This is a genomic window from Fulvimonas yonginensis (genome assembly GCF_037137055.1).
Taxonomy (GTDB): Bacteria; Pseudomonadota; Gammaproteobacteria; order Xanthomonadales; family Rhodanobacteraceae; genus Frateuria_A; species Frateuria_A yonginensis.
Genome location: NZ_JBBBNY010000006.1, coordinates 1 through 108991, shown reverse-complemented (window position 1 = coordinate 108991; position 108991 = coordinate 1). Strand labels below are relative to the sequence as shown.

109 protein-coding genes (1 of these 109 cut by a window edge) are annotated in these 108991 nt (G+C 70.3%); 72 read left to right on the top strand and 37 right to left on the bottom strand.

The features are described 5' to 3' along the window. Positions 1–404: the 5' portion of a glutathione S-transferase family protein gene (locus tag WAT24_RS10330; protein ID WP_336807778.1), read on the bottom strand. Its footprint begins 280 nt before the window's first position; only the first 404 of its 684 coding nucleotides appear in the window; it begins with the start codon at positions 402–404; the stop codon falls past the left edge of the window. Between the two features lie 137 nt (positions 405–541). Here WAT24_RS10330 and WAT24_RS10325 point away from each other — a divergent pair, with 137 nt between their 5' ends. The 3 genes from WAT24_RS10325 (at position 542) to WAT24_RS10315 (ending at position 2909) form a co-directional block, all read left to right on the top strand. Further along, entirely contained in the window at positions 542–1087 is a 546-nt protein-coding gene (locus tag WAT24_RS10325) for a hypothetical protein (protein WP_336807777.1), read from the top strand. A 191-nt stretch (positions 1088–1278) separates the two neighbouring features. Then, a complete protein-coding gene (locus tag WAT24_RS10320; RefSeq protein WP_336807776.1) occupies positions 1279–2481 on the top strand; it encodes a zinc-dependent alcohol dehydrogenase in 1203 nt (400 codons plus the stop codon). Between the two features lie 8 nt (positions 2482–2489). After that, positions 2490–2909: a hypothetical protein gene (locus WAT24_RS10315; RefSeq protein ID WP_336807775.1), complete on the top strand. Its 420-nt coding sequence runs from the start codon at positions 2490–2492 to the stop codon at positions 2907–2909. Between the two features lie 2 nt (positions 2910–2911). Here the strand turns inward: WAT24_RS10315 and WAT24_RS10310 are convergent, their stop codons facing one another. Both WAT24_RS10310 and WAT24_RS10305 read right to left on the bottom strand, forming a co-directional pair. Further along, positions 2912–3169, bottom strand: a complete 258-nt coding sequence (locus tag WAT24_RS10310) for a hypothetical protein (RefSeq protein WP_336807774.1) — start codon at positions 3167–3169, stop codon at positions 2912–2914. 94 nt (positions 3170–3263) lie between these two features. Further along, positions 3264–3788, bottom strand: coding sequence for a hemerythrin domain-containing protein (locus WAT24_RS10305; RefSeq protein WP_336807773.1), 525 nt, complete (start codon positions 3786–3788; stop codon positions 3264–3266). A gap of 198 nt (positions 3789–3986) precedes the next feature. Here WAT24_RS10305 and WAT24_RS10300 point away from each other — a divergent pair, with 198 nt between their 5' ends. Beyond that, positions 3987–4253 (top strand): hypothetical protein, encoded by a 267-nt coding sequence (locus WAT24_RS10300; protein WP_336807772.1) that lies wholly within the window; start codon positions 3987–3989, stop codon positions 4251–4253. A 31-nt stretch (positions 4254–4284) separates the two neighbouring features. Beyond that, positions 4285–6051, top strand: a complete 1767-nt coding sequence (locus WAT24_RS10295) for a GGDEF domain-containing protein (protein WP_336807771.1) — start codon at positions 4285–4287, stop codon at positions 6049–6051. Positions 6052–6057: 6 nt separating this feature from the next. Here the strand turns inward: WAT24_RS10295 and WAT24_RS10290 are convergent, their stop codons facing one another. Both WAT24_RS10290 and WAT24_RS10285 read right to left on the bottom strand, forming a co-directional pair. Continuing rightward, the gene (locus WAT24_RS10290) at positions 6058–6540 is read right to left on the bottom strand and encodes a Mut7-C RNAse domain-containing protein (protein WP_336807770.1); all 483 of its coding nucleotides are present in this window, start codon (positions 6538–6540) and stop codon (positions 6058–6060) included. Between the two features lie 54 nt (positions 6541–6594). Continuing rightward, positions 6595–7059 (bottom strand): NUDIX hydrolase, encoded by a 465-nt coding sequence (locus tag WAT24_RS10285; protein WP_336807769.1) that lies wholly within the window; start codon positions 7057–7059, stop codon positions 6595–6597. A gap of 82 nt (positions 7060–7141) precedes the next feature. Here WAT24_RS10285 and WAT24_RS10280 point away from each other — a divergent pair, with 82 nt between their 5' ends. Next, the gene (locus WAT24_RS10280) at positions 7142–7408 is read left to right on the top strand and encodes a DksA/TraR family C4-type zinc finger protein (protein WP_336807768.1); all 267 of its coding nucleotides are present in this window, start codon (positions 7142–7144) and stop codon (positions 7406–7408) included. An 11-nt stretch (positions 7409–7419) separates the two neighbouring features. Here the strand turns inward: WAT24_RS10280 and WAT24_RS10275 are convergent, their stop codons facing one another. After that, the gene (locus WAT24_RS10275; RefSeq protein ID WP_336807767.1) at positions 7420–8163 is read right to left on the bottom strand and encodes a ZIP family metal transporter; all 744 of its coding nucleotides are present in this window, start codon (positions 8161–8163) and stop codon (positions 7420–7422) included. A 107-nt stretch (positions 8164–8270) separates the two neighbouring features. Between WAT24_RS10275 and WAT24_RS10270 the strand changes: the two genes are divergently transcribed. The 4 genes from WAT24_RS10270 (at position 8271) to radA (ending at position 13489) form a co-directional block, all read left to right on the top strand. Continuing rightward, a complete protein-coding gene (locus WAT24_RS10270) occupies positions 8271–9134 on the top strand; it encodes an aldo/keto reductase (RefSeq protein ID WP_336807766.1) in 864 nt (287 codons plus the stop codon). 251 nt (positions 9135–9385) lie between these two features. Next, positions 9386–10783 carry a replicative DNA helicase gene (locus WAT24_RS10265; protein WP_336807765.1) on the top strand — a complete coding sequence of 466 codons (1398 nt, stop codon included), beginning with the start codon at positions 9386–9388 and terminating at the stop codon, positions 10781–10783. Between the two features lie 160 nt (positions 10784–10943). Continuing rightward, positions 10944–12032: an alanine racemase gene (alr, locus tag WAT24_RS10260; RefSeq protein ID WP_336807764.1), complete on the top strand. Its 1089-nt coding sequence runs from the start codon at positions 10944–10946 to the stop codon at positions 12030–12032. Between the two features lie 80 nt (positions 12033–12112). Next, on the top strand, positions 12113–13489 hold the full coding sequence (gene radA, locus WAT24_RS10255) for a DNA repair protein RadA (RefSeq protein ID WP_336807763.1): 1377 nt from the start codon (positions 12113–12115) through the stop codon (positions 13487–13489). Positions 13490–13588: 99 nt separating this feature from the next. Here radA and WAT24_RS10250 read toward each other — a convergent pair whose 3' ends face one another. Next, entirely contained in the window at positions 13589–14428 is an 840-nt protein-coding gene (locus WAT24_RS10250; protein WP_336807762.1) for a cytochrome C assembly family protein, read from the bottom strand. A 96-nt stretch (positions 14429–14524) separates the two neighbouring features. Here WAT24_RS10250 and ffh point away from each other — a divergent pair, with 96 nt between their 5' ends. The 5 genes from ffh (at position 14525) to rplS (ending at position 18046) form a co-directional block, all read left to right on the top strand. Then, entirely contained in the window at positions 14525–15907 is a 1383-nt protein-coding gene (ffh, locus tag WAT24_RS10245) for a signal recognition particle protein (RefSeq protein WP_336807761.1), read from the top strand. 170 nt (positions 15908–16077) lie between these two features. Beyond that, entirely contained in the window at positions 16078–16332 is a 255-nt protein-coding gene (gene rpsP, locus WAT24_RS10240; protein WP_336807760.1) for a 30S ribosomal protein S16, read from the top strand. Position 16333: 1 nt separating this feature from the next. Beyond that, a complete protein-coding gene (gene rimM / locus WAT24_RS10235; RefSeq protein ID WP_336807759.1) occupies positions 16334–16849 on the top strand; it encodes a ribosome maturation factor RimM in 516 nt (171 codons plus the stop codon). Between the two features lie 14 nt (positions 16850–16863). Then, positions 16864–17631 (top strand): tRNA (guanosine(37)-N1)-methyltransferase TrmD, encoded by a 768-nt coding sequence (gene trmD, locus WAT24_RS10230; protein WP_336807758.1) that lies wholly within the window; start codon positions 16864–16866, stop codon positions 17629–17631. A gap of 25 nt (positions 17632–17656) precedes the next feature. Continuing rightward, positions 17657–18046 (top strand): 50S ribosomal protein L19, encoded by a 390-nt coding sequence (gene rplS / locus WAT24_RS10225; protein ID WP_336807757.1) that lies wholly within the window; start codon positions 17657–17659, stop codon positions 18044–18046. Between the two features lie 115 nt (positions 18047–18161). On the opposite strand, the gene WAT24_RS10220 is transcribed toward rplS, so the two are convergent. Both WAT24_RS10220 and epmB read right to left on the bottom strand, forming a co-directional pair. Continuing rightward, on the bottom strand, positions 18162–20201 hold the full coding sequence (locus WAT24_RS10220) for an EAL domain-containing response regulator (RefSeq protein WP_336807756.1): 2040 nt from the start codon (positions 20199–20201) through the stop codon (positions 18162–18164). Positions 20202–20364: 163 nt separating this feature from the next. Then, positions 20365–21375, bottom strand: a complete 1011-nt coding sequence (gene epmB / locus WAT24_RS10215; protein ID WP_336807755.1) for an EF-P beta-lysylation protein EpmB — start codon at positions 21373–21375, stop codon at positions 20365–20367. A gap of 86 nt (positions 21376–21461) precedes the next feature. On the opposite strand from epmB, the gene efp reads away from it, so the two are divergent. The 7 genes from efp (at position 21462) to folE2 (ending at position 27052) form a co-directional block, all read left to right on the top strand. After that, complete coding sequence (efp, locus tag WAT24_RS10210; protein WP_336807754.1) at positions 21462–22031, top strand: elongation factor P; 570 nt, start codon at positions 21462–21464, stop codon at positions 22029–22031. Positions 22032–22106: 75 nt separating this feature from the next. Beyond that, complete coding sequence (locus WAT24_RS10205) at positions 22107–23438, top strand: TRZ/ATZ family hydrolase (protein ID WP_336807753.1); 1332 nt, start codon at positions 22107–22109, stop codon at positions 23436–23438. Between the two features lie 9 nt (positions 23439–23447). After that, a complete protein-coding gene (locus WAT24_RS10200) occupies positions 23448–23702 on the top strand; it encodes a YciI family protein (RefSeq protein ID WP_336807752.1) in 255 nt (84 codons plus the stop codon). 49 nt (positions 23703–23751) lie between these two features. Next, positions 23752–24462: a bifunctional 2-polyprenyl-6-hydroxyphenol methylase/3-demethylubiquinol 3-O-methyltransferase UbiG gene (ubiG, locus tag WAT24_RS10195; RefSeq protein ID WP_336807751.1), complete on the top strand. Its 711-nt coding sequence runs from the start codon at positions 23752–23754 to the stop codon at positions 24460–24462. Continuing rightward, entirely contained in the window at positions 24459–25139 is a 681-nt protein-coding gene (gene gph / locus WAT24_RS10190) for a phosphoglycolate phosphatase (RefSeq protein ID WP_336807750.1), read from the top strand. Before ubiG ends, gph begins: the two co-directional genes overlap by 4 nt. Continuing rightward, complete coding sequence (locus tag WAT24_RS10185) at positions 25139–25987, top strand: squalene/phytoene synthase family protein (RefSeq protein ID WP_336807749.1); 849 nt, start codon at positions 25139–25141, stop codon at positions 25985–25987. The genes gph and WAT24_RS10185 overlap by 1 nt, the downstream gene beginning before the upstream one ends. A 123-nt stretch (positions 25988–26110) precedes the next feature. Continuing rightward, the gene (folE2, locus tag WAT24_RS10180) at positions 26111–27052 is read left to right on the top strand and encodes a GTP cyclohydrolase FolE2 (RefSeq protein WP_336807748.1); all 942 of its coding nucleotides are present in this window, start codon (positions 26111–26113) and stop codon (positions 27050–27052) included. Positions 27053–27695: 643 nt separating this feature from the next. On the opposite strand, the gene WAT24_RS10175 is transcribed toward folE2, so the two are convergent. Next, positions 27696–29033 (bottom strand): dihydroorotase, encoded by a 1338-nt coding sequence (locus tag WAT24_RS10175; protein ID WP_336807747.1) that lies wholly within the window; start codon positions 29031–29033, stop codon positions 27696–27698. After that, complete coding sequence (yidD, locus tag WAT24_RS10170; RefSeq protein WP_425605294.1) at positions 29033–29293, bottom strand: membrane protein insertion efficiency factor YidD; 261 nt, start codon at positions 29291–29293, stop codon at positions 29033–29035. Before yidD ends, WAT24_RS10175 begins: the two co-directional genes overlap by 1 nt. Before the next feature lie 114 nt (positions 29294–29407). On the opposite strand from yidD, the gene dksA reads away from it, so the two are divergent. After that, on the top strand, positions 29408–30598 hold the full coding sequence (gene dksA, locus WAT24_RS10165) for an RNA polymerase-binding protein DksA (protein WP_336807746.1): 1191 nt from the start codon (positions 29408–29410) through the stop codon (positions 30596–30598). Positions 30599–30758: 160 nt separating this feature from the next. Here dksA and WAT24_RS10160 read toward each other — a convergent pair whose 3' ends face one another. Continuing rightward, a complete protein-coding gene (locus WAT24_RS10160) occupies positions 30759–31190 on the bottom strand; it encodes a SufE family protein (RefSeq protein WP_336807745.1) in 432 nt (143 codons plus the stop codon). 66 nt (positions 31191–31256) lie between these two features. Then, a complete protein-coding gene (gene cysS, locus WAT24_RS10155; protein ID WP_336807744.1) occupies positions 31257–32621 on the bottom strand; it encodes a cysteine--tRNA ligase in 1365 nt (454 codons plus the stop codon). A 538-nt stretch (positions 32622–33159) separates the two neighbouring features. On the opposite strand from cysS, the gene WAT24_RS10150 reads away from it, so the two are divergent. The 10 genes from WAT24_RS10150 to panC all read left to right on the top strand — a co-directional run bounded on the left by WAT24_RS10150 (position 33160) and on the right by panC (position 44339). Further along, complete coding sequence (locus tag WAT24_RS10150; RefSeq protein ID WP_336807743.1) at positions 33160–33693, top strand: glycine zipper 2TM domain-containing protein; 534 nt, start codon at positions 33160–33162, stop codon at positions 33691–33693. 349 nt (positions 33694–34042) lie between these two features. After that, the gene (locus WAT24_RS10145; RefSeq protein WP_336807742.1) at positions 34043–35053 is read left to right on the top strand and encodes an N-acetylornithine carbamoyltransferase; all 1011 of its coding nucleotides are present in this window, start codon (positions 34043–34045) and stop codon (positions 35051–35053) included. A gap of 42 nt (positions 35054–35095) precedes the next feature. Then, the gene (locus WAT24_RS10140; RefSeq protein WP_336807741.1) at positions 35096–36310 is read left to right on the top strand and encodes an argininosuccinate synthase; all 1215 of its coding nucleotides are present in this window, start codon (positions 35096–35098) and stop codon (positions 36308–36310) included. 142 nt (positions 36311–36452) lie between these two features. Continuing rightward, entirely contained in the window at positions 36453–37568 is a 1116-nt protein-coding gene (locus WAT24_RS10135) for an acetylornithine deacetylase (protein ID WP_336807740.1), read from the top strand. Between the two features lie 37 nt (positions 37569–37605). Beyond that, positions 37606–38907, top strand: coding sequence for an acetylglutamate kinase (locus WAT24_RS10130; RefSeq protein WP_425605295.1), 1302 nt, complete (start codon positions 37606–37608; stop codon positions 38905–38907). 3 nt (positions 38908–38910) lie between these two features. Beyond that, positions 38911–39879 (top strand): N-acetyl-gamma-glutamyl-phosphate reductase, encoded by a 969-nt coding sequence (gene argC, locus WAT24_RS10125; protein WP_425605293.1) that lies wholly within the window; start codon positions 38911–38913, stop codon positions 39877–39879. A 49-nt stretch (positions 39880–39928) separates the two neighbouring features. Further along, positions 39929–41281, top strand: coding sequence for a proline--tRNA ligase (gene proS / locus WAT24_RS10120; RefSeq protein ID WP_336807737.1), 1353 nt, complete (start codon positions 39929–39931; stop codon positions 41279–41281). Then, on the top strand, positions 41278–42573 hold the full coding sequence (gene argH / locus WAT24_RS10115) for an argininosuccinate lyase (protein WP_336807736.1): 1296 nt from the start codon (positions 41278–41280) through the stop codon (positions 42571–42573). The genes proS and argH overlap by 4 nt, the downstream gene beginning before the upstream one ends. A 70-nt stretch (positions 42574–42643) precedes the next feature. Next, positions 42644–43474: a 3-methyl-2-oxobutanoate hydroxymethyltransferase gene (gene panB, locus WAT24_RS10110; protein WP_336807735.1), complete on the top strand. Its 831-nt coding sequence runs from the start codon at positions 42644–42646 to the stop codon at positions 43472–43474. A gap of 16 nt (positions 43475–43490) precedes the next feature. Next, positions 43491–44339 (top strand): pantoate--beta-alanine ligase, encoded by an 849-nt coding sequence (gene panC / locus WAT24_RS10105; protein ID WP_336807734.1) that lies wholly within the window; start codon positions 43491–43493, stop codon positions 44337–44339. A 111-nt stretch (positions 44340–44450) separates the two neighbouring features. On the opposite strand, the gene WAT24_RS10100 is transcribed toward panC, so the two are convergent. Next, the gene (locus WAT24_RS10100) at positions 44451–44897 is read right to left on the bottom strand and encodes a DUF2147 domain-containing protein (protein WP_336807733.1); all 447 of its coding nucleotides are present in this window, start codon (positions 44895–44897) and stop codon (positions 44451–44453) included. Between the two features lie 157 nt (positions 44898–45054). On the opposite strand from WAT24_RS10100, the gene apbC reads away from it, so the two are divergent. From apbC to WAT24_RS10080, 4 genes are all read left to right on the top strand, one after another. Then, complete coding sequence (apbC, locus tag WAT24_RS10095; protein WP_336807732.1) at positions 45055–46149, top strand: iron-sulfur cluster carrier protein ApbC; 1095 nt, start codon at positions 45055–45057, stop codon at positions 46147–46149. Beyond that, a complete protein-coding gene (locus WAT24_RS10090) occupies positions 46146–46706 on the top strand; it encodes an NADPH-dependent FMN reductase (RefSeq protein WP_336807731.1) in 561 nt (186 codons plus the stop codon). The genes apbC and WAT24_RS10090 overlap by 4 nt, the downstream gene beginning before the upstream one ends. Positions 46707–46859: 153 nt before the next feature. After that, complete coding sequence (dcd, locus tag WAT24_RS10085) at positions 46860–47426, top strand: dCTP deaminase (protein ID WP_336807730.1); 567 nt, start codon at positions 46860–46862, stop codon at positions 47424–47426. A 95-nt stretch (positions 47427–47521) separates the two neighbouring features. Further along, positions 47522–48013, top strand: a complete 492-nt coding sequence (locus WAT24_RS10080) for a hypothetical protein (protein WP_336807729.1) — start codon at positions 47522–47524, stop codon at positions 48011–48013. A 60-nt stretch (positions 48014–48073) separates the two neighbouring features. Here WAT24_RS10080 and WAT24_RS10075 read toward each other — a convergent pair whose 3' ends face one another. Continuing rightward, positions 48074–48493, bottom strand: coding sequence for an HIT domain-containing protein (locus WAT24_RS10075; RefSeq protein WP_336807728.1), 420 nt, complete (start codon positions 48491–48493; stop codon positions 48074–48076). Then, complete coding sequence (locus WAT24_RS10070) at positions 48490–49158, bottom strand: dienelactone hydrolase family protein (protein ID WP_336807727.1); 669 nt, start codon at positions 49156–49158, stop codon at positions 48490–48492. Before WAT24_RS10070 ends, WAT24_RS10075 begins: the two co-directional genes overlap by 4 nt. A 105-nt stretch (positions 49159–49263) precedes the next feature. Between WAT24_RS10070 and rimO the strand changes: the two genes are divergently transcribed. The 3 genes from rimO to WAT24_RS10055 all read left to right on the top strand — a co-directional run bounded on the left by rimO (position 49264) and on the right by WAT24_RS10055 (position 51974). Then, positions 49264–50601 (top strand): 30S ribosomal protein S12 methylthiotransferase RimO, encoded by a 1338-nt coding sequence (rimO, locus tag WAT24_RS10065; protein WP_336807726.1) that lies wholly within the window; start codon positions 49264–49266, stop codon positions 50599–50601. Between the two features lie 4 nt (positions 50602–50605). Next, complete coding sequence (locus tag WAT24_RS10060; protein ID WP_336807725.1) at positions 50606–51409, top strand: DUF3025 domain-containing protein; 804 nt, start codon at positions 50606–50608, stop codon at positions 51407–51409. Between the two features lie 160 nt (positions 51410–51569). Continuing rightward, positions 51570–51974, top strand: coding sequence for a YidH family protein (locus WAT24_RS10055; RefSeq protein WP_336807724.1), 405 nt, complete (start codon positions 51570–51572; stop codon positions 51972–51974). Here WAT24_RS10055 and greB read toward each other — a convergent pair. Genes greB through WAT24_RS10040 form a run of 3 tightly spaced genes read right to left on the bottom strand, consistent with a single transcriptional unit; the run spans position 51959 to position 55223 of the window. Continuing rightward, on the bottom strand, positions 51959–52465 hold the full coding sequence (gene greB / locus WAT24_RS10050) for a transcription elongation factor GreB (protein ID WP_336807722.1): 507 nt from the start codon (positions 52463–52465) through the stop codon (positions 51959–51961). The genes WAT24_RS10055 and greB overlap by 16 nt on opposite strands. Further along, a complete protein-coding gene (locus tag WAT24_RS10045; protein ID WP_336807721.1) occupies positions 52462–53721 on the bottom strand; it encodes a hypothetical protein in 1260 nt (419 codons plus the stop codon). Before WAT24_RS10045 ends, greB begins: the two co-directional genes overlap by 4 nt. Before the next feature lie 2 nt (positions 53722–53723). Then, positions 53724–55223 (bottom strand): helicase HerA-like domain-containing protein, encoded by a 1500-nt coding sequence (locus tag WAT24_RS10040; protein ID WP_336807720.1) that lies wholly within the window; start codon positions 55221–55223, stop codon positions 53724–53726. A gap of 143 nt (positions 55224–55366) precedes the next feature. On the opposite strand from WAT24_RS10040, the gene WAT24_RS10035 reads away from it, so the two are divergent. Beyond that, positions 55367–56842: a transglycosylase SLT domain-containing protein gene (locus WAT24_RS10035; protein WP_336807719.1), complete on the top strand. Its 1476-nt coding sequence runs from the start codon at positions 55367–55369 to the stop codon at positions 56840–56842. Positions 56843–56875: 33 nt separating this feature from the next. Here WAT24_RS10035 and WAT24_RS10030 read toward each other — a convergent pair whose 3' ends face one another. Both WAT24_RS10030 and asd read right to left on the bottom strand, forming a co-directional pair. Continuing rightward, positions 56876–57331 carry a hypothetical protein gene (locus tag WAT24_RS10030; RefSeq protein ID WP_336807718.1) on the bottom strand — a complete coding sequence of 152 codons (456 nt, stop codon included), beginning with the start codon at positions 57329–57331 and terminating at the stop codon, positions 56876–56878. Between the two features lie 89 nt (positions 57332–57420). Further along, complete coding sequence (asd, locus tag WAT24_RS10025; protein ID WP_336807717.1) at positions 57421–58272, bottom strand: archaetidylserine decarboxylase; 852 nt, start codon at positions 58270–58272, stop codon at positions 57421–57423. 130 nt (positions 58273–58402) lie between these two features. Here asd and prmB point away from each other — a divergent pair, with 130 nt between their 5' ends. The 9 genes from prmB (at position 58403) to WAT24_RS09980 (ending at position 67637) form a co-directional block, all read left to right on the top strand. Next, positions 58403–59362, top strand: a complete 960-nt coding sequence (gene prmB / locus WAT24_RS10020; protein ID WP_336807716.1) for a 50S ribosomal protein L3 N(5)-glutamine methyltransferase — start codon at positions 58403–58405, stop codon at positions 59360–59362. Positions 59363–59498: 136 nt separating this feature from the next. After that, positions 59499–60032, top strand: coding sequence for a GNAT family N-acetyltransferase (locus WAT24_RS10015; RefSeq protein WP_336807715.1), 534 nt, complete (start codon positions 59499–59501; stop codon positions 60030–60032). Positions 60033–60168: 136 nt separating this feature from the next. Then, on the top strand, positions 60169–61257 hold the full coding sequence (gene aroC / locus WAT24_RS10010) for a chorismate synthase (RefSeq protein WP_336807714.1): 1089 nt from the start codon (positions 60169–60171) through the stop codon (positions 61255–61257). A gap of 20 nt (positions 61258–61277) precedes the next feature. Then, positions 61278–62285 carry a 2-hydroxyacid dehydrogenase gene (locus tag WAT24_RS10005; protein ID WP_336807713.1) on the top strand — a complete coding sequence of 336 codons (1008 nt, stop codon included), beginning with the start codon at positions 61278–61280 and terminating at the stop codon, positions 62283–62285. Between the two features lie 28 nt (positions 62286–62313). Beyond that, positions 62314–63345 carry an aspartate-semialdehyde dehydrogenase gene (locus WAT24_RS10000; RefSeq protein WP_336807712.1) on the top strand — a complete coding sequence of 344 codons (1032 nt, stop codon included), beginning with the start codon at positions 62314–62316 and terminating at the stop codon, positions 63343–63345. After that, a complete protein-coding gene (locus WAT24_RS09995) occupies positions 63345–63638 on the top strand; it encodes a hypothetical protein (RefSeq protein WP_336807711.1) in 294 nt (97 codons plus the stop codon). The genes WAT24_RS10000 and WAT24_RS09995 overlap by 1 nt, the downstream gene beginning before the upstream one ends. A gap of 161 nt (positions 63639–63799) precedes the next feature. Continuing rightward, positions 63800–66145, top strand: a complete 2346-nt coding sequence (locus tag WAT24_RS09990) for a motility hub landmark protein FimV (RefSeq protein WP_336807710.1) — start codon at positions 63800–63802, stop codon at positions 66143–66145. A 113-nt stretch (positions 66146–66258) separates the two neighbouring features. After that, positions 66259–67026, top strand: coding sequence for a tRNA pseudouridine(38-40) synthase TruA (gene truA / locus WAT24_RS09985; protein ID WP_336807709.1), 768 nt, complete (start codon positions 66259–66261; stop codon positions 67024–67026). After that, a complete protein-coding gene (locus WAT24_RS09980) occupies positions 67023–67637 on the top strand; it encodes a phosphoribosylanthranilate isomerase (protein ID WP_336807708.1) in 615 nt (204 codons plus the stop codon). Before truA ends, WAT24_RS09980 begins: the two co-directional genes overlap by 4 nt. On the opposite strand, the gene WAT24_RS09975 is transcribed toward WAT24_RS09980, so the two are convergent. Then, positions 67634–68524 carry a LysR family transcriptional regulator gene (locus tag WAT24_RS09975; protein WP_336807707.1) on the bottom strand — a complete coding sequence of 297 codons (891 nt, stop codon included), beginning with the start codon at positions 68522–68524 and terminating at the stop codon, positions 67634–67636. The two genes, WAT24_RS09980 and WAT24_RS09975, sit on opposite strands and share 4 nt — an antisense overlap. 124 nt (positions 68525–68648) lie before the next feature. Between WAT24_RS09975 and trpB the strand changes: the two genes are divergently transcribed. The 3 genes from trpB to accD all read left to right on the top strand — a co-directional run bounded on the left by trpB (position 68649) and on the right by accD (position 71612). After that, complete coding sequence (gene trpB, locus WAT24_RS09970) at positions 68649–69860, top strand: tryptophan synthase subunit beta (RefSeq protein ID WP_336807706.1); 1212 nt, start codon at positions 68649–68651, stop codon at positions 69858–69860. Beyond that, positions 69857–70657 (top strand): tryptophan synthase subunit alpha, encoded by an 801-nt coding sequence (trpA, locus tag WAT24_RS09965; RefSeq protein WP_336807705.1) that lies wholly within the window; start codon positions 69857–69859, stop codon positions 70655–70657. Before trpB ends, trpA begins: the two co-directional genes overlap by 4 nt. Before the next feature lie 82 nt (positions 70658–70739). Next, the gene (accD, locus tag WAT24_RS09960) at positions 70740–71612 is read left to right on the top strand and encodes an acetyl-CoA carboxylase, carboxyltransferase subunit beta (RefSeq protein ID WP_336807704.1); all 873 of its coding nucleotides are present in this window, start codon (positions 70740–70742) and stop codon (positions 71610–71612) included. Positions 71613–71998: 386 nt separating this feature from the next. On the opposite strand, the gene WAT24_RS09955 is transcribed toward accD, so the two are convergent. Next, complete coding sequence (locus WAT24_RS09955) at positions 71999–72565, bottom strand: phosphatase PAP2 family protein (RefSeq protein WP_336807703.1); 567 nt, start codon at positions 72563–72565, stop codon at positions 71999–72001. Beyond that, positions 72540–73700 carry a glycosyltransferase family 4 protein gene (locus WAT24_RS09950; protein ID WP_336807702.1) on the bottom strand — a complete coding sequence of 387 codons (1161 nt, stop codon included), beginning with the start codon at positions 73698–73700 and terminating at the stop codon, positions 72540–72542. The genes WAT24_RS09955 and WAT24_RS09950 overlap by 26 nt, the downstream gene beginning before the upstream one ends. A 129-nt stretch (positions 73701–73829) precedes the next feature. On the opposite strand from WAT24_RS09950, the gene WAT24_RS09945 reads away from it, so the two are divergent. The 10 genes from WAT24_RS09945 (at position 73830) to WAT24_RS09900 (ending at position 80349) form a co-directional block, all read left to right on the top strand. Then, positions 73830–74261, top strand: a complete 432-nt coding sequence (locus WAT24_RS09945) for a DUF4399 domain-containing protein (RefSeq protein WP_336807701.1) — start codon at positions 73830–73832, stop codon at positions 74259–74261. Between the two features lie 17 nt (positions 74262–74278). Then, positions 74279–74602: a hypothetical protein gene (locus WAT24_RS09940; protein WP_336807700.1), complete on the top strand. Its 324-nt coding sequence runs from the start codon at positions 74279–74281 to the stop codon at positions 74600–74602. Between the two features lie 107 nt (positions 74603–74709). Then, the gene (gene gltX, locus WAT24_RS09935) at positions 74710–76110 is read left to right on the top strand and encodes a glutamate--tRNA ligase (RefSeq protein WP_336807699.1); all 1401 of its coding nucleotides are present in this window, start codon (positions 74710–74712) and stop codon (positions 76108–76110) included. Between the two features lie 12 nt (positions 76111–76122). Further along, a complete protein-coding gene (locus WAT24_RS09930) occupies positions 76123–76401 on the top strand; it encodes a hypothetical protein (protein ID WP_336807698.1) in 279 nt (92 codons plus the stop codon). A 65-nt stretch (positions 76402–76466) separates the two neighbouring features. After that, positions 76467–76934, top strand: coding sequence for a transcriptional repressor (locus tag WAT24_RS09925; RefSeq protein WP_425605292.1), 468 nt, complete (start codon positions 76467–76469; stop codon positions 76932–76934). Positions 76935–77184: 250 nt separating this feature from the next. Beyond that, positions 77185–77610, top strand: coding sequence for a MerC domain-containing protein (locus WAT24_RS09920; RefSeq protein WP_336807696.1), 426 nt, complete (start codon positions 77185–77187; stop codon positions 77608–77610). Between the two features lie 45 nt (positions 77611–77655). Next, entirely contained in the window at positions 77656–78603 is a 948-nt protein-coding gene (locus WAT24_RS09915; protein ID WP_425605291.1) for a cation diffusion facilitator family transporter, read from the top strand. A gap of 175 nt (positions 78604–78778) precedes the next feature. Then, positions 78779–78940, top strand: coding sequence for a 30S ribosomal protein THX (locus tag WAT24_RS09910; protein ID WP_336807695.1), 162 nt, complete (start codon positions 78779–78781; stop codon positions 78938–78940). 137 nt (positions 78941–79077) lie between these two features. Continuing rightward, on the top strand, positions 79078–79545 hold the full coding sequence (locus tag WAT24_RS09905; RefSeq protein WP_336807694.1) for a PA2171 family ribosome-binding persister protein: 468 nt from the start codon (positions 79078–79080) through the stop codon (positions 79543–79545). Between the two features lie 12 nt (positions 79546–79557). After that, entirely contained in the window at positions 79558–80349 is a 792-nt protein-coding gene (locus WAT24_RS09900; RefSeq protein WP_336807693.1) for a cysteine hydrolase family protein, read from the top strand. Here the strand turns inward: WAT24_RS09900 and hutI are convergent. The 3 genes from hutI to WAT24_RS09885 all read right to left on the bottom strand — a co-directional run bounded on the left by hutI (position 80321) and on the right by WAT24_RS09885 (position 84696). Beyond that, positions 80321–81580, bottom strand: a complete 1260-nt coding sequence (gene hutI, locus WAT24_RS09895) for an imidazolonepropionase (protein ID WP_336807691.1) — start codon at positions 81578–81580, stop codon at positions 80321–80323. The two genes, WAT24_RS09900 and hutI, sit on opposite strands and share 29 nt — an antisense overlap. Beyond that, the gene (locus tag WAT24_RS09890) at positions 81577–82989 is read right to left on the bottom strand and encodes a chloride channel protein (protein ID WP_336807690.1); all 1413 of its coding nucleotides are present in this window, start codon (positions 82987–82989) and stop codon (positions 81577–81579) included. Before WAT24_RS09890 ends, hutI begins: the two co-directional genes overlap by 4 nt. Positions 82990–83121: 132 nt before the next feature. Beyond that, a complete protein-coding gene (locus WAT24_RS09885; protein ID WP_336807689.1) occupies positions 83122–84696 on the bottom strand; it encodes a GNAT family N-acetyltransferase in 1575 nt (524 codons plus the stop codon). Between the two features lie 178 nt (positions 84697–84874). On the opposite strand from WAT24_RS09885, the gene WAT24_RS09880 reads away from it, so the two are divergent. Next, positions 84875–86245, top strand: a complete 1371-nt coding sequence (locus WAT24_RS09880) for a formimidoylglutamate deiminase (RefSeq protein WP_336807688.1) — start codon at positions 84875–84877, stop codon at positions 86243–86245. 112 nt (positions 86246–86357) lie between these two features. Next, positions 86358–86519 (top strand): hypothetical protein, encoded by a 162-nt coding sequence (locus WAT24_RS09875; RefSeq protein WP_336807687.1) that lies wholly within the window; start codon positions 86358–86360, stop codon positions 86517–86519. Between the two features lie 39 nt (positions 86520–86558). Here WAT24_RS09875 and WAT24_RS09870 read toward each other — a convergent pair whose 3' ends face one another. Beyond that, entirely contained in the window at positions 86559–87470 is a 912-nt protein-coding gene (locus WAT24_RS09870) for a LysR family transcriptional regulator (protein ID WP_336807686.1), read from the bottom strand. A 100-nt stretch (positions 87471–87570) separates the two neighbouring features. Here WAT24_RS09870 and WAT24_RS09865 point away from each other — a divergent pair, with 100 nt between their 5' ends. Together WAT24_RS09865 and WAT24_RS09860 are read left to right on the top strand one after the other, a co-directional pair. After that, complete coding sequence (locus WAT24_RS09865) at positions 87571–88719, top strand: aldo/keto reductase (protein WP_336807685.1); 1149 nt, start codon at positions 87571–87573, stop codon at positions 88717–88719. Then, positions 88716–89150 (top strand): GlcG/HbpS family heme-binding protein, encoded by a 435-nt coding sequence (locus tag WAT24_RS09860; RefSeq protein WP_336807684.1) that lies wholly within the window; start codon positions 88716–88718, stop codon positions 89148–89150. The genes WAT24_RS09865 and WAT24_RS09860 overlap by 4 nt, the downstream gene beginning before the upstream one ends. A gap of 14 nt (positions 89151–89164) precedes the next feature. Here the strand turns inward: WAT24_RS09860 and WAT24_RS09855 are convergent, their stop codons facing one another. Continuing rightward, the gene (locus WAT24_RS09855) at positions 89165–91156 is read right to left on the bottom strand and encodes a S1 family peptidase (protein WP_336807683.1); all 1992 of its coding nucleotides are present in this window, start codon (positions 91154–91156) and stop codon (positions 89165–89167) included. A 185-nt stretch (positions 91157–91341) separates the two neighbouring features. After that, on the bottom strand, positions 91342–91953 hold the full coding sequence (locus WAT24_RS09850) for a hypothetical protein (RefSeq protein ID WP_336807682.1): 612 nt from the start codon (positions 91951–91953) through the stop codon (positions 91342–91344). A 177-nt stretch (positions 91954–92130) separates the two neighbouring features. On the opposite strand from WAT24_RS09850, the gene WAT24_RS09845 reads away from it, so the two are divergent. Next, positions 92131–93393, top strand: a complete 1263-nt coding sequence (locus WAT24_RS09845) for an MFS transporter (RefSeq protein WP_336807681.1) — start codon at positions 92131–92133, stop codon at positions 93391–93393. Between the two features lie 114 nt (positions 93394–93507). Here WAT24_RS09845 and WAT24_RS09840 read toward each other — a convergent pair whose 3' ends face one another. Then, a complete protein-coding gene (locus WAT24_RS09840) occupies positions 93508–94743 on the bottom strand; it encodes an alkaline phosphatase family protein (RefSeq protein WP_336807680.1) in 1236 nt (411 codons plus the stop codon). A gap of 74 nt (positions 94744–94817) precedes the next feature. Here WAT24_RS09840 and WAT24_RS09835 point away from each other — a divergent pair, with 74 nt between their 5' ends. Continuing rightward, complete coding sequence (locus WAT24_RS09835) at positions 94818–95219, top strand: hypothetical protein (protein ID WP_336807679.1); 402 nt, start codon at positions 94818–94820, stop codon at positions 95217–95219. Between the two features lie 34 nt (positions 95220–95253). Here the strand turns inward: WAT24_RS09835 and WAT24_RS09830 are convergent, their stop codons facing one another. The 6 genes from WAT24_RS09830 to WAT24_RS09805 all read right to left on the bottom strand — a co-directional run bounded on the left by WAT24_RS09830 (position 95254) and on the right by WAT24_RS09805 (position 101211). Next, positions 95254–95766 (bottom strand): methylated-DNA--[protein]-cysteine S-methyltransferase, encoded by a 513-nt coding sequence (locus WAT24_RS09830; RefSeq protein ID WP_336807678.1) that lies wholly within the window; start codon positions 95764–95766, stop codon positions 95254–95256. 104 nt (positions 95767–95870) lie between these two features. Next, positions 95871–97364 (bottom strand): AlkA N-terminal domain-containing protein, encoded by a 1494-nt coding sequence (locus WAT24_RS09825; protein ID WP_336807836.1) that lies wholly within the window; start codon positions 97362–97364, stop codon positions 95871–95873. 693 nt (positions 97365–98057) lie between these two features. Further along, positions 98058–98498, bottom strand: a complete 441-nt coding sequence (locus WAT24_RS09820; protein WP_336807677.1) for a barstar family protein — start codon at positions 98496–98498, stop codon at positions 98058–98060. A 50-nt stretch (positions 98499–98548) separates the two neighbouring features. Further along, entirely contained in the window at positions 98549–99067 is a 519-nt protein-coding gene (locus WAT24_RS09815; RefSeq protein WP_336807676.1) for a YybH family protein, read from the bottom strand. A gap of 127 nt (positions 99068–99194) precedes the next feature. Further along, entirely contained in the window at positions 99195–99758 is a 564-nt protein-coding gene (locus WAT24_RS09810) for a hypothetical protein (RefSeq protein WP_336807675.1), read from the bottom strand. A 139-nt stretch (positions 99759–99897) separates the two neighbouring features. After that, the gene (locus WAT24_RS09805) at positions 99898–101211 is read right to left on the bottom strand and encodes a hypothetical protein (RefSeq protein ID WP_336807674.1); all 1314 of its coding nucleotides are present in this window, start codon (positions 101209–101211) and stop codon (positions 99898–99900) included. A 157-nt stretch (positions 101212–101368) separates the two neighbouring features. On the opposite strand from WAT24_RS09805, the gene hutU reads away from it, so the two are divergent. The 3 genes from hutU to WAT24_RS09790 all read left to right on the top strand — a co-directional run. Beyond that, positions 101369–103039, top strand: coding sequence for a urocanate hydratase (hutU, locus tag WAT24_RS09800; RefSeq protein WP_336807673.1), 1671 nt, complete (start codon positions 101369–101371; stop codon positions 103037–103039). A 58-nt stretch (positions 103040–103097) separates the two neighbouring features. After that, entirely contained in the window at positions 103098–108731 is a 5634-nt protein-coding gene (locus WAT24_RS09795) for a DUF3320 domain-containing protein (protein ID WP_336807672.1), read from the top strand. Between the two features lie 103 nt (positions 108732–108834). Continuing rightward, the coding region (locus WAT24_RS09790; protein WP_336807835.1) for a transposase at positions 108835–108991 on the top strand (157 nt) is incomplete at its 3' end.

Below are 108991 nucleotides of genomic sequence, written 5' to 3'. Positions count from 1 at the left end.
AGCATGGCCCGGGCCTCGGCCACGACGTAGGCGTCGCGCCGATCCCCCGGGCGCAGTGCGTCGAACACTACCTTCTGCTGTGGCGTGGACACGCAGTTGTCGAACACGCGATCGAGCATGCGCACGTCCAGCGCCGCCTCGGCGTCCGCGGGCAGCAGGCGACGCGGACCCGGGTGGTGGAGGTCCAGGTACTCGATGATGCAGGTGGCCTCCAGCACGGTGCGCCCGCGGTCGACCAGCACGGGGTAGCGGCGCAACGGCCACAGTGCGGCCAGCTCCTCGCGGGCCGTGGGTTCCTCGAGGGAGCGGTACTCGAACGGTGTGCCGTGCTCGTATAGCGCGATCAGCACCTTCCGGGAGTAGGAGGAGAACGGGTGGGCGTAGAGGCGGGGCAGCTCGGACACGGAGGACACCGGGGCGGGGTTTCGCCTACACGACGCGCGACGCAACGTGACATCGACACCCGCCTGCCGCCGACTGGCAGGCGCGGCCCGGCGGGACTACCATGACCTTCTCCGGTAAACCCAGCCGGGAGGTCGTCATGAAAACGTACTGCTCCCTCCTCCTGCTCGGCTCGCTGGCGGCCAGCCAGGCGACCCTTGCGGACACGTCGTTCTCCCTCAACCACTTCACCCCCAGGGTGCTGCCGGTGCTGGTCCAGGTCGACAGCCACGGCAACGTCACCAGCGTCTCGCCCTCCGAGCAACTGGCGCCGCGCTACGACCGGCTGCTCAGGCAGACGCTGGACCAGATGATCACCGGCCCGGCCAAGGACCACGGACGTCCGGTGGCCAGCCAGTTCGTCATGAACCTGGGCCTGCAGGCATCGCCGCGCGAGGACGGTACCTACGACGCCCGCTTCGTCTACGTCTCCACCTCGCCGGTGCCGCCCGGTTCCTGGTACTGGGTGCACATCGACGGGCATCGCCTGGCACTGAAGAGCCGTAGCGCCGAACCGCGCAACTACCCGTACGTGCGCCGCTCCCCGGAGCCGGTCTGGTTCCGGTCCCCGCCGATCCAGAATCCACCGGTGCAGGACACCTCCCGCAGCGCACCCCGGCCGGCCCCGGCCGCAAGGCACCACTGAGCCCGACCGCCACCGGCCCGCGGCGGCCGGTGGCGGCGCCGCGGTGTCCGGCGGCGCGCACCAAGCGTGCGCCATGCGCGGGCCGTGCGTCGTCGCCGACACGTCCAACCCGGTCTCGCAAAACCTTCCCGTCGCGACGACATGCCGCTGGCTAGCGTCGCCGGCCCTTGCATTCCCATGGGAGGAAGGACATGCTCGCCACCACTTACCGTCGGCCGTACCGCGTGCGCGCCGCGCAGGTGCCCGACCCGGTGCTCGAGCATCCGGATGACGCCATCGTGCGCGTGACCCGCGCCTGCATCTGTGGCTCCGACCTTCACCTCTATCACGGACTGGTTCCGGATACGCGGGTCGGCTCGATCTTCGGACACGAGTTCACCGGCATCGTGGAAGAGGTCGGCGCCAATGTGCGCAATCTGCAGGTCGGCGACCACGTGCTGGTACCGTTCAACGTGTTCTGCGGCACCTGCGCCTCCTGCTCGCGCGAGCTGTACGGCAACTGCGAGAACGTCAACCCCGAGGCGACCGCGGTCGGCGGCGCCTATGGCTACTCGCACACCGCCGGTGGCTATGACGGCGGCCAGGCCGAATACGTGCGCGTGCCGTTCGCCGACATCGGGCCCACCGTGATTCCGCCGGACATCCACATCGAGGACGCCGTGCTGCTCACCGACGTGGTACCGACCGGCTACCAGGCCGCCGAGATGGGCGACATCCACGAGAACGACACCGTGGTGGTGTTCGGCGCCGGACCGATCGGCCTGATGGCCGCGCGTTGTGCCTGGCTGATGGGGGCCGGGCGGGTGATCGTGGTGGACCAGTACGACTACCGCCTGGAGTTCGCGCGGCGCTTCGCCCAGGCCGAGACGGTCAACTTCCGCGAAGTGAAGGACATGGCCGTGCACCTGAAGAAGATGACCGGCTGGCGGGGGGCGGACGTGTGCATCGACGCGGTCGGTTGCGAAGCCGACGGCAACCTCGTGCAGACCCTCGTGGGCGTGAAGATGAAGCTGCAGGCCGGCGCCGCCACCGCACTGCACTGGGCGATCAACTCGGCGCGCCGCGGCGGCAACGTGTCCATCGTCGGCGTGTACGGGCCGACCTTCAACGCGGTGCCGATCGGGAGCGCGATGAACAAGGGCCTGACCCTGCGCATGAACCAGGCCAGCGTGAAGCGGCATCTTCCGCACCTGATCGAGCACGTCCGTGCGGGCCGGCTGAGGCCGCGCGAGCTGATCACCCATCGGGTGCCGCTGGAGGAGGTGGACGAGGCCTACCACCGCTTCTCCGCCAAGGAGGACGGCTGCATCAAGACCGTACTGGTTCCGCCGCGCGCGGGTCGTGCCGACGTCGCGCCCGCCGCGTCCTCTCCCGCGCCCGTCCAACTGCACTGAGGCCACCCATGAACCCGCCTTCAGACCGTTCGCAGATCCCCGACTGGGGCGTGGACCTCGATCCGGGCAGGCGCCCGGCCGTGCCGATGGAGCGCACGCTGCCACGCCTCGAGGGCGTACATTGGGAGCGCCCGACGCAGCAGCGGCGGACGGTCGAGATCCTGCATTCGGTGGAGCGCCCGGGCGTCACGCCGGTGTTCGGTACCAGCGTGCCCCCCTCGGGCCTGAGCGGCTGGATCCGGCGCCGCGCGTTCCGGCGCAGCGAGAGCGACATGCGTCACTGGATGCTGCTGTTGCTGGCCGACCGCGTGAACGTGGTCGAAGGCCTGCTCGACGACGCGCGGCGTTCGCCGCGGGCGCGTGCGGCCGCCTTCGGGCTCGCGGGCGCGGCGCTGGCCGTCTGGGTGCTGCGGCGCCGGCGGGCGTGAGCCTAGCCGGGCTGCTGCTGCGCCGGCGCCTGGTCGTTCTTGAGCACGCCGCGCAGGTTCAGCGCGAACAGGCCCAGCTGCAGGCCGATCAGCGCCCAGGCGCGGTCGTGCCAGCCCCACACCACCCACAGCACGTTGCTGAGCACGAAGCACCAGAAGCCCCAGGTGCGCCGGCGACGCGACAGCGAACCGACCTGCCAGGCGGCCACCAGGGTGACCGCCATGGCGGGCCACTGCAGGGCGTCGAGCAGGTCGGTCACGCCGGTCCGCGCGTAGCGGGACGGGAAGGGCGCCGGCGGCGCTGCCGCATGTCGGCCGCCGTCTGGGTCACGGGCGCGGTCGTCCCGTCCGGCCTCAGGCCGGCGAGTCCGGATTGCGCATGAACGCCATCGCGGCCGTCTTGACCTTGGCGTAGGAGGTGATGGCATCGGCGCCCGAGGAGTCCTTCCAGCGCGCATACTTGTCGTCGAGCTCGGCGAGTTCCTCCGCGCTGAAGAGCTGGCGCACGGCGTCGAACATCTTGGTCTCTTCCTCGTGCGCGTGATGCTTGATCATCTCCCCGCATACCTGCACCGACCCGGCGAACTGCCGCGAATCCACGTCCGCGGCATGGATGTCCGGCAGCACTGCGAGCTCGACGGCACGATGCTCGGTGATCGCCTCGGCGTAGATCAGCTTCTGCTCGTGGTTGGCGCGTCGCTCGAATGCCGGATAGAAGACCGTCTCCTCCCATTTGGCGTGCGGGATCAGCAGCGTCTCGATCTGCTTGAGCAGGTCGTGGCGCGCATCGGCTTCGGTGTCCGCGGTGCGACCGATCTGGGCGAACAGTTCCCGCAGGCGGTCGTGCTCGGTCTTGAGCGTTTCCAGGATGTTGCCCATGTCTGCCTCCAGGTAGCCTGGTGCGATTGCATAACGCGAGGCGTGGCCCGCCCGTGAAAGGGCGCGATGCCGCATCGCCGGCGTCGCGAGTACGGCCGGGGCCGCTGGCCAGGTCCACTCGCCGGATGGCGCCTGTAGTGAATTAATGAGTAGACTTCGGAAGGGGGCCGGTCCGGTGAGGCGATCAGGGAGAGGGGCATGTTCGACGTCGTGGATTTTCTGGAACGGGTAGGCCGGGATGCGACGCTTGCGCATGCCTCGCCCGACGAAGTCGCGTCGGGCACGCTGGATGCCCGGCTGTCGGCGGAGCAACGCGAGCTGCTCGCCACGCGAGCCCTGCTGGAGGTGTCGGCCCTGCTCGATGCGCCCATGCTCTGCTGCATGCAGTTCCCGGCGGAGGAGGAGGAAGAAGCGCCCCAGCCGGACGAGCCGGACACCGAAGAATTGCCCAGCGACGGCGGCTAGGCCCGTCCGGCCATCCCGACCGAGCGGTGACATGCACCCTCCCCGCCCCAGGCTTCGCGTGCTTCTCGCGGCATGGGTGGCGCTGGCCTGGCCTGCCGCGGGCCAGAGCCGTCCGGCCGCGCCGGTGGACCGGGCCTGGATCCTGCAACAGGCGGAGAGGGTAAAGACCTCGGACAACGCCAGGTTCGTCGAGCTTCTGCATGCGCTCGAACCGGTGCGATCCTCGCTGCCTCTCCGGCAGCAATGGCAATTGCGTTACCTCGAGGCGTGGCAGGTCGCCTACCGCGGCGACTACGGCAAGGCCGAGCCGTTGCTGGACGCGGTCGCACGCGGTGCGGACGATCCCACGCTGCGCGCGCGGGCCCAGGCCACGCTGGTCAACATCCTCGGCATCGGTCGCCGCTATGTCAAAGCGTTCACCCTGCTGAGCCAGTTGCTCGAGGGGCTGCCTCGCGTGCGCGAGGCCGACACGCGCTTCCAGGTGCTGGCCGAGGCGTCGCAGTTCTATACCGATGCAGGCCAGTACGACCTGGCATCCAGCTACGCGGAACAGCTGCTGGCCGAAGCCACCACCCCGCAGGAGGTGTGCAAGGGCCAGTTCTTGGCGCTGCATGCGCTCTACCGGAAGCAGGCGGTCGCATCCCTGGACCCTTTCGTCCGCGGCATCGCCCAGTGCGAAGCGGCGGGCGAGAAGCTGTTCGCCAACGGCGTCCGCGCGGACCTGGCGGGCATCCACCTTCGGCGGCAGGAAGGGGCGCAGGCCGAAAGCCTGCTGGTCGGGCACTACGACGAGGTCCTCGCCACCGGGTACCGGAGCTTCATCGCCCAGTTCCAGTCGCAGCTGGCGCAGGCCTCGCTCGAACTGGGCAAGCTCAAGCCCGCGCGCCGGTACGCGCTGGCCGCCGTGGCGGCAAGCATCCCGGGCGAGTACACCGAGTCGCTGGTGAACGCCTACAAGCTGCTGTACGAGATGGAGCGCCAGCAGGGCCATGCCGCCGGTGCGCTCGCCTATCACGAGAAGTACATGGCCGCGGACAAGGCCTATCTGGACGACGTCAGCGCCAAGGCGCTGGCGTACCAGATGGTCAGGCAGCAGGTGCAGGCGAAGAAGGCCGAAGTCGACGCGCTGGCGCGGCAGAACAAGATCCTGCAGTTGCAGCAGGCGCTCGACCGCAAGGCGGTGGAAGCCAGCCGGCTGTACATCGCCGTACTGCTGCTCGGCCTGCTGGTGATCGGGCTGTGGCTGCTGCGGTTGAAGCGCTCGCAGTTGCGCTTCATGCGCATGGCCCAGTGCGACAGCCTCACCGGCATCTACAACCGCAAGCATTTCATGGTGGAGGCGGAGCAGGCGCTCGGCCACGCGCAGCGCACGCGCAAGAGCGCATGCCTCCTGCTGATCGACCTGGACCATTTCAAGCTGACCAACGACACCTACGGCCATGCGGTGGGCGACCAGGTGCTGCGCCGGGCGGTGATGGCCTGTCAGGAACATGTACGCCCCAGCGACGTGTTCGGCCGGCTCGGCGGCGAGGAGTTCGGCGTGCTGCTGCCGGATTGCGGCTTCGACTGCGGCGTGGAGCACGCCGAGGTGCTGCGGCGGGCGATCGCGGCGCTCAGCGAGGATGCCGATCCGGGGGTACCCGTGTCCGCCAGCTTCGGGCTGGCCTGCACGGGCGAGTCCGGCTACGACCTGCGCCAATTGCTGGTGGATGCGGATCACGCCCTTTACCGGGCCAAGCGCGCCGGCCGCAACTGCGTGGTGGCAGGGAAGGCGGGCGAGAGCCTGGTCGTCGCCTGAGCGCGCTCATCGCGTGGCAGCAAGCGCCTGCCACTGCTCCAGCCGCCGCTGCATCCGGCGCACGTGACTGCCCGGCCAGTAGACCCGCCCGCAAGCGGGGCAGGCGCGGAACGGCCCGGGCAGGTCGCGCGCCCGTTCCGGAACGTGCGCGCGTTCTGCCGGCGTGGCGTCGTGCAACGGGGTGTTGTCCAGCAGGCAGCGGCTGAACGGTGCGAGGTTCCATTCGATGCCGAGCGCGGCCGTGAGCTCGGCGGCCTGGGCCTCGATCCCGTCGTGCTGCAGCAGCAGGACCCGCACGTCGCGGCCGGCGTGGGCGGCCAGGTGCCGGTCGCGGGTAAGCAGCAGCCTGCCTTCCGTGCGGCATGCGCCGAGGATGTCGCGGTCGACCGCGCTGGCCGGTGCCAGTGCAGTGTCGTGACCGGCCGCGCGCAACCAGCGGGCGAGGCCGCCCAGCATGGCGTCACAGAAGAGGTGCCGCGGCGCGGACATGCCGGCATTCGAGCAGCTCCGCGGCGGAGGCCGCGTGATCCCGTCGCCTGGCGGTCAGTCCGTGCCGAGGAGCGCCGCCAGCCGGTCCAGCAACGGCGCCTGGCTGGGCAGGATCTTCGACCGCGCCTGGTCCAGCGCGAACCATGCCACCCGGTCGATTTCGGGAAAGCTGGCGCGCCGGCCGCTGCGCGGTGGCCATTCCAGTTCGAACAGGTTGCTGCGCAGGTGGGCCGGTTCGAACTCGCCCTCGAGCGCGAAGGCCTCCACCCATTTGCCGCCCTTCTGCCGCAGCCGCCCGAGCGGGCGAAGCGGGCCGGCGGCCGGCGTGCCCAGTTCTTCCGCGAACTCGCGTCGCGCAGCTGCCTCGGCGTTCTCGCCGGGGGCGGGCTCACCCTTGGGGAGCGTCCATGCGGCATCGTCGCGCCGGCGCCAGAACGGGCCGCCCGGATGGGCGAGCAGCACTTCCGGGCGGCCGCCGGTCAGGCGGTAGAGCAGGATGCCGGCACTGGTGGTGGGCACGTCGTTCCTCCGGCTGGTTTCGCGCGCGCGTTCACCTCGCCCACGGTAGCATTCCCGATCCCGACGACTCCCGGAGAACGCCATGGCTATCGGCTGGGCCGGCGACGGCGCCGTGCAGGACCAGATCGACGCGACCGTCAAGGACGCCATCAAGCGCGCGCGCAGCAGGCTCCCGCAAGGCCCGGGCCTGAGCCACTGCGAGGAGTGCGACGCGCCGATCCCCGAGGCCCGGCGCCAGGCCGTGCCCGGGGTACGCCTGTGCGTGGCCTGCCAGGAAGCGCAGGACCAGGCGCAGCGCACGGTCGCCGGCTACAACCGCCGCGGCAGCAAGGACAGCCAGCTGCGCTAGGGGCGGCGCGCTCAACCGCCCAGCTTGCTCAGCACGAACGCGCACAGGAAGCCCACCACGGTGATCAGGCCGGCCAGGTCGTGCGCCTGTTCGAAGGCCTCCGGCATCATGGTGTCGGCCAGCATCGCCAGGATCGCCCCGGCCGCCACGGCCGTGGTCGCCGCCACCACGTCGACCGAGAAGTGGCGGAACACGGCGTAGCCGATCAGCGAGGCGACGCCGGAGATCACCGCGATGCCGCCCCAGACGCCCGCCACGTAGCCCAGCGGGCGGCCTGCCTTGCGCATGCCGGCCGCGCTGGACAGGCCCTCCGGGATGTTCGACAGGAAGATCGCCGCCACCGCCACCAGGCTCACGGCGCCGCCCTTGAGCATGCTCAGGCCGATCACGATCGATTCGGGAATGCCGTCGAGCAGCGAGCCCGCCGCGATCGCCAGGCCGTTGCCGCCCTGCTGCTGGTGGCCCGAGCGCTTGCGGTGCCTGGCGCCGGCGCGGGCGAGATACCAGTTGACCGCCGAGTACACCGCGGCACCGCCCAGAAAACCCGTCGCGGTCGAGTCGAAGCCGCCGCGGCGGTAGGCCTCGTCCATGAGCTCGAAGGAGAGCGCCGAGATCAGCACGCCGCTGCCGAAGGCCATCACGCCGGCGACCAGGCGTTGCGGCACCCGCGTGAAATAGCCAATGGCGGCGCCGAGCAGCAGCGCGGTGCCCGCCACGAAACCCCAGAACGCCGCCTGCAGCCACAGCGGAACCATTCCTTATCTCCTTGCACGGTTCGGCCGAGCATGGCGCACCGCGCGTGCTTGCCTCGTCGTCGCGCGCCCCCATTAGGGGAAGTCCGCGAATCACCAGGAGCATCCCCATGGCAGACCTCCCCAACGCCGCGGCTGCCGGCGAGTTCAGGGTCGGCGGCGATATCCCCGTCCACCGCCTCGGCTTCGGCGCCATGCGCATCACCGGCAAGGGCATCTGGGGCGAGCCGGCCGACCCGGCCGGCGCCCGCGCGACCCTGCGCGCGCTGCCCGGGCTGGGCGTGAACCTGATCGACACCGCCGACAGCTACGGCCCCTACGTGAGCGAGGACCTGATCCGCGAGTTGCTGCACCCGTACGCCGGCATGCTGGTCGCCACCAAGGGCGGCCTGACCCGTCACGGGCCGGACATCTGGCTGCCGCTGGGGCGTCCGGAGTACCTGCGCCAGTGCGTGCTGATGAGCCTGCGTCGGCTGGGTGTGGAGCGCATCGACCTGTGGCAGCTGCACCGCATCGATCCCAAGGTGCCGCGCGAGGAGCAGTTCGAGGCGATCGCGGCGATGCGCAAGGAGGGGCTGATCCGCCACGTGGGCCTGAGCGAGGTCGGCATCGAGGAGATCGAGGCCGCGCGCCGGCATTTTCCGGTCGCGACGGTGCAGAACCTGTACAACCTGGCCAACCGCAAGAGCGAGGCCGTGCTGGCGTACTGCGAGGCGCAGGGCATCGGCTTCATCCCCTGGTACCCGCTCGCCGCCGGCGAACTGGCCGCGCCCGACTCGGCGCTCAGCCGCGTCGCGCAGCGGCTCGGCGCCAGCAATGGACAGGTCGCGCTGGCCTGGCTGCTCAAGCGCTCGCCGGCGATGCTGCCGATCCCGGGCACCTCGCGGGCGGAGCACCTGCGCGAGAACGTGGCCGCCGCGGAACTGGCGTTGTCGGAGGAGGACTACCGCGCGCTCGAAGCGGCCGCACGCTGAGGCTTTCCGCGGGAGCGAGCTTGCTCGCGATGCGTCTGGTTCGGACCGGCGCCAGGGCAACGGCTTCGCGAGCACGCTCGCTCCTGCCCGTCCTGGTCCGCCCGATCCGGCCCGGCCGGGCGCAGCTTATCCACCTGCGCCCACAGCTTATCCACAGACTTATTGTCTCGTCGGGTGAGAGCCCGCCGCGTATGCTTCGTGCTCGTGTCCGCCGTCCCGTCGCGGCCGGCTGCCTGTGAGGAAACGAGCCCATGTCCTTTGTCCCCGAGCGCAAGAGCGGCCACGGCTCCGCCGTCGAGGCGCTGCGCGTGCCGCCGCATTCGATCGACGCCGAACAGGCCGTGCTGGGCGGCCTGATGCTGGCGCCGGACGCGCTGGACAAGGTCGCCGACAAGCTGGGCGAAGGGGACTTCTACCGCAAGGACCACCGCCTGATCTGGCGCGCCATCAACGAGCTGGCCAACAAGGGCATGCCGTGCGACGCGGTGACCCTGGGCGACTGGTTCGAGGCCAACGGCCTGGCCGAACTGGTCGGCGGCGCCAGCTACCTGATCGAGCTGGCCAACGCCACGCCGAGCGCGGCCAACATCGCCGCCTACGCCGAGATCGTGCGCGAGAAGTCGGTGCTGCGCCAGCTGATCGATGCCGGCACTGCGATCACCGAGGACGGCTACCGACCCGAGGGCAAGAGCGTGCAGGAGGTGCTGGAGGCCGCCGAGCAGCGGGTCTTCCACATCGCCGAATCGGGCGCGCGCGGCAAGAAGGATTCGGTGTCCATGCGCGAGGCGGTCAAGGACGCCTTCCGCCTGCTCACCGAGCGCTACGAGAACCGCGGCCAGCTCACCGGCATCTCCACCGGCTTCAACGACCTGGACGAACTCACCTCCGGCCTGCAGCCGTCGGACCTGATCATCGTCGCGGCGCGTCCCTCGATGGGCAAGACCGCGTTCTCGGTGAACATCGCCGAGGCCGCCGCGCTGCGCGGCAAGAAGGCGGTGGTGATCTTCTCGATGGAGATGTCGGCCTCGCAGCTGGCCTTCCGCCTGATCTCCTCGATTGGCCGCATCCACCAGCAGCACCTGCGCAATGGCGACCTGTCCGAGGAGGACTGGCCGCGCGTCACCAACGCGATCGCGATCCTCTCCGAGGCGAAGATCTTCATCGACGACACGCCCGGCCTCTCGCCGGTGGAACTGCGCTCGCGCGCGCGCCGCCTGCACCGCGAGCACGGCGGCCTGGGCCTGATCGTGATCGACTACCTGCAGCTGATGCAGGTGCCCGGGAACAAGGAGAACCGCGCCACCGAGATTTCAGAAATCTCGCGTTCACTGAAGGGCCTCGCCAAGGAGCTGAACGTGCCGGTGATCGCCCTCTCGCAGTTGAACCGTTCGCTGGAGCAGCGCTCGGACAAGCGCCCGATGATGTCCGACCTGCGCGAGTCGGGCGCCATCGAGCAGGACGCCGACGTGATCATGTTCATCTACCGCGACGAGTACTACAACAAGGACTCGCCCGACAAAGGCCTGGCCGAGATCATCATCGGCAAGCAGCGCAACGGCCCCACCGACACGGTCAAGCTCACCTTCCTCGGCCACTACACCAAGTTCGAGAACTACGCGCCGGACTCGTTCGTCGGGTCGTTCGAGTGAAGGCGGGAAGCGGGGACCGCGGGGCACGGAACGTGCGGCACGGGCAAGATTGCCGCCTGTCGCCCGATCCGGCCCGGAGCCTCCGTTCGTGCGGGCGGGTGCGAGGTCGTGGCGCGCCTGAGGTTACCCGTTTCCGCTTCGCCGTCCTCCGCCCCACCCCATGAGCCGCACCACCACCGCCACCATCCACCTGGGCGCATTGCGCCACAACCTCGCCCGCATCAAGGCGATGGCGGCGCCTGCGCGGGTGATGGCAGTGGTCAAGGCCGATGCCTACGGCCACGGGCTGGAACGCGTGGCCCGCGCGCTGGATGCCGAGGCCGAGTGCTTCGCCGTGGCCGCGCTGGGCGACGGGCTACGGCTGCGCGCCGCGGGCCATCGCCAGCGCATCGTGGTGCTTTCCGGCCCCGACCAGCCGGGTGACATCGCCGAGATGCAGCGCCTGCGGCTCGATGCCGCCATCCACCACGAGGCGCAACTGCATTGGCTGGCCGAGGCGGTGCCGGGGCGCGGCCGCCTGCGCGTGTGGTTGAAGATCGACAGCGGCATGCACCGGCTGGGCTTTCCGCCGGAACGCGCGGCCGGCGTGCACGCGTGCCTGGCGGCGATGCCCGGGCTGGACCCGGAAATCGGCCTGCTCAGCCACTTCGCAGAGTCGGAAGTGTTCGACGGCGAAGCCACCCGCCGGCAGATCGCGTGCTTCGAGCAGGCCACCCGCGGCCTGGCCGCTCCGCGCTCGCTGTCCAACTCGGCCGCGGTGCTGGGCTGGCCGGAGGCACGGGTGGACTGGGTACGCACCGGCGGCCTGCTGTACGGCCTGTCGGTGGTGGAGGGCAAATCCGGCGCCGACTTCGGCTTTCGCCCCGCGATGACCCTCGCCACGCGGTTGATCGCCATCAACCACGTGCGCAAGGGCGAGCGGATCGGCTACAACGGCACCTGGACCTGCCCGGAGGACATGCCGGTCGGCGTCGCCGCGGTCGGCTACGGCGACGGCTATCCGCGCAGCGCCGCCAGCGGCACGCCGGTGCGGGTCGGCGACGCGACCGTGCCGCTGGTCGGGCGCGTCTCCATGGACCTGATCACCCTCGACCTGCGCGAGGCGCCGCAGGCGCGGGTCGGCGAGCGCGTCGTGCTGTGGGGGCCGCAACTGCCGGTCGAAACCGTCGCCCGGCATGCCGGCACCATCAGCTACGACCTCACCTGCGGCATGACCCGCCGGGTGCTGTTCGTGGAAGACGAAAACTGACCGCCGGTTCGTCCTTCGCCGTCTCGCCTGCCGCGAGCGCGCCGGGCTAAGCTCGCCGCTTCCCGCTACCGGAGCCCGCCATGGCCAAAGCCAAGACCGCCTACGTCTGCACCGAGTGCGGCGCCGAGCATTCCAAGTGGCAGGGCCAGTGCGTCGAGTGCGGCGTGTGGAACACGTTGTCGGAGATCGTGCTGCAGCCGGCCGTGAAGTCGGGCGCCGCCGCGCGCGGCGGTTACGCGGGCAAGGCGGCCGGCGCCTCCCGGGTGACGCCCCTGACCGAAGTGGCGGTGACCGCCGAGGCGCGCACGCGGACCGGCATCGGCGAGCTGGACCGCGTCCTGGGCGGCGGCCTGGTCGAAGGCTCGGTGGTGCTGATCGGCGGCGATCCGGGCATCGGCAAGTCGACCCTGCTGCTGCAGATGCTGGGCCGGCTCGGCGCGCAGCTGCCGAGCGTCTATGTCACCGGCGAGGAATCGCTGGCGCAGGTGGCCGCCCGCGCGCAGCGGCTGGACCTGCCGCTGGCGCCGCTGCACGCGCTGGCCGAGACCTGCATCGAGCGCATCCTCGCGCAGGCTGCCACCGCGCGGCCGCGCGCGCTGGTGATCGACTCGATCCAGACCATCTGGACCGAACTGCTGACCGCCGCGCCCGGCTCGGTGAGCCAGGTGCGCGAATCGGCCGCCAAGCTCACCCGCTTCGCCAAGGAGACCGGCACCTCCGTGTTCCTGGTCGGCCACGTCACCAAGGAGGGCGGCATCGCCGGCCCGCGCGTGCTCGAGCACATGGTCGACGCCGTGCTGTACTTCGAGGGCGAGTCGGGCAGCCGCTTCCGCGTACTGCGCGCGTTCAAGAACCGCTTCGGCGCGGTCAACGAGCTGGGCGTGTTCGCGATGTCCGACAAGGGCCTGCGCGAGGTGCCCAACCCGTCGGCGATCTTCCTTTCCGCGCACAACGGGCCGACGCCGGGCAGCGCGGTGATGGTCACCCGCGAAGGCACCCGCCCACTGCTGGTCGAGGTGCAGGCGCTGGTCGACCAGTCCTCGTTGGGCAATCCCCGTCGCGTGGCGCTGGGCCTGGAGCAGAACCGCCTGGCCATGCTGCTGGCGGTGCTGCACCGGCATGGCGGGGTGGCGGCCTACGACCAGGACGTGTTCGTCAACGTGGTCGGCGGCATCCGCGTGCAGGAAACCGCCGCCGACCTGCCAGTGCTGCTGGCGGTACGCTCCAGCCTGCGCGACCGGCCACTGCCGGACAAGACGATCGCCTTCGGCGAAGTCGGCCTCTCCGGCGAGATCCGTCCCGTGCCCAACGGCGAGGAGCGCCTGAAGGAGGCAGCCACGCACGGCTTCCAGCGCGCCATCGTGCCCAAGGCGAACGCGCCGAAGAAGGGCAGGGTGGGCGAGCTGGAGGTGATCGGCGTGGAGCGCCTGGCCGAGGCGCTGTCCGCCGCCGGCTGAAGCGCACATGCCCGCTCGTCGGAGCGAGCTCGCCCGCGCAGCTCGCTTAGGCGGACCTACCTTGCAGGAGCAAGCTCGCTCCCACCTGCTTCGCCCGGGCTACAGGTGCCCTTGGGGTCCGCGGTGCAGAATCACCTCGAGCACGAACTTGCTGCCGAAGAAGGCCAGCACCAGCACCGCCATGCCGGTCAGGGTGAGGTTCACCGCGCGCCGGCCGCGCCAGCCATGCCGCCAGCGCCCGTAGAGCAGCAGGCCGAACACCAGCCAGGCGACGATCGAGAGCACGGTCTTGTGGATGAGGTGCTGGCCGAACAGATCGCCGACGAACAGCGCGCCGGTGATCAGCGTCAGCGTGAGCAGCGCGAACCCCGCGCCGATCAGGCGGAACAGCAGCGTCTCGGTCAGCGTCAGCGGCGGCAGCGCGCGCAGCCAGGGACCGAACTGGCGGTGACGCAGGCCGCGCTCCTGGATCGCCAGGCCGATGGCGAGCAGCGCGGCGATGGAGAGCACGCTGAAGGCGACCAGCGCGACCGTGACGTGCAGCTTGATCTGCCAGTCCATGGCGATCGGCACGGTCGGCGGCGCCAGGAAACTGTCCACCGCCAGCAGCAGCGCGGCCAGCGGAAACACCGCTACGCCCAGCGCGGCGACCGGGCGGCTCAGGTTGACCAGCAGGGTCAGCGCCGCGACCGCGCAGGCGACCAGCGACAGCGCGGCGAAGAAATGCAGATCCAGCGCGCCGCGGTGCATCCCCAGCAGCACGCCCGCATGCGCCAGCACCGCCAAGGTCGCCAGCGCGAGGGCGGGGCGTTGCCAGGCAGGCCCGGTCGGCGACGTGCCCCGGCCGAACAGCGGCCACGCCAGCAGGCCCGCGGCGAGCAGGTAGCCGACGATGGCGAGGATCGAGAAGGCAGGCAGCATGGCGTGCAAGTGTGGCATACGCGCTGCGGTGCGTGAACGCGGGTGCGGTCCGTACGGCCGGGCGCAGGGGCCCTCTGGTATATTCGCCGGCTCGTCCCACGCCGTGCCGCACCCATGTTCGAGTCGCTCAGCCAACGCCTCTCCGCCACCGTCAACCGCCTGCGCGGCCGCGGCCGCCTGACCGAGGAGAACATCCGTGAATCGCTGCGCGAGGTGCGCATCGCGCTGCTGGAGGCGGACGTGGCGCTGCCGGTGGTGCAGGCACTGATCGAGCGGGTCAAGGTGCGCGCGGTCGGCCAGGAGGTGCTCAAGAGCCTGTCCCCGGGCCAGGCGCTGGTGAAGGTGGTCAGCGACGAGCTGACCAAGGTGATGGGCACGGCCAACGCGGAACTCAACCTGGCGGCCACGCCGCCGGCGGTGGTGCTGATGGCGGGCCTGCAGGGCGCGGGCAAGACCACCACCGTGGCCAAGCTCGCCCGCTTCCTCACCGAGCGCAGGAAAAAGAAGGTGATGGTGGTCAGCTGCGACGTCTACCGTCCGGCCGCCATCGAGCAGCTGCGCACGCTGGCCGAGCAGGTCGGCGTGAAGTTCTTCCCGTCCGAGGCCGGCCAGAACCCGGTCGACATCGCCAGGAACGCCATCGCCGCCGCCCGGCGCGAAGTGGTCGACGTGCTGCTGGTGGACACCGCCGGCCGCCTGCACATCGACGAAGCGATGATGGGCGAGATCAAGGCGCTGCACGGCGCCATCGATCCGGTCGAGACCCTGTTCGTGGTCGACTCGATGACCGGCCAGGACGCCGCCACCACCGCCAAGGCCTTCAGCGAGGCGCTGCCGCTGACCGGCGTCGTGCTGACCAAGACCGACGGCGACGCCCGTGGCGGCGCCGCGTTGTCGGTGCGCTACATCACCGGGCGCCCGATCAAGTTCCTCGGCGCGGGCGAGAAGACCGACGCGCTGGAGCCGTTCCACCCCGACCGCGTGGCGCAACGCATCCTCGGCATGGGCGACGTGTTGTCGCTGGTCGAGGAGGTCGAGCGCAAGGTCGACCAGGAGAAGGCGCAGCAGCTCGCCCAGAAGGTGATGAAGGGCAAGCGCTTCGATCTGAACGACATGCGCGACCAGCTCGAGCAGATGAACAACATGGGCGGCATCGCCGGCCTGATGGACAAGCTGCCGGGCGTCTCCAGCCTGCCCGACAGCGTCAAGTCCAAGGTCAACGACAAGGAGATCAAGCGCATGGTGGCGATCATCGGCTCGATGACGCCGAAGGAGCGCCGCCACCCGGACCTGCTCAATGGCTCGCGCCGCGCCCGCGTGGCGCGCGGCTCGGGCACCCAGCCGGCCGACGTCAACCGCCTGCTCAAGCAGTACATGCAGATGGAGAAGATGATGTCCAAGCTCTCCAAGGGCGGCACCAAGGGCCTGCTGCGGCAGATGCGCGGCGCCATGAAGGGCATGGGCGGCATGGGCGGGGGTTTTCCGCCGATGCGGTAAGCGCGTCGCGCGCCGTCGGGATCGCACCCCGCGGCGTACGTTCCGCGTTCCGGCGCCCGTTTCCGCCCAGGCTCTTCCCTTTTACCCGTTTTCCACTAAAATGCCGCGTTTACCGCGCGCGGATCCCGTGCGTGTTGCCGGCGTCGCCGGCACCTCTGGAGCTTTTACTTATGGTCAAGATTCGTCTTTCGCGCGGCGGCGCCAAGGGCCGTCCGTTCTACCACGTCGTCGTGACCGACCAGCGCAACAAGCGCGACGGTCGCAGCATCGAGAACCTGGGCTTCTACAACCCGGTTGCCGCGGGCAAGGACAAGCGCCTCGAGCTCAACGTCGAGCGCGTCAAGGAGTGGGTCGCCAAGGGTGCGCAGCTGACCGACAAGGTTGCCGCCCTGGTCAAGGAAGCCGGCAAGCAGCAGGCGGCCTGAAGTGGCCGCAGCCGGTCGGCGCGTCCTGGTCGGGCGCATCGTCGGGCTGTACGGCGTGCAGGGCTGGCTCAAGATCGAATCCTGGACCGAGCCTCGCACGCAGATCTTCCGGTACCAGCCCTGGCAGCTCGAAACGGCGCCGGGTGAGATGCGGGAGATCGACGGGGTCAGCGGCAGGCCGCAGGGCAAGGGGCTGATCTGCCACCTGCCGGGCGTGGAGGACCGCGATGCCGCGGCCGCGCTGGTGGGGCAGGACATCCATGTCGCCCGCGAGCTGCTGCCGCCCCCGGCCAAGGACGAGTATTACTGGGTCGACCTCGAGGGTCTGGAGGTCGTCACCACGGAAGGGGTGTCGCTGGGACGGGTGAGCCACCTGTTCGCCACCGGCGCCAACGACGTGGTGGTGGTGAGGGACGGCGCGCGCGAGCGGCTCATTCCCTTCGTCCAGGGGACGTACGTGCGTTCGGTGGACCTGTCCGACGGGCGCATGGTGGTGGATTGGGATCCGGAGTTCTAGGAATCGAGGATCCGATGCGCATCGATGTCGTCACGCTGTTTCCCGACTTCATGCGCCAGTGCACCGCCGTCGGTGTAGTGGGACGCGCGCAGCAGCGCCAGCTGCTGCAGGTGGAAACCTGGAACCCGCGCGACTACGCCACCGACAACTATCGCACCGTGGACGGCCGCACCTGCGGCGGCGGGCCCGGGATGGTGATGCTGATCGAACCCTTGCGGGCGGCCCTGGCGGCCATGCGCGAGGCCGCGCCGGAACCGGCGCACGTGATTTATCTCAGTCCGCAGGGAGCGCGGCTGACGCAGGGCAGGGTGGAGGCGCTGGCCAAGATGCCGCGAATCGCCTTGCTCTGCGGGCGTTACGAGGGTGTGGACGAACGCCTGCTGGCGCACGAGGTCGACGAGGAGCTCTCCATCGGCGATTATGTGCTGTCCGGGGGCGAGCTGGGCGCCGCGGTGATCATCGACGCGGTGGGCCGGCTGCAGGAGGGCGCGTTGAACGACGCGACCTCCGCCGAGCAGGATTCGTTCTCGAACGGGCTGCTCGATTGTCCGCACTACGCGAAGCCGGTGCACGACGCATTGGGCGACGTGCCGGCGGTGCTGCTCTCCGGCGACCATGCGGCGATCCGCCGGTGGCGCCTGAAGCAGTCGCTGGGACGGACCTGGCTGCGCCGGCCGGATCTCTTGGCGCAATGCGCGCTGGACAAGGAGTCCCGCGCATTGCTGGACGAATTCCGCCGCGAACACATGCGGCACGACGAAGCGGCCGTCAAGCCGCAGTAATTGCGAAAATCAATCAGGTGTTGCCATGAACAAGATCATCGAACAGTTCGAAGCCGAGCAGATCACCCGCCAGCTGCCGGAATTCGGCCCCGGCGACACCGTGGTGGTCAACGTCAAGGTGAAGGAAGGCAACCGCGAGCGCGTGCAGGCCTTCGAAGGCGTCGTCATCGCCAAGCGCAGCCGCGGCCTGCATTCGGCTTTCACGGTGCGCAAGATCTCGCACGGCACCGGCGTGGAGCGCGTGTTCCAGGCGCATAGCCCGGCGATCGATTCGGTGCAGGTCAAGCGCAAGGGCAAGGTGCGCGGCGCCAAGCTGTACTACCTGCGCAACCTGGAAGGCAAGGCCGCCCGCATCAAGGAAGACGTCGCCGCCGTCTCGGCCGCCAAGGCGGCCGCGAAGGCCGCCGCCGAGTAAGCGACGGCAGGCTTCGTTGCACGAACGAGCCCCGTGGAGCGATCCACGGGGCTTTTTGCGTTCCAGCTCGAAGAGGCGCGGACCTGCGTGTCCGCCGCGCGCAGGGAAGGGCCCGCTACATCAGCCGCTGCGGCTCCTGCAGGAAGTTGCCCTGCACGAAGTCGACGCCGCAGGCGAACAGCAGCGAGGTGCTGGTGGCGTCTTCGACCCACTCGGCCACGGTCAGCTTGTTCATCTCGTGGGCCTGCTCGCAGATCTCGGCGATCTTCTTCTGGTGCTCCGGATGCTGCGGCAGCTGCGCCATGTAGGTGCGGTCGATCTTCAGGAAGTCCGCGTCGATGTGGGTCAGCAGCTGGAACGAGTTGAGGCCGGAGCCGAACTGCTCCAGCGCGAACCGCCCGCCCATCTGCTTCCAGCGGCTGATGAACTCCTGCGCCGGGCGCAGCAGGGTCACGACCTTGCTCTCGGTCATTTCGAGCACCAGCTGGCCCTGGCGCAGCGCAGCGCGTTTGAGGCGCTCCTCCAGCCAGGGCAGGAAGGTGGCGTCCTGCATCGATTCGGCGGTGAGCTTGACGAAGAAGGTGGTCTGGACGCCCTGGCCATCGCGGGCCTTGAGCATGTCGATGGCACGGTTGACTACCCAGCGGTCGACCGCCGGGGTGAGGCCGTGCTTCTCGGCGATCGGCATGAAGAAGCCGGGCAGGACCTCGCCCTGCGGGCCGTTCATGCGCAGCAGCACCTCCGAGTACTCGCCCTCGGCGTCCTGCAGGCTGATCGTGTGCTGGTGGTAGAGCACGAAGCCGTCCTTCGACAGCGCCTGCTTGAGCAGCTGCAGCCAGTAGCGCTCGCGCTCCTCCTCGGCCTTCTCGCGCGCCGCCGGGTCGTGCACTTCCATGCGGCCGCCGCCCCGGCTCTGCGCGCTGCGCAGCGCCTGGCTGGCCTGGTTGAGCAGCAGTTCGGCGTTGGCGTTCTTCTCGCCCAGCAGGCTGCCGCCGATGCTCGCGGTGACGGTGATCGAATGCGAGCCCACGTCGAAGATGTCGCTGGCCACCGCCTGCTGCAGCGAGGCGATCCACTGCTTGATCGCCTCGTCGCTGCGCGTGTCCAGCATCACGCCGATGGTGTGCTCGGCGAGCAGGCCGGCCACGTCGTTCTCGCCCAGGAGGGCGTTGACCCGCGCCGCGAACGCGGCCAGCAGCTCGTCGGCCTGGCCCAGGCCGATGCCGGCGACGATGCTCTGCCAGTTGTCCGGCTCGATCAGCAGCAGGGTCTGGCCCTTCTTGCCCTTGGCCGCGGCGGCGACCGCCTCGTCGATGTACTCGAGCGTGCGCGCGCGGATGAACAGCCCGGTGACCGGGTCGCGCTGCAGCTGCTGGACCAGCGCCGGGTCCACCTGCTGGCGGCGGAACACGATCTGCAGGCAGGGCTCGCCCTCGAAGGTGGCATGGGCGAATTCCACGGTCGCCTTGAACGTGCTGCCGTCGTTGCGGCGGGCCTGCAGCTCCAGCTGGTTGTTCGCCTTTTCCTTGCGCGAGTGGCTGCGCAGCAGGGACTTGAAGGTCTCGGCGTCGGCGGTGCCGATCAGGTCGAGCACCGGCAGGCCGAGCAGGTCGTCGAAGTCGTCGTAGCCGAAGGTCTCCAGGTAGGCCCGATTGGCGCGCACGTGCATGCCTTCGTGCACGTAGGCGATGGCGTCCGTGGAGGAATCCAGCAGGGCGTCGCAGCGGCGCTCGGACTCGCGCAGCGCCGCCTCCAGCAGGCGCACCTGGCGGCGCGTGTGCAGCGCTTCGAACTCGCGCTGCAGCACGGCGATCAGCTGCTTGGGCTGGGTGCGCAGGGCGGTGCCGCGGATGCCGCCGGCGAACATCTCCGCCACGCTCTGCGTGTCCAGCTGGCTGACCAGAGCGACCAGCGCCACGTCGCGGCCGTGCGCGTCGAGCATGCGGGTCACCTCGCGCAGTTCCAGGCCGGCGGCCGGGTCGAACAGCACGATGTCGGGCTCCAGCTCGTCCAGCGCGGCCTGCATCTGCTCGGCCTGGGTCGCCCGCGCCGGACGCACGGCGATGCCGGCGTTGCGCAAGAGGCTGATGATCTGCTCGGCGTCCTCGACGGATTTCTCGACGAAGAGGATCTTGATGACGGAGTCTTTTTTCATTGAGCCCTGGCAGATGCCCTTGGGTCGGATTCGCTGGCGCCCCTCGCCGCGACCAGGAGGGGCGGGCGGTCCGGGCGGCCACCCCTCTCCCGGGTTTGTAGCGGATTCCCCGTACGAGCGCCAGCACCGGGGGCCGGAAAAGTGGCGCGGTCGGCGTCCCGGTCTACAGCGGCCGCTTGGAGGCGTCTCCGGCCACCTCGCGCACCAGCCGCGGCACCAGGTAGCCGGGCAGCCGCCGGCGCACCGCCTCGACCAGGGCGTGCGCGCGCGCGTCGTCCACCTCGAAGTGCGCCGCCCCCTGCACGCGGTCGAGCTGGTGCAGGTAGTAGGGCAGCACGCCGGCGGCGAACAGGCGCTCGGACAGCGCCGCCAGGGCGTCCGCGTCGTCGTTGATCCCGCGCAGCAGCACCGCCTGGTTGAGCAGGGTGGCGCCGGCGCCGCGCAGCGCCGTGCAGGCGGCATCGACCGCCCCGTCGAACTCGTTGGCGTGGTTGGCGTGCAGCACGATCACCTTCTGCAGCGGCAGCGCCTGCAGCCAAGCCAGAAAAGGCCCGTCGATCCGCTCCGGGAGCACCACCGGCAGGCGGGTGTGGATGCGCAGCCGGGTGACGTGGGGCAGGTCGGCCAGCCCGCGCGCGAGCTCCTCCAGCTTGTGCGTGGCCAGCGCCAGCGGGTCGCCCCCGGACAGGATCAGCTCGCTGATGGAAGGGTCGGTCCGCAGGTGGGCCAGTGCCTGTCGCCACTGCCCGGCGGCGGCAGTCTCCTCGCCGTAGGGGAAGTGCCGGCGGAAGCAGTAGCGGCAGTTGACCGCGCAGCTGCCGCTGGCGATCAGCAGGGCGCGGCCGTGGTACTTGTGCAGCACGCCGCGCGCTTCGCGCGCGGCCAGGTCGCCCACCGCGTCGGCGACGAAGCCGGGCACCGGGTCCCGCTCGGCCAGCTGCGGCAGCACCTGCAGCAGCAGCGGATCGCGCGGGTCCCCCGGCCGCATGCGCGCCACGAAGCCGCGCGGCACGCGCAGGGCGAAGCCGGCATCGCCCGGAGGCAGCATCCCGGCCAGATGGTCCAGGCCGAGCATGCGAAGCAGCTCGTCCGCATCGGTGACGGCGCTTCGCCACAGGTCGCGCCAGTCCGGCGCGGACGGCGATAGGCGGGCAGCGGGGCTTGCGGTTATCATGGTGGGCCTTGATGCGGGCCAGGGGCCCGCGCAAACCCCTATTTTAACCGCCGCTGGGCGGTGTTCACCTCTGGAGCAGAAAGCGCATGGCCACCGCCGGTCTGAACGATGTCAAGAAGGGGATGAAGATCCTCCACAACAACGACCCGTGGGTCATCACCGACGCCGACTTCATCAAGCCGGGCAAGGGCCAGGCGTTCACCCGCATCTTCATCCGCAACCTGAAGACCGGGCGCACCACCGAGCAGACGATGAAGTCGAGCGACTCGTTCGAGATCGCCGACGTCACCGATACCGACATGCAGTACCTGTACTCCGACGGCGAGTTCTGGCACTTCATGCACCAGGAGACCTTCGAGCAGCACCAGGCCAGCAAGGCCGGCGTGGGCGATGCCGCCAAGTGGCTCAAGGGCGAGGAAGAGTGCGTGGTGACGTTGTTCAACGGCGAGATCATCGCGGTGCAGCCGCCGAACTTCGTCGAGCTGAAGATCGTCGAGACCGACCCGGGCCTGCGCGGCGATACCTCCGGCGGCGGCGGCAAGCCGGCCACGCTGGAGACCGGTGCGGTCGTGCGCGTGCCGCTGTTCGTGGGCACCGACGAGGTGATCAAGGTCGACACCCGCACCGGCGAATACGTCAGCCGCGTCGGCAAGTAAGCCGCGAGGTCGACCGTCCCGACGGCACGGCCGCACGCGCGCCGTGCCGTTTTCGTTTCCCCAACCGAGGCAGCCATGGTCGCAGGCCCCATCGACATCGATCTGCTCATCGAGGCCCGCTGGGTCGTTCCGGTCGAACCCCACGGCGTCGTGCTGGAGGACCATGCGGTCGCGGTCCACCACGGCGCGATCCTCGCGTTGCTGCCGATCGCCGAGGCCCGCGCCGCCTACGCGCCGCGCGAGCGGATGCAACTGGCCGAGCATGCGCTGATCCCCGGCCTGGTCAACAGCCACACGCACAACCCGATGACGCTGCTGCGCGGCCTGGCCGATGACCTGCCGCTGATGACCTGGCTGCAGCAGCACATCTGGCCGGCCGAGGCCAAGGTGATCGGGCCGGAGTTCGTGCGCGACGGCGTGGAACTGGCCGTGGCCGAGATGCTGCGTGGCGGCACCACCTGCGCCAACGAGAACTACTTCTTCCCCGACGTGATCGGCGCGACCTACCGGCGGCTTGGTTTCCGCGCCGTGGTGGGCCTGCCGGTGATCGAGTTTCCCACCGCGTGGGCCAAGAGCCAGGACGAGTACTTCGAGCGCGCCGGCGAAGTGCACGACAGCTTCCGCGGCGACGGCCTGGTCGGCACCGCGTTCGCCCCGCACGCGCCCTACACGGTGTCGGACGAGAGCTTCGAGCGCATCCGCGTGCTGGCCGACCAGCTCGACATTCCCGTGCACCTGCACCTGCACGAGACCGCCCACGAGGTCGAGGAGGAAAGGAAGAAGTCGGGCCTGCGCCCGTTCCAGCGGCTGCAGAAGCTGGGCCTGGTCAACGATCGCCTGATCGCCGTGCACATGACCCAGCTGACCGAGGGCGAGATCGCCGCCTGCGCCGAGGCCGGCGTGTCGGTGGTGCATTGCCCCGAGTCCAACCTCAAGCTCGCCTCCGGCTTCTGCCCGGCCGAGAAGCTGCGCCGCGCCGGGGTCAACGTCGCCATCGGCACGGACGGCTGCGCCTCCAACAACGACCTGGACATGATCGGCGAGCTGCGCACCGCCGCGCTGCTGGCCAAGGCGGTCGCCGGCGACGCGGCCGCATTCGACGCCGCCTACGCCTTGCGCGCGGCGACTCTGAATGGTGCCCGCGCGATGGGGCTGGACGGGCGCATCGGCTCGATCGAGCCCGGCAAGCAGGCCGACCTTGCCGCGGTGCGCCTCGGCGACATCGAGACGCAGCCGCTGTTCCACGTCGCCTCGCAGCTCGCCTATGCGGCCGGGCGGCACCAGGTCAGCGACGTGTGGATCGCCGGCCGGCGCAAGCTGGCCGCGCGCGAGCTGGTCGACATGGACCCCGCCGCGATCCTGGCCAAGGCGCACGCCTGGCGCGAGCGCATCGCGACGTTCGCCTGAGGAGCCCGCATGAACCTGTACCTGGTGATGGTGATGCGCCGGCCGCAGTTCGATCCCGCGGTGGTGCCGGCGCACCAGCGCTTCCTCGACGAGCTGCGTGCCGAGGGCCGGGTCGAGCGCTCCGGCCCGTTCGGCGACAAATCCGGCGGCGCCTACCTGCTGCTCGCGCAGGACATGGCGGCGGCGCAGGCCATCGCCCACCGTGATCCGGCCCACGTCAGCGGCGGCTGGGACGTGACGATTTACGAATGGCAGGCGCGCTAGGCTTGCCGACCGGGTCCGACGACCACGCGCATCTGCAAGGAAACAGGCCATGATCGACACCACCAGCAACGTCAGCCCCGAGGAGATCGCCCGCTTCGACAAGCTGGCCGCCCGCTGGTGGGATCCGGATGGCGAGTCGCGCCCGCTGCACGACCTCAACCCCGTGCGCGCCGCCTACGTCGCCGCGCGCGTGGACCTGCGCGAGGCGAAAGTGGCCGACGTGGGCTGCGGCGGCGGGCTGCTCAGCGAGGCGCTGGCGCGCGAGGGTGCGAAGGTCACCGGCATCGACCTCGGCGAGAAGGTGATCGAGGTCGCCAGGCTGCACCTGTACGAGTCGAACCTCGCGATCGACTACCGCGTGCAGTCCTCCGCGGCGCTGGCTGCCGCCGAGCCGGCGAGCTTCGATGCGGTGTGCTGCATGGAACTGATCGAGCACGTGCCCGATCCGGCGGCGCTGGTCCGCGACCTGGCCGCGCTGCTCAAGCCGGGCGCGCGTCTGTTCATGTCCACCCTGAACCGTACTCCCGCCGCGTTCGGCGCCGCCATCCTCGGCGCCGAGTACGTGATGCGCCTGCTGCCGCGCGGCACCCACCACTACGCGCAGTTCCTCAAGCCGTCCGAACTGGGGCGCCTGTTGCGCCACGCCGGGCTGGAACTGGAGGACGTCTCCGGCCTCGCCTACAACCCGCTCACCCGCAGGGCCTCGTTGAGCCGCATCACCGCGGTCAACTACCTGCTGTGCGCGCGCAAACCGGCATGAAGGCGCTGCCGTCCCCCCTCGAAGGCGTGCTGTTCGACCTCGATGGCACGTTGCTGGACAGCGCTCCGGACCTCTATGCCGCACTGGAGCGCCAGTGCCGGGAAGAGGGCGTCCCGGTGCCGCCGTACGCGCCGGTGCGGGAGGTGGTCTCGCGCGGCGCCCGCGCGGTGCTGCGCTGCGCGTTCGGAGAGCTGGGCGAGCCGGCGGTGGAAGCGCGCGTCGAGCGCTATCTCGCGCTGTACCAGGAAACGATGGGTCAGGCGACCCGCCCCTTCGAAGGCATCGAGGCACTGCTGGCCCAGTTGGAGCACGCCGGCGTCCGCTGGGGCATCGTCACCAACAAGGCCGGTTTCCTCACCGACGAGCTGCTGCGCCGGATCGGCTGGGCGGGACGCGCCGCCGCCGTGGTCAGCGGCGACACGCTGCCGGTGAAGAAACCCGACCCGGCGCCCGTGCGGCTGGCCTGCGAGCACGCCGGCATCACGCCGGCGCTGAGCCTGTTCGTCGGCGACGACCGCCGCGACGTGGCCGCCGGTGCGGCCGCCGGCCTCTACACCGTGGCGGTCGGCTGGGGCTATCTGGACGGCGGCGATCCGCGCGAGTGGCAGGCCGATGCCGTGCTCGACACGCCGGCGCAACTGGCCGGCTGGCTGCGCCGGGGCCGGGCGGTGGCGTGATGGACGCCGGCTACGACGCCCTGCAGAGCTACGTCGACAAATGGCTGGACGCGCAGCCGGTGCAGCGCGTCGCGCTGGCCTTCGTCGACCCCGCGCAGCACCCGGGGCACGTCGCGCTCGCCGCCTGGGAACAGGAACTGCTGGCCGCCGCCTACGGCATCCGCGAGCCGCACGTGGCTGCCGCCAAACTGAACTGGTGGGCGGAGGAACTGGCTGCGGCTCCGCAAAGCGGCGGACGCCATCCGCTGACCCGGGTGCTGTTCGACGACGAACGCGCCGCGCGCATCGGCAGCGAGCGCTGGCTCGCGCCGGTGCTGGCCGCGATGGCACAGCTCGAGGAGGGCACCGCCGCCGACTTCGCGGCGCAACTGGCCGCCGCCTCGCAGCTGCATGGCGCGCTGGCCGCGCTGGAGACGGCCTGGTGGTTCGGCGAAGCCGCCTCGCCGGAGCGCGCGGCCCGGCTGGCCACGCTCGCCCATCTGCTGCACGCGCTGCGCCGGCTGGACGACGACGCGGAGCGCGACCGTCTGCCGTTGCCGATGGCCTATCTGGCCCGCTACGGGCTCAGCCGCGACCAGTTGCGGCGGCCGGGTGCCGCGCGCAATGCCGCCGTGCGCGCGCAGTTGGGCGAGCTCGCCACCGCCTGGCGCGAGGCGGGCCGGTTGCCGGGGCCGCTCAGCGTATTCCGTGCCCTCGAGGCGCGCGACGGCGAACGCCAGGCGCAGCGTGCCGCCGGCGCGTCCGAACCGCTGGAAACCCTGCAGCGTCCCCGGCCGGCCGGTGGCCTGGGCGCGACCCTGGCGGCCTGGCAGGCGGCGCGGCACTGGCATCGCACGATCGCTGGCTGAACCCGGCCCGGGCGGGTGGGCACTCAGTGCAGACGCAGCGTTTCCACGGCGCGCCTGTTGCCCCTGGGCGCGCTGCCCCAAAATAGAGAGCCGCACGGCGCATCGCCTGCCGCGAGGAATCCCATGCACAGCCACGAAAACACCGCCCGCCTGCTGCCCGACGTCGCCGCCCAGGCGCAGCCGCATCTGGCCGGGGCACTGGACTGGGTGGGGATGGACGGCATCGAGGTGCCGGTACGCTTCGACGCCGGCGACGGCAACGCCGAGCGCGCCAGCGCGCAGGTCGGCGCCTTCGTCAACCTGACCCGGCCGGACAAGCGCGGCATCCACATGTCGCGGCTGTACCTGCTGGTGGATGCGCACCTGAGCGCCAGGCCACTGGACGCCGCGATGCTCGAGGCGCTGCTGCGCGCCTTCCTCGAGTCGCACAAGGACCTTTCCGACCGCGCCCGCATCAGCATCCGCTTCGACCACCTGGTCCGCCGGCCGGCACTGCGCAGCGGCAACAGCGGCTGGCGCGCCTATCCGGTGTCGATCGAGGCCAGCCTCGGGCCGGAAGGCTTCCGGCTGGAGCTCGGCACCGAGGTGGTGTACTCGTCCACCTGCCCGGCGTCCGCGGCGCTGTCGCGCCAGCTGATCCAGGAGCAGTTCGCGCGCGACTTCGACGCGTCCAGGCCGCTGGACCATGCCGCCGTCATGGCGTGGCTCGGCAGCGAACAGGGCATCGTCGCCACGCCGCACGCCCAGCGCAGTGTGGCGCGGCTGCTGGTGCGCCTGGCCGACGGCGCGGGCTTCGACCTGATCTCCACGCTGGACCGCGTCGAACAGGCGCTGGGCACGCCGGTGCAGACGGCGGTCAAGCGGGAGGACGAGCAGGCGTTCGCGCTCGCCAACGGCAGCAACCTGATGTTCTGCGAGGATGCGGCGCGGCGCATCCAGAAGGCGCTGGACGCCGACCCGCGCATCGCCGATTTCCACGTGCGTCTGGAGCACCAGGAGAGCCTGCATCCGCACGATGCAGTGGCCTACGCCAGCAAGGGCGTGCCCGGGGGCTACGGTTCCTGACGCCGCAGGCGCTCGCCTGCGGCGGCCTGTGCGCAAGGTGCGTACGGGTCGGGCTCGCCTGTGGCGGGGTTGCACTACCGCCCCCCTACCGGGCGGAGCGATCGAGCCGCCGGCGCTCTCTTCCCGTCGGGGAGAGGGCGCGGGTGAGGGATGGGTGCCCGCGGCGGTGGTCGTTTGTGTGCTGACGCGCCGTATTGCTCCCTGCGTCTGCGGCGACCCGGGTCCGCCCGTGGGCTGGCTGCCGCCTGCTCGGTGGGAGCGAGCTTGCTCGCGATGCTCTTTTCTTTTGTGCCTAGCCGGGGCTTGCTTGCGGGGCGTGTCGTTCTTCTGTGGCGCTTGCGCGAGCCCGGTCGCGGAGAGCCACGGAAGAACGACATACCCCCGCGAGCAGGCCTTTCGCGAAGCGAACAAAAGCAAGCGCGTCGCGAGCAAGCTCGCTCCCACACGAAGGCAGCAAGCGACGAGCGCGATCCGGAAGCAGACCGAGGGAGAACGGCTGCGAGGCCCTGCAGGGATGATGGCTTTCAGCGGGAGAGCCCGTCGCGAAAGGACGAGGCCGCCGCAGTCGCGCCTTGGCGGGGCTGCACCCGAAGAAACCCGAGCCCCGCGACTGCACGCGCCGCGAGAGACGCATCCACCCCGCTCAGCGGTCGAAGGCCAGCCGCTGGCCCCGCACGGCATCATCCACCCGCGTGCCATCCCAGACCCGCTGCCCGTTCACGAAGGTGGCCGCGATCGAGCTGGAGAAAGTGGTGCCCTCGAATGGCGACCAGCCGCACAGCGACAGCACTTCCTCGCGGCGCACCGTGTGCGGCTTGCGCGGGTCGACCAGCACCACGTCGGCCGCATAGCCCTCGCGCAGGAAGCCCCGCTCCTTCACGCCGAACAACGTGGCCGGCGCGTGGGTCACCGCCTCGACCACGCGTTCCAGCGCGAGCCTGCCCTCGAACACGCGCTCCAGCGCAGCCTGCAAGGCGAACTGCACCAGCGGCAGGCCGGACGGGGCCTTGTCGTAGAGCTGCTCCTTCTCGGCGAGCAGGTGCGGGGCGTGGTCGGTGGCGAGTACGTCGATGCGGCCCTCTGCCAGTGCGCGGGTGATGGCCTCGCGGTCGGCGGCGGTCTTGATCGCGGGGTTGCACTTGATCAGGAAGCCCAGGCGCTCGTAGTCGGCATCCGAGAAGTGCAGGAAATGGACGCAGGTCTCGGCGGTGATCTTCTTGCCCGCCAGCGGGCCGGGTTCGAACAGCGCCAGCTCGTCGGCGGTGGAGATGTGCAGCACGTGCAGGCGGGTGCCGTGCTTCTTCGCCAGCGAGATCGCCAGGCGGGTGGACTTGATGCAGGCCTCGCGCGAGCGGATCAGCGGATGCTCGCGGGCGGGAATGGCCTCGCCGTACATCTCGTGCGCGCGCGCCAGGTTGGCGTCGATCATCGGCGTGTCTTCGCAGTGCGTGATGATCGGCGTGGGGCAGTCGCGGAAGATGCCGTCCAGCGTGTCCGGGTCGTCCACCAGCATGTTGCCGGTGGAGGCGCCCATGAACACCTTCACGCCCGGTGCGGCCTTCGGGTCGAGTGCGCGGATCGCTTCCAGGTTGTCGTTGCTCGCGCCCATGTAGTAAGCGTAGTTGACCGCCGAGGTTTCGGCGGCACGGGCGTACTTGGCCTCCAGCGTTTCGCGGTCCAGGGCCGGCGGCTTGGTGTTGGGCATCTCCATGAAGCTGGTGATGCCGCCGGCGGCGCAGGCGCGCGACTCGTGCCAGGTATCGGCCTTGTGGGTCAGGCCCGGCTCGCGGAAGTGCACCTGGTCGTCGATCATGCCCGGCAGCAGCCACAGGCCCGCCGCATCCAGCACCTGCTCGCCGGGGCGTGCGCCCAGGTCGCCACCGACGGCATCGATGCGCCCGCTCTTGATGCGCAGATCCGCCTGGAATCGGCGGCCTTCGTTGATCAGTTCGGCGTTCTTGATCAGCCAGTCGGTGGACATCAGGATTCTCCGTGGGGGCGACAGCGGGCGAAATGGAAATGCTCCGGTACGGGGTCCTCGCCGCCGGTGCACAACGGCTGACAGCGCAGGATGCGCCACAACGCCAGTGCGCTGCCACGCAGCGGACCGAAGCGCGCCAGCGCGATCCGTGCATAATCGGAACAGCTGGGGTGAAAGCGGCAACGCGGCCCCAGCAGGGGGCTCAGCAAGCGTTTGTACACGCCGAGCAGGGAGAGCAGGAATCGGGTCACTTCGTTCACGCAGCCCAAACGGCTCGCGGCATGTAGTGCCCCAAGTATTCCAGAATGCCTGTTGCCGGTGTAGGACGCATGGGCTATAACACCCGGCCGCCACGGCCAAAATGGTGAAGGGAAATGGCGAAAACGACGCGTAGTTCGACCGCCGCCAAGGCGCAGAAAGGGAAGACTGCGGTCAAGGCGAAGCCGACCAAGGTCGGCAAGTCCAGCGTAGCCGCGGCCAGCAGGGGCGCAGCCAGCAAGAAGACCGCGCCCGCCCGCAAGCCGGCGGCGAAGAAGGCTGTGGCGAAGCCCGTCGCCCGCAAGCCGGCCGCCAAGGCCCCCGCCAAGAAGGTCGCGCTGACCAAGGCGGCGCCGAAGAAGGTCGCTCCCAAGAAAGTGGCGAAGCCGGCCGCCAGGCCGGTGGCGAAGAAGGCGGCCGTGAAGAGGCCGCCTGTGCAGAAGGCGCCTGCGAAGAAGCCGGTTGCCGCCAAGCCGGTGGCGAAGAAAGCCGTGCCCGCCAAGGCGCCGCTGCGATCCAAGCCGGCTGCTCCCGCGAAGAAGGCGGCCGCCAAGCCGGCGGCGAAGGCTCCGACCCGCAAGGCCGCGCCGTCCCGGCCGGCAGCGAAGTCCGCCCCTGCCAAGTCCTCCAGGCCTGCCGCCAAGCCCGCCGGTGTGGCGCCGGCACCGGCCAAGCCGGTCGTGGCCACGCAAACATCTCCATCACCCGCCGTTGCGCCCACGAAGGGCAAAGTGGCGAGTGCCGTCGCCATGGTGACCCCACGCGTGGCCACGGCCACCGCACGCCATACCCCCCCCAAGAAGCAGAAGACCCCGCAGTCCTCAATGAATAACGCAACAACCCTAGACAATGGCGTGACCCGCGAAGACGGTCGTTACGCGCTGCCCTCCACGATCAACATCGAGCTGCCGCCGGGTTACCGTCCCTCGAACGACGAGGAGTACATGAACCCCAGGCACCTCGCCTACTTCCGCAACAAGTTGCGCGAGTGGCGGGAGCAGCTGGTGGAAGAGTCGCGCCAGACGATGGAGAACCTGCGTGACGAGGTCCGCGACGTCGGCGACGAGGCGGAGCGGGCCACCCGCGAAACCGAGAACTCGCTGGAGCTGCGCACCCGCGACCGCTACCGCAAGCTGATTTCGAAGATCGACAAGGCGCTGCGCCGCATCGAGGAAGGCCGCTACGGCTACTGCGAGGAAACCGACGAGGAGATCGGCCTGGAGCGCCTGGACGCCCGCCCGATCGCCACGCTGTCGCTTGACGCGCAGGAGCGTCGCGAGCACCTGCAGAAGCAGATGGGTGACTGAGCCGTCCATCCGGGCAGTCACCGAGCCCCGCCTCGCGCGGGGCTTTTTCTACCCGCACGCCACGCCGTAGGAGCGAGCTTGCCCGCGATGCTCTTGGTCGGTGGTGTCGCGTCGCCCTCAAGCATCGCGAGCAAGCTCGGTCCTGCAGCGGCGTGTGGGGTCAGGCCAGCGCCTGCGCCGCGTAGCCCTTGAGCTTGGCCAGCATCGCGACCAGGCCGTTGGAGCGGGTCGGGGACAGATGCTTGGCCAGACCGATCGACTGCACGAAGGTCGGTTCGGTGGCGACGATCTCGGCCGCCGGACGGCCGGAGTAGACGCGCAGCACAAGTGCGATCAGCCCGGAGACGATGGCCGAGTCGCTGGTCGCACGGAAGTCCATCCGCGAAGCATCGCCGCTGGGCACCAGCCAGACCATCGACTGGCAGCCGTGCACGCGCCACTGCTCGGTCTTGCACTCTTCCGGGAACGGCGGCAACTGCTTGCCGAGGTCGATCAGGTACTGGTAGCGCTCGGACCAGTCGCCGAAGAAGGCGAACTCCTCGGCGATGTCCTGTTGCGCCTGCTCGGCGCTGGCGGGAGAAGTGGTGTCCATGCGCGCATTATCGCGCAGTCGCGGTCACGCCACGAAGAAACGCCGTGAAGGCCGGCGCGCTCCTGCTCAGGCCTTCTGCATGCTCCAGCGCGTGCCCTGCGGGCCGTCCTCTATCGTCACGCCCATCGCCGCCAGTTCGGCGCGGATGGCGTCGGCGCGGGCGAAGTCGCGGGCGGCACGGGCCGCACGGCGTTCTTCCAGCAGGGCCTCGATGCGGGCTTCGTCGACCGCGTCGCCGCCACGGAACCACGCCTCCGGATCCTGCTGCAGCAGGCCGAGCAGGGCGCCGCCGCCGAGCAGGGCCGCTTTCGCTTCGGCGCTGCCCGACTGGCGCGCGCCGTCGGCGAGCAGGGCCAGCTCCGCCAGCGCCTGCGGCGTGTTGAGGTCGTCGCACAGCGCAGCCTCGACCCGCGCGGGCACCGGCAGCTCGCCTTCGACCGGCACGTGCGCCAGGTCGCGCAGCACGCGGTACCAGCCGTCCAGCGTGCTCACCGCCTGGGCCAGCGCGGCATCGGACCAGTCCAGTGGCTGCCGGTAATGGCCGCGCAGCAGCAGCAGGCGCAGCGCCTCCGGCGGATGACGCTTGAGCAGCTCGTGCACGAGCAGCACGTTGCCCAGCGACTTGGACATCTTGCGCCCGTCGAAGGTGAGCATGCCGTTGTGCAACCACCAGCGTGCGAAGACCTGTCCGCCGTGCGCGCAGGTAGACTGCGCGATCTCGTTCTCGTGGTGGGGGAAGGTGAGGTCGACGCCGCCGGCATGGATGTCGATCGTGGCGCCCAGGTGCGCCGCGCTCATCGCCGAGCACTCGATGTGCCAGCCCGGCCGGCCGCGGCCCCAGGGGCTGTCCCAGCCGGGCAGCTCCGGCGTGGACGGCTTCCACAGCACGAAATCGGTCGGATTCTTCTTGTAGGGCGCCACTTCCACCCGGGCGCCAGCGATCAGCTCGTCGGTATCGCGGCCGGAGAGCTGCCCGTAGGCGGGGTAGGTGCCCACGTCGAACAGCACGTGTCCCTCGGCCGCGTAGGCGTGACCGCTCGCGATCAGGGCCTCGATCATGGCGACGATCTCGCCGATGTGCGCGGTGGCGTGCGGCTCCACGTCGGGCGGCGCGATGCCCAGCGCCGCCATGTCCTCGCGGTAGGCCGCGGTGAAGCGCGAGGTGACGGTGCCGATGGGCACGCCCTGTTCCAGCGCGGCGGCGTTGATCTTGTCGTCCACGTCGGTGATGTTGCGGGCATAGACCACGCGCGGGTAGTGCCGCCGCAGCAACCGCACCAGCACGTCGAACACCACCGGACCGCGCGCGTTGCCGATGTGCACGTAGTTGTAGACGGTCGGCCCGCACAGGTACATGGTGACCCGCTCGGGATCGAGTGGTTCGAAGGTTTCGGTGCGTCGGGTGAGGCTGTTGTAGAGCGAGATCGGCATCGGCGTGTCGGTGGCGCGGCCAAGCCGCGCATCTTAGCAGCCCGGGTCGGTTTGCTTCCGGCCCTGGTGGGGAGGTGGCGTGGAACGCCTGGGTCTTCTCCCGCTTGCGGGGGCGCGAGGTGGGATGAGGCTCGCCGCCGCCTGGCCGGCAGGAGCGAGCTTGCTCGCAATGCTCTTGCTCTTTTCGCTCCGCTAGGGCGCTTGATGGGGCGTGTCGTTCTTCTGTGCCTTTCCGCGACCGCTCGCGCAAGCGCCACAGGAGAACGACATGCGCCAAGCAAGCCCCCAGCGAAGCGCAAAGACCACCAGCATCCCGCCCCTCTCCCAGCGGGGAGAGGGCGCCAACGGCTCGCGGTACGTCGTGGGGAGGCGATAGTGCAAGCCCGCCGCAGGCGAGCCGAGCCACGAACCGTCGCATGGGGGCATGCCAGGCAAGCGCGCCGGCGCTCTCCCGTCGATCCTCTAAGCGTTGATTCAGCGTGAATTTGTTGCAATGGCAACCGCGCAGAAGCGCGTTTCGGACCATGCTGGAGGTCCCATGAACAAGATGTTTCTCCCCGCCCTGGTGCTGGCCCTCGCCGCCGGCGCCGTGCACGCGCAGGATGGGCGCTATGCCGACGGCGACGATGCCAACACCCACTACGGCTGGGCCGACGTGCTGCGGGTCGATCCGGTCTACGGGGTCGCGCGCACCGAGATGCCGCGGCAGGAGTGCTACGACGAGCCGGTGGTGCGCCGCGAGGGCGGCAACACCACGGCCGGTACCGTGCTGGGCGCGGTGATCGGCGGGGTGCTCGGCAACACCGTGGGCAAGGGCGATGGCCGCAAGGCCGCCACCGTGGCCGGTGCGGTCGCGGGCGGTGCGGTCGGCCACGGCGTGGCCAGCCGCGGGCAGCGCGACTACGACGACACGGTGACCCGCTGCCGCGAAGTCAGCTCGGTCAGCGAGCAGCGTCGCCTGATGGGGTACGACGTGGAGTACCGCTACCACGGCGAGGTCTACGTCTCGCGCCTGAACTACGATCCCGGCGAGCGCCTGCGGGTGCGCGTGAGCGTGGCCCCGGCCGAGTGACCGCAGAGCAACCGCCGCCTCCGGGCGGCGGTTTCCGTTTGGCCGTCCGCCGCGTATGGACGTCCACAAATAGTTGTTGCATCGCCGCAGGAATGCCGGCATGATGCCGGCTCCCTACCCGGAACCCCCATGTCCGCAGCCGTCTACACCGCCACCGTGCTCACCAGCGCCCGCATGGCCGCTGGCATGACCTCGCGTGCGCGCCGACCGCTGGACCGACATCCGGCCGGGTAGGCTGTCGCTGCACGCGCTCCAGGCGCAACGACGAACGAACCCGGCCCGCGCGCCGGGTTTTCTGTTTTTGGACCCGCCGCGCCGCCGAAGCCCACCACTTCACGCGAGCCCGAGCATGGCCCTTCGACATTTCCTCACCACCCAGGACTACAGCCGCGCCGAGATCGACACGCTGCTGGAGCAGGCGGCCGCGTTCAAGCGTTCGCCGCGCGGCCAGCAGCTGGCCGGCAAATCCGTCGCGCTGCTGTTCTTCAACCCGTCCATGCGTACGCGGACCAGCTTCGAGCTCGGCGCGTTCCAGCTGGGCGGCCACGCCATCGTGCTCTCCCCCGGCAAGGACGCCTGGCCGATCGAGTTCGAGGCCGGCACGGTGATGGAAGGCGAGGCCGAGGAGCACATCGCCGAGGTGGCGCGCGTGCTCAGCCGCTACGTCGACCTGATCGCCGTACGTGCGTTTCCCAAGTTCCAGGACTGGTCGGTGGATCGCGAGGACCGCGTGATCAAGGCCTTCGCCCGCTACGCCACCGTGCCGGTGATCAACATGGAGACCATCACCCATCCCTGCCAGGAGCTGGCCCACGCGCTGGCGCTGAAGGAGCACCTGGGCGACCTGCAGAACAGGAAGTACGTGCTCACCTGGACCTACCACCCCAAGCCGCTCAACACGGCGGTGGCCAATTCGGCACTGCTGATCGCCACCAAGCTGGGCATGGACGTGACCCTGCTGTGCCCCACGCCCGACTACGTGCTGGACGAGCGCTACATGGAGGCCGGTCGGCAGAACGCCGCGCGGAACGGCGGCTCGCTCAAGGTCAGCCACGACATCGAGGAAGCCTACCGCGGCGCCCACGTGGTCTACGCCAAGAGCTGGGGTGCGCTGCCGTACTTCGGCCGCTGGGAGCAGGAGAAGCCGGTCCGCGACGCGCACCGGCACTTCATCGTGGACGAAGCCAAGATGGCGCTCACCGACCACGGCCTGTTCAGCCATTGCCTGCCGTTGCGCCGCAACGTCAAGGCCACCGATGCCGTGATGGACGCGCCCTACTGCATCGCCATCGACGAGGCCGAGAACCGCCTGCACGTGCAGAAGGCGGTGATGGCCTCGCTGCTCGCGCAGCCGGCCTGAGCCTGCCGCCCCCACCCCGTGACCCCTCACCTCGGAACGACCATGAGCGCCAACGCTTCCCGCGACATCGTCCTCGCCTTCTCCGGCGGCCTCGACACCAGCTTCTGCGTGCCCTACCTCAAGGAACAGGGCTGGAACGTGCATACCGTGTTCGCCGACACCGGCGGCGTGGACGCGGAGGAACGCGCCTTCATCGAAAATCGCGCCCGCGAGCTGGGCGTGGCCAGCCATCGCACCGTCGACGGCGGCCCGGCGATCTGGGACGGTTTCGTCAAGCCGTTCGTTTGGGCGGGCGAGGGCTACCAGGGGCAGTATCCGCTGCTGGTTTCCGACCGCTACCTGATCGTGGAAGCCGCGCTCGCGCGCTGCGCGGAACTGCGCACCAACGCCATTGCGCACGGCTGCACCGGCATGGGCAACGACCAGGTGCGCTTCGATCTGGCGGTCAAGGCGCTGGGCGACTACCGCATCGTGGCGCCGATCCGCGAGATCCAGAAGCAGCACACGCAGACCCGCGCCTACGAGCAGAAGTACCTGGAGGAACGGGGCTTCGGCGTGCGCGCCAAGCAGCAGGCCTACACCATCAACGAGAACCTGCTCGGCGTGACCTTGTCCGGCGGCGAGATCGACAAGTGGCAGGCACCAGGCGAGGGCGCGCGCGGCTGGTGCAAGCCGCGCGCCGAGTGGCCGGCCGGACTGCTGACCGTGAAGCTCGGCTTCGAGCGCGGCGAGGCGGTGAGCCTCGACGGCGAGCGCCTGCCGGGGCACCGGTTGCTGGCGAAGCTCAACGCGCTGTTCGCGCGCTACGGCGTGGGCCGCGGCCTGTACACCGGCGACACCACCATTGGCCTCAAGGGCCGTATCGTGTTCGAGGCGCCGGGCCTCACCGCGCTGCTGACGGCGCACCGCGCGCTGGAGGAGGCGGTGCTGTCCAAGCAGCAGAACCGCTTCAAGCCGGAGGTGGCGCGCAAGTGGGTGGAGCTGGTCTACGAGGGCTTCTTCCACGACCCGCTGAAGACCGACCTGGAAGCCTTCCTCGCGTCCAGCCAGGCCACCGTCAACGGCGAGGTGACGCTGCAGACCCACGGCGGCACGGTCGGCGCGGTGGCGCTGGACTCGACGCACATCCTCAACGCCAAGGGCGCCACCTACGCGCAGTCGGCCGACTGGGGCGTGGAAGAGGCCGAGGGCTTCATCAAGCTGTTCGGCATGAGCTCGACGCTGTGGGCGGAAGTGAACCGGGGCGCGAAGGCATGAGCACTGCGCTTGTCGCCCTTCTCCCCCCGCGAGAGGCATCGGTGAAGAGGATTCGGGCGTGCCTGGACGCGACGCTCTGCCCGGACCCTCACCCCAATCCCGCTGCCGCTGGGAGAGGGGCTTCGTCTTGCTGGAGCGTGCGATGAGTCGCCTGCTGGACGCCACACTCGAGCACCTGCGCGCGCTGGTCGCCTTCGACACGCGCAATCCGCCGCGCGCCATCGGCAGCGGCGGGATCTTCGACTACCTGCGCGCGCAGCTGCCGGGTTTCGAGGTCACGGTCACCGACTACGGCGCGGGCGCCGTCACGTTGCATGCGGTGCGCGGGCAGCCGCGGTTGCTGTTCAACGTGCACCTGGACACCGTGCCGGACTCGCCGGCGTGGAGCGCCGACCCGCACGTGCTGCGGGTCACGGCCGAGCGCGCGATCGGCCTGGGCGCGTGCGACATCAAGGGCGCGGCGGCGGCACTGCTGGCGGTGGCGCAGGCCACCGACGGCCCGCTGGCGCTGCTGTTCTCCACCGATGAGGAGGCCAACGATGCGCGCTGCGTCGCGGGCTTCCTCGGCGCACACCCCCGTGCGGCAGGCAAGGGCTACGAGGCGGTGGTCGTGGCCGAGCCCACGCGCGGCGAGGCGGTGCTGGCGCACCGTGGCATCCAGTCGGTGCTGATGCGCTTCGCCGGACGCGCCGGGCACGCCTCCGGCGAGCAGAAGCCGAGCGACAGCGCGCTGCACCAGGCCATGCGCTGGGGCGCGGCGGCGCTGGATTTCGTCGCCGCGCAGGCGCACGAGCGCTTCGGCGGGCTCACCGGCCTGCGCTTCAACATCGGACGCGTGGAGGGCGGCATCAAGGCGAACGTGATCGCCCCGGCGGCCGAGTTGCGCTTCGGTTTCCGCCCGCTGCCGACCATGGACCCGGACCAGCTGCTGGTACGTTTCCGCAGCCTGGGCGAGGTGCCTCCGGTGCATTTCGAGGAGACCTTCCGCGGCCCCTCGCTGCCGGCCGGCGACACGGCCACGGCGGAGACGCGGCGGCTGGCCGCGCGCGACCTGGCCGACGAGCTGGCGATCCCGGTGGGCAACGCGGTCGACTTCTGGACCGAGGCTGCACTGTTCTCCGCCGCCGGCTACACGGCGCTCGTCTACGGTCCGGGCGACATCGCGCAGGCACACAGCGCCGACGAATGGGTCGCGCTGGACCCGTTGCGGCAGTACGCAGACAACCTCTACCGGATCGTGAGCCGTGGAAACGCATAAGCACACGCGCAAGACCATCGTGCGCCTGCTCGAGAGCATGGGCAGCGCCAAGGAAATCCAGCAGTACCTCAAGCGCTTCTCGCAGCTGGACGCCAAGCGCTTCGCCGTGGTCAAGGTCGGCGGCGCGGTGCTGCGCGACGACCTGCCGGCGCTGGCCTCGTCGCTGACCTTCCTGCAGCAGGTGGGCCTCACCCCGATCGTGCTGCACGGCGCCGGGCCGCAGCTGGACCAGGAGCTCGCCGTGGCCGGCATCGCCAAGCAGACCGTGGGCGGCCTGCGTGTCACCACGCCGCAGGCGATGGGCGTGGTGCGCCGCGTGTTCCAGCAGCAGAACCTGCGCCTGGTCGACGCGCTGCACGCGATGGACACGCGTGCCGTGTCGGTGGCCTCGGGCGTGTTCATGTCCGACTATCTGGATCGCGATTCGCTCGGCATGGTCGGCAAGGTGACCGGCATCGACCTCGCGCCCATCGAGGCGGCGCTGCGCGCCAATGCCATTCCGGTGATCGCCAGCCTCGGCGAGACCGCCGAGGGCCAGTTGCTCAACATCAACGCCGACGTCGCGGCCAACGAGCTGGTGCGCGTGCTGCAGCCCTACAAGATCGTGTTCCTCACCGGCACCGGCGGGCTGCTGGATGCACAGGGGCAGGTGATCGACTCGATCAACCTCTCCACCGAGTACGAGCACCTGATGGCGCAGCCGTGGATCGACGGCGGCATGCGGCTGAAGATCGAGCAGATCGCCGACCTGCTGGCCGACCTGCCGCTGACCTCGTCGGTGTCGATCACGCGGCCGGCGGAGCTGGCCAAGGAGCTGTTCACCCACAAGGGCTCGGGCACGCTGGTGCGCCGGGGCGAGAGGGTGCTCGTGTTCGATTCGTGGGAGGGCGTGGACCGGGTGCGATTGCGCGTGCTGATCGAGTCGAGCTTCGGCCGTGCGCTGGTTCCGGACTACTTCGAGCGCACGCGGCCGTACCGGGTCTACGTCAGCGAGAACTACCGCGCCGCGATGATCCTCGCCCACGAGGAGGGCCTGGCCTACCTCGACAAGTTCGCCGTGCTCGACGAGGCGCAGGGCGAAGGCCTGGGGCGCGCGGTGTGGCAGGTCATGCGCGAGCAGAACCCGCGGCTGTTCTGGCGCTCGCGCCACGGCAACAACGTCAACCCCTTCTACGACGCCGAGTGCGACGGCAGCCTCAAGCAGCCGCGCTGGAAGGTGTACTGGTACGGCATCGACGATTTCCGGCTGATCGAGCGTTGCGTCGCGCACTGCGCGCAGCGGGTGCCGACCCTGACGGATACGGCGCAGCCACGCGCACTCGGCACGGCCGGCAGCTGAGGCATGGAAGAGATGGACAAGCAAACCATAGGCATCGTCGGCGCACGCGGACACACCGGCGCCGAACTCATCCGGCTGATCGCGCGGCACCCCGCGCTGGAGCTGGCCTACGTGTCCTCGCGCGAGCTGGATGGCCAGCGCGTGGACGCGTACGTGCCCGAGTACGCCGGCGAGCTGCGCTACAGCGCGCCCGCGCCCGAGCAGCTGCCGGCACTGGCCGCCGACGTGGTGGTGCTGGCCCTGCCCAACGGCAAGGCCGGCGCCTGCGTGGAGGCCTTCGACAAGGCCGGCGCCGATCCGCTGATCGTGGACCTGTCGGCCGACCACCGTTTCGACGAGCGCTGGTACTACGGCCTGCCCGAACTCACCCGCGAGCGCTGGCGCGGCCAGCGGCGGATCAGCAACCCGGGCTGCTACGCCACCGCGATCCAGCTGGCGGTGGCGCCGCTGAGGGACCTGCTCGCCGCACCGCCGGTGTGCTTCGGCGTGTCCGGCTATTCGGGCGCCGGCACCACGCCTTCGGACAAGAACGATCCCCAGAAGCTGCGCGACAACCTGATGCCGTATTCGCTCACCGGCCACATGCACGAGCGCGAGACTTCGGCGCACCTGGGCGTGCCGGTGGAGTTCATGCCGCACGTGGCGCCGCATTTCCGCGGCCTGACCGTCACCTGCAACCTCTATCTGGCGCGACCGATGAAGCGGGACGAGGTGATCGGGCGTTTCCAGCACGCCTACGCGGGCGAGCCGCTGGTGCGCGTGCTCGACGAGGCACCCTGGGTCAGCCGCATCGCCGGCAAGCACCATGCCGAGATCGGCGGCTTCGCCATGGCGGCGGACGGGCGCCGCGTGGTGGTGGTCGCCACGCTCGACAACCTGCTCAAGGGCGCGGCGACCCAGGCCATGCAGAACATCAACCGCGCGATCGGGCAGGGCGAGCTGGCCGGCATTCCGGCAGCGGAACGACCGTAAGGCGCGACCACGCGCCATCGATCCTTCCGTTCCCCGCCGAGAGACCGCCATGCGCCTGACGCACTACCTGCTACCCACCCTCAAGGAAAACCCCGCCGAGGCGCAGATCGCCTCGCACCGGCTGATGCTGCGCGCCGGCCTGATCCGGCAGGAGGCCGCCGGCATCTATGCCTGGCTGCCGCTGGGCCTGCGCTTGCTCAGGAACATCGAGCGCATCGTGCGCGAGGAAATGGAGCGCGCCGGCGCGGTGGAGCTGCTGATGCCCACCCTGCAGCTGGCCGACCTGTGGCGCGAGAGCGGCCGCTACGACGCCTACGGGCCGGAAATGCTGCGCATCCGCGACCGCCACGAGCGCGAGCTGCTGTACGGCCCGACCAACGAGGAGATGGTCACGGAGATCTTCCGCGGCTACGTGCGCTCCTGGCGCAGCCTGCCGCTGAACCTGTACCAGTTCCAGTGGAAGTTCCGCGACGAGCAGCGGCCACGCTTCGGCGTGATGCGCGGGCGCGAGTTCCTGATGAAGGATGCCTATTCCTTCGACCTGGACGAGGCCGGCGCGCGCCGCTCCTACCGGCGCATGTTCGTCGCCTACCTGCGCATGTTCGCACGCATGGGCGTCAGGGCGATCCCCATGCGCGCCGAGACCGGGCCGATCGGCGGCGACCTCTCGCACGAGTTCCTGGTGCTGGCGCAGACCGGCGAGTCGGCGGTGTTCTGCGACCGCGCGGTGCTGGACCTGCCCGTGCCCGCGGCGGACGTCGACTACGCGGGCGACCTGGCGCCGCTGGTCGCGGCGTGGACGGCGCCGTACGCGGCCACCGAGGACGTGCACGATGCCGGGCGCTTCGAGCGCGAGGTGCCGGCGCAGCGGCGGCTGCTCGCGCGTGGCATCGAGGTCGGCCAGATCTTCTATTTCGGCACCAAATACTCGCTGCCGATGGAGGCCACGGTCAGCGGCGTCGACGGTGTGGAGCTGCCGGTGCACGGCGGCTGCTACGGCGTGGGCGTGTCGCGGCTGGTCGGCGCCATCATCGAGGCCAGCCACGACGGGCACGGCATCGTCTGGCCCGATGCCGTGGCGCCGTTCCAGGCCGGCCTGCTGAACCTCAAGCCGGGCGACGCCCGCGTGGACGCGGCTTGCGAGTCGCTGTACGCGGGCCTGCGCGCCGCGGGCATCGGCGTGCTGCTCGACGACACCGACGAGCGGCCGGGCGCCAAGTTCGCGCGGATGGACCTGATCGGCCTGCCGTGGCAGCTTCTGGTCGGTCCACGCGGGCTGGACGGCGGCATGGTGGAGCTGAAACACCGTGCCAGCGGCGAGCGCCGCGAGCTGGCCCCCGAGGCCGCGATCGCTTTCCTGCGGCAATCCCTCTCCACCTCCCATCCGGAAACCCATCCATGAGCGATCTCCTGTGGCAGAAAGCGGGCGTCGAAACCGATGCGCGGATCATGCGCTTCCTGGCCGGCAATGACGTGCTGCTCGACCGCGAGTTCTTCCTGCACGACATCGCTGCCAGCAAGGCGCACGTGGAAGGCCTCGCACGCATCGGCGTGGTGTCGGTCGACGAGGCCGCGGCGCTGGATCGCGAACTCGACGCGTTGGCGGCGGACTTCCGCAGCGGCGCCTTCGTGCTGGACGAGCACTACGAGGACGGCCATTCGGCGATCGAGGCGCGGCTGACGGAACGGCTCGGTGACGCCGGCCGGCGCGTGCACACCGGGCGCAGCCGCAACGACCAGATCCTGGTCGCCACGCGGCTGTGGCTGAAGGAGAAGCTCGCGGCGCTGGCGACGCACTGCCGGGCGATCGCCGAGGTCTGCCTCGAGCGCGCCGCGCAGCCGGCCTTGCCGCTGCCGGGCTATACCCACCTGCAGCGCGCGGTGGTGTCCTCCACCGCGATGTGGTTCGCCGGCTTCGCCGAGGGCTTCCTCGACAACGCGGCGCGCGCGCGGCAGACGCTGGCGTGGATCGACGCCAACCCGCTCGGCACGGCCGCCGGCTACGGCGTGAACCTGCCGCTGGACCGCGAGCACACCACCGCCGCGCTCGGCTTCGCTCGCATGCAGGTCTCGCCGATCTACGCGCAGCTCTCGCGCGGCAAGTACGAACTGGCCGCGCTGGAGGCGTTGGCCAGCGCGCTGCTGGACCTGCGCCGGCTGGCCTGGGACCTGTCGCTGTTCACCACCGCCGAGTTCGGCTTCGTCAGCCTGCCGCCCGAATACACCACCGGCAGCTCGATCATGCCGAACAAGCGCAACCCCGACGTGGTGGAGCTGCTGCGCGCCAGCTACGCCACCGTCGCCGCGGCGCGTTGCGAGATCGAGCAGTTGCTGTCGCTGCCGTCGGGCTACCAGCGCGACCTGCAGTTCTCCAAGGGGTCGATCTTCCACGGCATGACCCACGGCCTGGCCGCGCTGGAACTGGCGCCCGACCTGCTGGCGCGGATGCGCTGGAACGAGGGCGCCATGCGCGCGGCGATCGAGCCGGCGATGTACGCCACCGACGTGGCGATCGAGCAGGCCGCGGCCGGAGTGCCGTTCCGCGAGGCCTATCGCGCGGCCGCGGCGATGGCCGCCGCAGCGGGGCAGGGGCGCAGCCCCGAGCAAAGCCTGGCCGAGCGCCGCTCGCCCGGCGCCGCCGCCGACCTGCGGCTCGACGCGCTGCGTGCGCGGCTGGAGGCGCTGCCGGGCTGAGCGGCCGGCATCGCTTGAGTCCATGCTGCAATGCAGCGGATAATCGGGCTTTGCTCCGCGAGGAACCGCCGTGTACGTGGACAACGCCAGCGTTCCCGCCCGCAAGCCGGTGACCGTGCCGGGCCTGCGCGCGATGAAGGCGCAGGGGCGCAAGATCGTGATGCTGACCGCCTACGACGCCAGCTTCGCGCACCAGCTCGAGGCGGCCGGCGTGGACGTGGCCCTGGTCGGCGATTCGCTGGGCATGGTGGTGCAGGGCCACCGCAGTACGCTGCCGGTCACCCTCGAGCACATGGTCTACCACACCGCCGCGGTGGCGCGCGGGCTCCATGCCACGCTGCTCGTCGCGGACCTGCCGTTCATGGCCGACCGCGATACCGGCCACACGCTGGAGGCAGCGGCGCGGCTGGTCGGCGAGGCCGGTGCGGCGGCGGTGAAGATCGAAGGCGCGGCGCCGCACATCCTCGACGCCATCGCCGCGCTCACCGCGCGTGCGGTGCCGGTGTGCGCGCACCTGGGACTCACCCCGCAGTCGGTGCACAAGTTCGGCGGCTTCCGCATCCAGGGCCGCGAACAGGAGGCGGCCGACCGCGTACTGGCCGAGGCGCTCGCGGTGCAGTCGGCCGGCGCGGACCTGCTGGTGCTCGAGGGCGTGCCCAGCGCGCTGGGCGAGCGCGTCACCCGTGCGGTGCAGATCCCCGTGGTCGGCATCGGCGCCGGCCCGCACTGCGACGGGCAGGTGCTGGTGATCTACGACATGCTCGGCATTACGCCGGGGCGGCGCCCCAAGTTCAGCAAGGATTTTCTCGCCGGCCGCAATTCTGTGGCGGAGGCGATCGCCGCCTTTGCCGAAGACGTGCGCAATGGCGCCTTCCCGGCACCCGAACACTGCTTCGACTGACCGGGAGAGCCACCCCATGCAGACTGTGCAAGACGCGGCCGGATTGCGCGCGGCCGTCCGCGGATGGCGGGGCCAGGGCCAGACGGTCGGCTTCGTGCCGACCATGGGCAACCTGCACGAAGGCCACCATTCGCTGATCCGCCTCGCGCGCGCGCGCGCCGACCGCGTGGTGGCGAGCGTGTTCGTCAACCCCACCCAGTTCGGCCCCGGCGAGGATTTCGAGCGCTACCCGCGCACCCTGGCGCAGGACCAGGCCGGACTGGCGGAGCTGGGTTGCGATCTGCTGTTCGCCCCCGACGTGGCCACCCTCTATCCCTTCGGCGCGGCGCAGAGCGTGCGCGTGCACGTACCGGGCATCACCGACACGCTGGAAGGCGCGCACCGGCCCGGCCACTTCGATGGCGTCGCCACCGTGGTGTGCAAGCTGTTCAACCTGGTGCAGCCGGACGTGGCGGTATTCGGCCAGAAGGATTTCCAGCAGCTGAAGGTGATCGAGCGCATGGTGCGCGACCTGGCGCTGCCGGTGAAGGTGGTGCCGGCGCCGACCCTGCGCGCGCCCGACGGCCTGGCGCTCAGCTCGCGCAACCAGTACCTGTCCGAGGCCGAGCGTGCGCTGGCGCCGCAGATCCACCAGACGCTGCAGAAGATGCGTGAGCTGCGGCTGGAGAAAGGCCACGCGTGGCGGGTGATCGAGCAGGCCGCCGTCGCCACGCTGCAGCGCGCGGGCTTCCAGCCGGATTACGCGGTGATCCGCCGCGCCGAGGACCTGGCCGAACCGGCCGACGACGAGCGCCAGGGCCTGGTGGCGTTGATCGCCGCGCGGCTGGGCACCACGCGGCTGATCGACAACCTGCCGTTCGACTGAGTAGCCGCCAGGCTTGCTTGCCTGCTGTAGGAGCGAGCTTGCTCGCGAGGCCTTCTGCCGTGCTTGGCGCGTGCCGAAAAGCATCGCGAGCAAGCCCGCCCTACACCGGCCTTACTCCTGTCGCTCCCACACCTGGCTGCGGCCGAGCAGGGCGAAGCCGATGTAGCCGTGCACATCGAGCTTGTTGCCGTTGTCGAGCATGCTCAGCTTGACCTTGTAGGTCTTGCCGTTGTGCGGATCGAGGATCCTGCCGCCGTCCCACACGTCGCCGTCGCGGTGGACGCCCCACATGATCACCATGCCTTCGACCGGCTGGTCCTTGCGCTCGCCCTCGCACTTGCGGCACAGCGGGTGGGGGCCCTCGTCCGATTGCAGCACCTGCAGCACCTTGCCCTGCAGTTCGCCGTTCTGCTCGGTGATCTGCACGATCGACTTGGGCTTGCCGGTGGTGTCGTCGATGGTCTTCCAGGTGCCGACCGGGGTGTCGTCGGCCGCGAACGCGGCAGCGCTTGCCAGCATCAGGCCGGCGGCCGCGGCCAGGCGGAACAGTTGCTTCATGGTTGCCCTCCCGTACGAAAGCGTACGGTGGCGAGCCTGACGAGCCGCCGCGAGAGCGTCAAGCTGCGTTGCGCAAACGCGCCACCGGCTGATCCGGGTCAGCGGGGCAGGGGCCGCGGCTGGCATAATCGACGGTCCCCGAACCCAAGTGCCAGCCATGAACGAAGTGAACGAAGCGCGGGTCCGCCAGCTGCTCGGCGGCCTGGTCGATCCGCATACCGGCGCGCCGCTCGCCGACGCCGTGCGCGCGGTCGGCGTCGACGGCGCGCGGGTCTCGGTGGACGTCCAGCTCGGCTATCCGGCCGCCTCCGCGATCGAGGACCTCGCCGCGCGCGCGCGCCGCGCGCTGGAGGCCGACCCGGCGATCGAGGCGGCCAGCGTCTCGGTCGCCAGCCGCATCCAGCCGCACAAGGTGCAGGGCGTGCTGGCGCCGCTGCCGAACGTCAAGAACATCATCGTGGTCGCCTCCGGCAAGGGGGGCGTGGGCAAGTCGACGGTGTCCGCCAACCTTGCGCTGGCGCTGCAGGCCGAGGGCGCGCGCGTGGGCGTGCTGGACGCGGACATCTACGGTCCCAGCCAGCCGCGCATGCTCGGCATCGAGGGCAAGCCGCAGTCGCCGGACGGCAAGAGCATCCTGCCGATGCAGGCGCATGGCCTGCAGGCCATGTCGATCGGTTTCCTGGTGGACGCCGAGACGCCGATGATCTGGCGCGGCCCGATGGTCACCCAGGCGATGCTGCAGCTGCTCAACGACACCCGCTGGGACATGCTCGACTACCTGGTGGTCGACCTGCCGCCGGGCACCGGCGACATCCAGCTCACGCTGGCGCAGAAGGTGCCGGTGGCCGGCGCGGTGATCGTTACCACGCCGCAGGACATCGCCCTGCTCGATGCGATCAAGGCGCTGAAGATGTTCGAGAAGGTCGAAGTGCCGGTGCTCGGCCTGGTCGAGAACATGGCCACCCACGTCTGCCCCAACTGCGGCCACGAGGAACACGTGTTCGGCGCGGGCGGCGGCGCGCGCATGGCCGAGCAGTATGCGGTGCCCCATCTCGGCTCGCTGCCGCTGGACATCCGCATCCGCGAGCAGGCCGACGGCGGCACGCCCACGGTGGCGGCCATGCCCGATTCGGACCTGGCCGCGCGCTACCGCGAGATCGCCCGCAACGCGGCCGGGCGGCTGTCGCGCCAGCCGCGCAACAAGTCGCTGGGGCTGGGCAAGATCGTGGTGCAGAACGCGCCCCCGGCATGAGCGGGAGGCCCCGGCGGATCCTGTGCCTGTCCGGCAGCCTGCGGCGGCGCTCGGCCAACACCGCGGTGCTGCAGGCGACGCAGGCGCTCGCCCCGGCGGGGCTGGAGCTGGTGCTCTACCAGGGCCTGGCCGGCCTGCCGCCGTTCGACCCGGACGAGGAGGCGGTCGCCGTGCCGCCGCCGGCACGCGCACTGCGCGAGGCGGTGGGGCAGGCCGACGCCCTGCTGATCGCCTGCCCGGAGTACGCCCATGGCGTGCCGGGTGCATTCAAGAACCTGCTCGACTGGCTGGTCGGCAGCTTGGAGTTCCCGGGCAAGCCGGTCGCCCTGATCAACACCTCCGGGCGCGCTTCGCACCACGCCCAGGACGCACTGGCCGAGATCCTCTCCACCATGTCCGCCCGCCTGCTGGGCGGCGCCTGTGTCAGCGTGCCGCTGCCCGGCGCCGGCTGCGGCCGCGAGGACGTGCTGGCCAGCCCGGAGCGCTGCGCGGAAGTGCGCGGCCTGCTGGCGGCACTCGAACACGCGCTCGTGGCGGAGGCCTGCCATCTACCGTAGGAGCGAGCTTGCGCGCGATGCTCCTGGCCCGATCGCACCCGGCAAAAGCATCGGAGCAAGGCGCCCCGCGGGGACGCGCGGCGCTGGCGCCATGGGTCCCCGTGCATGTATTTTTCCCGCTTTGCGCCCGGTCCGGGCCCGATGGAGTGCCGCGTGAGCATCAAGTCCGACAAGTGGATCCGCCGCATGGCCGAGCAGCACGGCATGATCGAACCGTTCGAACCGGGGCAGGTCAAGCTGCGCGAAGGCACCAAGCTGGTGTCCTACGGCACGTCCAGCTACGGCTACGACGTGCGCTGCGCGCGCGAGTTCAAGATCTTCACCAACATCAACTCCACCATCGTCGATCCCAAGGCGTTCGACCCGGAAAGCTTCGTCGACGTGCAGGCGGACGTGTGCATCATCCCGCCGAACTCGTTCGCGCTGGCGCGCACGGTCGAGTACTTCCGCATTCCGCGCAACGTGCTGACCATCTGCCTGGGCAAGAGTACCTACGCGCGCTGCGGCATCATCGTCAACGTCACGCCGCTGGAGCCGGAATGGGAGGGCCACGTCACGCTCGAGTTCTCCAACACCACGCCACTGCCGGCCAAGATCTACGCCAACGAGGGCGTGGCGCAGATGCTGTTCCTGGAATCGGACGAGGAGTGCGAGACCAGCTACAAGGACCGCGGCGGCAAGTACCAGGGCCAGCAGGGCGTGACCCTGCCGCGGACCTGAGCGCGGCTGAACGGTCGCCCGTCCGCGCCGGTTGCCGGCCCCGCGCTCGGCGCTACACTCGCCCGGCTACCAAGAGACATCCGCAGGAGACCCGCATGATCCGCCTTTCCCACCTGTTGCGACGCGCCGGTGCCGCCGTCCTGCTCGGCAGCCTGCTCGTGCTGGCCGGCTGCCACCGCGAGAGCGTGAAGCAGGAGGCCGCCATCCAGCAGGCGCAGAGCCAGTTCGACACCACCATCAAGGCCTACAAGAGCGGCCAGTTCCTGGTCGACGGCGCGGTGCTCTCGGCGCTGGACACCGGCAGCCATTTCGCCTACCTGAAGGACGTCGGCAAGCTGCCCAAGACCGTGTTGCTGCTGCCCAGCGACGACTCCAAGATCCGCAAGGCGCACCTGCAGTTCATGGCGCGCATGGTGCTCGACTACGGTTTCGCCGCCTACTACGACGACGACGGCGAGCTGAAGAAGATCAACCCGGTCGAGACCAAGGCCCGTGCGCTGGAGGATTACCACGCGCCGGTCAAGATGAACGACGAGCTGAAGGGCAAGGACGCGGCCGGCGGCGGCTACGATCCGCAGCAGCAGTAATCCGGTCCGGCCCGCCCTGCCCGGTCGGGTAGGGCGGGTGTCCCCCGCGCAGCGCCAGCGTCAACGCGTGTCGCGCAGCGCCTCGCGCAGGCGCCCGAGCAACGCCTCGCGGGCCGCTTCCTCGTACGGCACGGCGGCGCCGTTGCCCCACACCGGCCCCGGCCATGCGGCATCGCCTTCGCACCGGGCCACCACGTGCACGTGCAATTGCCGCACGATGTTGCCCAGCGCGCCGAGGTTGAGCTTGTCGCACGGCACCACCGTGCGCAGCGCGGCGCCGGCGCGGTCGACCTCGTGCCACAGCAGCGTGCGTTCCGAGGGAGTCAGGTCGGCGATCTCGATCAGCCCCGCGCGCTGCGGCACCAGCACCAGCCAGCCGAAGCGCGCATCGTCCATCAGGCGCAGTTCGCACAGGTCGAGCCGGGCTACCGGGCGGGTGTCGGCCGCCAGCCGCGGATCGAGCAGGAAGCCGGCGTTCATGCGCCCGCCAGTTCCCGCCCGAAGAAGGCGAGCGTGCGCTGCCAGGCCAGCCTGGCGCTGGCCTCGTGGTAGTGCGGGTCGCCGTCGCGGTTGAAGGCGTGGCCCGCCGGATAGGTGTGCACCTCCATCTGCGGCAGCAGTTCACGGTGTTTGGCGACCGCCTCCGGCGGGATGCTCGGATCGTGCTCGCCGAAGTGGAACATCACCGGCGCCCTGGGCTTCTCGGCCAGGAACGGCACGTTGCGCGCGCCGTAGTAGCTCACCGAGGGCAACCCGAGCCGCAGCGCCGAGAGCAGCGCCACGGTACCGCCCCAGCAGTAGCCGACCGTGCCGATCCGGCCGGCCGAGGCGATCGCCTCGGCGGCGCTGGCCACGTCCTCGACCGCGCGGTCCAGGCCCAGCTCGGTGACCAGCGCCTTGCCGCGCGCCATCCCGGCCTCGTCGTAGCCGAGCTCGACGCCGCTTTCCAGGTGGTCGAAGAAGGCCGGCGCGATCGCCGTGTAGCCGGCGGCGGCGAAGCGGTCGGCCACGCTGCGGATGTGCGGGGTGACACCGAAGATCTCCTGGATCACCACCACCCCGCCCCTGGCCTTGCCCTCGGCCTTGGCGAGATAGCCGCCGATGCATTGGGTGCCGCGGGTGGGGATGTTGATCGACTGGCCCATGGCCGGAGACTCCTTGCTTGCCGAACGCCAAGCATAGCGGGCCGGTGGTGAGTGGTCCGCTCACGTATAATTGCCCGTTTTCCCGGCACTTCCGGTACCGCATCCATGCCGCAGTCCTCTCCCAAGATCGGTTTCGTCAGCCTCGGCTGCCCCAAGGCGCTGGTCGATTCCGAGCGCATCCTCACCCAGCTCAAGGTGGAGGGCTACGAGATCGTGCCCAGCTACCAGGCGGCCGACGCGGTGGTGGTCAACACCTGCGGCTTCATCGACGCGGCGGTGCAGGAATCGCTGGACGCCATCGGCGAGGCGCTGCACGAGAACGGCAAGGTGATCGTCACCGGCTGCCTGGGCAAGCGCTCGGAACTGATCCGCGAGGCCTACCCCGAGGTGCTCTCGATCAGCGGCCCGCAGGACTACGCCAGCGTCATGAGTGCGGTGCACACGGCGCTGCCGCCCCAGCGCAATCGGTTGCTCGACCTGGTGCCGGACACCGGCGTCAAGCTGACGCCCAAGCACTACGCCTACCTCAAGATTTCCGAGGGCTGCAACCACCGCTGCAGCTTCTGCATCATTCCGTCCATGCGCGGCGACCTGGTCTCGCGGCCGGTCGACCAGGTGCTGGTCGAGGCGGAGAAGCTGGTCAGGGGTGGCGTGAAGGAGCTGCTGGTGATCTCGCAGGACACCAGCGCCTACGGCGTGGACCTCAAGTACGCCGAGCGCGAATGGCGCGGCAAGGCGTACCGCACGCGCATGACCGAGCTGTGCCAGGGCCTGTCCGAGCTCGGCGCCTGGGTGCGCCTGCACTACGTCTACCCGTACCCGCACGTGGACGAGGTGATGCCGCTGATGGCCGCGGGGAAGATCCTTCCCTACCTGGACATCCCGTTCCAGCACGCCAGCCCGCGCATCCTCAAGCTGATGAAGCGGCCCGGCAACATCGACCGCACGCTCGAGCGCATCCGCGCCTGGCGTGCCGCCGTGCCGGAGCTCACCCTGCGCAGCACCTTCATCGTCGGCTTCCCCGGCGAGACCGATGACGAGTTCGAGGAGCTGCTCGACTTCCTGCGCGAGGCACAGCTCGACCGCGTCGGCGCCTTCGCCTATTCGCCGGTGGAGGGTGCCAAGGCCAACGCGCTGCCCGACCCGGTGCCGGAGGAGCTCAAGGAAGACCGGCTGGAGCGCTTCATGGAAGTCCAGGCCGGAATCTCCGCGGCCAAGCTGCAACGCAAGATCGGCCGGATCCTGACCGTGCTGGTCGACGAGGCGGGCGAGGGCGGCGCGGTCGCGCGCTCCTCGGCCGACGCCCCGGAGATCGACGGCATGGTGCACATCGCCGACGGCCGGGGACTCAAGCCGGGCCAGTTCGTGCAGGTCACGGTCGAGGCGGCCGACCAGCACGACCTGCACGCCCGCCTGGCGCAGCCGCTGCTCACGGTGGTGTGACGCGGTGCGCTACGTCGCGCCGGCGCGCGATGCGGTCGACCCCTGCGTGTTCGACCGGCCGCCGCTGGACGCCTGGCGCGCGTACGCACATCTGTTTCGGGGCGACTGGCCCGCGCCGGAGGCGTTCAATGCGTACCTGCCGGCGGACGCACGCGAGCGTTTCGTGGCGCAGACGCCGGCGCTGCTGGCCGACGGCCTGCACTACGAGCAGCGCATCGCGGAGCGGGGGCTCGTCGCCACCCGCGAAGGCAACTGGCACGACCTCTTCAACGCGCTGGTCTGGCTTCGCTACCCCGAGCTCAAGCGGGCCCTGAATGCGCGGCAGGTGGCGGACATCCGCCGCCTCGGCCCGCACCGGCGCTCGCGTGCGCAGTGCGCGCTCACCCACTTCGACGAGGCCGGCGCGATCGTCCTGCTGCGCGAGGCGCGCCTGCTCGCGCTGTGGGATGCCCACGACTGGTACGGGTTGTTCTGGCGCGAGCGCGACGCCTGGCGGGACGGGCGGCTGCGGCTGGTGGTGTTCGGGCACGCCCTGCTCGAGCACGCGCTCACGCCCGACAAGCTGCTGGTCGGCAAGGCGCTGGCGGTGCTCGGCGACGACGAGGCCGCCGCCTGCGCGCAGGTGGCCGGCGCGATCGCCGCGGGCGAGCTGCTGTGCGATCCGCAGGAACTGCGCCCGCTGCCGCTGTCGGGCCTTCCCGGCTGGCACCGGGAGGGCGAGCGCGAGGCCTTCCATCGCGACGCGGCCTGTTACCGTCCGCTGCGCCCGGGCCGGACCTATCCCGCACCGCTCCACCCCGCCGCCTAGGTAGGAGCGAGCTTGCTCGCGATGCTTCTGCGCCTGCCGCCCACCCGGAAAGGCATCGCTCGCACGCCCGTTGCTGCGGGTCGGCAGGCCGGGTTCGGGCCGACGGTGCCTTGACGTGGCTTGCGGCACGGTAGGGTTCCCTTGGTCGAGGCGTCCGCGCGTGATTCCCCGCTTCAACGACCACGCCGCCAACGAGCGTACCTACCTGGCCTGGGTGCGCACGGCGATCGCCGTGATGGCGTTCGGCTTCCTGGTCGAGCGCTTTGACCTGTTCCTCACCTACGCCTCGGCCAACGCCTCGCGCGCGGCGCGCAAGCTGCACCTGCACCTGCATACCACCGAATGGGTAGGGTTGCTGCTGATCGTGTTCGGCGCGCTGATGATCCTGCTGGCGTCCGCGCGCTTCCTGCGCAACCGGCACGACATCGCGCTGGAGCGCACCGAGGCCTATGCGGGCCCGGTGGGGGAGAAGCTGCTGGCGGCGATCCTGGTGCTGCTCGGCCTGTTCCTGGTGGTCTACGTCGGCCAGGAGCTGGCCGCGCTGGGCACTCAGCCGGACGCGTAGTCGATCCCGGTCACCGCGAAGCGGGTGCGTCCCGCGGGCAGCTCGGCCTCGAACTCGTCGTCCAGCTTCTTCTTGAGCAGCGCGCGGGCCAGCGGCGAGTCGATGCTGATCCAGCCGCGCCGGGCGTCGGTCTCGTCCGGGCCGACGATCCGATAGCGCACCGTCTCGCCGGTGCCGAGGTTCTCCACCTCCACCTCGGCGCCGAAGTAGACCGTGTCCCGATCGGCCGGCGTCCCCTCCGCCACCTTGAGTGCGGGAATACGCTTGCTGAGGTAGCGCACCCGCCGGTCGATCTCGCCCAGCTGTTTCTTGCGGTAGGTGTATTCGGCGTTCTCGGAACGATCGCCCTCGGCCGCCGCTGCGGCCAGCGCCTTGACCACCTCCGGGCGCAGCGTGTGCCAGAGGTGGTCCAGTTCCGCCTTGAGCTTCTCGAAGCCCTCGCGGGTGACGATCGCGGTGGAGGAGGGCGCGGGTGGCCGCCAGCGGCTCATGCGATCCCCTCCGCCTGCCCCAGCTGCGCGGCCAGGGTCGCGACCTCGGCCCGCTTCGGATGATCGGCCGGGAGCGTGCCCAGCCGGCCGAGCAGGACCAGCGCCTCGCCCGGCTGGCCGAGCGGCGCGCCGAGCAGGCGGGCGCCGAGCAGGGCGTACTCCGGCGCGCGCGTATCCCCGGGCCAGGCGTCGAGGAAGCCGCGGCAGAGGCGCGCGGCCATGCGGTTCATGCCGTGCCGTGCCGCGGCTTCGGCGAGCACGCCGGCGTGGCCGGGGTCGTCGGGCAGGAAGGAGGGATCCAGGTCGGTGCATTCCTGCACCAGGCGCAGCGCTCTGCGGGCCTCGCCACCGGCCGTCAGCGCGGCGATCCAGATCTGTCCGTGCACCAGCAGGGCCTCACGCATGCCCTGTTGCCGCAGCAGATCGCGGTAGGTTTCGTGCAGCACCGGTGGCGCGGCCCGGTCCTGCAGTCGTCCGGCCAGCAGCCGCAGTGCGGCCTGCGGGTCGTCGGTGGCCAGCTCGCGGGCCTGCGCGGCGAGCCGGCCGTCCTGGTCCTGGCCGGACGTCTCGGCGAGTGCCTCGGCGCGCGCCTCGATACCGAAATGCTCCCGGCGCTGCTGCAGCATGCCGCCCATCAGGTGGAACGCCAGGAACACCAGGTAGTTGCAGAGGAACGCGAACACCGGCACGGCGAGCAACCGGGGCAGCGCCGCCGTGGCGACCGAAGCGGCGACGATCAGCACGCCCAGCAGCAGGTTGATCGCCACCGGCACCAGGTAGGCGGTGCCGAAACCCGCCACCACGCGCGCCAGATGGGCCGGGTTGAGCGCCAGGGCCAGGTTGGCATCGAAGGCGAGGGCCATGTCGATGGCGGGCAGGATCAGCGCGAACACGACGACCAGCGGCCACAGCAGCGCCGGGAAGAACACGCCGGCGAGCACGCCGCAGTCGACCGCGAACAGGTGGATCGCGGTCAGCGCCCAGCCGGCATCGTTGTCGCCGTCGATGCCCACGTCCGGTGGATCGGCGTAGCCGTGGGCGGTGTGCTGCATGCAGTCGGCGGCATAGCGCCAGGTCGCCATCCATACCGCCGCGGCGCCGAACAGGCCGATGAAAACGGGCAGCAAGGCCACGTAATGGGCCAGCGCGAGCGCGATGCAGGTCGCCAGGGCGGACCCGCGCAGCGGATAGGAAAAGCCCCGGCGCACACGCTCGGCCAGCGGCAGGTCGGCGGGGACGGTGGCGACGCGCGGCATGCTCAGCGCCCGCCGAGAATGCCGCCCAGCACGCCGCGCAGGATCTGCCGGCCGAGCTGGCTGCCCATGGTGCGCACGACCTGCTTGCCCATCGTCTCGATCATGCCCTGGCGTCGCCGGGTGCCGAACAGGGCGTCGTGCACCGCGCCGCCCCAGGCGCTGCCGCCGGCCGTCTCGGGCGGCGGCACGCCCGCGGCGACGGTCTGCGCATCGGCTGCCTTGGCCTGCGCGCGCCGCGCGAGCATCTCCGCGGCCGACTCGCGGTTGATCGCCGTGTCGTACTTCGCCCCGACCGGCGAACGCTGGCGCACCGCGCTGCGTTCGGCTTCGCTGATCGCGCCGATGCGGCAGCGCGGCGCGGTGACCAGTACCCGCTCGACCGGGCTGGGCACGCCGCCCTCGCGCAGGGTCGAGGCCAGCGCCTCGCCCACGCCGAGCTGGCCGATCGCGGCGGCCACGTCCAGCCTCGGGTTGGGTGCGAAGGTTTCCGCGGCGGCGCGCACGGCCTTCTGGTCGCGCGGGGTGAACGCGCGCAGGGCGTGCTGGATGCGGTTGCCGAGCTGGCCGAGGATCTGCTCGGGCACGTCGTCGGGGTTCTGCGAGCAGAAGTACACGCCGACGCCCTTGGAGCGGATCAGCCGCACCACCTGTTCCACCCGCTGGCGCAGCGCGGGCGGGCAGTCGTCGAACAGCAGGTGCGCCTCGTCGAAGAAGAACACCAGCTTGGGCTGCTCCGGATCGCCCACTTCCGGCAACTGCTCGAACAGCTCCGACAGCAGCCACAGCAGGAAGGTGGCGTAGAGCTTGGGCTTGAGGATCAGCTGGTCGGCCGCCAGCACGTTGATCACGCCGCGGCCGCTCAGGTCCTGCCGCAGCAGGTCGGACAGCTCCAGCGCCGGTTCGCCGAAGAAGGCCGCGCCGCCGGCCTGCTCCAGCGCCAGCAGCGCCCGCTGGATGGCGGCGATGCTGGGTTTGCCGATCAGCCCGTACTGCGTGGAGATGGTCTTGGCGTTGTCGGCGGCGAAGCCGAGCAGTGCGCGCAGGTCGGCCAGGTCCAGCAGCAGCCAGCCCTGGTCGTCGGCGACCTTGAACACGATCTCCAGCACGCCCTGCTGGGTGTCGTTGAGTTCCAGCACGCGGCCGAGCAGGGCCGGGCCCATCTCGCTGACGGTGGCGCGCAGCGGGTGGCCGTGCCGGCCGTAGAGGTCCCAGAAGATCACCGGGTTGGCCTGCGGCTGCCAGTCGTCCAGGCCGAGCGTGGCCAGCCGCGCCTTGAGCTTGTCGCCGGGCGCGCCCGCGGGCATCGCCAGCCCGGCCAGGTCGCCCTTGACGTCGGCCAGCACGCAAGGCACGCCCAGCCGCGAGAAGCCTTCGGCCAGCACCATCAGCGACACCGATTTGCCGGTCCCGGTGGCGCCGGCGACCATGCCGTGGCGGTTGCCGTAGCGCGGATCCAGGCTGACGCTGGCGGATTCGTTGCGGCCGATCAGGATCTCGGGCATGGGTGCGTTCCCTGCGGAAGGATGGCGCGATTGTAGCCATGCGGATCCAGGTCGCAGTTCGCGCGACCGGACAGGCAGGCGTGTCTTTGGCATCGCGGCTGCATGCGCTAAGGTGAATGTATTCCCGCCGTCAAGCTTCCGTCATGCCGTCGTCCACGCTCGCCCATCGTTTCCGCCTCGCGCCACTCGCTGCCGGGCTCGTTCTGCTGACCGCCTGCGCGACCGGGGGCGGCGGCCGGCCCCCCGCGTCCGTCAACGTGCTGTATGCGCAGCTGGACCAGGCCAGCAAGGGCTACGAGACGGCGCTGCAGCAGGCGCGCGAAGGCAACGGGCAGGCCTCCGAGCAGAGCCTGGAAGATGCGCTGGACGGCCTCAAGCAGGCGGCGGCGCGGTGCGGCGACACGCCCGGCTGCGATCCGCAACGCTTCTTCTCGGTGTTCGACCGGCTGCTGCGCCTGAAGGACGGCAGCTTCTTCGCCGGCGACGACCTGGACACGCTCGGCGAGGAGGCGCCCGAGGAGGCCGTGGCCGGTGCGGCGGCGCTGCCGCAGGCACAGCGCAGCGTGACCCTGCTGCGCGGGCACAAGCTGTCCGAGCTGATCGCGATGAACGGGCCGGTCAAGGCCGCACTGGAAATGTGGCTGACCCAGTGGCGCTCCAACCTGGTCGACACCTGGATCAACTACCAGTACATGCGCTACGAGATGTGGCCGCAGTACGAGAAGGCGGACCTGCCCGAGGCGCTGCTGTTCGGCATCATGGCCAAGGAGTCCGGCGGCAAGGTGCATGCGGTGTCCCGTTCGGGCGCCGCCGGCCCGCTGCAGTTCATGTACGCCACCGGCCTGCGTTTCGGCCTCAACAACGAGGACGGGTTCGACACCCGCTTCGATCCGTCGCAGGCCGCGCGCGCCAACGCCGCCTACATGGACGAGCAGCTGAAGGCGTTCAACGACAATCTCGAGCTGGCGCTGGCCGCCTACAACGGGGGCGAGGGGCGCATGCGCCGCATGGTCGGCGGCGACACCGACGTCAGCTTCTACGACCCGAGGATCTACAACCAGCTCTCCGAGGAGACCCGCGAATACGTGCCCGCGGTGCTGGCCGCCGCCTGGCTGTTCCTGCATCCCGATAGCTACAACCTGCACTTTCCCAAGATCGACGGCGCGCCGGGCCGCATCACCCTCAAGCGTCCCGCCTCGCTCTCCGAGCTGACCATCTGCCTGGGCTCGGCCCAGGGCATGGACGACGGCTGGTTCCGCACCCTGCGCAACCTCAACCCGCGGTTGAACCCGCAGGCGCAGCAGCCGGCGGGCAGCGAGCTGCAGGTGCCCAAGCAACTGGAAGCGGTGTACGCCTCGCGCTGCGTGGACGGCCCCTGGCCGATCCTCGCCAGCGACCTGCACTCGGCAGTGGTGCCGCAGGTGGCCCAGGCCGATCCACCGCCGCCCAGCCGCAAGGTGCGCCCGCACTCGCGCTACGTGGTGCGCCGCGGCGACACGCTGGTGGCCATCGTGCGCAGGCTCGGCTGCTCGGACGTGCAGGAAGTGTCCGAGCTCAACGACCTCAAGCACCACCGCATCAAGGCGGGCCAGGTGCTGCAACTGCCGACCTGCCGCTGAGCGGCTCGCCGGCCGGCGATGACGTCGCGTGCGTCAGGCCGCGGCGCCGGACTGCATCCAGCGCTCGGCCGTGTCCTCCTGTTCGCGGGGGCTGCCGCTGCCGTGCACGTCCTTCAGCTCCTTCACCACGCGCAGCAACTGCCGGTGGCGGGCCTGCACGAAGGCGTAGGGCGAGTCCTTGGTCTCGTGATAGGCGACCGCCAGCCACTGTGCGATGCCGCGCAGGGCGATTTCCGGGTTGTCCGAGCCGGCACGGGTGTAACCGGCGGCGGTGCCCAGGCCCCAGGGCAGGTAGCGCGCCGTCGGCGGCGTGCCGTACAGGTGGGGGAATTCGCAGGCGGCGGCCTGCCCGATCTCGCGCAGCGTGAGCGTGCTGAGGCGCGTGCGGGCGGCCTGCGGCAAGGCGTCGAAGCTGCCCTGGATACGCCGGAACTGACGGTCGATCAGCAGACAGCGGATGAAGGCGACGACTGGGACGAGCAACTGCATGGGAACCCCCGGGCCTGAGCAGACGCCCGGGAGCATGCCAAGATACCGGCAGGTGATACGCCTAGAACGTCACAGAATGACGTTTTTCGTCAGTCGGTCGGCAACGGCCGGCGGCCGAGCCGCTGGCCCAGCTTCACCGTCTGCTGGGACTGCAGCTCATCCAGCGCGATCATCCCGCGCGGCAGCAGCACGATCACCGTCGAACCCATGTTGAAGCGGGCCATCTCGGCGAAACGCGCCAGCGTGATGTTCTGGCCGGCGAAGGACTTGCGCCGGATGTGCGAGGCGTAGGGCGGAATCACCAGGCCGTCCCAGACCGTGGCCACCGAGGACACCAGCACCGCGCCGACCATCACCACCACGAACGGTCCCTGCGGGCTGTCGAAGTGGCATACCAGCCGCTCGTTGCGCGCGAACAGGCGCGGGATCGCCTCCACCGCGAACGGCGCCACGCTGAAGATGCGCCCGGGGACGTGCACGGTCTCGCGCAGCGTGCCGCCCAACGGCATGTGCACGCGGTGGTAGTCGCGCGGGGACAGATAGATGGTGACGAAGTCGCCGTCGCGGTAAGGCCGGGCGGCCGCCTCGTCGCCGAGCAGCTCGGCGGCCGTGTACTCCTGCCCCTTGGCCTGGAAGATGCGCCCGTCGACGATGCGGCCGGCCTGGCTGATGCGACCGTCGGCCGGCGAGATCAGGGCGGTGGGATCGGCGTCCTCGTGGCGCGCGTTCGGCTTGAGCTTGCGCGTGAAGAACGCATTGAAATGCTGGTAGGCGAACGGGTCGGGCTGTGCCGCCTCGGTCATGTCCACCTTGTAGCGGCGCACGATCTGGCCGATCAGGAAATCCTTCCACGGGCGCCAGGTCCAGCGCGTGGCCCAGTAGACCATCCGCGAGAGTGCACGGTGGGGGAGCAGGTATTGCAGGAGGACGGCGAAAGTCATCCGGCCAGTATAGAGCGCAACGCCCTCTGCCCGCCCGGCGCGGGTGTGCCGGAACTGCGTCGAAGGACACGTGGGGAATCGGGGGCCCTGCGGTGCGCCTCGCTACGCTCGAGGCGGGCGGTGAGGGATAATGGTCGATCCTCCACGCCGCGCCCGCCAGGAAAGGCCCGTGACTTCCGAACTGTCCACGATCATCGACTTCATCCGCTACGGCGCCAGCCGCTTCTCGGCCGCCGGGCTCACCTTCGGGCACAGCCACGACAATCCGATCGACGAGGCCACCCACCTGGTGCTGGCCAGCCTGCACCTGCCGCCGGACATCCCGCCTGCCTACGGCGCCGGCAGGCTCACGGCCGAGGAGCGCGAACGCGTCCTGGGGCTGATCGAGCGGCGCGTCAGCGAACGGCTGCCGGTGGCCTACCTGGTCGGCGAAACCTGGTTCGCCGGCATGAAGTTCAAGAGCGACCGTCGCGCGCTGGTACCGCGCTCGCCCATCGCCGAGCTGATCGAGTCGGGCTTCTCGCCCTGGCTGGACGACCGCCACGTCGAGCGCGCGCTGGACCTGTGCACGGGCTCCGGCTGCATCGGCATCGCCATGGCCGAATACCACCCGCACTGGCAGGTGGATCTGGTCGACATCAGCGAGGACGCGCTTTCGCTGGCGCGCGAGAACATCGCCTTCCAGCACGTGGGCGACCGGGTCGAGGCGATCCGCTCCGACCTGTTCGACGCGCTGGGTGGGCGCCGTTACGACCTGATCGTCTCCAACCCACCCTACGTCACCGAGGACGAGTATGCGGCGCTGCCCGGCGAATACGCCCACGAGCCGAAGCTCGGCCTGACCTCGGGCGAGGACGGCCTGGACATCTGTCTGCGCATCCTGGACCAGGCGGCCGACCACCTGACCGAGGACGGCCTGCTGATCGTCGAGGTCGGCGAGAGCGAGCGTGCCCTGGCCGAGCTGCTGCCGCAGGTGCCGTTCGTCTGGATCGAGTTCAAGGTCGGGCCGATGGGCGTGTTCGCGCTGGAGCGGCGCGACCTCGTCGGGCATGCCGACGCCATCCGCGCGGCCGCGGCGGCCCGCCGCTGATCGCCCGCTGCGCCTCCCTGTAGGAGCGGGCTTGCTCGCGATGCTCGTTCCCGGTGCTCTTGCCTGGCGTCGAGCCAACCCGTAAAGGGCATCGCGAGCAAGCGCGTTCCTACAGTGGCGGCAGGCAGGAGGACGTATGGAGCTGACGACGACACGCCTGCGGATCGACCGCCTGCGCGTATACGACGCGCAGGCGCTGTTCGCCTGTCGCACCGCGCCGGCGGTCGCGCGCTACCAGGGCTGGCGGCCGGCCGACCCGGACGAGGCGAAGGCCTTCATCGAAAGACAGCCGGCCGAACCGTCGACAGGCTGGTTCCAGCGGGCGATTCGTCTGCGCGAGGGTGGCCTGATCGGCGACCTGGGGGTCTGCCTGCCGCACGAGCCGGGTGCGTCGGCCGAGTTCGGCATCAGCCTGGCGCCGGTGCACCAGGGCCGCGGCTACGCGCGCGAGGCGGTGCGGGCGTTGCTGGATCACGGCTTCGGCGTGCTCGGCTGGCGCCGCGTGCAGGCGTCGGTGGATCCGCGCAACGCCGCGTGCCTGGCCCTGCTGCGGTCGCTCGGCCTGCGCCAGGAGGCCCACTTCCGCGAGCGCCTGTGGCTGCACGGCGAATGGGTGGACGATGTGGTGTTCGCCCTGCTCGCAAGGGAGTGGCCTTCCGCCTCCGCGTAGGCCCCCGAAAAATTTCAGCGAGCTTGCCGGGCGTCACCGCTGACGACGGCATCGGGCAAGAGCATCGCGAGCAAGCTCGCTCCAACAGGGGGTGACGAGCGGCTATGCTTCGGCTTTCCCGTAGCGGGCGCGCCGCATGTCCAGCAACGCCTTCGGCAAACTGTTCACCGTCACCACCTTCGGCGAGAGCCATGGGCCGGCGATCGGCTGCGTGATCGACGGCTGCCCGCCCGGGCTCGCCATCACGCCGGAGGAATTCCGCCACGACCTGGCGCGCCGCGCCACCGGCCGCAGCCGACACACCTCGCAACGGCGCGAGGCCGACGAGGTGGAGATCCTCTCCGGCGTGTACGAGGGCCGCACCACCGGCACGCCGATCGCGCTGCTGATCCGCAACACCGACCAGCGCAGCAAGGACTACGGCGACATCGCCAGTACCTTCCGTCCAGGCCATGCCGACTACACCTACTGGCAGAAGTACGGCATCCGCGATCCCCGCGGCGGCGGGCGCGCTTCCGCGCGCGAGACCACCATGCGGGTGGCTGCCGCGGTGATTGCCAAGAAATGGCTGGCCGAGCGCTACGGCGTGCGCGTACGTGGCTACCTGGCGCAGCTGGGGGAGGTGACGCCGCGCGGTTTCGATTGGGCGGCGGTGGAAGCCAACCCGTTCTTCTGGCCGGACGCCGCGCAGGTGCCGGACCTGGAGAAGGCCATGGACGCGCTGCGCAAGTCGGGCGACTCCGTCGGCGCGCGCGTGAACGCCGTGGCCGAGGGCGTGCCGCCGGGCTGGGGCGAACCGGTCTACGGCAAGCTCGACGGCGACCTCGCGGCCGCGATGATGTCGATCAATGCGGTCAAGGGCGTCGAGATCGGGGCCGGCTTCGCCGCCGTGGCGCAGCGCGGGACGCAGCACCGCGACGAGATGCGTTTGGACGGCTTTACGTCCAATCATGCCGGTGGCATCCTTGGCGGGATCAGTACCGGCCAGCCGGTGACGGTGTCGGTGGCGTTCAAGCCGACCTCCAGCATCCTGGTGCCGGGGCAGAGCGTGGACCTGGCCGGCGAGAGCGTGCAGGTGGTCACCAAGGGACGCCACGATCCCTGCGTGGGCATCCGCGCCACGCCGATCATCGAGGCCATGCTGGCGCTGGTGCTGATGGACCATGCGCTGCGACACCGGGCGCAATGCGGCGACGTGGGGCCGATCGCCCCCCGCATCGCCTGAACCCCCGACACGGAAACCCCATGACCGGCAAGCCGCGGGTGTGGATCTCACGCCCCACCTTCCCCGAAGTCGTCGCCCGACTCGAGCCGTACTTCGACGTGGCGGCCGAGCCGGAGGAGGTCGTGTTTCCCCCGGCGGAGCTGGCGGCCCGGTTGTCGGCGTGCGAGGCGGCCATCGTCGGGCTCAAGGAGCGCATCGGCGCCGCCGAGGTGGCGCACGCGCCGCGGCTGCGGATCGTCGCCAACCTCGCGGTCGGCTACGACAACCTCGACATTCCGGCGCTGACCGCCGCCGGCATCCTCGCCTCCAACACCGCCGACGTGCTGAACGAGAGCGTGGCCGACTACACCTGGGCGCTGATGCTGGGCGCGGCCCGCCGCATGGGCGAGGCCGAGCGCTGGCTGCGCGCGGGACACTGGCACTCCACCGAGTTCCGCACCTGGCTCGGCATGGACACGCGCGGCCGTACGCTGGGCATCCTCGGCATGGGCCGGATCGGCCAGGCGATCGCGCGGCGGGCGCTGGGCTTCGGCATGCCCGTCATCTACCACAATCGATCGCGCCTGCCGGCGGAGGTCGAGCAGGCCTGCGCCGCGCGCTACGTGGACAAGGACGGATTGCTCGCCGCGGCCGATTTCCTGGTGCTCGCCGTGCCGCTGACCGCCGAGAGCCGACACGCGATCGGCGCGGCCGAGCTGGCGCGCATGAAGCCCACCGCGGTACTGGTCAACATCGCGCGAGGCGGCGTCGTGGACGATGCCGCGCTGGCCGCGGCGCTGGCCGAGGGGCGCCTGGCCGCCGCGGCGCTGGACGTCTTCGAGGGCGAGCCGCAGGTGCATCCGGCGCTGCTCGCCCGGGAAAACGCCCTGCTCAGCCCGCACATCGCCAGCGCCACCTGGGACACGCGCCGCGCGATGACCGCCATGGCGGTGGATAATGTGCTGGCGCTGTTCGGCCACGGTCCCCACGCCGGACGGCCGCCTTCCCCGATCAACCCCGAGGTGCTGGCCGCGCGGCCGGCGCCCTGATTCCCCGACGACACAGGCAACACCACCCATGAGCAAGAAGAGCAGCTACAAGGTCGCCCTGGTCGGCGCCACCGGCGCGGTCGGCGAGACCCTGCTGGCGATCCTGGCCGAACGCGATTTCCCGGTCGGTGAACTGGTGCCTCTGGCCAGCGAGCGTTCGGCCGGCGAGAAGATCGGCTTCGGGGGCAAGCAGGTCACCGTGCGGAACCTGGCCGACTACGACTTCGAGGGAGTGGACATCGCCTTCTTCTCGGCCGGCGGCTCGGTCAGCCGGATGCACGCGCCCCGCGCGGCGGCCGCCGGCGCGGTGGTGATCGACAACACCTCCGAGTTCCGCTACCAGGACGACGTCCCGCTGGTGGTAGCCGAGGTCAACCGGCACGCCATCGCCGACTACACGCGCCGCGGCATCATCGCCAACCCCAACTGCTCGACCATGCAGATGCTGGTGGCGCTGGCGCCGATCCACCGCGCGGTCGGCATCGAGCGGATCAACGTGGCGACCTACCAGTCGGTTTCCGGCGCCGGACGCAGCGGCATGGAGGAGCTCGGCCGCGAGACCGCGGCGCTGCTGAATTTCCAGGATGTGGAACCGGGCAAGAAATTCCCCAAGCAGATTGCTTTCAATGTGATCCCGCATATCGACGAGTTCCAGCCCAACGGCTACACCAAGGAAGAAATGAAGATGGTGTGGGAGACGCGCAAGATCCTGGAGGACGACGCCATCGCGGTGAACCCCACCGCGGTGCGCGTACCGGTGTTCTACGGCCACGCCGAGGCGGTGCACGTGGAGACCCGCGACAAGATCGACGCGGCCCAGGCCCGTGCGCTGCTGGAACAGGCCGAGGGCGTGGTGGTCATGGACGAGCGCAAGCCGGGCGGCTATCCGACCCCGGTGGGTGACGCCGCCGGCAAGGACCCGGTGTTCGTGGGGCGTATCCGCGAGGACATCTCGCACGAGCGCGGCCTGGACCTGTGGATCGTGGCGGACAACATCCGCAAGGGCGCGGCGCTGAATGCAGTGCAGATCGCCGAGCGGCTGATCGAGGATTATCTCTGATGCTCAAATCCGGTCTGGCGCTGTCGTTGCTGTTGCTGGTGTCGTGGCCCGTTCACGCCGATGGCGGGCCCGAGCAGGCGGCGACGGCGCGCGGGCCGACCCCCGGGCAGCTGAAACGGCAATTGCACGCGCAGGACGCCGAGGTGGCCAGGCTGCAGCAGGAGGTCGGCCAGCAGGAGGCACGCAGCCGCGAGGCCGGCCACCGGCTGGAGGAACAGGACCTGCGGATCGAGGCGCTCCGGCGCCAGCTGGACGCGCTCATGCGCTCCCGGCAGGCGGGGCAGCAGCCCTGAAAGCGCCGCCGTCCAGCGAGAATGTGGCGCAGCAATATGCGCTAAGCGGTCGCCGCGGCTATTGTTGATCGGCCGTCATATAACTAAAGTGACGCGCGTTCCGTGTCGCCACGCCGGTGGCGATGGCAGCAAGCGTCTCGGGGTCTAGGGGAATCTACGCGATGAATCGTTCGTTGAAACTGTCGATGCTGCTGGCGCTCGCCCTGGGCAGCACCCAGGCGGCGGCCCTGGACCTGGGCCAGATCCAGGTCAAATCCGCGCTGGGCCAGCCGCTGCTCGCGGAGATTCCGCTCACCCCGGACAGCCCGGCCGAACTGCGCGACCTCACCGTCCGCCTGGCCTCGCCCGAAGACTTCGCCCGCGCCGGCCTCGCCGGCGTGCGCCCGCAGATCCCGCTGCAGTTCAGCGTGGTCGACGTGGCCGGGCGCAAGGTGATCCGCGTTACCAGCGAAGAGGCGGTCAACGACCCCTACCTGGATCTGCTGGTCGAGGTCGACAGCGCCGCCGGCCGCAGCTTGCGCGAGTTCCCGGTCCTGCTCGATCCGCCGGGCACCGCGCCTTCGGCGCCGACCGTGCGGGCACCGCGCAGCACCGCGCCCGGCCACGCCCCGCAGACCGCCGCCCGCCCGGCTCCCGCCGCCTCGGCTCCCGCTGCCGCGCCGGCGGCCGGCCGCGTGGCCTCCGGTGGCGAGTACGGGCCGGTGCAGCGCGGCGAGACCCTGTCGCAGATCGCACGCCGCACCGCGCCTGCGGGCGTCGACCCGGTGCAGATGATGCTCGCGCTGCAGCAGGCCAACCCGGACGCGTTCTACCGCGACAACATCAACGCCCTGAAGAGCGGCGCCGTGCTGCGCGTGCCGAGCGGCCAGGAAGCGCAGGCCATGACCATGGCCGCCGCCATGGCCGAAGTGCGCCGGCAGAACAGCGACTGGCGCGCGGGGACGGCCCGCCCGACCACCACCGTGGCCAATGCCGCGGCTCCGACCGCCGGTGCAGGTGCCCCGCGCGGTGCAAGCGCAGCCGATCGCCTCGCGCTGGTGCCGGCCAAGGAAGGCGGCAAGAGCTCCGGCGTGCAGGGCGGCAGCGGCCATGGCGACGCGGCCCTGCGGCAGGATCTGCTGCGCAGCCAGGAACAGCTCACCACCCTGCAGCAGCAGAGCGCCGAGCTGAAGTCGCGCCTGAAGGACCTGCAGGACATCAACGACAAGAACACCCGCCTGCTGGCGCTCAAGGACAACGAGATCGCCGAGCTGCAGCAGAAGCTGGCCGAAGCGCGCCGGCGGGCCGGCCTGCCGGCCGCGCCCGCCACGGCGGCGGGCGCCACGGCCGCCGCCACTGCGCCCGCGGCCGCGGCAAGCGTGCCTGCCGCCGCGTCCAGTGCGGGCGCGGCGCCGGTCTTCGCCTCCACCGCCCCCGCTGCGGCGACGGCCGGCAGCGTGGCCGGTACCCGCCCGGCAGGTGCGCAGAGCGCCGCGCCGGCACCGGCCAACCGCCCGGTCGCCGCCGCCGCCAAGCCGCGTGCAGCGGCCCCGGCACCGGCGGCGCCGGCCGAGGAGCCCTGGTACATGCAGACCTGGGCCTGGGCTGCCGCCGCGGGCGCGATCGTGCTGTTGATCCTGCTGGCGCTGCTGGGGCGTCGTCGCAAGCCGGCCAAGCCGGCGGCCGCGGGTTCCTCGCTCGCCGACCGTTTCGGCTCGCTGCCGGCAGCCGCGCCCGCAAGCGCCGATCCGGACCAGGACGAACTGCTCGACCAGCTCGCCGAGCACCCGGACGACATCGGCCTGCATCTGGAACTGGTCAGCCTCTACTACTCGCGCCGCGACGTCGAGCACTTCGAGGCGGCGGCCGAGGCGATGCACGCGCACGTCGTCGATCCGCAGCAGGACGAGTGGCAGGACGTGGTGGCCATGGGACAGGACCTGTCGCCGGGTCACCCCTTGTTCGCCGCCGACGACCGCGTCGAAACCGGGGCCGGCGAGCCGGAAGAGTTCCAGGAAGATTTCCAGCAGGAGTCGCGCCCGGGCGACGAAGAGCCCCTGCACAGCTTCGACCTGGACGATTACGCCGCCCATGCCGAATCCGCCGGGCCGGCCGCTCCCACCGGTTCCAAGGTCAGCGAGTACCACTTCGATTTCGACCTCACGCCGCCGTCGCCCCCCGCGCCGCGGTCGCCCGAGCCGATCGCACAGCGGGAGTCGATGGAGCCGGTCTTCGATCACTCCCCGGCCGGCGAGGACGAGGGCACCGAGCAGCTGGAGGAGCCTGCCGAGCGCGGCGTGCCGGCCTGGAACGTCGAGACCACGCCCGTGAACGACACCCTGGCCAGCGGCGAGCACGAGATCGGCCAGTTCAGCGACGACCCGATCGATACCAAGCTCGACCTCGCCCGCGCCTACCTGGACATGGGCGATGCTGACGGCGCCCGCGCCATGCTCGAGGAAGTGATGAACGAAGGCACCCAGGTGCAGAAGGACGCCGCGCAGCGGTTGCTCGACAGCCTGGCCTGAGCCGGCGCACCGACGCACTCGCCGACGGGCCGGCCCTGCCGGCCCGTCGCGTTTCCGGCACCCCGGCGCGGGCGCGATGCTAAGCTTCCCGGCTGTTCCGCAGGACCTTCCGCATGCGCATCGCCCTCGGCGTCGAGTACGACGGCACCGACTTCCTCGGCTGGCAGCGCCTGACCCATGGCGCCACCGTGCAGGGCGCGCTGGAGGCGGCGCTGGCGCGCGTCGCCGCGCATCCGGTCGAGGTGACCTGCGCCGGGCGCACCGACGCCGGCGTGCACGGCCGCTGCCAGGTGGTGCATTTCGACACCGAGGCCCGACGCGACGCGCGCGGCTGGGTACTCGGCGCCTGCTCCAACCTGCCGGCCAGCGTCGCGGTGCTGTGGGCGCGGGAGGTGGACGCGGCGTTCCATGCCCGTTTTTCGGCACGCAGCCGGCGCTACCGCTACACGCTGCTCAACCGCCCCGTGCGTGCCGCGCTGGAGGCGCGCTACGTGACCTGGGAGCGTCTGCCGCTGGATGCCGAAGCGATGCATGCCGCGGCGCAGGCGCTGCTCGGCGAGCACGACTTCTCCGCCTTCCGCGCGGCCTCCTGCCAGGCCACGCATGCGCGCCGCTGCGTGCTCGGGCTTGAAGTGCGGCGCGAGGGCGAGCACGTGATCGTCGAGGTCGAGGCGAACGCGTTCCTGCACCACATGGTGAGGAACATCGTCGGCTCGCTGCTGCTGGTCGGGCGCGGCGAGCGCCCGGTCGCCTGGCCCGGCGAACTGCTGGCGGGGCGCGACCGCGAGGTGGCCGGCCCCACCGCGCCGGCCACCGGCCTGACCTTTCTCGGCCCGCGCTACGAGGCGCACTGGGGCCTGCCCGACGAGGTGAATCTGTGACCCGTATCAAGTGCTGTGGCATGACCCGCGTCGAGGATGCCGTGCTCGCGGCCGGGCTCGGTGTGGACGCGATCGGCCTGGTGTTCACCGCGCGCAGCCCGCGCCAGCTCGGCCTCGGCCATGCGCGCGCGATCGCCCGCGCGCTGCCGCCGTTCGTCACGACGGTGGCCCTGTTCATGGACGACGAGGCGGCCTTCGTGGAGGAGGTGGTCGCGGCGGTGCAGCCGGACCTGCTGCAGTTCCACGGCAGCGAGACCGACGCCTGGTGCGCGCAGTTCGGACGGCCCTGGCTCAAGGCGGTGGGCATGGGCGAGGGCATGGCGGCGCTGGCCCGCCTGCGCGAGCATCCGCATGCCGCCGGCCTGCTGCTCGACGGCCACGGCCTGGGGCAGCCCGGCGGTGGCGGGCAGGCGTTCGACTGGTCGCTGATGCCGCGTGACCTGGCGCAGCCGCTGATCCTGGCCGGCGGGCTGCACGCGGGCAACGTGGCCGAGGCGATCCGCCTCGCGCGGCCGTGGGGCGTGGACGTCTCCAGCGGCATCGAGAGCGAGCCGGGGGTCAAGGACCCGGCCAAGCTGCGCGCCTTCGTCGCGGCGGTACGCGGCGCCTAGGCGCCGCACAGCGCCTGCCGCAGCCACACGGCCAATGCGTCGATCCGCACGTCCGGCCGCACGCTGGCGAGGATCCAGGCGCCGCGCGTCGGCGTGAAACCCCATGGCGCCAGCAGGCGGCCGGCGGCGACGTCGTCGGCCACCAGCTGGGCCGGCGCGATCGCCACGCCGAGTCCGGCCAGCGCCGCTTCCAGCAGGTAGTACAGGTGCTCGAAACCCTGGCCGTAGCGCAACCGCTCGGGCGCCAGGCCGACTGCCTGCGCCCATTGCGGCCACGCCTGTGGCCGCGAGGCGGTGTGCAGCAAGGGTTCGGCGACGAGCGCATGCATCGGTCGGCCGGCCAGGCGGGCGGCGGCCGCGCCGTGCGCGGCGAGGACCGGGCCGATCCGCTCGGGGGCGAGTTCGTGCACGTGCCAGGCGGCCGGCCAGGGCGGCTCGGCCAGCAGCAGCGCGGCGTCCAGGCCGGGCAGGGCCGGTTCGAACGGCGATTCCTGCGCGCTCAGGTGCAATCGCAGGGCGGGCAGGTCGCGATGCAGCCGCTCCAGCCGCGGGATCATCCAGCGGGCCAGCAGGCTGCCCGGGCAGCCCAGCACCAGCGGCCGCCCGGTGCCGGCGCGGGTCAGCCGCGCCCAGCCCTCGCGCAACTGCGCGAAGGCCAGGCCCGCGCTCTCGTGCAGCTGTTCGCCTGGACCGGTGAGCGCCAGCCCGCGGCCCTGCCGGACGAACAGCGGCTGGCCCAGGGCCTCTTCCAGCGCGCGCAGCTGCCGGCTTACCGCGCCGTGGGTGACGTGCAGCTCCTTCGCGGCGCGGCTCACGCTGCCCAGTCGCGCCGTGGCCTCGAAGGCGCGCAGGGCGTTCAGCGGGGGCAGGTCGCGCGTGGTGGTCATCCGTGAGTTTTCCTGACAGATTGCTGCGATCTTATCGCTTTTCCCCTCGCCGGCCTTGCGCTAGGTTGCCGAATTCGCTGCCGCCGCATGGCCGCGGCGCCACCTGATTGCACGGGAACCTCACATGTCGTCCACCCAGGATTTCCACCGTTGGCCCGACGCACAGGGCCGCTTCGGCGCCTACGGCGGCAGCTACGTCGCCGAGACGCTGATGGCGCCGCTGGCCGAGCTGACCGCGGCCTACCAGCGCCTGCGCCAGGACCCCGCCTTCCTGGCCGAGCTGGACCGCGACCTGAAGTACTACGTGGGTCGGCCCAGCCCGGTCTACCACGCCGAGCGGCTGTCGCGGCACGTCGGCGGCGCGCGCATCCTGCTCAAGCGCGAGGACCTCAACCACACCGGCGCGCACAAGATCAACAACACCGTCGGCCAGGCGCTGGTCGCCCGACACATGGGCAAGCGGCGCGTGATCGCCGAGACCGGCGCGGGCCAGCACGGCGTGGCCAGCGCCACCATCGCGGCGCGCTTCGGCATGCAGTGCGTGGTGTACATGGGCGCGGTCGACATCGAGCGCCAGAAGATCAATGTCTACCGCATGAAGCTGCTCGGCGCCGAGGTTGTGCCGGTGACCTCCGGCTCGAAGACGCTCAAGGACGCGCTCAACGAGGCGATGCGCGACTGGGTCACCCACGTGGCCGACACCTTCTACATCATCGGCACGGTGGCCGGCCCGCACCCGTATCCACAGATGGTGCGCGACTTCAACGCGATCGTCGGGCGCGAGGCGCGCGCGCAGATGCTGGAGCAGTTCGGCCGGCTGCCCGACGTGATCACCGCCTGCGTGGGCGGCGGCTCCAACGCGATCGGCCTGTTCCATGCCTTCCTCAACGACGCGCAGGTGCGCATCGTCGGCGCCGAGGCGGCGGGGGAGGGCATCGCCACCGGGCATCATGCCGCCTCGCTGGCGGCGGGCCGCCCGGGCGTGCTTCACGGCAACCGCACCTACGTGCTGGCCGACGACAACGGCCAGATCGTCGAAACGCACTCGGTCTCCGCCGGGCTGGACTATCCGGGCGTCGGGCCCGAGCATGCCTTCCTCAAGGACGCCGGCCGTGCCGAGTACGTAGGCGTCACCGACGACGAGGCGCTGGAAGCCTTTCACCTGCTGGCGCGCACCGAGGGCATCCTCGCCGCGCTCGAGTCCAGCCACGCGGTGGCGCAGGCGATCAAGCTCGCCCGCGAGTACCCGCAGGACGCGCTGGTGCTGTGCAACCTCTCCGGCCGCGGCGACAAGGACGTGCACACCATCGCCGCCCGCGAAGGGGTTCAGGTATGAACCGCATCGACCGCCGCCTCGCCGATCTCAAGAGCGCCAATCGCACCGGCCTGGTTCCCTTCGTCACCGCCGGCGATCCCGCGCCCGCGCACACCGTCGCGCTGATGCATGCGCTGGTCGACGCGGGAGCCGACGTGATCGAGCTGGGCGTGCCGTTCTCCGACCCGATGGCCGACGGCCCGGTGATCCAGCACGCCAGCGAGCGGGCGATCGCGCAAGGCGTGGGCCTGACCGACGTGTTGCGCTGGGTCGGCGAGTTCCGCCGCGCCGATGCGGACACGCCGGTGGTGCTGATGGGTTACCTGAACCCGGTCGAGACCTACGGCTACGCGCGTTTCGCCGAGGCGACGGCACGTGCCGGCGTGGACGGCGTGCTGATCGTCGACTGTCCGCTGGAGGAGCGCGCCGTGCTCGAGCCGCTGCGTGCGGCGGGCCTGCGCCAGATCCTGCTCGCGGCTCCCACCACCGCACCCGCGCGTATGGCGAAGTTGTGCGAGGCGGCCGAAGGCTTCCTGTACTATGTGTCGTTCGCCGGCATCACCGGCGCGGCACGGCTGAGCACGGCGGACATCGCCGCGCGGGTGGCCGAGGTGCGCGCCGGAGCGAAGGCGCCGGTCGCGGTCGGCTTCGGCGTGCGCGATGCGGCGAGCGCGAAGGCGATCGCGGCATTCGCCGACGCAGTAGTGATCGGCAGTGCGCTGGTCGAGCGCCTGGAGGGCGCCACGGCAGCGGACGAGATCGCCACGCGGGCACGCGAGTTTCTCGCGCCTATCCGCGCGGCCCTGGACGCGCCTTGAGCTGCTCCGTCTCCCCTCCGGGGAGAGGGTTGGGGTGAGGGGGCGGGGCTGGCGGCAAGGCACAGCATTTGACGAGGTCCCCATGAACTGGCTCCAGAAAATCATGACCCCGCGTGCGCGCACGCACAGCACGAACACCGCCGGCAAGGGCAAGGTGCCCGAGGGCGTGTGGGACAAGTGCGCCGGCTGCGGCACCGTGCTGTACCGGCCGGAGCTGGAGCGCAACCTGATGGTCTGCCCCAAGTGCGGCCATCACCATCCGATCGGCGCGCGCGAGCGGCTGCTCTCGCTGCTGGATGAGGGTTCCGCGCAGGAACTGTGGGCGAGCCTGGAGCCGACCGATCCGCTCAAGTTCCGCGATTCGAAGAAGTACCGCGACCGCATCGTCGCTTCGCAGAAATCCACCGGCGAGAAGGACGCGCTGCTGGCCATGAGCGGCCGCCTGAAGGGCCGGCCGCTGGTCGCCACCGCCTTCGAGTTCTCCTACATGGGCGGCTCGATGGGCTCGGTGGTGGGCGAGAAGTTCACCCGCGCCGCCGAGCGTGCGCTGGCCGACCGCAGCGCGCTGGTGTGCTTCTCCGCCACCGGCGGCGCACGCATGCAGGAAGCGCTGTTCTCGCTGATGCAGATGGCCAAGACCTCGGCCGCGCTGGCGCGCCTGCGCGACGCCGGCGTGCCGTACATCAGCGTGATGACCAACCCGACCACCGGCGGCGTCTCCGCCAGCCTGGCGATGCTCGGCGACATCAACATCGGCGAGCCGAGGGCGCTGATCGGCTTCGCCGGCCCGCGCGTGATCGAGCAGACCGTGCGCGAGACCTTGCCGGAGGGCTTCCAGCGATCGGAGTTCCTGCTCGAGCACGGCGCCATCGACCTGATCGTCGACCGCCGCGAGATGCGCGACAGGCTCGCCGACCTGTTCGGTCTGCTGATGAAGGCGCCGCGCGCGGCGTGATGCGCCTTCCGTGACGCGTGACGATGCCGCCTGCGGGCGGCATCGTCGTTTCCGCCTCGCGTGTTTTCCACAGCCGGTGTGGATGCCTTACGGATAAGCCTGTGGACAAGCGGAACGACCGGCTTTGCCGACAGGCACTTGGCACACGCTGGCGATTCTTTATGCAATGGCTACGCGCGCTTCGCGCGTTGTCCACAGTGCTTGTGGAAGCGGCTGGGACAAGCCTGTGGATAGGTGGCCTATCTCCTTGATCGGCCAAGCCTGCGCGACACCGTGCACACGAACTGATCAGCGCCCGCCTTCCGGTAGGGAGCAAGCCTGCTCGCGAGGCCCTTTGCCTGGCATCGCACCGACGCCACCAAGAGAGCACCGCGAGCAAGCTCGCTCTACGACGGCATGGCCATCGGCGCAAGCAGGTTCGCCAGCCACAGCGAGGCACCACCGAGCGCGCCGCCGAGGCCGATCGCCGCCAGCACGTCGCTGGGGTAGTGCAGGCCCAGGACCACGCGCGAGGTCGCCACCAGCGCGGTGAAGCCGAGCAGCAGCGGCGCCAGCGCCGGATACCAGGACAGCGCCACGACGGTGAAGCCGACCGCTTGCAAGGTATGGCCCGAGGGGAAGCTGAATTCATCCAGCGGCGGCACGTGCGCGATCACGCCGGGGCAGGCGCGGAACGGACGCGGCCGCCGCGTCCAGCGCTTGAGCCGGCGGTACAGCATCAGCGCCACCAGCCCGGTCCCGGCCATGTGCACGGCCGCGACGGTACCGCGCAACCCGTCGGCCAGCGCGAGGGCGAGCATCAGCGCGTACCAGAACACGCCATCGCCCAGCCGGCTGACCAGGCCGAAGCAGGCGCCGACCGCGCGCCGTGTGCCCCAGCGGTTGGCCAGCAGGCACAGGTGACGGTCCAGCGCGAAGCGTGGCAGCTCAGGCGTGGGCGATGCGGACGGCATGGACCGGGCGTTCCCGGCGGGCGAGCCCGCTCAGCAAGTCTTCGAATTCGCGCACCACCGCCTCGGGCGAGAGCCGTCCGACACTGGCCCGGGCGGCACGTCCCATGTGCCGGATCAGCCCGGGGTTGCCCGCCAGCGTCACCGCCGCGGCAATGAAACCCTCCGTGTCGCCCGGAGCGATGCGATAACCGTTGTGCGCGTGACGCAGGTGCTCGCGCGCGGCGCCCTGGTCGAACGCCACCACCGGCACGCCGGCGGCGAGCGCCTCCAGGACCACGTTGCCGAAGGTCTCGCTGAGGCTGGGAAAGGGAAACAGGTCCGCGCTTGCGTAGTGCCGCGCGAGTGCCTCGCCCTGCAGCGTGCCGGCGAAGATGAAGTCGGGATGGGCCGCGGCGAGCGCCGCGCGCGCGGGGCCGTCGCCCACCCACACGTAGCGCGCTCCCGGGATCCGCTGCTGGATCGCGCGGAAGGCCTGGGCCGCCAGCTCCAGGTTCTTCTCCGCCGCGATGCGGCCCACGTAGAGCAGGACCGGCGTGCTGCCGTCGGCACCCCAGCTCGCGCGCAGCGCAGGATCGCGCCAGGCCGGATGGAACTGGGCCGTGTCGACTGCGCGGCGCAGCAGGCGCACGTTGTCGATGCCAGTTTCGCGCAGCTCGCGCGCCAGCGCGTCGGTGGGCACCAGCGTGGCGTCGGCGCGACGATGGAAACGGCGCAGGTAGCCACGCACGGCCGGCGCCAGGGCGCCGAGCCCATAGTGGCCCGCGTAGGTGTCGAAGCGCGTATGGAACCCGGTCGCCACCGGGATGCCCAGGCGCATCGCCGTGCGCAGCGCCGAGCGGCCGAGCGGGCCCTCGGTGGCGACGTACAGCGCATCCGGGCGCAGCCGCTGCCAGCGCCGATGCAACAGCCGGCCGGCCGGCAGCCCCATGCGCAGCCCCGGGTAGCGCGGCAGCGCCATCCCGCGCACTTCCTGCACCAGGATGCCGGGCTCGTCCGCGCGAGCCTCGCGCTGGTGGGGGCGGATCAGTTCGATACTGTGGCCGCGGGCGGCCAGTCCCCTCGCCAGCCCGTGCACGGTCAGGGCGACGCCGTTGATCTCCGGCGGATAGGTTTCACTGACGATGCCGATGCGCATGCAAGTCCCCGTCGTTGCCGCGCGCAGCTTGGGTGCGGGCCGTTGCGTGCCCGTGGCACGGTCGTGACGATGGCATGACGCCCCGTCGGCGGCGGGGCATACTGGCGGCACCACCCGAGGAGACGCCCCATGAAACGGATGCTGTTCGCTGCCGTGTTCGCCGCCGCCAGCGCCACCGCCGCCGCGCAGTCGCCTGCGCTGCAGGCCAGCAAGGCGCCTGCCGGCGCCACGGTCTACTTCATCACGCCCAGGGACGGCGCCACCGTCGGGCGCGAGGTGACCGTGCGGTTCGGCCTCAAGGGCATGGGCGTCGCGCCCGCCGGCGTGGCGAAGGAGCACACCGGGCACCACCATCTGCTGGTCGACGTGACCGACCTGCCGCTGGCCGGGCAACCGATCCCCAAGGACGAGCACCACCTCCACTTCGGCAACGGCCAGACCGAGACGGTGCTGCATCTGGCGCCGGGCACGCATACGTTGCAGCTGGAGCTGGGCGACGCCAACCACGTGCCGTTCGATCCGCCGGTGGTGTCGAAGAAGATCACCGTCCATGTGAAGTGAGTCGTGCGGAGGTGCGCATGAAGACCTGGCTGATCCTCGCCGTCCTGGCTGCGCCGACGGTCGCCGCCGCGACCGTCGCCATGGAGCCGGCCGCGGCGCAGACGCAATCGTCCGCCGGCAGTGCTCCGGCGCACCACCAGCTCTTCACGGTGCGGTACGTGCTGCGGCCCAATCCTGCGCCCTTGCCCCACGTGATCATCGAGCGCGACGGGGGGCTGATGCCACCGGCCGGCCCGGCCGGACGCCAGGCCCTGCTGCTCGGGACCGGCTACCGCGATCCCAACGCGATCCTCTGCTACGGCTGGGGGTGCGAGGGCGGCAGGCACCCCTGGCCACGCTGAGCGGAGCGGACAGCCTGCGGCGACAGGCGCGACGGGCCGCACCCGTCAGGCCTCGGGCGAACGGGTTCGGCTAAAATCCCGCGTTTCGTCCTGCATCGCTGGCTCCCATGACCGTCCGCACCCGCTTCGCACCCAGCCCCACCGGCTTCCTCCACATCGGCGGCGCGCGCACCGCGCTGTACTGCTGGCTGGAGGCGCGCCGGCGCGGCGGCGAGTTCCTGCTGCGCATCGAGGACACCGACCGCGAGCGCTCGACCGACGAGGCGGTGCAGGCGATCCTCGACGCCATGGCGTGGCTGGACCTGTCCGCCGACGCGCCGCCGGTCTACCAGACCCAGCGGCTGGCCCGCTACAGGGAGGTGGCCGAGCGCCTGCTCGCCGAGGGCAAGGCCTACTACGCCTACGAGACCAAGGAGGAGATCGAGGCGATGCGCGAGGCGGCCATGGCGCGCGGCGAGAAGCCCCGCTACAACGGCTACTATCGCGACCGCAACGAGCCGTATCGCGACGATCCCAACCGCGTCATCCGCTTCAAAAACCCGACCGGGGGCTCGGTGGTGTTCGAGGACAAGGTCAAGGGCCGCGTGGAGTGGTCCAATGCCGAGCTCGACGACCTGGTGATCTTCCGTTCCGACGGCTGGCCCACCTACAACTTCGCGGTGGTGGTCGACGACATCGACATGGGCATCACCGAGGTGATCCGCGGTGACGACCACGTCAACAACACCCCGCGCCAGATCAACATCTACAAGGCGCTGGGCGCACCGGTGCCGGAGTTCGCGCACCTGCCGATGATCCTGGACAAGGAGGGCAAGAAGCTCTCCAAGCGCACCGGGTCGGTCAGCGTGATGGAGTACCGCGAGAACGGCTACCTGCCGCACGCGATCCTCAACTACCTGGTGCGCCTGGGTTGGTCGCACGGCGACCAGGAGATCTTCTCGCGCGAGGAGATGATCCGCCTGTTCGATATCGCCGATGTCAACAAGGCGGCCTCCCGCTTCGATACCGAGAAGCTCAACTGGCTCAACCAGCATTACCTCAAGACCGACGACCCGCAGGCGATCGCGCCGGAGTTCGAGTGGCACCTGGCGCGCGCGGGCGTGGACGTCTCGCGCGGCCCGGCGCCGGCCGACGTCATCGTGGCGCTGCGCGACCGCGTGCACACGCTCAAGGAGATGGCCGAGCGCGCTCGGGTCTGGTACGCGCCGATCGCCGAGTGGGACGAGAAGGCGGTGGCCAAGCACCTGAGGAACGACGGCGCCGTGGCCGTGCTCACCGAGGCCAAGGTCCTGCTGGCCGACTGCGAATGGAAGCCCGAGCCGATCCACCGGGTGATCGAGGCCATCGCCGCCAGCCTCGAGCTCGGCATGGGCAAGATCGCCCAGCCGCTGCGCGTGGCGATGACCGGCACGCAGGTGTCGCCGTCGATCGACCACACGATCTACCTGGCCGGTCGCGCCGAGGCGCTGCGGCGCATCGACGACGCGATTGCCCGCGCGCAGGGCTGACCCCGGGCGGCGATGGACGAACTGCTTGCCCGCGCCGTGCAGGGCGTCGATCCCGACGCCCCAGGCGCGTTCTGGCGCATCTTCCTCAACCTGATGGGGCTGGTGCCGTGGGCTGCGCTGGCCGGGTGGAGCCTGCTGTTCGTCGCCGTCGGTGCCTTGCTGGGATGGTGGCGCGGGCGTACCGCCGAAGGCATCGTCTGGGCCGCCGTGCTCGGCCCGCTCGGCTGGCTGCTGATCCTGCGCCGGCCACGCCGCGGGCGACCGCCGCCGTTGCCGCGCCGTCGCGCGTAGCGACATGCAGGCAGGAGCGCGTCCGCGGGGCTATCATGGTGGCCGCATTCCCTTCGGAACACGACGTGTCAGGCAAGCTGCACTCCCATCACGTGGAAGACCCCGGCAGTTTCGTGGCGGCGGTCGAGCAGGCCAGCGAGGAGCGCGGCCTGCGCCTGACACCGCTGCGCAAGGAAGTGCTGGAGCTGGTGGCCGCGGCCGGCCGGCCGGTGAAGGCCTACGACCTGCTCGACCAGTTGCGCGAGCGCCACGGCAATGCGGCGCCGCCCACCGTGTACCGCGCGCTGGATTTCCTGCTCGAGCAGGGCTTCATCCACAAGCTGGAATCGATCAACGCCTACGTCTCCTGCCACCATCCGGCGGAGGCGCACCAGGTGCCGTTCCTGATCTGCGACAACTGCGCCAGCGCGCAGGAAGTGTGCGACGCGCGCGTGGCCGAACTGATCGAGGCGCAGGCGCGCTCGTTCGGCTTCCGCCCGCAGGCGCAGACCCTGGAAGTGCACGGTCTCTGCAAGCACTGCCGCAAGGGCTGAGCGAGGCCGGATAAGGCGCGGGGCGCGACACATCCGGTGTCGCGCCCCGCATTTCCGGTGTTGGCGGGGAGGGATTGAATGCCGCACCGGAAAACCGAAGGCCAGGCCAACGAGCCGAAGCCTATAACCTGGGATTGTAGAACGCACGCATTACAGCCGCGTTGACCACCGTTCGCGTTTCCGTTACCGCTTGATGTTATATTATAACGAGCTAAGACGGTAGCGCCCGTTCATGCCGATTACGGAGCCGATGGAAGCCCAGCCGACCACCTCACGCCGATGGCAGCTTGCCGACCGGATCGGTGCGGTCGCCTCGTTCCTGTGCGCGATCCACTGCGCCGCGCTGCCGTTCGTGCTGGCGCTGCTGCCGCTGGCGGGCCTGGAGTTCCTCGCCGACCATCGCTTCGAGCGCGCCTTCGTCGTGTTCGCCTGCACTCTCGCGCTGCTGACGCTGGGCAACGGCTATCGGCGGCACCGCCGGCCGCGGCCGCTGCTGCTCGCGTTTCCCGGGCTGGCGTTGCTGCTGCTCGGCGTGACCGTGGCCGAGCAGTACCCGATCGCGTGGCACAGCGCGCTGGTGACCTGCGGCGGCGTGCTGGTCTCCTGCGCCCATTTCGTGAACCTGCGGCTCGACCGCCGGGCCCCGCACGTGCACGGGCCGAGTTGTGCGCACTGAGCGCGGTGATTGTGTAACGCGCCCGGCGCTTCCTACGATGGGTCGATGAGCGGGCCGCACGAACACCACCACCACACCGGCGGGCACGCGCACATGCATGGACACCACGTTCCGGATGCGCGCGGCCGCAAGCTGCTGCTCGCCTTCCTGCTGACCCTGCTGATGCTGCTGGCGGAGGCCGTCGGCGGCCTGTGGTCCGGGTCGCTGGCGCTGCTGGCCGATGCCGGCCACATGATGGTCGATGCGCTGGCGCTGGCGCTGGCCTTCGTCGGTGCGCGGCTGGCGTTGCGGCCCGCCGATGCGCGGCGCAGCTACGGCTATGGGCGGCTGGAAGTGCTGGCGGGGTTCGTCAACGCGCTGGCCCAGTTCGTGCTGGTCGGCTTCATCGCCTGGGAGGCGGTACAGCGCCTGCTGCACCCGGGCCCGATCCTGTCCGGCGTGATGCTGTCGGTGGCGTTCGCCGGCCTGCTGGTCAACCTGCTGGTGCTGCGCGTGCTGCACGGCCACGCCCACGACGACGTCAACATGGCCGGCGCCAGCCTGCACGTGCTGGGCGACCTGCTGGGCTCGATCGGCGCGGTGCTGGCGGCACTGGCGGTGCGCTGGCTGGGCTGGACCCGGGCCGACCCGGTACTCTCGCTGCTGGTGTCGGTGCTGATCCTGGGCAATGCCTGGCGGCTGCTGCGCACGTCGGCGCACATCCTGCTGGAGGGTGTGCCCGAGGACCTCGACGTGGGCGAGGTGCAGCAGGCCTTGCGCGATGCCGATCCTTCCATCCGCGACATCCACCACCTGCACGTGTGGCAGCTGGCCTCCGGTTCGCGCATGGCCACCCTGCACGCGCAGGTGCGCGAGGGCGACGACGCCTGCGCGGTGGCGGCGATCCACGCGTTGCTGCGGCAGCGCTTCGGCATCCGGCACGTGACGGTGCAGGTCGATGCCGGTCCCTGCACGGACCACGTGCGCGGCTGCATGGACCATGGCCACCGCTGACCGGAGGGGGGGAGCGAGCGGGCTCGCGATGCGTTCGGCTCCCGCGCCCGCACCGGACCAGCAGCATCGCGAGCAGGCGTGTCCGTACGGAAAGAGCATCGGCGGCCGCTCTTGCGCTTTGCCCCTTCGCTGCTACGATGGCCGGCCACTCACGCATACGAATCAAGGAGTTCCCATGGGTAAGGGCGATCGCAAGACCCGCCGCGGCAAGACCTACCGCGGCAGCTACGGCAACACACGTGCGCACGATGCGCAGCCGGCCGTGGTCGGCGCCAAGGCGACCGTGACCAAGCCGGCCGCCGCCCGCAAGGCCGCGCCGAAGAAGAAGTCGGCCTGAGCGGCCCGGTACCGGATACGAAGCCCCCGCCTTGCGCGGGGGTTTTTGTTTGCGCATTCGGCACCGGTTAATCCGCGGAAGACACGCGCTTCACCGCGAGCATGGAAACGTGGCTGCCGGGTTTGCACGGAGCCGACATGAACGCGATCGAGCTGTTGACGCAGGACCACAGGAACATGCGCGCGCTGCTGGAGGAACTGGCCGGCACGACCACGCGCGCGCTGAAGAAACGCAGGGATCTGCTGGAGAAGATCGAGACCAACCTGCGGGTGCACAACACCATCGAGGAGGAGATCTTCTACCCGGCGTTCAAGGATGCCGGGGACGGAAAGGACGACGCCAAGACCTACTTCGAGGCGCTGGAGGAGCATCGCGCCGCCGGCGACCTGGTACTGCCCGACCTGCTCGAGACGGATCCGTCGAGCGAGAAGTTCTCCGGTCGCGCCAAGGTGCTCAAGGAGCTGTTCGAGCACCACGCCGACGAGGAGGAAAAGGAAATGTTCAAGCGCGCGCGGGCGTTGCTGGGCAAACAGACCCTCGAAGCGCTGGGCGACCGGATGGCGCAGCGCAAGGTCGAGTTGAAGAAGCGGCCGGAAGCGGCGTGAGGCGGTGCTGCGATGAACGGACGCGACGAAGGCTTCCGCCCCGAGCGCAGCGCGCTGCTGATCGTCGACATGATCAACGACCTGGAGTTCGAAGGCGGCGAGGCGCTGCTGGAGCAGGCTCAGCCGATCACCAGCGCGATCGTGCGTCTGCGCGACGCCTACCGCGCGCGCGGCCTGCCGGTCATCTACGCCAACGACAACTTCGGCCGCTGGCATGCCGATTTCGCCAAGGTCATCGAGCACTGCCGGCGCATGGGTTCGCGCGGCGCCGTGCTCAGCGACGGCCTGCTCCCGGCGGTGGAGGATTACTACATCCTCAAGCCACGGCACTCGGCGTTCTACGAGACGCCGCTGTCGACCCTGCTGGAGAAGCTCGGCATCGAGCGGCTGGCCCTGGTGGGCATCGCCGGCGACGACTGCGTGCTGCGCACCGCGCTGGACGCGCAGATGCGCGGGTACCCGATCTGGGTTCCGGCCGACGGTATCGCCTCGCAGACGGCCCTGCGCAACCAGCGCGCACTGGCCTGCATGAGCGAGGTGGCCGGCGCCGACATCACCCGCATCGATGCCCGCCTGCCCGAATGGAAAGACACTCAGCGGAGTCACAGCATGAACAGCAGCAGCCACGACCGCAAAGACGTGCAGCACCCGGACTGCACCAAGCCGCAGCGGCCGGAGAGCCCGGCCGAGCGCGAGGGCCGCAAGGCCCACGAGAGCGAGCTGACCGACGAGGCGGTGGAGGAGACCTTCCCGGCCAGCGATCCGGTCTCGCCGTTCATTCCGGCGAAGACGCCGCAGGATTGAGCGGCAGCGGGACCTCGCGCCCGCCGAGCCACACGGCGCGCAGCAGGTCGCCGCCGGTCCAGTAGCAGAGCTCGGCCGGCTGGCCGACGGTCCAGGCAACCAGGTCCGCGCGCTGGCCCACCGCCAGCGTGCCGCGGTCGGCCAGGCCCAGCGCGCGCGCGGCGTGCACGGTGATGCCGCGCAAGGCCTCTTCCGGGGTCAGGCGGAACAGCGTGCAGGCCATGTTCGCCGCCAGCCGCAGCGACAGCAGCGGCGAAGTGCCGGGGTTGCAGTCGGTCGCGATCGCGATCGGCACGCCGTGGGCGCGCAGGCCTTCGACCGGCGGCAGGCGGGTCTCGCGCAGCGCGTAGAACGCGCCCGGCAGCAGTACCGCGACGGTGCCCGCCTGGGCCATCGCGCGCAGGCCTCCTTCACCGAGGTATTCGAGGTGATCGGCCGAGAGGCCTCGATGCGCGGCCACCAGCGCCGCGCCGTCCTGGTCGGAGAGCTGCTCGGCATGCAGCTTCACCGGCAGACCCAGCGCCGCGGCGCGCTCGAACACGCGCGCGGTTTCCTCGCGGCTGAAGCCGATGCCCTCGCAGAAGGCGTCCACCGCGTCGACCAGGCCTTCGGCGGCGAGGGTGGGCAGCATCTCGTCGCAGACGAGCGCGACGTACTCGGCGCGACGCTCGCGGTACTCCGGCGGCAGCGCGTGCAGGCCGAGGAAGCTGGTGCACACGCCGATGCCCAGCGTCTGGCCGATGCGCCGGGCCACGCGCAGCATGCGTCGCTCGGTCGCCAGGTCCAGGCCGTAGCCCGACTTGATCTCCAGCGTGGTCACGCCGTCGCGCAGCAATGCGCGGGCGCGCGGCAGGCTCTGGCGCAGCAGCTCCGCCTCGTCCGCGCCCCGGGTGGCGGCGACGGTGGAGGCGATGCCGCCGCCGGCGCGGGCGATCGCCTCGTAGCTGGCACCGTTGAGGCGCATGTCGAATTCCCGCGCGCGATCGCCGCCGAACACCAGGTGGGTATGGCAGTCGATCAGGCCGGGCGTGAGCAGCGCGCCATCCAGGCGATCCACCGTGGCCGCCAGGCGCTCGGGCGCATCGGGCAGTGCGTCGGCGGGGCCGACCCAGGCGATGCGGTCGCCCGTGATCGCCAGCGCACCGCGGCCGACCAGCCCGAACGGATGCCCGGCGGCGAACGTGGCCAGCGTGGCATCGACCAGCAGGCGATCCCAGCGTGGCTCGCTCACGGCTTCTGCACCGGTTCGGAAGGCGCGGCCCGCTCGTCGAAGGCGCTGCTGGGCCCGACGTGGGTCGGCGGCGTGGGCGAGGCCGCCGCCTGCTGGCGCTCGAACTCCTGCACCAGCCGCTCGGCGAAGTCCTTGTAGACCGGCGTGGGGCTGAGCAGCGACGCGGCGGCGCGGGCGAGCAGGCAGGCGGCCATCACCGGGATGATCATCGACTGGTTGGCGGTCAGCTCCATCGCGATCACCGCCGACGTGAGTGGCGCGCCGGTGACGCCGGCCAGGTAGGCGCTCATGCCGAGCAGCACCACCGCCGCGACCGGCACGCCCGGCAGCAGGTGGGCGATGTTCTGGCCCAGGCCCGCGCCCACCGCCAGCGCCGGCGAGAAGATGCCGCCGGGAATGCCGGCCCAGTACGAGACCACGTTGGCGGCCAGCTTGGCCAGGCCGAAGCTCTCGCCGGGCGTCACCGCCGCCTGCTGCACGATGGCGCGTGCCTGGTCGTAGCCGGTGCCGTAGACCGAGCCGTGGAACAGCACGCCGAGCACGGCCAGCACCAGGCCGCAGCCGGTGGCGAAGGCGACCGGCCAGCGCGCGCGCAGCGCGCCGATCTTCGCCAGGGGACCGCGCCGGCTGAGCAGGATCAGCCGTGCGAACAGGCCCCCCAGCAGGCCGCAGCCGATGCCGCACAACAGCACCGCCACCCAGGCTCCGCCCAGCGGCAGGTTCACCGCCACCGTGCCGAAGTAGGCATAGTTGCCCATCACCCCCAGCGACACCACGCCGCCGACGATCACCGCGGTGAGCAGCAGGCCGCTGAAGCGGTGCTCGAAGGTGCCGGCCAGTTCCTCAATGGCGAACACCACGCCGGCGAGCGGCGTGTTGAACGCGGCGGCGATGCCCGCCGCGCCGCCGGCCAGGATGAAGCGCGAGGCCGCCTTCGGGTCGCTGAAGCCGAAGCGGCGCGCGAAGGTATAGAACAGCCCCGCGCCCACGTGCACGGTGGGGCCCTCGCGGCCGATCGAGGCCCCGGCCGCCAGCGCGATCAGTGTCAGCAGCATCTTGCCGGCGGCGATCGGCAGCGCCAGCATCCTGCCGCGGAACCGTTCGTTTTCGATGTGCAGCGTGGCGATCACCTGCGGGATGCCACTGCCGCGGGTGGCGCTGAAGCGGCCCGCGGTGACCCAGGACAGCAACCCGAACACCGCCGGCGTCAGCAGCAGCGGAATCCATACGCCGTGCGCCAGGATGCGCAGGAACAGCCGGTAGGCCCAGTTGCTCGCCTCGGCGAACACGATCGCGGCCAGCGCCACCAGCACGGCACCGCTCCACAACGCGATACGGCGCTTCCATTGGTGGGGGGCGAAGAACTCGTGCCCGAGCAGGGCCTGCAGGCGGGGATTGGTGGCTGGCATTCGGCCATTATCGCAGACTGCCGTGTTGGAACCGCATCGGCGCGCCCACCCGCTGGCAGGAGCGAGCTTGCTTGGGATGCTTTTCGGGCACGACGCGGCACCAGCAAAAAGGGGATCGCGAGCAAGCCGCTCCTACCGAAGCGTGCCGGCGCGTGCCGTCCAGCGCGTCTCGTAGAGGTCGAAGCGCCGGTCCTTGAGGTTGGTCACCGCGCCGGCGTTGCGGGCGCGGGCCAGGCTTTCCAGGCGCAGGTCGGCAAACAGCACGGTCTCGATGTTGGGCGTGGAATCGGCCGCCACGGCGTCGCGCGCGAACAGGAAGTCGCTTGGGGTGAGGATGCAGCTCTGCCCGTACTGGATGTCGAAGTTGTTCACCCCAGGCAGGTTGCCCACGTTGCCCGAGAGCACCACGTAGCATTGGTTCTCGATCGCCCGTGCCTGCGCGCAGTAGCGCACGCGCAGGTAGCCTTCGCGCACGTCGGTGCAGAAAGGCACGAACAGGATCAGCGCGCCCTGGTCGACCAGATGCCGCGCCACTTCGGGGAACTCGGTGTCGTAGCAGATCATCACGCCGATCGGGCCGCAGTCGGTCTGCACCGTGGCCGCGCTCTCGCCGCCGGCGATGTTCCACACGTTGCGCTCGCTGGGCGTGGGATGGAGCTTCTCGCGCTCGTGGATGGAGCCGTCGCGCAGGCACACGTAGCAGACATTGTGGATGTCGCCGTTGGGCTGCTCGGTCGGATGCGAGCCGGCCACGATGTTGATGTTGTAGCGCACCGCCAGGCGGCCGAAGAGCTCCTTCACCTGCGGCGTGTACTGGCTGAGCTTGCGAATGGTGGCGACGGGCGAGAGCTCCTCGTTCTCGATCGAGAGCAGCTGCAGCGTGATCAGCTCGGGAAAGGCCACGAAGTCGGCGTTGTAGTCGGCTGCGATGTCGGTGAAGTACTCCACCTGGGTGGCGAATTCCTCGAACGAGCGGATGCGCCGCTGCAGGTACTGCACCGAGGCCACCCGTACCGAGTCGGGCAGGTGCCTGGGCGTGGGGATGGCGGGGATGTCCGGGTGGTCGAGCAGGGCCGGGTTGCGCCACACCAGATGCACCGCCCAGCCCAGCGACTCGTGGTCGGAGGGCACGTAGGCGCGCAGCAGGCCGACCACCTCGAAACCGTTGGCCAGCTGGAAGCTCAGCGTCGCGTCGCGGCGCTGGCCCGACACGACCGCCTGCACGTACGCCTCCGCGCTGCCGTAGCGGGCGATGTTGCGGGCCAGGCCGGGGATGCGTCCGCCGAACACGATGCCGCGCAGCTTCAGGTCCGTGCACAGCCGCTTGCGCGCCTGGTACAGCCGCTGGCCGATGCGCATGCCGCGGTAGTCCGGATGCACCACCACCTCCATGCCGTACAGCCACTCGCCGTCCGGCTTGTGGCGCGAGGCCATGCCGCCGCCGGTGATCTGCATCCAGGTGTGCGGCGCCAGCGCGGTGGCCTCGTCGATGCGGAAGGTCGCGCAGTAGCCGACCACGGTGCCGGCGTACTCGACCACGAACTGGCCTTCCGGGAAGTGCGTCTGCTGCGAGCGCAGCATCTCGGCCGAATGGCCCCACTCGGGGGTGTAGACGCGGGCGGTGAGGTCGACCAGCGCCGGCACGTCCTCGGGCCGGGCCTGGCGCAACAGCAGCTTGGCGGTCTGTTCGGGGGTTTTCCTGGCCATGCACCCAGTATCCGGAGCGGGATGTGGTGGAACCGTCGGGCGGGCTGGACGCCATGGCGACGGCCGTGAAGGCCGTGTCTGCACCCGCCTGCGCCGGGCGGCACGGCCGCCGCAACGCTGCCTGGCTGGCCGCCCTGCAGCGGCAGTTACACTGGTACGGCTGCCCGAGGAGCCGCCCATGACCCAAGCTGCCCGCATCCGTCGCTGCCATGCCGCCCACCTGTGGCAGGACGACGGCTGGTCGCGCGAGGGCATCTTCGGGATCGACGGCGAGGGGCTGCTGCAGGCGGTCGACGACGGCCCGGCCGAGACGCTCGGCACCTGGGTGCTGCCGGGCATGCCCAACCTGCACTCGCACGCCTTCCAGCGCGCGATGGCCGGCCTGGCCGAGCGTCGCGGCCGGGCGGACGACAGCTTCTGGACCTGGCGCGAGACCATGTACGCGTTCGCCGCCGCGGTCGGTCCGGACGAACTCAGGGCGATCGCCGCGCAGCTGTACGTGGAGATGCTCAAGGCCGGCTATACCCAGGTCTGCGAATTCCACTACCTGCACCACCAGCCCGACGGCCGCCCGTATGCGCCGCCGGAGGCGATGTCGCTGGCGCTGGTCGAGGCTGCGCGCGAGGCCGGCATCGCGCTGACCCTGCTTCCCGTGCTGTACATGAGCGGCGGTTTCGACGGGCGCCCGCTGGGCGCGCGCCAGCGGCGCTTCGGCCACGAGGTCGAGAGCTACCTGCGGCTGGTCGAGTCGCTGCGCACGCGCGAGGCGGCCGACCTGCGCGTCGGCATCGCGCTGCATTCGCTGCGCGCGGTGCCCGAGGACGCCCTGCGCGCCGTGCTGGACGGCGCGGCCGCGCGGCAGGGGCCGGTCCACATCCACATCGCCGAACAGCTGGGCGAAGTGCAGGACTGCCTGGCCCTGCGCGGTGCACGCCCGGTGGAGTGGCTGCTCGACCACGCGCCGGTCGACGCGCGCTGGTGCCTGGTCCACGCCACCCATCTCAGCGAGGCGGAGACCGCGCGCCTGGCCCGCAGCGGCGCGGTCGCCGGGCTGTGCCCCACCACCGAGGCCAACCTCGGCGACGGCCTGTTCCCCCTGGCCGACTACCTGGATGCGGACGGCACGCTCGGCATCGGTTCGGATTCGCATATTTCCGTGTCGCCGGTGGAAGAACTGCGCTGGCTGGAGTACGGCCAGCGCCTCGTCTCCCGCCACCGCAACATCGCCGCCCGCCGGGAAGGGGCGAGCGTCGGGCAGACCCTGTGGCGCGCCGCGCTGCGCGGCGGTGCGCAGGCCGCGGGCCTGCCGGTCGGCGCACTGCGGCCGGGCCGCCGTGCCGACCTGCTGGTGCTCGATGACGGCTCCCCCGTGTTCGCCGCGCGCGAGGAGCCGGCGCTGCTGGACAGTTTCATCTTCGCCGGCAATACGCCGCTGGTGCGCGACGTGATGTGCGGTGGCCGCTGGGTCGTGCGCGACTTCCACCACCACGACGAGGAGCGCATCGCGCAGCGCTATCGCCACGCGGTGCAGCGCCTCGCGCCGGCCTAGGCGGGGCCAGGCCCTCGCTTCGCTGAACGGCAGGTACGGGCGCAGCCGGCTTGCGTCATCGGAGGGCAGGGCGGGGCGTTCCCACGCTCACCTTCCCGCCGAGGACATTCCCATGCGTCGCCGAACCCTGTTCACCGCCCTGCTGCTGGTGGCCGCTGCCCTCTCGCTGACCGGCTGCGTCGTCGTGCCGGCCCATCCCGCCGTGCGCGTCTGGGTGCCGGGGCACTGGGCCGCGCCCCATGTGTGGGTCGAGGGCCACTGGCGCTACCGCTGACCTCCTGCAACGGAGAGGATGCGTCCAGGAGGGTGCGCTTCAGGCAAGCCGCTCGCGCAGGAACTCGATGAACGCGCGCAGCTTGGGCGGGACCTGGCGGCGGCTGGGGTAGTACAGGTGGAAGCCGTCGAACGGCGGCAGCCAGTCGTCCAGCACGGTCTGCAACCGTCCGGCAGCGAGGTGTTCGCGCACCATCGGTTCGAGCACGTGCACCAGCAGGGTGCCGTCGAGGGCCGCATGGATGGGCACGGCCGGGTCGTTGGCGATCAGCGGGCCGTCCACCTCGGTCTCGAACCAGCGCCCGCGCTGTCGGCCGGACGGGTGCGCGAACTCCCAGCGGTAGATGCCACCGCTGCCGGTGAAGCGGAAGCGCGCGCAGCGGTGCTGCGCCAGTTCGCGCGGGTGCTGCGGCCGCCCGTGCCGTGCGAAGTAGCTCGGCGAACCGGCCACCACCGCGCGCAGCGGCCCGCCCAGCGGCACCGCCACCATGTCGCGCGCCAGCCGCTCGCCCAGGCGGATGCCCGCGTCGATGCCTTCGCCGATCAGGTCGCTGAGTGCGTTGTCCACCACCAGCTCCAGCGTGATGTCCGGATAGCGGCGCAGGAACTCGCCCAGCAGCGGCCCGAGCAACTGGTCGAACAGGCTGTAGGAGGCGGTGATGCGCAGCGTGCCGGCCGGCCGCTCGCCGTGCTGGCGCAGCGCCTCGATGGCGCCGTCGATCTCCGCCAGCGCCGGGCCGATGCGCTCGAGGAACTGCGCACCGGCTTCGGTCAGGCCCACCTTGCGCGTGGTCCGCTGCAGCAGGCGCACGCCGAGCTGGCGTTCCAGCGCGCTCACGGTCTGGCTGAGCGCCGAGGGCGACACCTCCAGCGTGGCCGCCGCGCGGGTGAAGCTGCCGTGCCGGGCGATCGCGTGGAAGGCGCGCAGGGCGGAGGTCGGGTCGTCGCGCATTGTTGAGCTCTGCTTAATAAAGCATCCGCAGTTTCCGGATGTTTCTTCGCAATGGCAAGGCTCACACTGCGCGCCGTTCCCCCTGCAAAGGAGTCCTGTCATGGCACTCGATCGCTACTACACCCTGGGCCGCTCGGGCCTGCGCGTCAGCCCGCTCGCGCTCGGCACCATGACCTTCGGCGAGAACTGGGGCTGGGGTGCCTCGGAGGAGGTCGCCCGCGGCATGTTCGACCGCTACCTGGCCGCCGGCGGCAACTTCGTCGACACCGCCGACCTGTACACCGAGGGCCGCAGCGAGGAGCTGCTCGGCCGGTTCATCGCCGACAGCGGCAGCCGCGACCGCGTCGTGCTCGCCACCAAGTTCAGCTACAACGCGCAGCCGGGCAATCCCAATGCCGGCGGCAACGGCCGCAAGAACATCCTGCGCGCGCTGGAAGGTTCGTTGCGCCGCCTGCGCACCGACTACGTCGACCTCTACCTGCTGCACACCTGGGATCGCATCACCCCGGCCGAGGAAGTGCTGCAGACGCTGGACGACCTGGTGCGCGCCGGCAAGATCCGCTACGCCGGCCTCTCCGACGTGCCGGCCTGGTACGCCGCGCACCTGCAGACGCTGGCCCGCGCCCACGGCATGCACGCGCTGGTCAACCTGCAGCTGCAGTACTCGCTGGTCGAACGCAACATCGAGCGCGAATACGTGCCGCTGGCGCAGGAGCTGGGCCTGGGCATCACCGCGTGGAGCCCGTTGGCGATGGGCCTGCTGTCGGGCAAGTACAAGCCCAGCGAGGCCGGCCGCGACGGCGAAGGCGAGGGCCGCCTGCAGGCGATCAAGTCGATGGGCCTGCCTTCGCTGATGGACAAGTTCACGCCGCGCAACTGGGCGATCGTCGCCGAAGTGGAGCAGGTGGCCCGCGAGAGCGGCCTGAGCATGGCGCAGGTGGCCGTGCAGTGGGCGACGCGCCGCCCGGGCCTGGGCTCGGTCATCCTGGGCGCCCGCAACCTGGCGCAGTTCGAGGACAACCTCGCCGCGCTGGACCGTCCGCTGGACGAGGCCGCGCTGCGCCGCCTCGACGGGGTGTCGGCCTTGCCCTCGCAGTTCCCCTACAGCTTCTTCGAGCCGACGCAGCAGGTCGGCATCCACGGCGGCGTCGGCGTGGGCGACAAGCCGGCCGGCTACGCGCCGCCGGTGTGGATCGACCCGGCGCCGACCCCCGCGTATGCCGGCGACACCGCGGAGGCGGCCCGATGAGCGCGCCGCTGCCCTACGGCGCGCCGATCACGCTGGAGCACGCGCGGCGCGTGATGGCCGCCGCCGAGGCCGAAGCGCTCGCGCAGGGCTGGCCGATGGCGATCGCCATCGTCGGCAGCGGCGGCCACCTGGTGATGCTGCACGCGCTGGACCAGGTGCAGCACGGCAGCGTCGCCGTGGCGCAGGCCAAGGCCGAGACGGCGGTGAACTTCCGCCGTCCCAGCAAGCTGTTCGAGGATGCGGTGGCCGCCGGCGGCCTGGGCCTGCGCATCCTCGGCATGGACAACCTGCTGCCGCTCGACGGCGGCCTGCCGCTGGTCGTCAACGGGCAGGTGGTCGGCGCCATCGGCGTCTCCGGCATGCAGTCCACCCAGGACGCGCAGGTGGCCGCCGCCGGCGCGGTGGCGCTCGACGGGGCCAGCGCGGGCTGAGCGGGCCGCCGAACTCAGTGTTCGGTGACCCGCAGGTCCTTCAGCAGCAGATCGAGCCGGCTCTTCATGGTGTCCTGCGGCTGCGCCCCCTGGACACCATAGAAGGCGCTGTACAAGGCGGTCGGCGAGGTGCCGCTCGCGCCCTGCGGCGCGACCACCGCGTTGATCATCATCAGGTCGTTTTCCTGCCGCGCCACGCCGTTGTACGGATACTGGCGGCCGGCCACCTTCTGCCAGCGGCTGGTCAGGTCGCTGTCCAGGCCGTCCGGTGGCGGCACGAAGCGCTGCACGTCGATGTGGTTCTGGTCGTCTTCGGAGGAATCCTTCCAGATCTGCACCAGGCCCACGTCCCAGACCGGCTTGCCCTGGTCCATGAAGAAGCGCAGGCCCAGTTGCAGCAGGTTGTCCGGTGCGACTGCCTGGATCTGCGGCGTGAAGGCGAAGCTCAGCCGCGGCGAGCGGTAGGCGAAGCGGTGCCCGTAGTCGATGTCCAGGCGGATGTCGCGGAACACTGCAGGGAGCGGCACCGGTTGCTTCAGAAATTCCTTCCACTGCGCGAGCGTGCCGGCGTAGGTGACGTAGACGAAGTCGGTCAGCTCGTCCAGGTCCAGCTGGTTGTCGTGCTCCTGGGCGGCAGGGGCGATGCGCGAGAGCATGATGCTGCCGTCCGGGACAGGCAGCGAGTAGACCAGCACCAGCGCATTGAGGTGGGGCAACGGCCAGACTTCCACCTGCCACGGGCGCTGCCAGCGATCCACGTGCACGGTCTCGCGCAGCGGCTTGCCGAACGAGGTGATCTTGATCGCCTCGCTGGCCACCTTCCGCTCGAACAGCCCGGCGCTGGTCACCAGGTCCATCCGCGCGGTCGCATCGCCGTAGAACCGCGCCGGATCCATGTCGTCCGGCCGGCGCAGGTGGAGCAGGACGTTGCGGCTCACCGCGCCCACGTCCAGGTAGCCGTTGGCGCTCAGGGTGTAGCGCTGCGACGCGCGGCCGTTGCGGTCCCACTCGCCGTCGCTGCCGCGCACGATCAGGGTCGGGAAGGCGTAGATCGGGGTCGGCTGCACCAGCAGGCGGGTCGAGCCCTTGCCCGCAGGGAACAGGTTGGGTGCCTCTTTCGCGAGCAGGGCGTGCAACTGCTCCCGGCTGAATGCATCGGCGTGGCTCTGGAACGTGCGGAAGAAGTCCGCGAGGCCGAGCGGCAGCGCGAACTGCGTCTTGAACACGCCATTCTGCGTCGGCTGGAAGATGTCCAGCTGATAGAACGCGCGGGCGTCGATCACCGCCTGGCCCTCGGGCGCGTCGAGCACCTCGCGGATCGGCAGGCCGTAGTTGAGGTTCTCGTTGGGCGACTTCATCAGTACGACGCCGATGACCTTGCCGTCCTGGTCCAGCAGCGGGCCGCCGCTGTTGCCCGGCGAGGCGGCGGCGGAAAAGCGCATCCATTTCCAGCTGCCGTCCTGCTCCTCCGGCGTGTCGGAGGTGTACAGGCCGTCGCGGATCACCACGCCGGTACCCAGCGCGTTGCCGACCGCGTACACCACCTGGTTGAGCGCGGGCCTGGTGTTGGGCTGCAAGGTCGCCTCGCCCGGCTGCCCGACCAGCGAGAACACCACGAAGTCCTTGCGCAACGAGAACTTCTCGATCTTGTCGATCGGGTACACGTGGCCCGCGGCATCGCGCAGCGCGGGCGGCCCCCACAGGCTGCCGAGGCCCGCCATGAGCACGTGGCCGGCGGTCACGTAGCGGTTGGGGCCGATCGCGAACGCGGTGCCGATGGAGTAGTACTTGTCGGTGCGCTCCTGGTACGGCAGCAGGTCCAGCGGCAACGGTTTCTCGTAGCTGAGCGGATCGGCGGTGGGCTTGGCCTGGACCACCTCGAAGGTGGCCGCCTGGATCTTCGGCAGCATGGCCGGGTCGAGCGTCGCGGCGCGCACGGGCGCCGCGCACGCCATCCACACGACGAGTCCCCACGGCGCCGCGGCCATGACGGTACGGCGGAGCATTCCACGCAAGCTGTGCATTTTCCCTTGTCCCCCTGATGTGGCGGCGTCCGTGCCCCGGGCGCTGGCGCCGGGATGCATCTTGGCACGCCTTTTCCGCGGGTGCATGGCCGGGCGATGGCTGCGCTGGGGCAGGGTGTGCGTCCGGCTGCGGGATGGCGGTCGCGGCGACCGACCTGCGCCACCCCTCACTCGGTGAAGCGCAGGCTGGCGAGCGCGCGCTGCAGCTTCACCTTCGCCGCGACGCGGTCGAACGGCGGCGTGGCCGGCGGGTCGTAGACCTCCGGCCGCGTGCCGGTGAGCAGCAGGTCGATCGCGTAGCAGCGTCCGGCGTGGACGGCGTGGTAGGCCTCCACTTCGCGGTAGTGGCTCATCGCCGCGTCGGCGGCGTGGAAACGCAGGAACGGCACGCCGTCCAGCGTCACGGTGGACGCCTCCGGCGCGACGCCGCTCGGCGGCACGTCGCGGCAGTGCGCCAGCGCCTGGGCGTCGCTGCCCATGCCGATGCGCAGCTCCGCCGTGGTGATCGCATCGGATCCGTCGAGCACCAGCGCCAGCACCGGCCGGCCATGACCATCGGCATCGGCGAACGCCTTCCAGCCGGCGTCGCCCAGGTAGTCGCGCCGGAAATCGCGTCGCAGGTGCATGCCCTGCGGCACCGCGATGGCGATGCCGGCCGCGCGGTCGACCACGGGCGTGCCCGCCGCCGTCGCGGCTGCGAGCACGGCATCGGGCGCCTGTGCGCAGCCACCGCTCAGCAGCAACGCGGATACGAGGGTGACGGTCGAAAGCTGGCGCATCGTTCTCGGTCTGGTCTGGCCTTGCCCATCCTCGCGCAACGGGCCGGGCCGGCGCCAGCGCGGCTCGCCGTTTCCACGGGCGGCGCGCAGCGGCACACGCCCGCGCCCGCGCTGGTCTGACGACACACGCGGGAGGACAATGCGCCACCCGCTCCGGCCGCCGCCCAGAAGAGCCGCATGAACGACACGCAAGCACCGGCCGCCGGCCATGCCCCGGACCGCTTGATCCGCCACGGCACGCCGCTGTTCCGCCGGGCCAACCTGGCGCTGTTCGCCGCCGGCATCGCGACCTTCGGGCTGCTGTACTGCGTGCAGCCGCTGATGCCGCAGTTCAGCAAGGACTACGGCGTCGATGCGGCGACCAGCGCGCTGTCGCTGTCGCTCACCACCGGCGTGCTCGCCTTCGCCATGCTGTTCGCCGGCGCGGTGTCGGACGCCTACGGGCGCAAGTCGGTGATGACCGTCTCGCTGCTGTCCTCGGCGCTGCTGGTCCTGCTCACCGCGCTGGTGCCGGGCTGGACCGGCCTGCTGGTGCTGCGCACGCTGCTCGGGCTCACGCTGAGCGGCCTGCCTGCGGTGGCGATGACCTGGCTCTCGGAGGAGATGCACGCCGATTCGATCGGCCTGGGGATGGGCCTGTACATCAGCGGCAATGCCATCGGCGGCATGGGCGGGCGCCTGGTCACCGGCGTGCTGGCCGACTTCTTCGACTGGCGGGTGGGCGTGCTGGTGGTGGGCGCGATCGGGCTCGCCTCGGCGCTGATGTTCTGGCGCCTGCTGCCGCCCTCGCATCACTTCGAGCGCCAGCCGCTGCGCCCGCGTGCCCTGCTCGGCCGCTTCGCCGGCGTGTTCCGCGACGCCGGCCTGCCGTGGATGTTCGTGGAGGGCTTCCTGCTGCTGGGCGCCTTCGTCACCGTCTACAACTACATCGGCTACCGCCTGCTCGCGCCGCCGTACAACCTGAGCCAGGCGGTGGTCGGCCTGATCTTCAGCGTCTACCTGATCGGCACCTTCAGCTCGGCCTGGATGGGCCACCTGGCCGGCCGGCTGGGACGGCGGCGCGTGCTGTGGACCACCTTCGCGCTGATGCTCGCCGGCGTGGGCATGACCATGCTGCGCCCGCTCGCGCTGGTGATCGGCGGCGTGGTGGCGGTGACCTTCGGCTTCTTCGGCGGCCACTCGATCGTGAGCAGCTGGGTCGGCCGGCGCGCCGGCAGCGCCAAGGCGCAGGCGTCGTCGCTGTACCTGTTCGCCTACTACATGGGTTCCAGCCTGGCCGGCGCGGGTGGCGGGCTGTTCTACACCGCGCACGGCTGGAACGGCGTGGCGCTGTTCATCGGCGCGATGGCGTTGGCCGGGCTGCTGATCGCGTGGCGGCTGTACCACCTGCAGCCCCTGCCGGGACCGCCCTCGCCGGGGACCGAGCCGCCGTTGCCGTAAAGGGGCATCAAGCCATGCTCTTGTAGGAGCGAGCTTGCTCGCGATGCGTTCGCTTCGGTGCCATCGGAGCCAGAAGCGCCGCGAGTGGAGCTCGCTCCTACAGGGCGTTGCGGTTCAGCGCGCGGCCGGCACCAGCATGTCCTTCACCTGGGCGTAGTCCCCGTCGTTGGGCTCGGCCGGCAGGCCCAGCAGGTGCGCCATCAGCGGGTACACGTCCACGTTGGGGAAGGTCGGCACGGTGATGCCGTCGCGGAACGCGGGACCGTGCGCCACGAACAGCGCGCGCATGAGCGGCGAGGCATTGTCGTAGCCGTGCTCGCCCAGGCTGACGTGGCCCTGGTGCGAGGCCAGGTAGTCCGCCGTGGTGATGCGCCAGCCTACGTCGGCCAGGCACAGCAGCTGCGGCACGCGCGCGTTGTGGCCGTAGGCCAGGCGCGCCGGCACGCGGGTCTTGTCCCAGCACTGCATGTGCGCGTGCGGTTGCTCGAGGCTGGCCTCGATCGCGGCGAAGTCGTGCCCCGGCTTGGGATTGAAACCGGCCAGCACGCCCAGGCTCACCACCTGCACGTCGTCCAGGTTCAGCGCCTTCTCGATCAGCACGCTGTGGTCCAGCGGCACCGGTGCCATGCCGTGGTCGGCGAGCACGATCAGGTTGATGCGGTCGAGCAGGCCGCGCTGTTTCAGGCCCTGCACCAGGCGCGCCAGGGCCTGGTCGGTTTCGCGCAGCCTGGCGTCGACCTGCGGGGAATCCGGGCCGTACAGATGCCCGGCGTGGTCGACCGCGTCGAAGTACAGGGTAAGGAAGCTCGGCCGCTGCGCGGCCGGCAGGTCGAGCCAGGCCAGCACCTGGTCGACCCGCTGGTCGGGCGTCACCGTGCCGTCGTAGGGCAGCCAGTAGTCCGGATGGCGCCCGTGGATGTCCGCTTCGGAGCCGGGCCAGAACATCGTCGCGGTGCGCAGCCCGTGCCGGTCGGCGGTTTCCCACAACGGCGTGCCTTCGTTCCACCAGCGCCCGTCGCTCACCGCCTTGCGGTCGTGCAGCGAGAAGCGCCCGAGCGTGGCGTCGTACATGGTGTTGTTGACGATACCGTGGTGGTCCGGGCGCAGGCCGGTGACGATGCTGTAGTGGTTGGGAAAGGTCAGCGACGGAAACGAAGGCTGCATCGCCGCACGTACGCCGTCGTGCGCCAGCGCGGCCAGCGTGGGCGTGAGCCCGCGCTCGAGGTAGTCGGCGCGGTAGCCGTCGATGGAGATCAGCAGCAGCGGCGCGGGCCTGGGCGGCGGCGTGGTGGCGCAACCCGCGCTGAATGCCAGCGTCAGGCAGCACAGCAGGCGAAACAGGAATTTCATAGGGCGACTCGTACGATGGAGCAAACCGGCATCATCGCATCCCTGTCATGACAAGAAAAACCGCATCCCCGCTCTTGCCCTGGTTGTTCGCGCTCGCGGCGGGGGTGCCGGCGGTGGCCTGCGCGTGGCAGAGCACGCCACCGCGCCCGGTGTCGCCGCCGCCGGTGGTGGTCGTGCAGCCGCCCGCGAATGCGCGCTTCCAGCAGACCCTGCGCGAGCAGCAGGTGAGCGACCAGTTGCGCAAGAACCAGCTGGAAGAGCAGCTGCGCCAGAACCAGGCCGCCACCATCCGCCGGCCGTACGCCACGGACACCTTGCAGGCGGTGCGCCTGCAGCAGCAGGACCAGGCCCAGCGCGAGCTCTACCGCGCGCGCCAGCAGGATCTGCTCGACCGCTACCAGAGCGCCGTGGCCCCGCCCGTGGTGCATTCGAGCGATGCGCCCGCCTCCACCGGCAGCACGCGCGGATCGCCCTGATCGCGCGGCTTTCCCGATGGCGAGCCGTGCGCGGCTAGCGCAGCGCCAGTCCGAACAGGTCGCCGCGCGCCACGCCTTCCTCCATCGCCAGCAGGAACCGCTTGGTCGGCAGGCCGCCGCCGAAGCCGGTGAGGCTGCCGTTGCTGCCGATCACGCGATGGCAGGGCAGCACGATCGGCAGCGGGTTGCGCCCGTTCGCCGCGCCGACCGCGCGCACCGCCTGCGGCTGACCGATGCGGCGGGCCAGTTCGCCGTAGCTGATCGTCGCGCCGTAGGGAATGCGCGCCAGCTCCCGCCACACGGTCAGCTGGAACGGCGTGCCCAGCGGATGCAGCGGCAGTTCGAAGGCCTGGCGCGTGCCGGCGAAGTAGTCCTCCAGTTGCACGCGGGCGAACGCCAGCGCCTCGGGCGAACGCACCCATGCCGGATCCGGCTCGCGCCGGTGCCGGCCGGTCTCGAACCAGATCTCGCGCAGGCCCTGCGCGTCGGCCACCAGCCGCAGGCGGCCGATCGGGGTGGGCATGTCGTCGTAGTGGATGGTGTCCATGCGTTCCCGGTGGTTGACCGTTCGGCTCCGGTGCGGACCTGGGCCCGGGCGAACGGCATCCTTCGCGGCGGCGATGTTACGGCTTCCGTCGGCTGCACCGCGCATCAGGCCGCCACGGCCGGTTTCGCGCTGTCGGCCACGCTGCGCCAGAGGTGCATCACGGCGTAGGCGCGCCAGGGCCGCCAGGCCTCGGCCATCGCGGCGAGTGCCTTGGTGCTCAGTTCGCCGGTGCCGCCGGTCGCCGCGCGGCGCAGGATCAGGTCGGCGGCGGGGAAGGCGTCGGGGTGGCTCAGCGCGCGCATCGCCATGTACTGCGCGGTCCAGTCGCCGATGCCGGGCAGGGCGGTCCAGCGGGCGACGAAATCCTCCAGCAGCTGCTCGCTGCGGAAGTCAATGCGCCCCTCCAGCAGGGCCCGCGCGATGCCGCGGATGGTCTCGGCGCGCGCACGGACCACGCCGACTTCTCGCAAGTCGGCCTCGGCCAGGCGTTCGGGCGAGGGGAACAGACGCTCCAGCCCGGGCGCCGCCGGCACGGCCAGCGGCTCGCCCCAGCGCGCGACGATGCGGCTGGCGAAGGTGCGCGCGGCGGCCACGCTGACCTGCTGGCCCAGCACCGCGCGCACGGCGATCTCGAAACCGTCCCAGCCGCCGGGCAGGCGCAGCCCCGGCCGCCGCAGCAGTAGCGGCGCGAGTACGCCGTTGGCCCCGAGCACGGCGGCGATCGCCTGTGGCTCGGCGTCCAGGTCGAACATGCGCCGCAGCCGCGTCACCACCGGCAGCAGTTGCGCCGGTTGCGGGCAGTGCAGTTCCAGCTTCAGCGCGTGCTCGCCCGGCCAGGCCGAGAGGCGCAGCCAGCCCGGCGCCTCGGCCGGTCCGAACACGCGCGCGTACGTCTGCGCGTCCACCGTCTCCACGCCCGGCAACGCGCGCGAACGCAGGAAGTCGAGCACGCCCTGGAAGTCGTACGGCGGCCGGTAGCCCAGCCGCAGCACCAGCGCGTCGCCGCCGGCCGCGGCGCGCGGCTGGCGGCGCAGCTCGCGCGGCGCGATGCGGTTGGCCTGGGCGAACGCGGCGTTGAAGCGCCGCAGGCTGCCGAAGCCGGAGGCCAGCGCCACCTCGGTCACCGGCAGCGCGGTCTCGGTGAGCAACTGCTTGGCGAACAGCAGCCGGCGCGTGGTGTGCACGGCGAGCGGCGGCGCGCCCAGGTGTTCCACGAACAGCCGCCGCAATTGCCGCGCGCCCACGCCCACCCGCGCGGCCAGCGCATCGAGCGGGCCCTCGGCCAGTGCGCCGGCGTCGATCAGCCTGAGCGCGCGCGCCACCACGTGCTCGCCGCGATGCCAGGCCGGGTGGCCGGGCGCGAGTTCCGGGCGGCAGCGCAGGCACGGGCGGAAGCCGTCCGCTTCCGCCGCGGCCGCGTTGGCGTAGTAGCGCACGTTGGTCGCCTTCGGCGGCGGCGCCGGGCAGACCGGACGGCAGTAGATGCGCGTGCTGGTGACGGCGGTGAAGAACAGCCCGTCGAAGCGCGCGTCGCGGCTCAGGCGGGCCTGTTCGCAGACCTGATGGTCGGGGAGGGCGGCGGTGGACGATGCGGACATGCGACGCAGGCTAGCACCGCCCCGGCGGGTGTACTCGCCGTTTTCGGACATCAATGCATGCGCCCTTGGCCAGCGGCCTGTCCCGCGTCGTGGGCGCCAAGCGGCGCAAGGAACACTCCCCTCCCGGTGGGCCGATTCCGCACTGCCAGCAGGTTCACTGACCGGACCGTACGCGGTGGGACACAAAGCCCTCGGCGTTGCGTGACGGGCCCGGGGCTGCGCACCCCGGGGAGCGGCCGAGGACGCGGTGGCTCATGCTTTCCTCGGCGTCTTTGCCGAGGAAGACAGCCGCCGGCGAGTGCGCGGAACGGACTGGGGGCGATGAGGCACGCGAAAGTCTGGCGGGAGCGCCGCGCGGGCCGCCATGGGCACGCTCGGGAGCAGGCGAAGCGCAACGGCGACACGGGCGCCATCCCCCGAGCATCGACGCCTTCCCACCTGATGGCGTGTTTGGCCGAAGCGCATCGGTGCCTGTCGAGCGTACCGGCACGTGGGCCATGCAGATCACCCGCATCACGTGACAACGGCGACGGGGCGCGAGGGAGCCTTTCCCATGGTGGGCGGCACCCGCTCGGCGAGGGACCAGGATGCCTTGCGACGCCGCCTGCGGCAGAGCGCGGGTCGCGGCGGCTGCGCGTGGCTTCGTCCCCTGCCGGTTGGGCAGGTCCGTGCGCGGGGACGTGCCGCCGACGCTCACGCGTCGATCGCCGCATCCAGCGTCTCGTTGTCCGGGAACGTCATGAACACGAAGAACGGCACGCCGCGCGCGTGCCAGTCGCGGGTCACCGTGGCCAGTTGCTCGCGCAGCGCCTGGAACACGTGCGGCGCCTGCGCGCGCAGCACGTCGGCGTGGTCCAGCAGCAGCACGTAGCCGGGCGCGGGGATCCAGCCCAGGTCGCGCAGGCTCGCCGCGAGGGCCTGCCAGTCGTCCACCGGCACCGGCAGCTCGAACGCATGCGACAGGCAGTGCAACGTGTCCGGGTGATCCGCGCACTCGCCCAGGTCCACGCGCAGCAGGCGCAGGCCGGCGCGCGCGGCGTCGTCGGTCAGCGTGGCCGGATCGTCCGGCACCACGCGGTAGACGCCGTCGCCCTCGGCGTCGTGCAGGTCCAGTTGGAGCACGCGGCTGGTCATCGCGCGCGGGATGCTGCGCGAAGGCGCGTGTGGGCCAGGTGACTCCCGTCTCAGCCGCCGCTGGACGCGGGGCACGCCGCCTGCCGCCCGTGGCGGAACGCCGCCGCGCCGGCCTCGTTGGTGGGCTGCCCCTCGTCGCCGCTGTCGAACAGCGCCCGCCAGACGCCGTCGCGCCCGCGATGCCAGACGGTGGCGAAGTGGCCCAACGTGTAGCGCGGACGCGCATCGGCCTGCAGCGCCTCGACGAGGTACGGCCCGCTCGAGAGCGCGAGGTCCGCGCCGCCGGTCACCACCTGGGTCGGGTACCAGGCCAGGCGCACCTCCTTGCCTGCGATCAGGCCGCGCCAGTGCGCGAGCACCGCCTGGCGCCCGCGCTGCGGCTGCGGTGAGTTGGCCGCGAACACGGCGTCCGCTTCGACGTGCGCGCCGAAGGCGTCGGCGTCGTGCACCTGCACCGCATGGGCAAAGGACAGCTCCCGCTGCCATACCGCACAACGCCGGTCGACCGCCTGCGCCGAAGCGGGCAGGGTGGCCAGGCCGAGCAGGACGACGAAGGTCGGACCTTTCATGGCATGGATTCCGGTGACAGGCGGCACGGCCCTTCTCCGGCCGGGAGAGGGGTTGGAGGGAAGGTCCGGCATCGCCGGACACCCGGCTTCGGCCTTCCGGACGGACGCGCCCGCGCCGGGCAACCGCTCAGCGCACCGGCACCATCAGGTGCTGGTACGGCGTGCCCGCCCACATCACGTACGGCGCGCCCGTGTCGGGGTCGGCGTTCTTCGGGTACTGGTCGTAGAACGCGCTGTCGGCGCCCACCACCATCACGTGCGGCCCGGTCTTGATCCAGTGCTCGCCCTTGGGCTTGGTGGCGTACGGGTCGGTGTTGCTCGCGTCGGTGCCGCCTTCGAGCATGTACATGAAGCCGACCGTACCCGCCGGCGGCGTGGTGTGGTTGAGCCAGGCGTTGACCCAACCCATCGCGGCCTTGTCGGCGCACATCGGGTCCGGGCCGGGCGTGGCCGGCGCATCCGGAATGCAGGTGAAGCCGTTGCTGCCCTGGCGCAGGGTACGCATCTTGCCGTTGGCGTCCATCGCCATGATGGTCGCGTGGCGGGCCACGCTCGGCGGCGCGGCGCGCATCGCGCTGGCGATCATCTGCGCGTCGGTCATGGTCTTGGGGTGTCGGGCCTGCGCTGCGCCGACGGCGAACAGCGCGGCGACGGCGAGGGCTGAACATTCGATCAAGGCTGCAGTGCGCATGATGGCGCGCCTCCCGCGGGGATGAACCGGTGTCCCGGATTCCCTGCGGCAGCGTGTGCCCACTGCCGTTAGCGGCCGATCAAGCGCAGGTCGAGAACACGCCACGACGGGGCGCGCCCGCTCCCGCCGCCTGCCGACGCTACCGTGCCGCCGCGCGACGGATCGTGTAGTCGCCGCGACGCGTGCCCGGCGCGAGCTGCCAGCCGGGCGCGAGCTGCAGCGTCCAGCCCTTGCCGTGCAGCGTGCCCGAGGTCGCCTCGCCGGCGGGCGCGGCCACGGTCAGCACGGTCCAGTCCGTCGTCATCAGGGCGCCGCCGTCCACCGTGACCGAACCCCAGTCGTCGATCACCTGCATGGTCGGGTAGACCGTGCCCGCCTCGCCGAGCGGCACCAGGTTGCTCGGGTTGAACTGTACCTTCATGTGCGCGAGCGGCAGCCGCAGCACCGGCCCGATGACCAGTTGCGCCCTGTACTGCGCCGCCTGCTTGGCCCGCGCCTCGGCCCGCGCCCGCTCGCTGGCGAGCAGCGCGGGGCCGCCGTAGCGCGCGGCCAGCTTTTCGACGTCCGCCTTCGCCTGCATGTCGACGTGCAGCGCCTGCGCCAGCAGGCCCGCCGGCGAGCCGCCCTGGACGATCGCCTTGCGCCAGCCCGGCCGGTAGCGGTCCAGCAGCAGGCCGTAGGCCGGCCCGCTCGGGTACGCGAACGAGCGCGCGAAGGTCGCATCGTTCTTCGGGTGCCAGACCAGGTCCCAGTGCGCCATCGCGAGCCGCTCGGCCGGCGTGCGGTTGCCGACCATCACGCCGGTGTACTCGGCCAGGCCCTCGTTGCGCTCCAGCGCGGTCTCGTCCTGCTCCGCGCCGGGAAAGCGCTGGTAGCGCGCGGCGCGGAAGGCCAGCGCGTCGGCCGCGTGCGCGCGACGCTCGGCGTCGGTCTTCGCCGCCAGCGCGGCGTCGAGCGCGCGCCATTCCAGCTGCACGGTGTAGCGGCCTTCCAGCGTATCCATGTGCGGGTTGTCGCGACCGTCCGCGCGCAGCCCCAGGCTGGTCTGGATGCGATGGAACGCCTCGTGCGCCATCATCGTGCGGCGCACCGGCGCTTCCTCCGGCAGCGGCCAGAGCATCTCGCTCCAGTGCACGCCGGCCCAGTCCACCGCGGTGTTGGCGATGGTCTGGCTCTTCGGCAGCTCGCCCACGTAGGCACCGCCCTCGGGGTGCAGCTGGCCTTCGGCATCCGCCCGGTTCGCGACCACCCGGCGCGTGGCCGGCTCCACCAGCAGGATCGGCCCGCACAGCGACTTGCCCCAGAGGCGGCCGCCGTCGGCCTGGCACAGCTGCGCGGCCTCCCGGAAATAGCGGGCGGCGAGCGCGGGATCGAGCCGGGGCGCGTCGGCGCCGATCGCGGCGGGCGCCAGCACGGCCAGCGCCAGGCAGGGCAAAGCGGATCGAAGCACCATGCACGTCTCCCGGCAGGAAAGTTCGGCGGCTTGCGGGCGAGTCTAGCGCCGGGTTCGCCAGGCTCACCGTGCCGCCAGTCACCCCCGCACCGCCGCAAGAGCCGCCCCGGCACCGCTGGCTATACTCGGGCATCCGCCTCCAGGAGAGCCTACGGCCATGAACGCCCCCACCCGCATCGACACCAGCCGCACCATCCGCGCGCCGCGCGGCACCGAGCTCACCTGCAAGAGCTGGCTCACCGAGGCGCCGTACCGGATGATCCAGAACAACCTCGACCCCGAGGTGGCGGAGAACCCGGCGGAGCTGGTGGTCTACGGCGGCATCGGCCGCGCCGCGCGCAACTGGGAATGCTTCGACGCCATCCTGCGCTCCCTGCGCGAGCTCAACGACGACGAAACCCTGCTGGTGCAGTCCGGCAAGCCGGTCGGCGTGTTCCCGACCCACCCGGACGCCCCGCGCGTGCTCATCGCCAACTCCAACCTGGTGCCGGCCTGGGCCAACTGGGAGCACTTCAACGAGCTCGATCGCAAGGGCCTGATGATGTACGGCCAGATGACGGCCGGCAGCTGGATCTACATCGGCTCGCAGGGCATCGTGCAGGGCACCTACGAGACCTTCGTGGAGATGGGCCGCCAACACTACGGCGGCAGCCTCAAGGGCAAGTGGATCCTCACCGCGGGCCTGGGCGGCATGGGCGGCGCGCAGCCGCTGGCCGCGAGCCTCGCCGGCGCCTGCTCGCTCACCATCGAATGCCAGCAGAGCCGCATCGACTTCCGCCTGAAGACCCGCTACGTCGACGAGCAGGCCACCGACCTGGACGACGCGCTGGCGCGCATCGAGAAGTACACCAAGGCCGGCGAAGCCAAATCCATCGCGCTGCTGGGCAACGCCGCCGAAGTGCTGCCCGAGCTGGTGCGCCGCGGCGTGCGGCCCGATGCCGTCACCGACCAGACTAGCGCGCACGACCCGGTCAACGGCTACTTGCCGCTCGGCTGGACGGTGGAAGAGTGGTTCGAGCGCCGCAAGAGCGATCCCAACGGCACGCGTGATGCCGCCAAGCGGTCGATGAAGCAGCACGTGGAAGCCATGCTTGCCTTCCACGCCAAGGGCATCCCCACCTTCGACTACGGCAACAACATCCGCCAGATGGCCAAGGACGAAGGCTGCGAGAACGCCTTCGCCTTTCCGGGGTTCGTGCCCGCCTTCGTGCGCCCGCTGTTCTGCCGCGGCATCGGGCCGTTCCGTTGGGTCGCGCTATCGGGCGATCCGGAGGACATCTACAAGACCGACCAGAAGGTCAAGGAACTGATCCCCGACGACAAGCACCTGCACAACTGGCTGGATATGGCGAAGGAGCGGATCAGCTTCCAGGGGTTGCCGGCGCGGATCTGCTGGGTGGGGCTGGGGCAGCGGGACAAGCTGGGGTTGGCGTTCAACGAGATGGTGCGGAAGGGGGAGTTGAAGGCGCCGGTGGTGATCGGGCGGGATCATCTGGATTCGGGGTCGGTGGCGAGTCCGAACCGGGAGACCGAGGCGATGAAGGATGGGTCGGATGCGGTGTCGGACTGGCCGTTGTTGAATGCGATGTTGAATGTGGCGGGTGGGGCGACGTGGGTGTCGCTGCATCATGGTGGGGGTGTGGGGATGGGGTACAGCCAGCACTCGGGGGTGGTGATTGTTTGCGATGGGAGTGAGGCGGCGGATAGGCGGATTGCGCGGGTGTTGTGGAATGATCCGGGGACGGGGGTGATGCGGCATGCGGATGCGGGGTATGAGATTGCAGTCGAGTGCGCGAGAGCGCAGCACTTGAAGCTGCCGATGATCTGAGGCAAGAAGGTGGGCTAGTAGCGGCCCTCGTGGCTCTTGGGACTGGAAGGTGAGGCCTATGGACGCGGAACAGGGGGCGGCGCCGACCGCTTTTGGGGAAGACCGGGCAATTTTTCAGAGCAACTTGCCGCTTGTAGAGAAGTTAGAGCGGGCCCGAGTTGAGCTCTTGGACCTCTCGGCTCGTAACCGGCTGCTCAATATGCCCCGGGGCGCCCGTGGCGGACGTTCAATTGAGATCATCGACGAGAAGACTGAAGAAATCTTCCGTTTGCTGGTGCGCGAGGGGAAAACTTTCACCTTCGTGGCGGGAAGGGCTGCCGAAGCCAAAGAGCTGGCGCTTCCCTCGGGTGTAGTCGAAGAAGTGGCTGCCAACTACGCGATAGGCGACAAAGCGGAAGAAACCTCGCCTTCGGTTGAGCCTGACGAGATCGAAGATCTCGCGCAGCCCGACGATGACAGCACAGACGAGCGCGGCGTATTGCGCCGGCATGCCGATACCAAGCTTCAGACGCGACTGACCAGCAAGGGCCTGCAGAAGCGCCTCCTGGAGCTCTATCTCGACGCGAATACCCTGGAGGAAGAGCAGGGCGTCAACGTGTTGTTCCTGGCGTTGGGCGCGCTCAAGTGGGTGGATCCCAACAATGCTGAGAACGTCCGCTATGCCCCGCTGCTGCTTATTCCGGTCCAACTCGACCGAGGCAATGCCGGCGAACGGTTCAACCTGAAAGTTCGGCAAGACGACTTCGCCTCCAACCTATCACTGGAAGCCTATCTGGACCGGGTTCATGCACTGCGGATGCCTGCGTTCGAGGCCTCGGATACGTTCGAACCGCTCGATTACATCGAGCAGGTCCGGAGGACTGTCGAGGTCAAGACTGACTGGGAGGTGCTGCCCGACCACATGACAGTGGGCTTCTTCTCGTTCGCCAAGTTTCTGATGTACCGGGATTTGGATCCGGCAGTGTGGCCCAAGGGCGCCACCATCAGCGAACACCCCTTGATCCGCTCTTTGCTCGCCGATGGGTTCGCCGGCAGCGATGACATGGTGGACGAAGACGTCAATATTGATCCGCTGATCCCACCTGCCGAAATGCTCCACATCTTGGACTGCGACAGCTCCCAGGCGCTGGCCATCCACGAGGTTCGGCGGGGAAAGAACCTGGTCATCCAAGGGCCACCCGGCACAGGCAAGAGTCAGACCATCGCCAACATCATCGCCGCCGCCGTCAAGGACGGTAAGAGCGTGTTGTTCGTGGCCGAAAAGATGGCCGCTCTAGACGTGGTGAAGCGTCGCCTAGACGACCGTGGGGTGGGCGACGCCTGTCTCGAACTCCACAGCAACAAAACCAGCAAGCGGGCTGTGCTCGAAGAGCTGCGGCGCACTTGGGAGCTCGGCGCGCCTAAGGCACCGAGCCATGGCAGCTTGTTCGACCGGCTTACCGAGGCTCGGGACAAGCTCAATGCCCATGTGCAACGGCTTCATGAGCGGGATTCGGCTTCAGGGCTGACACCGTTTCAGGTGATGGGCCAGCTCGTCCGGTTAAGGGAACAGGGCGAACGCCCCAACGACATTCAGTTGGTAGCCCCCGACCAGTGGGGGCAGGACGGCTTCGCCGCTCGCCTGGACCTCTTGAGTGATTTGGCAAACCGCGTCGCGGAGATCGGAAAGCCAGCAGACCATGCGTGGGTCGGTGTGGGCCTGGACGCAATTTCTCCGATGGACGCGGAACGCTTGGTCGGGCGCATGCAAAAGCTCTCGGAGCAATTGGCCACGGCCCGGCAACAGTTCAATGCAGCCGCCGGCTTGTTGGAGCTCGGCGCACCCTTGCGGCTCTCGGATGTGCCGCCGATGGTCGAGTTGCTTCAGCGCATCGCTCCCGCTCCGACACTTTCGGCAGCTGCCATGGGCAATGAGGTCTGGCAAAACCCGCGGCCCATCAACGAACTGTTGAACCTGGGAGAGCGTTACACCGCAGAGCACGGGGCTCTTCTAGGGAGGGTGACCGAGGCGGCTTGGGACGCCAGCCTGGAAGAGGCGTCGCTTGCATTGAGCGAGCTGCCTGAGGCTTTCGGTGCGGATCAGTTCAAGCGCTTGGCGCGCCTGCTGGATGAACTTCCTCGTTTGATGGGGGAGGCTGCTGCGTTGGCTCGCTTATTGGGGCGAGAGCCGGGAAGCTCCCTTGGGGATTTTCAGACCTTGGCCCGCATCGGTGAGCGAGTGGCAGCGGCTCCGCCTGCCAGTCCCGAGACGTTTGCTTCCGATCTTTGGGACGGCGGTGTCGAGCGAGCGGGCGAGTTGGCGCAGGCGGTGGCCGATTACGAAGGCGCCAAAGCCACCATTGGGCCGCAGCTCACTGACATGGCGTGGTCCTTGGATCTCGTGTCAGCGCGGTCCGTCCTGGCTGCACGTGGAACCAGCATGTTCCGTTTCTTCAGCGGCGAGTGGCGGGCGGCCAATCGGCTGGTCGGCTCGGTTCTGACTACCCCAAACCAGCCATTACCGGTCACGTTGGGTCTCCTTGACACCCTAGCGAAGGGGCAATGTGCCAAAAAGGCCATCGAAGGCGAGGACACTTTTGGCCGCAGTGCCTTTGGGGACGACTGGCGTGGTGTGCGCTCTCATTCAGCGCCTCTCCTGGCGCTGGTGGAGTGGATGCGGTCCCTAAAAGGCTTGGGCGCGGAGCCTCGCCTTATCGCCTCGCGAAGCCCGGAAAAGACTGAAGTGGCTGCTCGCGCCAAGCAGCTGTCTGGCGCTTGCTTCCAGATCGAACGCGATTTGCGTGCGACGTGGGAGGATCTGGGACGTGCCCGGGGATCGTCTTTCGGTGAGGTCGCATCGGTCGAGCGTGCGGACTTGAACGTCCTAATGCAGGTTGTATCGCGTTACGCCGCAGCTCACTCGACAGCGACCAACTGGGTGACCATTGGAGCGCAAGAAGCCGGAGCCATCTGTGCCGTGTTGGAAGAGCTGCAGGTGGGCCAGCGGGATCGTCAGGCTCTCCGCGACCAGGTCGGCTTGGGGCAGGCGGCATTTGATGACGCGTGGAAAGCGGAGCACTCCGACTGGAGTCACCTCAAGGCGGCCTCATCCTGGCTGGAGCAGAACCAGGACATCCGCGCTCTGGCGGGTCGGGTTCGTGACCGAGAGGCGCTGTTGCCACGTGCCAAGGTGCTTGCTGCCTCCCTGGCGCACATCCACACCAGCTTCAAAGCTTTGGCCGATGGCCTCCAACTGGATGTTGAAGTCTCGATGGGAGGGACCCTCTCCGACGCACTGTTGGAAACCATGGCTTGGCGGCTTCAGCGTTGGAGTCAGGAGTATGAGCAGCTTTTCCGCTGGGTGAACTATCGTGACCGCTCGGCCAAGGCCACTTCCATGGGATGCGGTGAACTGGTCACTCGCCTGGGGGATGGGCGGCTGAGGCCAGGCACAGTGACATCTGCATTCGAAATGGCGTATTTCGAAGCGACCTACGCTCGGATGGCGCGAGAGCAGCCCGCCTTGGCGCGTTTCGATGGCTCGACCCATGGGCGGCTGGTCCAGGAGTTCGCGGAGTTGGATCGTCAGCGCATCGCGGCAGCGAGTGTGCAGGTGGTCAAGGCGCACTACGAAAGTGTTCCCCCTCGGGATGGCAGTGCGCTCGGGCCGCTAGGCGTGCTGCGTGGTGAGATCCAAAAGCGAAAGGGCCACATGGCGGTGCGCAAGCTCGTCGAAAAGGCAGCTCCTGCACTACGGGCGCTTAAGCCGGTTTTCATGATGAGCCCCTTGTCCGTGGCGCAGTTCCTCGTGCCGGGGGCCATGGAGTTCGATCTCTTGGTCATGGATGAGGCCAGTCAGATCCAGCCCGTCGATGCACTCGGGGCAATCGCCCGAGCCAAGCAGGTAGTGGTGGTGGGCGATCCCAAGCAGCTCCCACCGACCGCGTTCTTCGCCAAGATGACTTCAAGCAGCGAGGATGACGAGGACGAAGATGGAGCCGCCGTGGCCGATATCGAGAGCATCCTCGGCCTCTTCATGGCTCGGGGCTTGCCCAGCCGGATGCTCCGTTGGCATTACCGCAGCCGACATCAGTCGCTGATTGCCGTCAGCAACCGCCAGTTCTACGAGAACAAACTATTTATCGTGCCCAGCCCCTACACCGCACAGGGCGGGCGAGGGTTGCGGTTCCACCATATCCACGACGGTTTGTTCGATACCGGCAATAAGCGGAACAACCTGATCGAGGCCAAGGCGGTCGCGCAAGCGATCATCGCTCATGCCAGGACTTATCCCAAGTTATCGCTCGGCGTTGCCGCGTTCTCCGCGGCTCAGCGGCGCGCCATCATTGATGAGCTCGAAGTGTTGCGCCGGGGGTTGCCTGCGGAGGTCGAGGACTTCTTCAGGGCCCACCGGTCTGAGCCGTTCTTCGTGAAGAATCTGGAGAACGTCCAGGGTGACGAGCGCGACGTGATCTTCATTTCGGTAGGCTATGGCCGGTCGGTGCCGCACGGACGAGTGCCGATGCGGTTTGGTCCGTTGGGCACCGAGGGCGGCGAGCGGCGCTTGAATGTGTTGATCAGTCGCGCGAAACAGCGGTGCGATGTGTTCGCCTCCATGACCGACGAGGACATTGACCCCACCTACGCAGCCAGCAAGAAGGGCGTCTATGCCTTCCGCTTGTTCCTTCAATACGCAAGGACAGGGCGGCTCCCCATGGCCGAAGTCACGGGACGGGACCACGACAGCGTGTTTGAAGAGCAAGTGGCCAACGCACTGCGGGCGCGTGGCTACGACATACAGGCCCAGATCGGCCTTGCTGGCTTTTTCATTGACCTAGCTGTGTTGGACGAGGAGCGTCCGGGCCGGTTCCTCTTGGGAATCGAGTGCGACGGCGCCGCCTACCACAGCTCTCGCTCAGCGCGGGACCGTGATCGTCTGCGGCAAGCCGTGCTGGAGGAGCATGGTTGGACCATCCATCGGATCTGGAGCACTGACTGGTTCCAGCGGCCCGGCGAGCAGTTAGATCAGCTGGTCCGTCGCATTGAAACCATCAAGGCGGAGTATGACGAGCACCAGGAAGAGGTGGCTCTAACCGTGCAGTTGGACACGGAGGCGCCCTATGTGGAGCGCGAGGCCGTCGAACACGAGGGAGACGACGTGGGGTTTGCCCCCTATGAGGAAGTCACCCTGACACGGCCCCGGCATGTGGTGGGGGACCTTCATGAGGCCCCTCAGGGCATTCTGACCCAACTGGTTGAAGAGGCCGTCCGCATCGAAGGCCCGGTCCACCGGGATCAGGTCATAACGCGGATACGAGAAGCCTGGGGATTAAAGCGTTCCGGTGGGCGAATTGAGGACGCTGTAGAGCGCTCCATCGAGATCGCAACCAAGATGCAACGCATCGCACGACATGGCGACTTCCTGTCCCTTCCTGGCCGTGAGCCTGTGCCAAGGGATCGCTCAGAAGTCACGGCGACGGCGCTCCGGAAAGCGGAAATGCTCCCGCCCACCGAAGTCGAGGTGGCCGTGTCCCAGCTCGTTCAACGGAGCTACGGGGCCACGCGGGATCAGGTGATTCAAGCTGTTTCGCGCGGGTTCGGCATCCGAAATACCAGCAGCCAAGTGCGGAGCGCGCTGGAAGACGTGATCGAGAAGATGATCACCCGCCGGCAACTGAAAGAGGTGGCTGGATTGTTGACCGTGGTCGAGTAACCTTAAAACGGGACACCATTTCGCCGCCGGTGTCGGTAATCCCCCCGCAGGTTAGCTGACCTCAGAAGTGGAATTTTCTCGTAGTCTTCGCCGAGGAGGTTCCATGAAGAAGTCCCGCTTTACCGACAGCCAGATCATCGCCGTACTCAAGCAGGCGGAGACCGGCACGCCCGTACCGGAGCTTTGCCGCGACCACGGCATCAGCTCGGCGACGTTCTACAAGTGGCGCAGCAAGTTCGGCGGCATGGAGGTATCCATGG

What these genes read in the sequence shown, in the direction of transcription:
- WAT24_RS10315 (WP_336807775.1), top strand. Translation starts at nt 2,490, where the DNA reads ATGAACCCGCCTTCAGACCGTTCGCAGATCCCCGACTGGGGCGTGGAC.
- trmD (WP_336807758.1), top strand. Translation starts at nt 16,864, where the DNA reads ATGCGCATCGATGTCGTCACGCTGTTTCCCGACTTCATGCGCCAGTGC.
- WAT24_RS10040 (WP_336807720.1), bottom strand. Translation starts at nt 55,223, where the DNA reads ATGCCCGAGATCCTGATCGGCCGCAACGAATCCGCCAGCGTCAGCCTG.
- WAT24_RS10070 (WP_336807727.1), bottom strand. Translation starts at nt 49,158, where the DNA reads ATGGGCCAGTCGATCAACATCCCCACCCGCGGCACCCAATGCATCGGC.
- WAT24_RS10015 (WP_336807715.1), top strand. Translation starts at nt 59,499, where the DNA reads ATGGAGCTGACGACGACACGCCTGCGGATCGACCGCCTGCGCGTATAC.
- WAT24_RS09805 (WP_336807674.1), bottom strand. Translation starts at nt 101,211, where the DNA reads ATGGTGCTTCGATCCGCTTTGCCCTGCCTGGCGCTGGCCGTGCTGGCG.
- WAT24_RS09990 (WP_336807710.1), top strand. Translation starts at nt 63,800, where the DNA reads ATGAATCGTTCGTTGAAACTGTCGATGCTGCTGGCGCTCGCCCTGGGC.
- WAT24_RS10150 (WP_336807743.1), top strand. Translation starts at nt 33,160, where the DNA reads ATGAACAAGATGTTTCTCCCCGCCCTGGTGCTGGCCCTCGCCGCCGGC.
- WAT24_RS09855 (WP_336807683.1), bottom strand. Translation starts at nt 91,156, where the DNA reads ATGCTCCGCCGTACCGTCATGGCCGCGGCGCCGTGGGGACTCGTCGTG.
- WAT24_RS10000 (WP_336807712.1), top strand. Translation starts at nt 62,314, where the DNA reads ATGAGCAAGAAGAGCAGCTACAAGGTCGCCCTGGTCGGCGCCACCGGC.
- WAT24_RS09825 (WP_336807836.1), bottom strand. Translation starts at nt 97,364, where the DNA reads ATGTCCGCATCGTCCACCGCCGCCCTCCCCGACCATCAGGTCTGCGAA.
- WAT24_RS09885 (WP_336807689.1), bottom strand. Translation starts at nt 84,696, where the DNA reads ATGGCCAGGAAAACCCCCGAACAGACCGCCAAGCTGCTGTTGCGCCAG.
- folE2 (WP_336807748.1), top strand. Translation starts at nt 26,111, where the DNA reads ATGCACAGCCACGAAAACACCGCCCGCCTGCTGCCCGACGTCGCCGCC.
- WAT24_RS10250 (WP_336807762.1), bottom strand. Translation starts at nt 14,428, where the DNA reads ATGCCACACTTGCACGCCATGCTGCCTGCCTTCTCGATCCTCGCCATC.
- WAT24_RS09945 (WP_336807701.1), top strand. Translation starts at nt 73,830, where the DNA reads ATGAAACGGATGCTGTTCGCTGCCGTGTTCGCCGCCGCCAGCGCCACC.
- rimO (WP_336807726.1), top strand. Translation starts at nt 49,264, where the DNA reads ATGCCGCAGTCCTCTCCCAAGATCGGTTTCGTCAGCCTCGGCTGCCCC.
- WAT24_RS10220 (WP_336807756.1), bottom strand. Translation starts at nt 20,201, where the DNA reads ATGAAAAAAGACTCCGTCATCAAGATCCTCTTCGTCGAGAAATCCGTC.
- WAT24_RS09840 (WP_336807680.1), bottom strand. Translation starts at nt 94,743, where the DNA reads ATGAAATTCCTGTTTCGCCTGCTGTGCTGCCTGACGCTGGCATTCAGC.
- ubiG (WP_336807751.1), top strand. Translation starts at nt 23,752, where the DNA reads ATGATCGACACCACCAGCAACGTCAGCCCCGAGGAGATCGCCCGCTTC.
- WAT24_RS09890 (WP_336807690.1), bottom strand. Translation starts at nt 82,989, where the DNA reads ATGCCAGCCACCAATCCCCGCCTGCAGGCCCTGCTCGGGCACGAGTTC.
- WAT24_RS10325 (WP_336807777.1), top strand. Translation starts at nt 542, where the DNA reads ATGAAAACGTACTGCTCCCTCCTCCTGCTCGGCTCGCTGGCGGCCAGC.
- WAT24_RS10035 (WP_336807719.1), top strand. Translation starts at nt 55,367, where the DNA reads ATGCCGTCGTCCACGCTCGCCCATCGTTTCCGCCTCGCGCCACTCGCT.
- WAT24_RS09830 (WP_336807678.1), bottom strand. Translation starts at nt 95,766, where the DNA reads ATGGACACCATCCACTACGACGACATGCCCACCCCGATCGGCCGCCTG.
- WAT24_RS10075 (WP_336807728.1), bottom strand. Translation starts at nt 48,493, where the DNA reads ATGAACGCCGGCTTCCTGCTCGATCCGCGGCTGGCGGCCGACACCCGC.
- WAT24_RS10280 (WP_336807768.1), top strand. Translation starts at nt 7,142, where the DNA reads ATGGCTATCGGCTGGGCCGGCGACGGCGCCGTGCAGGACCAGATCGAC.
- trpA (WP_336807705.1), top strand. Translation starts at nt 69,857, where the DNA reads ATGAACCGCATCGACCGCCGCCTCGCCGATCTCAAGAGCGCCAATCGC.
- WAT24_RS10300 (WP_336807772.1), top strand. Translation starts at nt 3,987, where the DNA reads ATGTTCGACGTCGTGGATTTTCTGGAACGGGTAGGCCGGGATGCGACG.
- WAT24_RS10135 (WP_336807740.1), top strand. Translation starts at nt 36,453, where the DNA reads ATGAGTCGCCTGCTGGACGCCACACTCGAGCACCTGCGCGCGCTGGTC.
- apbC (WP_336807732.1), top strand. Translation starts at nt 45,055, where the DNA reads ATGAACGAAGTGAACGAAGCGCGGGTCCGCCAGCTGCTCGGCGGCCTG.
- WAT24_RS09900 (WP_336807693.1), top strand. Translation starts at nt 79,558, where the DNA reads ATGAACGGACGCGACGAAGGCTTCCGCCCCGAGCGCAGCGCGCTGCTG.
- WAT24_RS10080 (WP_336807729.1), top strand. Translation starts at nt 47,522, where the DNA reads ATGATCCGCCTTTCCCACCTGTTGCGACGCGCCGGTGCCGCCGTCCTG.
- WAT24_RS10185 (WP_336807749.1), top strand. Translation starts at nt 25,139, where the DNA reads ATGGACGCCGGCTACGACGCCCTGCAGAGCTACGTCGACAAATGGCTG.
- gltX (WP_336807699.1), top strand. Translation starts at nt 74,710, where the DNA reads ATGACCGTCCGCACCCGCTTCGCACCCAGCCCCACCGGCTTCCTCCAC.
- trpB (WP_336807706.1), top strand. Translation starts at nt 68,649, where the DNA reads ATGTCGTCCACCCAGGATTTCCACCGTTGGCCCGACGCACAGGGCCGC.
- rplS (WP_336807757.1), top strand. Translation starts at nt 17,657, where the DNA reads ATGAACAAGATCATCGAACAGTTCGAAGCCGAGCAGATCACCCGCCAG.
- gph (WP_336807750.1), top strand. Translation starts at nt 24,459, where the DNA reads ATGAAGGCGCTGCCGTCCCCCCTCGAAGGCGTGCTGTTCGACCTCGAT.
- hutU (WP_336807673.1), top strand. Translation starts at nt 101,369, where the DNA reads ATGAACGCCCCCACCCGCATCGACACCAGCCGCACCATCCGCGCGCCG.
- WAT24_RS09905 (WP_336807694.1), top strand. Translation starts at nt 79,078, where the DNA reads ATGAACGCGATCGAGCTGTTGACGCAGGACCACAGGAACATGCGCGCG.
- WAT24_RS09940 (WP_336807700.1), top strand. Translation starts at nt 74,279, where the DNA reads ATGAAGACCTGGCTGATCCTCGCCGTCCTGGCTGCGCCGACGGTCGCC.
- WAT24_RS09930 (WP_336807698.1), top strand. Translation starts at nt 76,123, where the DNA reads ATGGACGAACTGCTTGCCCGCGCCGTGCAGGGCGTCGATCCCGACGCC.
- argC (WP_425605293.1), top strand. Translation starts at nt 38,911, where the DNA reads ATGGAAGAGATGGACAAGCAAACCATAGGCATCGTCGGCGCACGCGGA.
- truA (WP_336807709.1), top strand. Translation starts at nt 66,259, where the DNA reads ATGCGCATCGCCCTCGGCGTCGAGTACGACGGCACCGACTTCCTCGGC.
- WAT24_RS09820 (WP_336807677.1), bottom strand. Translation starts at nt 98,498, where the DNA reads ATGACCAGCCGCGTGCTCCAACTGGACCTGCACGACGCCGAGGGCGAC.
- WAT24_RS10305 (WP_336807773.1), bottom strand. Translation starts at nt 3,788, where the DNA reads ATGGGCAACATCCTGGAAACGCTCAAGACCGAGCACGACCGCCTGCGG.
- WAT24_RS10320 (WP_336807776.1), top strand. Translation starts at nt 1,279, where the DNA reads ATGCTCGCCACCACTTACCGTCGGCCGTACCGCGTGCGCGCCGCGCAG.
- WAT24_RS09860 (WP_336807684.1), top strand. Translation starts at nt 88,716, where the DNA reads ATGAGCGCGCCGCTGCCCTACGGCGCGCCGATCACGCTGGAGCACGCG.
- WAT24_RS09995 (WP_336807711.1), top strand. Translation starts at nt 63,345, where the DNA reads ATGCTCAAATCCGGTCTGGCGCTGTCGTTGCTGTTGCTGGTGTCGTGG.
- WAT24_RS09920 (WP_336807696.1), top strand. Translation starts at nt 77,185, where the DNA reads ATGGAAGCCCAGCCGACCACCTCACGCCGATGGCAGCTTGCCGACCGG.
- WAT24_RS10045 (WP_336807721.1), bottom strand. Translation starts at nt 53,721, where the DNA reads ATGCCGCGCGTCGCCACCGTCCCCGCCGACCTGCCGCTGGCCGAGCGT.
- radA (WP_336807763.1), top strand. Translation starts at nt 12,113, where the DNA reads ATGGCCAAAGCCAAGACCGCCTACGTCTGCACCGAGTGCGGCGCCGAG.
- WAT24_RS09975 (WP_336807707.1), bottom strand. Translation starts at nt 68,524, where the DNA reads ATGACCACCACGCGCGACCTGCCCCCGCTGAACGCCCTGCGCGCCTTC.
- epmB (WP_336807755.1), bottom strand. Translation starts at nt 21,375, where the DNA reads ATGATAACCGCAAGCCCCGCTGCCCGCCTATCGCCGTCCGCGCCGGAC.
- accD (WP_336807704.1), top strand. Translation starts at nt 70,740, where the DNA reads ATGAACTGGCTCCAGAAAATCATGACCCCGCGTGCGCGCACGCACAGC.
- WAT24_RS10100 (WP_336807733.1), bottom strand. Translation starts at nt 44,897, where the DNA reads ATGAAGCAACTGTTCCGCCTGGCCGCGGCCGCCGGCCTGATGCTGGCA.
- greB (WP_336807722.1), bottom strand. Translation starts at nt 52,465, where the DNA reads ATGAGCCGCTGGCGGCCACCCGCGCCCTCCTCCACCGCGATCGTCACC.
- WAT24_RS10275 (WP_336807767.1), bottom strand. Translation starts at nt 8,163, where the DNA reads ATGGTTCCGCTGTGGCTGCAGGCGGCGTTCTGGGGTTTCGTGGCGGGC.
- WAT24_RS10265 (WP_336807765.1), top strand. Translation starts at nt 9,386, where the DNA reads ATGTCCTTTGTCCCCGAGCGCAAGAGCGGCCACGGCTCCGCCGTCGAG.
- WAT24_RS09870 (WP_336807686.1), bottom strand. Translation starts at nt 87,470, where the DNA reads ATGCGCGACGACCCGACCTCCGCCCTGCGCGCCTTCCACGCGATCGCC.
- WAT24_RS09955 (WP_336807703.1), bottom strand. Translation starts at nt 72,565, where the DNA reads ATGCCGTCCGCATCGCCCACGCCTGAGCTGCCACGCTTCGCGCTGGAC.
- WAT24_RS10175 (WP_336807747.1), bottom strand. Translation starts at nt 29,033, where the DNA reads ATGTCCACCGACTGGCTGATCAAGAACGCCGAACTGATCAACGAAGGC.
- aroC (WP_336807714.1), top strand. Translation starts at nt 60,169, where the DNA reads ATGTCCAGCAACGCCTTCGGCAAACTGTTCACCGTCACCACCTTCGGC.
- WAT24_RS09950 (WP_336807702.1), bottom strand. Translation starts at nt 73,700, where the DNA reads ATGCGCATCGGCATCGTCAGTGAAACCTATCCGCCGGAGATCAACGGC.
- WAT24_RS10290 (WP_336807770.1), bottom strand. Translation starts at nt 6,540, where the DNA reads ATGTCCGCGCCGCGGCACCTCTTCTGTGACGCCATGCTGGGCGGCCTC.
- WAT24_RS09880 (WP_336807688.1), top strand. Translation starts at nt 84,875, where the DNA reads ATGACCCAAGCTGCCCGCATCCGTCGCTGCCATGCCGCCCACCTGTGG.
- WAT24_RS10005 (WP_336807713.1), top strand. Translation starts at nt 61,278, where the DNA reads ATGACCGGCAAGCCGCGGGTGTGGATCTCACGCCCCACCTTCCCCGAA.
- proS (WP_336807737.1), top strand. Translation starts at nt 39,929, where the DNA reads ATGCGCCTGACGCACTACCTGCTACCCACCCTCAAGGAAAACCCCGCC.
- prmB (WP_336807716.1), top strand. Translation starts at nt 58,403, where the DNA reads ATGGTCGATCCTCCACGCCGCGCCCGCCAGGAAAGGCCCGTGACTTCC.
- WAT24_RS10090 (WP_336807731.1), top strand. Translation starts at nt 46,146, where the DNA reads ATGAGCGGGAGGCCCCGGCGGATCCTGTGCCTGTCCGGCAGCCTGCGG.
- efp (WP_336807754.1), top strand. Translation starts at nt 21,462, where the DNA reads ATGGCCACCGCCGGTCTGAACGATGTCAAGAAGGGGATGAAGATCCTC.
- dksA (WP_336807746.1), top strand. Translation starts at nt 29,408, where the DNA reads ATGGCGAAAACGACGCGTAGTTCGACCGCCGCCAAGGCGCAGAAAGGG.
- WAT24_RS10270 (WP_336807766.1), top strand. Translation starts at nt 8,271, where the DNA reads ATGGCAGACCTCCCCAACGCCGCGGCTGCCGGCGAGTTCAGGGTCGGC.
- WAT24_RS10205 (WP_336807753.1), top strand. Translation starts at nt 22,107, where the DNA reads ATGGTCGCAGGCCCCATCGACATCGATCTGCTCATCGAGGCCCGCTGG.
- WAT24_RS10130 (WP_425605295.1), top strand. Translation starts at nt 37,606, where the DNA reads ATGGGCAGCGCCAAGGAAATCCAGCAGTACCTCAAGCGCTTCTCGCAG.
- asd (WP_336807717.1), bottom strand. Translation starts at nt 58,272, where the DNA reads ATGACTTTCGCCGTCCTCCTGCAATACCTGCTCCCCCACCGTGCACTC.
- argH (WP_336807736.1), top strand. Translation starts at nt 41,278, where the DNA reads ATGAGCGATCTCCTGTGGCAGAAAGCGGGCGTCGAAACCGATGCGCGG.
- WAT24_RS09795 (WP_336807672.1), top strand. Translation starts at nt 103,098, where the DNA reads ATGGACGCGGAACAGGGGGCGGCGCCGACCGCTTTTGGGGAAGACCGG.
- WAT24_RS09875 (WP_336807687.1), top strand. Translation starts at nt 86,358, where the DNA reads ATGCGTCGCCGAACCCTGTTCACCGCCCTGCTGCTGGTGGCCGCTGCC.
- WAT24_RS10030 (WP_336807718.1), bottom strand. Translation starts at nt 57,331, where the DNA reads ATGCAGTTGCTCGTCCCAGTCGTCGCCTTCATCCGCTGTCTGCTGATC.
- WAT24_RS09815 (WP_336807676.1), bottom strand. Translation starts at nt 99,067, where the DNA reads ATGAAAGGTCCGACCTTCGTCGTCCTGCTCGGCCTGGCCACCCTGCCC.
- WAT24_RS09910 (WP_336807695.1), top strand. Translation starts at nt 78,779, where the DNA reads ATGGGTAAGGGCGATCGCAAGACCCGCCGCGGCAAGACCTACCGCGGC.
- ffh (WP_336807761.1), top strand. Translation starts at nt 14,525, where the DNA reads ATGTTCGAGTCGCTCAGCCAACGCCTCTCCGCCACCGTCAACCGCCTG.
- WAT24_RS09865 (WP_336807685.1), top strand. Translation starts at nt 87,571, where the DNA reads ATGGCACTCGATCGCTACTACACCCTGGGCCGCTCGGGCCTGCGCGTC.
- WAT24_RS09915 (WP_425605291.1), top strand. Translation starts at nt 77,656, where the DNA reads ATGAGCGGGCCGCACGAACACCACCACCACACCGGCGGGCACGCGCAC.
- WAT24_RS09810 (WP_336807675.1), bottom strand. Translation starts at nt 99,758, where the DNA reads ATGCGCACTGCAGCCTTGATCGAATGTTCAGCCCTCGCCGTCGCCGCG.
- panC (WP_336807734.1), top strand. Translation starts at nt 43,491, where the DNA reads ATGCAGACTGTGCAAGACGCGGCCGGATTGCGCGCGGCCGTCCGCGGA.
- cysS (WP_336807744.1), bottom strand. Translation starts at nt 32,621, where the DNA reads ATGCCGATCTCGCTCTACAACAGCCTCACCCGACGCACCGAAACCTTC.
- WAT24_RS10160 (WP_336807745.1), bottom strand. Translation starts at nt 31,190, where the DNA reads ATGGACACCACTTCTCCCGCCAGCGCCGAGCAGGCGCAACAGGACATC.
- WAT24_RS10145 (WP_336807742.1), top strand. Translation starts at nt 34,043, where the DNA reads ATGGCCCTTCGACATTTCCTCACCACCCAGGACTACAGCCGCGCCGAG.
- alr (WP_336807764.1), top strand. Translation starts at nt 10,944, where the DNA reads ATGAGCCGCACCACCACCGCCACCATCCACCTGGGCGCATTGCGCCAC.
- WAT24_RS09845 (WP_336807681.1), top strand. Translation starts at nt 92,131, where the DNA reads ATGAACGACACGCAAGCACCGGCCGCCGGCCATGCCCCGGACCGCTTG.
- rpsP (WP_336807760.1), top strand. Translation starts at nt 16,078, where the DNA reads ATGGTCAAGATTCGTCTTTCGCGCGGCGGCGCCAAGGGCCGTCCGTTC.
- WAT24_RS10295 (WP_336807771.1), top strand. Translation starts at nt 4,285, where the DNA reads ATGCACCCTCCCCGCCCCAGGCTTCGCGTGCTTCTCGCGGCATGGGTG.
- WAT24_RS10200 (WP_336807752.1), top strand. Translation starts at nt 23,448, where the DNA reads ATGAACCTGTACCTGGTGATGGTGATGCGCCGGCCGCAGTTCGATCCC.
- WAT24_RS09850 (WP_336807682.1), bottom strand. Translation starts at nt 91,953, where the DNA reads ATGCGCCAGCTTTCGACCGTCACCCTCGTATCCGCGTTGCTGCTGAGC.
- WAT24_RS10140 (WP_336807741.1), top strand. Translation starts at nt 35,096, where the DNA reads ATGAGCGCCAACGCTTCCCGCGACATCGTCCTCGCCTTCTCCGGCGGC.